This window comes from Bradyrhizobium sp. 153 (assembly GCF_023073835.1).
Classification (GTDB): domain Bacteria; phylum Pseudomonadota; class Alphaproteobacteria; order Rhizobiales; family Xanthobacteraceae; genus Bradyrhizobium.
Genome location: NZ_JADPKH010000085.1, coordinates 1 through 90442, shown reverse-complemented (window position 1 = coordinate 90442; position 90442 = coordinate 1). Strand labels below are relative to the sequence as shown.

Here is a 90442-nt window from a genome sequence, read left to right as displayed (position 1 = left end):
CCTCCGCGTGATGGGCCGTCAGGATATGCAAGACGGCCTGATCGGCTCGCTCGAGCTCGATATCTCGAAGGCGATCGCGACCGGCTGGCAGCCGCAGGTATCTCTTCCGATCAGGAGCTCTGACATCGCAAGAAGTCAGGCAGCACAAACACGAAGGCCGTGATAGATTGTACCCTCCATTGCGGGCAACGAAAGAAGCGCCAGGATAATAGCAGTGCAACCGAGTCGATCACCTGCTGCACTTAAAGTCATTTCCTTGCCTGGTGGAAAATGCCGCTTTGCCCGACCAGAATTGTTCCTGGCGGGCGGCGTGACAAGACAGCTTGATCGCGCTGTGGGCGCAGCGGGAGTGCCGCCTGCCTCCCCCGAAACTCCAGCAGGCGCGTGCCGAGGAAGAGCCCGATCGGGAGGCCGACGACATCGCGCAAGAGACCTTCTATAGGAAAGTTGGGATATCGCAAAGCCGAGCTGTCGTCTCGCTGCTACGAGCTGCTCGATCCGATCTCGAGCAATGCCACGCTCGGATCTCAAGAGCGAATCCGAAACGTCTGTTCGATCCCGAGGTCATCCGGCAAGGAAATCGGGAGAGCAATTACGATTCGACCAATTCTGATCCTCATTTCCTGCTCGTCGTATCCGATGTCAAAATTCGCGGTGCGAACCATTATGCTCCCTACCCACTGGCTTTCCGCGGCGAGCGCGATGCTTTCACGATTCATGCTGGAAGAACCTGGCCGGTCGGCTACCTGGTTCGAACCTGTCGGCCCGGATTGCGAATTCCGCGATCGTCTCGCTCAGACGCAGCCGGTAAAGCGCGGACGCAGCCGCTAGACGGAATGAGCAGACAATGTCAACACGCCATATTGAGACCCATCTACGCACTTCAAACAGTCATCCGACGTAGCGCGAGAATTTGAAAGGATAATCGAAAGAAGCGTCCAACCGAACCGCAGTCCCGCTGCCGAAAGCGAAATCGGCGCAAACGACCCAACCGACCGTTTGGCAAAGCCTGCGAGTCAATATTGTTCCTGTCAATGAGGCAAACCTGCTCCTCGCAACGCGAAAAAAGCACTCCCAGAAGTAACGCCCAAGCGCGTGCGCCACTCCGTGCACAGATGGATGGCGTCGACGCAGTCGAGCGGACCGGCGCAGTCTTAGAAGCCAAGTTAATGCTGTCTTGGGCCTTCTCACAGGAAGCCGCGGCCGAGAAGCACATTGTTCAGCTGCAGCACAAATACGTGGGTCATCGCCGCCCGCAACGCGGTGCTCTCGATCACACCGGCCGCGGCAAATGGGACGAAATTAGAATCCACGCCGACCCCCTCTATCAACATCCTTACCGCCGAGAAGAAATTCTGGCGGTGCTTCAAGAGCGGCGAGCGGCCCGCTCTATTCAACATCGAAACACTCCGCCCTCGGCTGGAGGCCATCAAAGTCGTTGATATGTCCACTCCCCCACCAATGGGCGGAACTTGCAGCCACCTACCTCCTAACCCGAGAGGCACATGGCCAGCATGAAACTGCCAAGGCTGATCTGGAAAAGCTGGTGCCGGAGGACGCCAAAGAGGCGATCGGCCATAGCATCAAAGCGAAGCACTCAAAGTGCGGCGCAGTCAGCTTCGAACCCAGGCGACTGAGGAGTTCCATGCTTCGAGCCAGTGAGCGCATCGGACCATCGCTGCCGCCCTCGCCCGAGCCGAATTGACGAACCCCGAGAAGACCTGACCGCCATGATCCGATCGCCGTTCCCGCGAGAGACGATCGAACCTTCCGCTACGCGCCCTGACCTCCGGCCTGGATATCGCAAGACGTTAAGCCAGCAAGAAATCGATTGGCAGATCACAGGTTATATCCATCTCAACACCCTGCTCGCCGATGCCTCGGGGCAGATCTCATGGACCCGCCGGTCTGCGCCTCCAAGGAGGTCGAGCGCCGCGTCGGATGGGGTCGGCGCTGACCTATGCCCGCCCGGTATGTCCTATTTGCCCTCATCGGGATCGCCGCGGAGGACGATTTGGATGTCCTAGCGTCGTAACGCAGTCGCCAGCGGCCCGCGAGCCGCGGACCCCGCCAGCGCCGAAAAGGAAAGCGCCTAGAGGGTCATGAACCACCCCCGGTGTGCGCTGCGAACGCTCCGCCGAGCTCCTGGACCTGCTCTTGGGCTGCCGGCCTATTGCGCGCTAAGCTCGAAGGAACCTTTCCCAGTCGCCCCAGCGGTACATGCGGAAAAGGGGCAGCCGAAGAAGAACAATTCGGCATCCAGACATCTATCAACTCGTGTATGATGCAGACGAAGAGACAATGTTGCTATGCGGCACGGCCGAATCGCCGGCACCAGTAGACGCTTCCAATAACGGCCCTAAAAGAGCGCTCGAAGCTTCAGAGAGGATGGATTTCCAAACAAAACCAGTGATGAGATCGTCACCCCAACCACCAAATTCGACTTTCGGCCGCGCTGTGAGATTTTGGGTCAAGACTCTGTTTATCATCTCCGGTATCTTCTTCGGATTGCTGGCGCTCAGCGTCATCACATTCGAGGATAGCGGCTCTGCCTATCTAGGTCCCCGACAGTAAGGGCGCATGAAAGAAAACCGGTCGCGCTGGTGACGGGAGCGAGCGGCTTTCTCGGTCGTCATATCGGGCCCGCGCTGATGCGCGAGGGATGGTCGGTCGGCCGCGTCGTCCGCAGGTCTAAATGTGTCGGCGACGAGGTCGTGATCGAATCGATCGGTCCCGAAACGGACTGGCAGGCCGTGCTGGAAGGCGTCGACGCCGTCATCCATCTCGCCGCGCGCGTGCATCACAAGCACGAGGAGCATGCTCTCGTTCACGGCCGCAGCAGCGAGGGCCGTGCGCCGTTCAGCGAAGACGACGTCCTGACGCCGCGCGGCCTCTACGGCATGTCCACGGCCGCGGCCGAGGCAGGCATGAGGACGCTGGGCGGCGACAGCGACATGAAGATCTCGGTGATAAGGCCGCCGATGGTCTATGGCGCGGAGACCAAGGGCAATTTCGCCGTGCTGACGCGGGCGGTGAACCTCGGGCTGCCAATGCCCTTGCCGCGATCCGTAACCATCGCGCTTCCTTGCCGTCCAGAACCTGTCGTCGTTTATCCTTCGGCTCAGTCACCCCGATGCCGGCATCAATTTCGAGATCTTCCTCCTAGCCGACCGGGAGCAGCCCTCGACACCCGAATTCATCGCGGGTCTGGCCGAAGCCTCGGGCAAGAGGCTGCGGATGTTCGGCGTGCCGCCGAGCCTGCTCAGCGCACTGTTCAGCGTGACGGGCCGGCAGGATACGCATGACAGCCTGATCCGTTCGCTCGAGCTGAACATCTCGAAGGCGATCGCGACCGGCCGGCAGCCGCAGGTCTCTCTCGAGGAGGGGCTGCGGCTGGCGGTGGAATCTCAGGACGACTGAGTGCGAGAAAGCGCCGCAGCACGAAAGCGACGGCGGCCGCGCCTGCGAACAAGGACACAATCGTAATCGTCATCGAGCCGGCGCGAACGGTGACGATGGCCAACGCCGCCAGCAAGAGGTTGAGCAGGAAGACCTCCCCCGACGATGCGCGAGACGGTAAAACCGTTGTCAGTTGCACGTTGATAGAAGTGCGTACGGTGTGCCGACCAGAACGGCTCGCGCCTGATGATGCGGCGAAACGCGTGACGGTGGAATCCGCAAGGTAATAGGCCGGCAGCAGCAGCGCCGCGGCGGGTTGTCCGTGCCAGGCGAGCTCTAGCAGGCACCAGCCGAGCAACAGACCCATCGGCAGGCTGCCGACATTGCCGAGGAAGACTTTTGCGGCTGGACGGTTGAACGGCGCAAAGCCGAGGATGGCCCCGCACAGCGCAGTGGCGAGCAGTCCGGCGGACGTCGAGAGGTCGCCAAACCATCCGGGCAGCCCGAGCGCTGAGGTGACTGGCACTACCTCCACCACCGTCATCAGGTCGAGGCGGTCCATGAAGTTGACGAGGTTCACGAACCAGAGAACCAGACGCCGCCAATGAGAAGGATGATGCGTTCAACAGCAAGCGGCAGAGCAGGGACGATCCGCAGCGTCTCCGGTGCCGTGAAGACGACGGCCCCACGGCTGCCGCCTGCAACACGAGCCGGACCGGGCCTGATGTCATCGACAAGCCCGACCACAGCGATCAGGACGGCGGAGCCGATTAGAGACAGGGGAACCGCGCCGTAAGTCCAGGCTGCAGCCACCAGCAGGGTGGCAGGGTGGCGGCAATGATCGACCTGCACCTTGCGGCGTCGGAATGCGATGTGACGAGCGTGCGTTCGGCCGCGCCAGCGCGTAACGTTGCAGCAGCGGCATGCGCTACCAGGTAGGCAGGCGGAGATCAGTGCGGCCAGCACAGCCGGCGTAAGCGCGAACAGCACCAGGCGAGCGTCGTCACTCTGGCACCCCGATCGGAGTGGCCCCCTTGCCATGCCTTTTCCGCGCTGAGGATCCAGACCAGGCCGCCGAACGCGCCGACGATGAAGAACAAGGCGCCATACAGCAGCGAGACGTTGACGCCCTCGTTGGCGGCAAGTCCCGCGAAGCCGAACGCCAGCCCCATCGTGGCTTCACGCACGCCCAAGCCGGCGATCGAGATCGGAATCATCGTGATCAGCATCACGGGCGGCACGAGCAGAAAGACGTCGCTGAAGCGAACCCTTGCCGCAATCGATTGCACCACACACCAGGCGAGGACGACGGCGAGCACGTGAACGAGGATCGACAGGATCGCGATGATCGGTCCGCGGCTACGGCTGAAGATCACGCGGTTGGCGATCACCGCGCAGGCGTGAAGATGATGCGTGGCCCACCAGGTCTTCAGCCAGCGCCATTTCAGCGCGCCGAAGATCAGGAAGCCGACGCCGCCCCGCTTGAAACGCCCGAGAAGTCGAACCAAACATAACTGGAGCCGTAGAACGAACTCGCAGCGTGAGAGATGATGGTCAAAAAGCTCGATTAGAGAGCTATGTCCGAACGGGTACTTGAAGTATTCGATGGGCTCTACGTGCATCTGGTTTACGTCTTCAGGCGTGAAGATCCGATCTACTTCAACCATCGCAATGCCGGGCCAGCTTCAGGCAGAAGTCGATTGCCCGGCGCGGCAGCTCGCCGACGGATGTTTTCACTGCGTGAAGCGCTCCTCCTTGGCTGTATCGATCAACTCATCGTCACTACGACGGGCCCCCGAAGTGACTGTGTTTGATGAATCTAATTCTAATCGCACACACCTCGAATACGCCTGCCGCCTTCGACTTCAGTGCTGATGCGCAGGCTCGGTCCTGTTCGCTCTCCGGTTGGGTACCCTCCGGCTGATGAACGAGACAAGTGCCTAAGGAGCGGTCGATATCCTGGGTCCACCTGCGCACGGGTCATTGCCTGCTCAGACGGCCGCCACGTTGCGGAGGTAGGAAGCGTACTCGCCCTTCCCCATCTCGGACGCAAGTCGCTCAAGTTGCCCCCGATCGATATAGCCCTGGTTGAAGGCTACCTCCTCGGGGCATGCTATGCGGAAGCCTTGCCTCTTCTCGACCGTTGCAACAAATTCCGCTGCATCGAGCAGGCTCTCGGGCGTACCTGCATCGAGCCAGGCGAACCCCCGCCCCAGCCGCTCAACATGAAGGTCTCCTTGCTCTAGGTAGAGCTTGTTCAAATCGGTGATTTCCAGCTCGCCGCGCGCCGAAGGCCTGATGGTCGAAGTCAAGTTTGCCACCTGCTCGTCGTAAAAATAGAGTCCCGTGACTGCGAAGTTCGATTTTGGCTTCTGCGGCTTCTCCTCGATCGAGCGGGCCTTGCCCCCTTCGTCGAATTCGACCACGCCATAGCGGTTTGGATCGGACACTTGATAAGCGAAGATGGTCGCGCCGCTCGTGCGGCCCGCGGCGCTGGCCAACAATTGATGGAGCCCCTGGCCGAAGAAGATATTGTCGCCCAGAATCAGGGACGAACGTTGGCTTGCGACGAAATCAGCGCCGATGATGAAGGCCTGGGCCAGACCGCCAGGCGTCGGTTGCTGCGCATAGGACAGCGACAGGCCCCATCGGTTGCCGTCTCCGAGCAGGGCCTGGAACTGAGGCAGGTCGTGCGGTGTCGAAATGATCAGGATCTCACGGATACCCGCGAGCATGAGGGTGGTGAGCGGATAGTAGATCATGGGCTTGTCATAGACCGGCAACAACTGCTTCGAGGTCACCAGGGTCATTGGATACAGCCGCGTGCCGCTGCCACCGGCGAGAATGATTCCTCTCATGATGGGCCTCCCTGTTCCTGCAAGATGCGATCAAGGCAGTCGTTGAGCGATGTCTGCAGCGATGGCAGTCGGATTTCGAAGACCGATTGCAGCCGTTCGGTTGACAGCCGTGAATTCGCCGGACGAACGGCGCGGGCCGCATATTCAGACGAGGAGACCGGAATGATCTCGGCCGATCCGGCCGTTTCGGCCGTATACCTTTTCGCGATCAGGCACCCAAAGTCGTACCAGGTGACGGCCTCGGGACCGACGATATGCGTTATTCCGGCATACTCGGATTGCCAGCCTGTCCGGATCACCCGGCGGCTCAGCGCGATTGTGGCGTCGGCGAGGTCCGGCGCGTAGGTCGGATAACCCGTCTGGTCATTGACGATCTTGAGGCGCTGCCCCTCGACGAGCTTGCGCCAGATCGTCAGCACGAAATTGCTTCCAAACGGCGCATATACCCAGGACGTCCGCAGGACGATGTGCCGAACGTTCACCGACATCACGGCTCGCTCTCCCTCCAGCTTCGAACGTCCGTACACGTTCTGCGGATTGGGAGCGTCCTGCTCCTCGTAAGGACCGGACTTTTTTCCATCGAACACGTAATCGGTCGAGAAGTGGATGATAGGAACGTTCCCGCTCGCAGCAGCCGCGGCGACTTCCCTTGCGCCGTCCCGGTTGATCGCAAAAGCGACGTCCGGCTCGTCTTCGGCCCTGTCAACCGCAGTATAGGCGGCTGCGTTGACGATAATGTCAGGGCGAAACTTTGCAATGACCGCCGCTACTGCTCCGGGCTGCAGCAGATCCACCTCGGGACGGCCGACGGACTGGAGAACGAGGTCAGTCTCCCTGGCAGCGGCTTCGCGTAACGATCTGGCGATCTGGCCTGTGCGACCGACGACGAGAAGCCTCATGAGCGGTCTTTTCCGATCAGACCCAGCCGCGTGCCACCGTAGACCCGGTCCCGCAACGGGCGCCACCAATCGGCGCGTTCCATGTACCAGCGCACCGTCTTCTCTATGCCCGTCTCGAATGTCTCGTTGGCGCGCCAGCCGAGCTCGCCTTCCAGCTTCGTCGCATCGATCGCATAGCGCAGATCGTGCCCAGGGCGATCCTTGACAAACGAAATCAGGTCATGGTGCGAGGTGTCGGCCGGACGCAGCCTATCTAGCAAGGAGCAGATCTGTCGCACCACGTCCAGATTGGTCCTTTCGTTGCGTCCGCCCACATTGTAGGTCTCGCCCGAACGGCCCTTGGCGAGAATTGTCCCGAGCGCGCGCGCGTGATCCGCGACGTAGAGCCAATCGCGAACGTTCAAGCCGTTTCCGTAAACCGGCAGCGCCTTTCCCTCCAGCGCATTGAGGATCATTAGGGGAATGAGCTTCTCGGGAAACTGGTAAGGACCGTAATTATTAGAGCAGTTCGAAACAATCACCGGCAGACCGTAGGTGCGGTGCCATGCCTTCGCCAGATGGTCGGAGCCGGCCTTGCTGGCGGAATAGGGAGAGCTGGGGTCGTAGGATGTCGTCTCTGTGAAGGTGCCCTCCGCGCCCAAGGATCCATAGACCTCGTCGGTCGACACGTGAACGAAGCGGAACGACTGGGCGATGCTCGGACTGCGCTCGACATAGCGACGCGACACGTCCAGCAGGGTAAAGGTTCCGAGGACGTTCGTTCGAACGAAGACCTCTGAATGCCCGATCGAACGATCGACATGGGTTTCGGCGGCGAGGTGAACGACTGCGCCCGGCTCATATTTCCGGAAAACCGATTCTACGGCATCTCGGTCGCAGATATCGCCCTTTTCGAAGGCATATCGCGGGCTGTCTGCAACCGGAGCGAGCGAGGCCAGATTGCCTGCATAGCTCAGGGTATCCAGCACGACCACGTCGAGCCCGAGACCGGAGATGAAATGACGGCATACTTCCGATCCGATGAACCCAGCCCCGCCAGTCACAAGAACCCGCATGATCACCTACAACTTCAGTTGGAGCGCCGTGCCAGTTCGCCCAGACGCGGAAGATTACGATCTTTGTCCGACAGGGTTGCTTCGGTCGAAGAGATGCCCCAATCAATCTGGAGCGCGGGGTCGTCCCAAGCGATCCCCCGTTCATGACCTGGCGAATAATAATCGGTCGTCTTATAGATGACCTCGCAATTGTCGTCTAGCGTGATATAGCCGTGCGCGAACCCCGGCGGCACCCAGAGTTGCTGCCAATTGGCCTCCGACAGCTCGATGGCGACATGCTTCGCATAGGTCGGGGAGGTCTCGCGAAGGTCCACGGCGACGTCGCGGATCGCCCCTCTCGAGCATCTCACGAGCTTCCCCTGCGCCCGAGGTTCCGTTTGATAGTGCAGACCGCGTACGATTCCCCTGCTTTTCGTAACCACGTGATTGTCCTGCACGAAAGCCGCACCGACGCCATGGGCTGCCAAGAGGTCCGCCCGAAACGTTTCCGAGAACGAGCCACGTTCGTCGACATGCCGCAGCGGCGTTAACAGCAGCACGTCCGGAATACTCAAACGTTCGATCTTCATGGATATGGTCCCGCGAGGCTGAGGGAGTTCCGTGGCTGCCGGGACAGCCGTCAAATCCGGCCAAAGATCGCCGCAACAGTGAGTGCGAGATTCTCGATGGCCGTCTGCCGATAGACCCCCGACCGCCAGAGTAGCCACAATCGCATGGGCAGCCAAGCGGTTCGAGCCCTGGCGAACAGGTCCAGGATCGCAACGTTCTCCGGACGCAGCTGGTCACGAAGCTGATTGAGCAGTTTCAGATTGATCTCGTTCCATTGGGCCATCTGCCCGGACGCCAGGCTGAGCGCTCTTGTCAGGCGCGCCTGGATACCGACGTTTTTTCCGAACACGTTCTGCCCGTGCTGCCGGTAAGCCAGGCTGGGTCGCGGATCGAAGTGTACGCGCCCCCCAACCCCGGTAATGACCTGATACGTCCACCAATCGTGCGCAACCATTGACGCCTCCGGCGGCGTCTTCTGCAGCGCCAATCGGGCTGCCCGGTTGAAGATCATGGTGTTGCCACCGCCCAAGTTCTGAACCAACGCGTTGGCGAACCCCGGCGCGCGAGCGAACTCTCGGGAAAACCCCATCGGTTCTCCCTGCCGGGTGACGAGCTGGGTGCGCGTGCAGAAAAGCGCTGGCTCGTCCTGCGGAATTTGCTCGAACCAGGCGACGGCGTCCGCAAGCTTGTGATCGAACCAGACGTCGTCCTGGTCGCTGTAGCCGAACAATTCGCCCGAAGCCTCCGGGCTCCTGACCAGCGAGGCAAAGTTCTGCCAGAAGCCCAGTTGCGGACCGCGAAGCAAAACCACCCGCTGGGATACGGATTTTTCGAATTCGTGGACCAATGCCAGCGTCCCATCGGTCGAGCCGTCGTCCGATAAGACGAGCTCCCAGTTTGGATAAGTCTGGGCACGATAGGATTCGAGCTGCTGGCTGATGAACTCGGCCCCATTTCGAGATGCGAGCATGATCGTGACTTTGGGACGCTTGGACAATTGAACTTCCGCTCCCGTGCAGGCCGCCTCGGACTCACTTAGGGATTGGCCGAGCGCCCGAAATGAGACGTGCTACGTACCAAATGGTGGCGACGCTTTCCACGCCCTTGTTCGCGTCCGGCGCCGCAACGGGCAGACGCGACGCCGCAACTCGGGCTGCCCCCTAGTCGGAAAGAAGCTGTGATTGCTTCCTCGCGACGTAGTCGCGTAGCACGGCGCACACCAGTCCAGCCGCTAGCCCCATGACGATGCCAAAGACGATGATGAGACCAAGGCTCGCTCTCCCGATCCTGGACGACGAAATCTTTCCCATCATTTCAGTCGGAAACGTCTGATATTTGTCGCGTCGCAGCAGCAGGAATCTCTGGTGATCGATCTCCCTTATTTCCTTAGCATTCCTTTCCACGGCCGATGCAACCGATTCCAAAGTCGATCTGTCATCTGCGCCCGAATTGCTCCCGGACGAATACGCCTTCTGCAGGTTCGATTGCACTTCGCGCAGGCCCGCAAGCTCATTTGCATATTGCTGTGCCAGGAGCTCGGCTTCCGAGCGCGCCGCCCGCGTCAGCTCTCCATGCACGGATTTCAGTCGATCAAAGATCGCAGTTACGATACGCGTTGCCTCGTCCGCGACAGGGGCCCGCGCCGTGATGCGGATCATGCCCGTCGACGGGACGGGATCAATTCTTACCCCCGGGACCAACGCGCTCTCCGAACCGAGGCCGGCTTCCTCGAAGGCCTCCTGCAGGAACGACTTCACGCGCATCCACTCCTGCACCTCCTGAAGCGACTCGACGAGCCGCGTGGACCCCGCGAACGCATCATAGACCTGACCGATGCGGATCGTGGCCTGGGCCTCCCACTGCGGCCTGATCTGGCTCAGAGTCACAATTGCGATCACGGCCACAATCACGAAGGTCGCGACGGCCCACCTCCATTGACGCAGGAACAACTGCAGGTGGTCGTTTGGTTCGACGCCCTCCGAGCGAGCGACAGCTTTCGCGGGCACCGATGCGTCTTCGTGAACCGTCATCAATCAGCTTCCTTCAATCCTTCACGCACACCACCAGGGAGAAAATGCCCGGCAACCGGGATCATCAAACAGAGCACCACGAACCCGAAATTCGTCCAGGTGAAGGCCTGCGGAGCGAACGGCGACATGACGGACACGTAGGCAATACGAAGAAAAATCAGGAAGCGCCAGACGGAGATACTTCCTCGCAGCAGCACGACGCTCCACAGCAGCATGCAATAAAGCAGGAACACGCTGAGGAGCGCGCCGCTCCATCCGGCAGCCATCAGGAATGGGAAGAACTCCGTGCCGACATTGATCGTCGGCGCATCCAAGGGGATGTCGGTCCCGAGCGTCTCTACCGAGCCACTGAAAGGAATGAGCTGGCTGAGCAGAAAGTTCGCATTGTGATAGTTCTTTGCCAGGATGGAAGAGAAGTTGTAGACGCCGGCGCTCACATACAGCAGCAGCCACTTCACGCCTTCCGGAGAGCTCTCGAACAAGCCGCTCAGGGGCAGGCTGAGCTGGCTCAATGATCCCGATCGAACCGATCCCAACAATGAAAAAGCAGCTAGCCCTCCGAACAGGAGAGGCACGATGATTTTCCAGGAAAGCAGCGCCGACTTCTTCTGCAGCAGAACGAACGTCAGCACCAGCGAGAAGATGGCCGCGAACAGACGGTTGCGATCGATCACGAGCATGGGGAAGATTAGGCCGATCGCCACAAGCGCGATACGCACGGCCCTGCCCCTGAAACAGAGCAATGCGAGCGGCGGCAAAATCCAGCTCAAATTCGAGATGTGCCGGACGTGATTGCGGCCGTTCTCGAAGGTCGCATACGAGGAGGGATCGACGATAAGAGGGATCGGGAAAGCGGTCAAGTCGACGACGCAGAACCCGGCCACCAGCCAGCAAAGGGCGGCAGCGATCACCCCCTGAGGCGTTCCCGCAAAATCCATAGGCCGAAACGACTGCAGCGGCGGCAGACGAATGTCCAGGATGAAGTCCAGCACGACCATGCCGACGGCAGCCGTCGCGAAGAACAGCACGCCTCCAAGCATGGCGAGCGAAAATTCAAAGCTGACGACCATCACGGACACCGCCAGCAGGATCGGCAACGCCAGATAGAACGATGGATATCGTAGCGCCTCGCTCACCGTTCGGTTCCCTGCCGCGCCGTGCTAAACTGCCGTGGAGTGAAGAGCGATCTCGTAGACGTCGTGCACCGCCGTACTGCCACCGAACTCTTCCTTCTGAGTGACCAAGCCCTCGTTCAGCACACGACCGTTGTCTTCATTTGAAATACCAAAATCAAAGAAACGACTGGAGCTGCGATAGCGTTCTATGAGAACATTAAATAAACCGTCCAGCGCGCCGACATCACGTCCCTCGGGACTTGCCGCAATATATTGCGCGTGCGCCACCCTCGCGGTTTCAAACATGACTACGCCCGCCAATATCGCGTCGCCGGACTGGGCAGTGAAGAGCCGAATCGCGTTTGGGAAGCGCTCCGCAAGATAGGCGATCTCTTCAGCGGTATGGGTCGGCGCTACAGCATGCTTGACCGAAAGCGCCTCCGAAAGGACGGTCCAGTATGCCTGCCAATCCCTGCTCTCTGCGAACGTAATTTTCGCTTTAGCGGCTTTCTTGACGCCCCTCTGACGCCGCTTTGATTGAGGCCCCGGCGCGCCGTAGTCAATCGTGGTTGTCACATCGCGACGCACCAGTTTCGCGTCGTGCCGAAACAGCGCGTACAAATCCTCCTGCGCAGGCGAGCGGTGATAGATAAGCGGCAGAGGCTTGTAGACAAGCCGCTTGATTCCGCGATCACGGAGATCGGCCAACAGCAGCTGCCACATCGAAAGAACGCGAACTGACGTAGCGCGCTGATCGAGCACAAGACCGCCGAACGTCAAGCCTTGGTGCGAATAGAGCGTGTCGCCCGAAAAATTTGCTGGCAACAATGCGATCGGCGTCTGTTCGTAGAGAAAGAGACAGGACGCATCATGGAATCGATCCGAATGATACTCCATAAAGTTCCGGTCGAAAAAGAAGTGACCGTTCTTTGCCTGAGCGTTAAGCGCGTTCCATGACTCCCGATATTGTGGGTCATAGTTGACTAACTGGATCATTCGCCCTTGACCCTACAGAAACGGGTCGCAGAGACCTTGCGCGGTTCGGCAGGATTGCCCTGGTATATCAAATTGGGCTCCGTCGAAGACGCAATACTTGCAGCCATGGCGATGTAGTTATCGCGAGCTATGTCGACATTGTTTCCGATTGCAGCGTTAACGCCGAAATAGGAATAGGCGCCGAGCTTGCAGAAGCCGGATACGACGACGTGCGAGGTGACGAATACGTGGTCCTCGATGGTCGAGCGATGACCGATGTGATTGCCGCTCCACAAGATAACGTTGTTACCAACGGTAACGAAGGCTTGGAGCGTGTTGTCTTCAAGCACGAAACAATTGTCGCCGATCTTTACGTTGTGCCAGACGAAGGCGCGCGAACTGACATAGCTCGCAAGCGTATAACCTCTCGTTTTCATCAAATCATAATGCCGCGCACGCACTCGGTTCAGCTGAGCATCGCCGATGGCGACAAACGCCCTCACGTGGTCGGGCGGAAATCGCTCGTTGACGGCTTCAATGTCGACCAGTGGCAGCCCTTCAAACGTATCACCGCGGATGTAATCTTTACCGATCGCGAAGCCAACCGGTTGGTATGGGGAGTCATGCAGGAAATATTCGTACGCCATGGAGGCTATTTCACCGTTTCCGATGATGAGCAACGGCTTACGTTCGGTTTTTGCGTTCATGGCTTTCTCACAAGAAGGTCGTCGCGGCGATTGGCCATTGGGAGATCGGCAGGCTGAGGAACCAAATACGCGTCGCAGCCTGCGCCTTGCGCGCGCGCAATAAGGCCGGACAGCACGGAGTCGTCGATCAGCCCAAGCGGAACGCCGGCCGGCAGCGGCGGGAGATCATTTCTCCCGGTGAATTCGCGATGGAAACGGATTCCGGCGACGCTTGTGAAAAACCGCTTTCGTTTGGATGCATTCGGGATGTCCCCTAGCATTATCTCACCGCGATCAGCGAGAAGTGAGATCATGACATCAATCACGTGAAACGGATTCGTTTCCGAGAAGAGGTACTGCAGGACGCTGTAGCTTAGAATTGCATCCACCGGACCATCTGCTTCGCGTCGAATATCCTCGACATTTCGAGGGAAGAAGCCAGTAACTTTACGAACGTGGGGACGGTCAGGTAGCTGGTTCAGCATCTCGGCGGAATCGACGAGGATTAGGCGATGCCCATTTCGCTCGCAGAGATCAATAAGCATCCGGGGCAGGTTCGCACAACCAGGTCCGATATCGACTATAACTTTATTGCGGCTCTCGAGATTTGGCAGTTTCTGGCAAATATCCTGGAAAATCGCCTGCTCAAAATTCTCACGATACTGCACAGGAAATCCAATCCGCTCGTGAACTGATAAATGCGGATTAGAGGCAAGTTTCCGGAAGCCCTCATAATCGAGCGCGACGGCCGCCAAATCGATGTTGCGCGAACTTGCAAGATCATCGTCCTTCAAGACGCATCCCCGTCCATAAACTCTAGCCAATAAGAAGCCGCTTGCGCGGCCCACAACCCAGTGGATTTCACTACTAGCGTTCTGACCATCCAGCAAGCGTCGCGCCAATCGGGGCCCGTTCGTTCCGCGACTGGAAAGGCTCCAAAGCCGCCGCCTTGCTCAATACCCCTGCGGGCGGACGCGCGGATGACGCTTACCAAAAGATAGTAGATGGCGGAAGCCGAGCCTGCAACTTTTCGGCCTGTCCGATGCCACGTTTCAATATAATGGGGGTAGAGCGGAACAATCGAAAAATCTAGCCTCGGCGGTTTGGCGGCTTGTAGAGGAGGACGCGGATCGCTAGAAGCGAACAGCACGGGCTTCCGTTGGAAGCAATTGCAACAACTCCCATCCTGTCTCTCACCGAGATACCCGCATGAAGTGGCAAAAGCTCGGCGTTATCTTCAACGTCGATCAACGGTCGGAATGGATGCATTCGCATGCATATGTTCCTACGGCCTACCAGTCCGACAGCAGCCGCATACGAGTGTTCCTCGCTTTTCGCGACAAGAATCAAGTGGGAAGGATGGGCTGGATCGATGTTAAGGCCAGCGACCCGACCTGTGTTCTTGCGGTTTCCGAAAATCCTTGTCTAGACGTCGGGCGCAGTGGTGCCTTCGACGACAACGGTGTGACCCCGCTTTCAGTGATATCGGATGGCGCGCAGCTCCGCATGTACTATGCCGGCTGGCAATTGACCCCCCGTGCGCGGTACATGCTCTTTACTGGACTCGCGCTTAGCGCTGATGGCGGCAATAGCTTTGTTCGCTATCAGGAAACTCCTGTGCTCGACCGTGGGCCCCAAGAGTTTCTGGTAAGATCAGGCGCTTACGTGATGCACGACTCTGAAAGTGGTCTGTGGAAGGTGTGGTACGCGGCCAGTTCCAACCTGATTGATCACGCCGGGAAAGAAACACCGATGTATCCGATGGCGTATGCCGAGTCGGTCGATGGGATACATTGGCCCCAGACCGGGAGGATCGTATTAAAGCTTGAAGGATCAGAATTTGGTTTTGGACGGCCATTTATTCGCAAGACCAGAGGCGTTTACGAACTGTGGTATTCGGTCAGATCGCATACCCAGACCTATCGAATTGGCTACGCGACGTCGGAAGACGGGCTTCAGTGGGTTAGACGCGATGCCGAAGGTGAGCTAGCTCCTTCGAAAGCAGGTTGGGATTCGGACATGACCGGCTTCCCGTCCATCATTGAGAACGAGCATGGAACTTTCATGTTCTACAACGGCAATGGCTTCGGTCTCACTGGGGTTGGAGTCGCGCGCCAAGTGAGCTGAACGATCCAGAGCAACTTGAAGAATGGATGAACCAGCGACTGCCGTGCTCGTTTGCGCATGGTGATAAGCAGAACGGCGGATGCGTTCTGAAAAGCTAGTTTGCCCCTAAACGACTCAAGGCATTGGAACTTGCGGCCCTGAGCCCCCCAAAGACTAGAACGTTCCAGGCAGCATCGATGTAGCGACCTTCTAGGTAAGCAATCTTTGCCGCAATTAATCGTCCTTGGGCCCTGAGCAATATCCGATATTGCTCGTTGAACTTGATAACATTGCGATTCACCGCATCAGCCATATTGCGAAGATTGGCGATGCGCTTTGCCCGGTCGCTCGTCTTGCTGGTATTCGTCCCGTGAAGCCGGTAGGCTCCCACTTTTACGTCTATGAAACCTATTGCCCCAAGAGCGGCTAGGCGAAGAAAGAAGTCCCAATCGTCGATCAGGAAGTCTTCATTCCACCCTTCAGCGACGTCGAGCCCTTGCGCTCGAAGTAGCGGAACGGGACCTCCAATAGCCCATCGGGAAATGATCTCACGCCGAATACCCTCATCAGTCCCGTAGCGACTCTTGTCTACGTTGAACAGACCGACCATCGCGCTGTCGTGCACGACTCGCTCATCCTCATCGACAACAATAGAGTCACCGACAACTGCCAGCTTCTTTGGGTTGGTCTCGAGATAACTGACCAGCGGGGACGTGCCCTCGGGCAGGTAGTAGTCATCGCTAGCTCCAAGCCGAAGATACGTGCCGGTGGCAAGAGCCCTCAGCTCATTCAATGTCGCAGCAACGCCTTTATTTTCTCGATCGACATAGCGGATATCCAACGATGATTTGTGTCTCGCGATCCAGTCGGCGATGAGCTGCGCCGTTCGATCCGTCGAGCCATCGTTAATGACCACCAACTGCTTCGAGGGATACTTGTCGAACAGTACACTATCGAGGCATTTCTCGATGAATCGCTCATGGTTGTAGGCCGGAATCAGGAACGACACCAACGGAAGCCCCGCCGGCGGCTTCGACCCCGCTTGCTCCAGACTGGCACTCATCACACTTGCACACCTTTCCCGTGCGTAGCAGGAATTGAAACAGACGTGAACAGGCGCGGAAACGAACCGACGGCAGGCCCGTGCCGTCCCAGTAACGCCTGAATTGAACCTAGAACTCGCAACATGCGACTATGACTTTTACGACCTGCTCGGGCCGCAGCGTCGGCCCGAGAGGCAAGCTGAGAACCTCGCGGTGAAGCCTCTCCGAGACGGGAAGCGACAGATCATGGAGGTCTGGATAGGCCTTCTGCAGGTGCGGAGCGACTGGGTAGTGAATGAGCGTCTGGATGTCTCGAGACGCGAGATGACGCTGCAACGCCTCGCGCTGCTCGCATTGCACGACGAAGACGTGCCAGACGTGGGTGGCTGGAGCTCCCGCGATGAAGGGAAGCCGGATTTTTGGATTCTTGATGCCATCCAGATAGGCGGTGGCAATTCGCCGGCGTGACGCGATCTCGTCATCGATATATTTCAGCTTGACGCGCAGCATGGCTGCCTGAATCTCGTCCAGCCGTGAGTTTATGCCCTCGCATTCGTGGTAGTATTTGACTTTCGAACCATAGTTGCGAAGCGCGCGGAGCCGCTCGGCCAAGCCGTCATCATTCGTCAGGACCGCGCCGGCGTCACCCAGAGCGCCCAGGTTCTTGGTCGGGAAGAAGCTGAAAGCCGCCGCGTCACCGAACGCGCCGGCCTTTACACCACCGCGCATCGCACCATGGGCCTGTGCGGCATCTTCAATGAGCAGGATATCGCGCGCCTGCGCGATCGCAGCCAGCTCCGGCATGGCGGCCAATTGTCCGTAGAGATGCACGGCCATGATGGCGCGGGTCTTCGGACCTATCGCTCGCGAAACGCGCTCCGGATCGATGTTGAAGGTGCGCGGATCCGGCTCGACGAGAACAGGCTTCAGGCGGTTCTGCGTGATCGCCAGGATGGTCGCGATGAAGGTATTGGCGGGCACGATGATCTCGTCGCCCTCGGACATCCTGCCAAGCGCGATGTAGGCGCGCAATGTCAGGATCAGCGCATCGAGGCCGTTCCCGACGCCGATGCAGAAGCGAGACCCACAATAGTCCGAGAATTCGCGCTCGAACGAGTTGAGCTCCTCGCCGAGGATATACCACCCTGACTCGATCACTCGCGACGCAGCGGCCTTGAGCTCGTCCATGTATGGCGCGTTAGCCTCTTGCAGGCTGAGAAACGGAACGCTCATTTCAGACGCTTCTCAGGTACTTCATCATTTTCTCTCCTGTTTGGCGAGCGTGCAGAACTCCTGATAGTCACGAACATAATCGCCTGGATCATAGAGCTGGTCTGCAAGCACCATCAGAACGCAATCGGAGCTGAATTCGGACATCTCGCGCCAGACCATGCTTTCCAGCAGCAGGCCGCGATAGGGAGTGTCGAGCGTAACCTCGGTCACTTCAAACCCATCGTCCAAATGGACCTTTACGCTTCCCGAGACCGCAATCATGATCTGCTTCAACTGCCGGTGCGCATGATAGCCGCGGCGGACCTGGGGCCTGGTCTCGAAAAGGTAGTACACACGGCGAATCGTGAAGGGGATGTTGCGCCCCTGTTCGAGAGCGACCAACATTCCACGCTCATCTCCGTGCCGGTCGAACTCGATGAACGTGACCTTCATACCCCCGACTTCTCCTGAAATAACATACAGATTCGACCTTTACAGAGTTTCCCCCCTTGGTCAACGTAGCGGCCGAATGCTGGAACACGTTGTCATGCGGCTTGCCGGGTCACGGCCACCTTGAAGCTACGCCTGCGTCGAAACCGAACGAGGACGTCAGCCCGAATGGCTCGACCGGACCCCATGATCAATTTTGCTGAACCTTGACGCACAGAACTCAGAATTCTCGACGAATTCGGCCGAAGCGACGCAAATTTTAAGCTGAGATTGCGGTATCTCGTCTGTCGGAATTCGTCCAGCCAACCTCGCCGCCATACTTGCCGCCGCAAGAGATACTTCCTATTAGCTTTCGTCGATCCGGCCACCACGCCCAGAAAGAGCCGACCTGCATCCTGTTTGGTGCAGCTTACTGCTCCTCTCGCAACGAGAGGGCAGTCGCAAGCTCTCCGCAGCCTTCAGGTCAGCGGCACGCGCCGGGGTCGAGCGCGGCTCGCGTAGTTTGCTGAGGAAACTTCGCAGGACGGTTGCGCGGCATATCGAGGGCTCAAGAACCGCTTGGGCCTCATGCCGCGCTAGTTCCCATCACTCCGGAATGACGGACGCGAGGCTGGCGCGTATCTTCCTGCTTGCAAGCGGGCTCGCAATCGCACCAACGACGACCAGCCAGAGCGCGCATTGTGCAAAGAAGCCCGCAAGCCCCCCTCCTCCAGCCTGGGATTCAATGACCAAGCCAACGCCCCATCCCACGGACACGATAGTGAACATGGTCGCGACAAGGAACGCAACGTGCCGCAGCGGGTGTTGCAAGGTCTGCCTGATGATCACGATCGCGAGCAAACCGAACTGAATAGCCAAATCGCTGGCGACGATCGCCAAAGCGGCTCCGAGCGGTCCTAACCTCGGAATCAACACCAATGACAGGGCCAGGAAAACGACGAGCTGCAGCGGCTTGGTACGGGCCAGCAATGCGCCACGATCGCTGTGATAGGCGTACACAAGCGCGAACAGCGAGGGTGCAATCGCGGCGGAGCCGAGCAACAGCGTGATGGCGAGGGGTCCGTCATAGGGAATTGTGCCGTGCGTCCACAGTTTGAAGAAATCCTGCCAGAACGGCAGCAGCCCTCCGACCATGACACTGGCCATCGCCGTCACAAGGCCCGAGCCGCGCGCATAGAGCCGGCGCAATCGCTCCTTGTCCCCGATCGCATAATCGTGGCCCAGCTCTGCGGCGAGCGGCATGCTCATTTGCTGGCAGATTCCTCGCAGCAAGCTTGCAATCACCCGCGTCAGGCCCCATTGCGCCACCGCGATACGATCGACAACGAGAGAGCTCACGAGCAGGACGGGAAGATTGACGAGCGCCAGCTCGGTGAAGCTGCCGGTGGAGAAAGGTAGTGCGAGGCCGATTTGGCCGACGCCCCAACGGAACGACCGCCTCCTCCGCTGTATGCTGTCACGCCGCAGAAAGGGAAACAGGCGTGGTGCATCGAGTGCCATGAGGAAGGCCGCGAAAATGATCTGCGTGGAGACAAACGCGACCGCCACCGCGAGCAAGTTGCCGAACACAATGGCGGCAGCTACCTGGGCGAACTGGCCGAACAAGAGCGCTACATTCTGCAACCAGACTGCCCGGCTGTAACGACCGCGCACGCGATAAAGCCCCGAAGCCAGGTTGGCAGGCAAGGTCAGGAGCATGCCAAGCGTCATCACAAGCAGCGCGGAATCGAAGTCAGCCGACGCGCTAAATCCAAGCATCTCCGAAGGTCGCCAGAGCTGCATCGCTCCGACCAGCAAGACACCCAACACCAAGACGACCGCGAGGTAGACCCGCAACATGCCGGCATAGAAGCTCGCGCTCCGTCCATCGCAATCAGCACAGTTCTTGAAGGCGAGAAAGCGATTCACTGCGCGTAGGTGCAGCCCGGCATCGGCCACGATCATGAGGCTTCCGGCCGCATAGATCGTGAGCCAGGCCGCGAGGATATCGGCCGTCCAGACATGCAGGAATGCCGGAATGAGGAGAAGCTGCTGAGTGAGACCAAGCAAGACCTGCACCAGATTCGCCGACCAGCCATGGACGAGCCGCTGCAGGCGAGTTGGCCCTTCCGACCCCCCCTTGTCCGCCGTGGTTTTCCACCGAGACAGCGCGTCGTTCAAGGCCTGACCCCGCACGCCTGCGCGGAAGCAGCTGGTTCGCAGACGCAATATTGGTGCTGTCGCGAGATCATGAACGGTTCATCGGATGCTCAACGTGATTCCGACGCACCGCAGACTGGCAGACAATCGGCTCACTCGGCTATCGGCATCCGGGTTTGTATCCGATGCGATAATGTTCTTCAACTTGGAAGACGCCGGCCGAATACTTGCCTCGTGTAGGCGCTCTCAGCCGACGAGATGCCAGCCGCCGGCGGCATTGACGGCTCCGATTTGCCCGCTCGCCGCGATCTGGGTGCCGTTCATTTCCCAGGCGGTCAGGACATGCGTCGTGCTATCCTGGAAAAGGATGTCCGACTTGTGGTCGCCGTTGATGTCCTCGAGGCGGACATAGCTGCTGCCTGAAGCCACAACTCCCACCTGCGGATTGGCCATAACCTGGGTGCCGTTCAACTCCCAAACAGCTACGCCGTGGGTGTTGTCATTGAGCAGCATCAGGTCGGATTTGCCGTCCGCGTTGAAGTCGCCAATATCGGCAAAGCGCCAGCCGGCGGAGGCGCTGATAGTACCGATCTGAGGGTTCGCCGTCACCTGGCTGCCGTTCATGAGCCAAACGGCGACGCTATGCGTAACGTCGTTGAGCAATAGAAGGTCCGACTTGCCGTCCCCACTGAAGTCACCGACGCCAGCAAGACGCCAGCCCGCAAATGCGCTGATGGAGCCAATCGTAGTCTGGCTGGTGACTTGGGTGCCGTCCATCAGCCACACCTGGAGAGCGTGCGTCGTATCATTGAGCATCAAGAGATCGGTCTTGCCGTCTCCGTTGAAGTCACCGGTCGATGCAAAATGAAATCCGGCCGCGATGGTGCCAACCTGCGGGTTGGCAAGGACACCGGTCCCGTTGAGCTCCCAGACCGCAACCCCGTTGTTCGCGCTGTTGAGAAGCAGCAGATCGGATTTCCCATCGCCGTTGAAATCGCCGACATCCGCATAGCCCCACCCCGCAAAGGCGCTTATCGTGCCGACCATCCCGGTCGCACTGATCTCCGTGCCGTTCATGAGCCAGACCTGAGCATCATGCGTGCTGTCGTTGAGCATGAGCAGGTCGGTCTTGCCGTCACCGTTGAAATCGCCGTGCTTGGCGAAATGAAAGCCGGCCGCCATGGTGCCGACCTGCGGGTTGGCCAACACCTGGGTGCCGTTGAGCTCCCACACCGCTACGCCCGAGATGCCTTCATTCAAAAGGAGCAGGTCAGTATTGCCGTCGCCATTGAAATCCGGCGACTCGGTTGCGAGTTGACCAACGACAGCGGTGGACACGTTTTCGCCTGTCAGTGCGGAACTGGCCACGAATCCATCGGCAAACTGGAAGTTCTCCACGCCCTGCACTGTGTCTCTGCCTTCCGGCGAACCGGAACGCTGATCGGTGAGCGTAAAGGTCTGCGTCGCCGAATCATACGATATGGCGTAGTCGAATTCGTGCCCCGAATACACGGCCGTGTCCGTGCCGGCGCCACCGAGGATAGTGTCGTTGCCGCCGCTGCCGGTGATGGTGTCGTTGCCAGAGCCGCCGTTCAGCGTGTTGGCGATCGCGTTGCCGACGATGCTGTCGTTGCCGGATCCGCCGATCGCGTTGTCGATGTAGGAGCGTGCGTCGCCGCTGTAGAGATAGGCGTTGTAGACGTTGCCCGAGGCGTAGTGGCCGTCGCCGAGATAGGCCAGCTGCGTGGTGGAGAACACCGACGATGCACCGGGGTTGAGGTTAATGCTCAGGTTCGTCGTGTAGTTCGACAGATCATAGGTATCGACGCCGCCGCCGTCCCAGATGGTTTCGTAGATCCGGTTGGCCGAGCCGCCAACGCCGCCGCCCGGCGCGGGCTGCCCGACGCCGTTGATGAATTCCTGTCCCGTGGTCGGATTCCAGGTATAGACGGTGCTGCCGCTCTGGGTGGTGAAGTTCGCCCCGTACATCGTCTGCAGCGCGAGGATATCGTTGGCCATGTAGGTCTGCGGATATCCGTACGCTTCGTTGGTGTAGCCGGATGTGGTCGAAGCGCCGACATAACTGCGATAGCTCATGACGGTGTATTCGCTGTCGTCGTGCGCAGTCGGCACCGCGACGTTGGCCGGGCCACCGGTTTCCTGGCTGTGCTTAAGGCCGACGGCATGGCCGAGCTCGTGCAGCGCGGTAGCGAAGTAATAATTACCGAGCTTGGCCAGCGAGTAATTGTATTGAGTCCCGAACCAGATGTCGCCGCCGGAGGCATAGTTGCCGGGATAGTAGGCGTAGGAGGTCGGGTTGGCCGACGGCGACTGCGCGATCATGATGTCGGCGCCGTTCGTGCCTGCGTACTGGATGTTGGCGTTAGTATAGCCGTTGATCAATCCGATGGCGTAATTGATCGCCACCTGCATCTGGGTCGGCGCCGAGGCGAAGCCCGACGTGGTCGGCTCACTGCTGCCGCCGGAGTACGGGCTGGCGTAGTCGCTGGGCGAATCCGGAAAACTGTAGGTGATCGTGCCCGACCATTTGTAGCCCGACAGCAGACCATCGATATCGGCGTTGTTGGTCTTGGTGACCGAAACTGCGGTTGCCAAAGCGAATCTCCGAAGCAGCAAGCCCCATCCAATTCGAGGCGTTAACAGATTATCCTAGCTAGAGAGTTAAGCGTTTGGTTTAAATGCGGCGAGACCGCCCGGACCTCTGCCATAATGCGCTGTTAGCCATTAAATCCCGTACTCATACCGGACACGCGCAAGAACCTCGGTTCCCTGGCGCCCGTAATTTGCAGGGGTTTCATGAAACGACGTTCCCTCGCGGCCGGCCTGTTTGGCGCCCTTGCGGCGTACGCTGGATTCGATCACACGCCCTTCGGAGGACTGCCCGTCATGGTGGAGAAAGCTAACGCGGATGACAGCGGCAAGGCGGGCCGCTCGCCCACCATGCCAATGGCTCGCGATCCTGCTGTTGCGGTGGCCGAGGAATACGAAGCCGCCCGCCGGAAGGGAACGCGTGAAGCTTTTGAGCTCTTCATTGCACGCCACGGCGATGACCCGTTGGCCGAGAAGGCGCGCGCCGAACTGAAGCGCCTGTCGCGCTGATCCCTTCACGCAGCGCAGCAAACCGCGCCAGCCATGGCATTTCGACAGGCGGCATCCGCGCCGGCCCAGACTTGTCGCAAGGTCTTTCGGCACTATGGTAGACGCCGCAATCTGTCCCGGAGCCCTTTCACGATGCCCTTTCCGCATGCCTCGGAAGCCCTGTCGCGCTTCACCGTGCTCGATCTGACCCGGGTCCGCTCCGGGCCGACCTGCGTGCGGCAGCTCGCGGATTGGGGCGCCAATGTCATCAAGATCGACGCGCTGACTGAGGATGCCGGTGGCGAGCAGCCGGGCGGACCCAGGCGGGGTTCCGACTTCCAGAATTTGCACCGTAACAAACGGGCGATGACGCTGAACCTGAAAGACGAGCGCGGGCTCGCCGTGTTCAAGCGCCTTGCCGCCAGAGCCGACGTCCTGGTCGAGAATTTCCGCCCCGACGTGAAGAAGAAGCTCGGCATCGACTATGAGAGCCTCGCCGCGATCAACCCGCGCATCGTCTATGGCAGCATTTCCGGGTTCGGCCAGGACGGCCCCTATCACAAGCGGCCGGGCTTCGATCAGATCGCGCAGGGCATGGGCGGGCTGATGTCGATCACCGGCGCGCCGGGCGGAGGACCGATGCGGGTCGGCATTCCTGTGGCCGACCTCACGGCGGGCCTGTTCTGTGCCATGGGCATTCTCACCGCGCTGCTCGAGCGCGAGGTCTCCGGCAAGGGCCAGTGGGTGCAGACCTCGCTGCTCCAGGCCCAGATCTTCATGCTCGACTTCCAGGCCGCGCGCTGGCTGATGGAGAAGGAGGTGGCCAAGCAGGCCGGCAACAATCATCCGACCAGCATCCCGACCGGCGTGTTCAGGACCTCGGACGGCTACATCAACATCGCGACCACGGGCGGGCGGATCTGGGAGCGCTGCGCCCAGGCGATCGGCGCGCCGGAGCTCGTCAGCAATCCCGACTACGCGACGGCCCCTGCGCGCTCCAGGAACCGCGACGCGCTCAACGCCGAGATCGAGAAGCGCACCGTGACGAAGTCGACCGAGACCTGGGTCCGCGAGCTCAATGAAGCCGGCGTGCCCTGCGGGCCGATCTATGCCATCGACCAAATGTTCGAGGACGCGCAGGTCAAACATCTCGGCATCGCGCAGAACGTGCCGAACGACGAGGACCGCCACATCTGTCTGGTCGGCCAGCCCGTGATGCTGTCGCGCACGCCGAGCAAGATGGTGGCGCGGCCGCCGGAATTCGGCGAGCAGACAGACGAGGTGCTGAAGGAGTTCGGCTTCGGCGCCGACGAGATTGCCAAGCTCAGGGACGCCAAGGTGGTGTGAGCTAGGTCAGAAACGACAAAGCCCGGCGCGAGCCGGGCTTTGCATCTTGTTGACGCTCTGTCGATTTAAGTACTTCGCTACCCAAGAGATTATGCTTCGCGCGATGTCGCCGTGGTCCGATGCGTCCAACCAACGCGGGCGAGCAGGCCGTCAATTACGGGCCAGAACAGCAGCACGATTGCCAGCGTCGTGATCGAGCCGACAAGCCCGTTCGACCAGAACACCTTCAGGGTCCCTCCGGAGCCGATCATGGACAGGCGGAATGCATCCTCGGCGCGGTTGCCGAGCACGAGCGCCAGCGTGAACGGCGCCAGGGGAATGCCGATCTTCTTGAAGACGTAGCCGACGATGCCGAAGCCGAGCATCAGCCAGATGTCGAACATCGCGTTCTGGATCGCATAGGCGCCGATCGCGCAGGACACCACGATCATCGGCGCCACCGCGGCAAACGGCACGCGCAGGATCGAGGCGAAGATCGGCACCGTCGTCAGCACCAGCATGAGGCCGACGACGTTGCCGAGATACATCGAGGCGATCAGGCCCCAGACGAAGTCCTTGTGCTCGACGAACAGCAGCGGCCCCGGATTAAGCCCCCACACCATCAGGCCGCCGAGCAGGATCGCGGCGGTGCCGGAACCGGGAATGCCGAGCGCCAGCATCGGCAGCAGCGCCGAGGTGCCGGACGCATGCGCCGCCGTTTCAGGCGCGAACACGCCCTCGATGCGACCCTTGCCGAAACCCTCGGGATTCTTGGCGAAGCGCTTGGCGAGGTTGTAGCCCATGAAGGACGCCGCAATCGCGCCGCCGGGGGTAATGCCGAGCCAGCAGCCGATGAAGGACGAGCGCAGCAGCGTCACCCAATATTTGGGCAAGTCCTTCCAGACGCTGAGCACGACGCGGAGCGAGATGCTCGCCGCATGCCCGCGCAGCGCCAGCCGTTCCTCCATCGTCAGCAGGATCTCGCTGATGCCGAACAGGCCGATGACCGCGACCAGGAAGTTGATGCCGCGCAAAAGCTCGGCCGAGCCGAAGGTCATGCGCAGATTGCCCGAGACCGTATCCATGCCGACGCCGGCGAGCAGGAGACCCAGCGACATCGAGATGACGGTCTTGTGCTTGGCTTCGCGCCCGAGGCCGACGAAGGAGCAGAAGGTCAATAGATACACCGCAAAGAACTCGGGCGGGCCGAACTTCAGCGCAAAGGACGAGATCATCGGCGCGAGGAAGGTGATCAAGAGCACCGCGACCAGTGAGCCGATGAAGGAGGACGTGAACGCCGCGGTCAGCGCCTCCGCCGCCCTGCCCTGCTGCGCCATCGGATAGCCGTCGAAGGTGGTCGCGACCGACCAGGCCTCGCCGGGGATGTTGAACAGGATCGAGGTGATCGCGCCGCCGAACAGCGCGCCCCAATAGATGCAGGACAGCATCACGATCGCCGAGGTCGGATCCATCGTGAAGGTGAGCGGCAACAGGATCGCAACGCCGTTGGGGCCGCCGAGCCCCGGCAGCACGCCGACGAAGATGCCGAGCACCAGCCCGACCAGCATCAGCATGAGTGTCTTCCACGTCAGCAGGACCGCGAAGCCGTGAATCAGGAGACCAAACGCTTCCATCGCGATCCGCCCTAGCGCCCGAGGGCCGCTTCGAGCGGCCCTTTCGGCATGATGACGTCGAAGGCGATGTCGAAGGTGACGAACATGATCGCCGTGAACACGAAGGCTGTGAGCAGCGACTTCCACAGCGCGATCTTGCCGACGAAGCGCATGAAGCCGGAGATCAGGAGGAAGCTCGCGACATAGAGGCCGAGGAATTGGGTCAATAGGCAGAACAGCAGCGTCGGCACGAACACCGCCATCACGCGGCGGGCTTGCGCCCGCGTAACGAAGGTCTCGCGCGCGCGGCGCGCGAGGAGCGCCACAATCAGGCCGTAGAGGCTGCCGCCGCCGAGGATGACGCAGAGATAGAACGGGAAATAGCCGGGCTCGGGCCCGGTCGCATCCCAGGACGCACCGGTACGCCAATTGTCGTGGCCGAGCGTGACGGCAAGGGCCAGCAGCAGGAGGCAGACGACGATCTCGATCGTGCCCGAGGAAACGACGGAGGGGGAGTCGTCCTCAGGCGCGGTCGGATCGTCGACGACGATTTCAAGATCGGTTTGGGACATTACCTGTCAGGGACGGAGTGCGTTCAATTCCCCCTCTCCCCGGCTTGCGGGCAGAGGGGCGGGGTGAGGGAGTCTGCACGGAGAAAGTGAGAGTTGGACTCGCGGAGAGTACCCCTCACCCGGATCGCATCTTCCATGCATTCCGACCTCTCCCCGCAAGCGGGGCGAGGTGACAAGCAGCTACTTCGCGACGAATCCGGCTTCCGTCATCAGCGCCTTGTTGATGGCATCGTCCTCCTCGAGGAACTGCACCATGTCCTTGCCGGTGAGGAAGATCGGCTTCAGGGCCTGCTTCTCCATATAATCCTTGTACTCGGCGGTCTGTGTCACCTTGTGGAAGAGATCGACATAGAACGCCTGCTGCTCCGGCGTGACCTTGCCGGGTAGGAACATCGCGCGCAGCATCAGGTACTGGACGTCGACGCCCTCCTCCTTGCAGGTCGGGATGTCGGCCCAGGACTGCGTCTCGGTCACCTTGGTGGTGTAGGCGATGCGCTCCTTGTCGAACACGCAGAGCGGACGCACCTGGCCCGCGCGCCAGACTTCGAGATTTTCGGAGGGGTTGTTGACGTTGGCTTCGGTGTGGTTGCCGACCAACTGGGTCGCCGCCTCGCCGCCGGACTTGTAAGGCAGATAGGAGAATTTCGCGCCGGTCTTCTGCTCGAGGAAGACGGTCAGCACGTGATCCTCACGCTTGGAGCCGGTGCCGCCCATCTTGAACGGCGAGCTAGCCGCTTTCGCGGCTGCCACGAACTCCTTCACCGTCTTGGGACCTACGCTGTTATCCCACAGCACGAATTGGTCGAGCGCGATCACCGAGACCGGGGTCAGCTCGCGCCAGTTGAAGGGGATCTTCGCCGACAGCGGCAGCATGTAGATCAGCGAGTAGGCGATCAGCACCTTGTTCGGATCGCCCTCGCTGGACTTCATGTACATCAGCGCTTCCGCGCCCGATGCGCCGCCCTTGAGCGAGACGACTATCGGCTGCTTCATCAGATTGTTCTTCTGGATTGCGGCCTGCATCATCCGCGCCATCTGGTCGGAGGCGCCACCCGCGCCCGCCGCCACCACGATCTCGACGGGCTTTGCCGGTTCCCAGCCGGCAAAGGCCGGCGTGCTCAACAACAGCGCCGTCGCCGCGCCGATGGTCTTCACTGGAATTCGCACGAGTTTCATCCCCTGATGTTTTTTGAGTTTGTAGTGCGGAAAATTCTATTCCCGCATTGTGCGGACTAATGCTGACGAGTTCAAGCAGGCGGGCAATTCAGCGCATATGACTTTCGACTGACGAAGCCGAAAGCTTATGATACCTTACCTGCCCTTCCAATCCGGCCTGCGTGTTGAGGAAGGCGTCCATGCCCTCGCGGAAATCCTCGCTCATATAGGCCTTCAGGATCAGTTCACTTTTGAGGGATCATAACCGGAATGCAAGCTTACTAGCATTTCGGCCCGTAGCCGATACCACTCTGCCGGCCTCACCGGAGGAGCCCGCCCCCGATATCCCTGCTGGAACCGATCATGCCGTTTGAAAGCTACAACAACAGTCGCATCCTCGTGACCGGAGGCGCCGGCTTCATCGGATCGCATCTCTGCGAGCGACTGCTCGAAGCGGGGGCCGAGGTGGTGTCTGCGGACAATTATTTCACCGGCAGCCGGCGCAACATCGCCCATCTGATCGCCAATCCGCTGTTCGAGCCGGTCAGGCACGACGTCACCTTCCCGCTCTACATCGAGGTCGACGCGATTTTCAACCTGGCCTGTCCGGCCTCGCCGATCCACTACCAGCGCGACCCCGTACAGACCACCAAGACCTCGGTGCACGGCGCCATCAACATGCTCGGCCTCGCCAAGCGGCTGAAGGCGCGCATCTTCCAGGCCTCCACCAGCGAGGTCTATGGCGATCCGCTGATCCATCCCCAGACCGAGGACTATTGGGGCAACGTCAACCCGATCGGCATCCGGTCGTGCTACGATGAGGGCAAGCGTTGCGCCGAGACGCTGTTCTTTGACTATTGGCGCCAGCACGGCCTCCCGATCAAGGTCGCACGCATCTTCAATACCTACGGTCCGCGCATGCAGCCCAACGACGGACGCGTGGTGTCGTCCTTCATCGTCCAGGCCCTCAAGGGCGAGCCGATCACGGTATTCGGCGACGGCGGGCAGACCCGCTCCTTCTGCTATGTCGACGACCTGGTCGAGGCCATTACGCGGCTGATGGTGACACCGGAAGACGTCACCGGCCCGATCAACCTCGGTAACAACTCTGAGTTCACGATCCGCGAACTGGCTGAGAAGGTCATCAAGCTCACGGGTTCGCGTTCCAAGCTGTTGTTCAAGCCGCTGCCGCAAGACGACCCGCGGCAGCGCCAGCCCGACCTCGCCAAGGCGAAGGCGACGCTGAACTGGGAGCCGAAGGTCGCGCTCGAGGATGGTCTGAAGGAGACGATCGGCTACTTCAAGCGCGCGCTTGAACTGACCTGATTCAGCGCGCAGCTTTCATCGTCCTCAACGGGCTTTCGCAATCAGCGCCCTGCGATCGCAGCCGCGCCGAACTTCTTCACCGTCTTACCACCTGCGCTGTTGTCTCACAGCACGAACTGATCGAGCGCGATCACCGAGACCGGGGGTCAGCTCTTCGGCGCACATGACTTTCGACTGACCAAGCCGAAAGCTCGTGAGACTTTACCTGCCCTTCCAGTTCGGCGTGCGCTTGTTGAGGAAGGCGTCCATGCCCTCGCGGAAATCCTCGCTCATATAGGCCTTCAGGATCAGGTCCTCGCCCTCTTCGCGCGACAGCGTGCGGCGAATACGGCGCACCGCTTCCTTGGTCGCTTCCAGCGTCAGCGGCGCGTGGCTGGCGACGAGCTTTGCGGTCTCGTCGGCGCGGCGCCGCAACGTCTCGACGTCGGGCACGACCTCGTTGAGCAGGCCGAGCGCGAGGGCTTCCGCCGCCTCGACGAGGCGCGCCTTGAAGATCAAATCCTTGGTGCGGGCGGGACCAACCAGCGCGACGACGCGGCTGATGTTCGACATCGACAGGCAATTGCCGAGCGTGCGCGCGATCGGAAAGCCGATCCGCGTCGTCTCGGTGCCGATGCGGAGATCGCAGCAGGCCGCAATGCCGGCGCCGCCGCCGGTGCAAGCTCCCGCGATCGCAGCGATCACGGGCACGCGGCACTGCTCGAGAATGCCGAGCACGCGGTCAATACGGGCCTCGTAGTCGAGCGCGTCCTGCGCGGACTTGAAGGCGCGGAACTGCGAGATGTCGGTGCCGGAGGCAAACGCCTTGTCGCCCGCGCCGGTCAGGATCAAGGCCTTGATCGAACGATCGGCGTTGATCTCCTGGCAGATCTCCGCCATGCGGTCATACATGGCGAAGGTCATGGCATTGCGCGCCTGCGGGCGGTTGAAGGTGATCCGCGCGATGCCGTCCTGGACGGAGTAGAGCAGGTCTTCGTTGGCAGTTGGTGCGTTCATCGCGCTCACTTCTTCTTCAAGTTGGATGGATCAGGCCACCTGGGCCTTTGCCATCGGCACCATTTCGCGTCCCTTCAGGACGTCCATGGCCGCCAGGACGCCGCCGCTCCGGTGCGGGATCTTTGCAAGATCGAGGCCCATCTCGACGCCGGCGAGCGTGCCCATCAGCATCAGATCGTTGAAATGGCCGATATGGCCGATGCGGAACACCTTCCCCTTGATCTTGTTCAGGCCGGTGCCGAGCGACATGTCGAAGTTCTCCAGCACCACCTTGCGGAAGGCGTCGGCGTCGTGTCCTTCCGGCACGCGAACGCCGGTCAGCGCCGGCGAATGCGCGGCAGGGTCGGCGCACTGCGTCTCAAGGCCCCAAACCTTGACCGCGGCCCGTGTCGCCGCGCTGTGTCGCTTGTGGCGGCTCCAGACGTTCTCCAGCCCCTCCTCTTCCAGCATCTTGACCGCCTCGCGCAGGCCGTAGAGCAGGTTGGTTGCGGGCGTATAGGGGAAGGTGCCGAGCTTGTTGAAGCTGATGACCTCCTGCCAGTCCCAGTAGGAGCGCATGCCGGGGTTGGCTTTCGCCACCGCGAGCGCTTTCTCCGAGACGGCGTTGAAGCCGAGCCCCGGCGGCAGCATCAGACCCTTCTGCGAGCCGGCGACGGAGACGTCGATGCCCCAGGCATCGTGCTCGTATTCCATCGAGCCGAGGCCGGAGATAGTGTCGACCATCAGCAGCGCCGGATGCTTTGTGCGGTCCAGAATCTTGCGCACGTCGAGCGGCGGCGTCACGCAGCCGGTCGAGGTCTCGTTGTGCACGACACAGACCGCCTTGATCGCGTGCTGCTTGTCGGCGGCAAGACGCTTCTCGATCTCGGCGAGATCGGCGCCATGACGCCAGTCGCTCGGAATGAAGTCGACGTCGAGCTTGAACTTGTCGGCGATGCCGCGCCACAGCACGGCGAACTGGCCGGTCTCGCACATCAAAACCTTGTCGCCGGGCGCGAACACGTTGACCATCGCCGCTTCCCAGGCGCCGGTGCCGGACGAGGGGAAGATGATCACGGGTTGCTGGGTGCGAAACACCCGCTGCATCGAGGCGAGGACCGCAAAACCGAGCTCGGCGAACTCCGGACCGCGATGGTCCAGGGTCGGCATGTCCATCGCGCGCAGCACCCGGTCGGGCACATTGGTCGGTCCTGGAATCTGTAAGAAATGCCTTCCAGTATGCACGGTCATCGGCGTCCTTCCGGGTCTAGCCTTGGTTTGGTGGGCGCCGAATAGCACCATTTGACCGGCTTGTCCCCTCCTCCAAGAGGGTCCGTCCGTGCATAACGGGCCGACCTGCCCTCGGATACCATCCCCTTTCACCGCGACCACCTTACGTGCCGACGACCTTCAGATGCGGCGATGCATTGCCCTGCGGGCGCTGCTCCAAGAGCTTCATCGCGACATCGACGCCGCCGGAGCGATGCGGCACGCCCGCAACCGACAAGCCCATCTCGACGCCGGTGAGCGCGCCGAGCAGCGTCAGGGCGTTGCATTCGCCGAGATGGCCGATGCGGAAAACCTTTCCGGCGACCTTCGACAGGCCGGAGCCCAGCGACATGTTGTAATTGTCGAGCACCACTTTCCGGAACTGGTCGGCATCATGGCCCGGCGGCATCAGCACCGCGGTCAGCACCGGCGAGAATTCTGAGGGCTCCTGGCAGAGGATCTCAAGGCCCCAATGATTGACGGCAGCACGGGTCGCGGCGGCCAACCGCTGATGCCTCGCAAAGACGTTGTCGAGGCCCTCTTCCAGCAGCATCGCGATCGCCTCGCGCAGGCCGTAGAGCAGATTGGTCGCGGGCGTGTAGGGGAAGAAGCCTTTTGCATTGGGCTTGAGCATCTCCTCCCAGTCGAAATAGGAGCGCGGCATCCTGTTGGTCTTCGATGCGGCACGGGCCTTGTCCGAGATCGCGTTGAAGCCGAGACCGGGCGGCAGCATAAACCCCTTCTGCGAGCAGCTGACGCTGACATCGACCTTCCACTCGTCGTGGCGGTAGTCGACCGAGCCGAGCGAAGAGATGGTGTCGACCATCAAGAGCGCCGGATGCGAGGCGCGATCGATCGCGGCGCGGATCTCGGCGATGCGGCTGGTCGCACCGGTCGATGTCTCGTTGTGCACGACCATGACGGCCTTGATCGCATGCGCGGTGTCATCCGTGAGCCTGGCCTCGATCACGGCCGGATCGGCGCCGCGGCGCCAGTCCCCCGGAACGAAATCAACCTCGATGCCGAAGCGTCCGGCCATCTGCCGCCACAGTGTGGCAAAATGGCCGGTCTCGACCATCAGCACCTTGTCGCCCGGCGACAGCGTGTTGACGATCGCGGCCTCCCAGGCGCCGGTCCCCGACGAGGGGAAGATCACGACGGGAGCTTTGGTCTGGAAAATCTTCTGGCTGCCTTCCAGCACGGCCCGGCCGAGCTCGGCGAATTCAGCGCTGCGGTGGTCGATGACCGGCATATCCATGGCGCGCAGCACGCGCTCGGGGACCGGGCTCGGGCCTGGAATCTGGAGGAAATGGCGTCCCTGATGCATGGAAACCTCCCGGTCGGTATGACTATCACCGGCCCCATCGGCCTATTTTGCATTCATTTTTTGTCCTTTCAATCGAATTTTGGTATTCTATTGTGTCCGTCGACGCGACCAAACAGGCAAATTACTGTGCTACAAATGAAATCCACGATTCCCGACACCGGGGTTCCGATTGCCCCGCCCAGCCTAAATGGCGGCGATCGCCAGGAGGCCTCGCTTCATGGCGAGATCCTGTTGCGGCTGCGCGATTACGTGGTCGAGGGCAACATTCCGGAAGGCGGGCGCGTTCCCGAGCGGCAGCTTTGCGAGATGCTCGGAATCTCCCGCACGCCCCTGCGCGAAGCCTTGAAAGTGCTCGCCGCCGAGGGGCTGATCGAACTTTTGCCCAACCGCGGCGCGCGGGTGCGCCAGCTCAGCCAGCGCGACCTCGAGGAGCTGTTCGACGTGATGGCAGGACTGGAGAGCCTCGCCGGGCGCCTCGCCTGCGAAGCCATTACCGACGCGGAGATCACCGCGATCGAGCAGCTGCATTACGAGATGTACGGAAGCTATCTGCATCGTGACATGCACGGCTATTTCCGGGCCAACCAGCGCATCCATGAGAGCATCGTCGCGGCCGCGCGCAACGAGACGCTGAAGGCGGCTTACGCCAACTTCGCCGGCCGGATCCGGCGCGTCCGCTACTCCGCCAATTTCGCCCGCAAGCGGCAGCGCTGGGCGGAGGCCATGCGCGAGCACGAGGCCATTCTCGATGCGCTGCGCCGCCGGGCCGCGAGCGAGCTCAGCGACATCCTGTTCCAGCACCTGCGCAACAAGCGGGCGGCCGCGATCGAGCACCTGACCGAGCCCCGAGAGGACGCGCCGGTCTCGTCCTGAAGACGGCCGGGTTGCTCATTTTGAATTCACAATATAATCGAACACGAAACATAGTGAATAACTCAGCAAGGCTGGGCCACCTCGCTGGATCGGTCCGGGATCAGGGATGACAAACGCTTCCTCGCTCGAACGGCGCCTGCGCGCGGAAATGACCGGCGACGTCCTCTTCGACGGTTTCAGCCGCGGCCGCTACGCGACCGATGCTTCGTTCTACCAGATCATGCCCGCCGGCGTGGTCGTGCCCAAGACCATGGACGAGGCCTTGCTGTCGCTGGCCATTGCCCGGGAAGAGGGACACAAGGTCACCCCGCGCGGCGGCGGCACCTCGCAATGCGGCCAAACCGTCAATGATGGGCTCGTGGTCGACCTCTCCAAGCATCTGAACCGGATCCTGTCGCTCGACGTCGAGGGTCGCACCTGCGTGGTCGAACCCGGCATCGTGCTGGACGATCTCAACCGCCAGCTTAGAAAGCATGGCCTGTGGTTTCCGGTGGACGTCTCCACAGCCTCGCGCGCCACCATCGGCGGCATGGCCGGCAACAATTCGTGCGGCGGCCGAAGCTTGCGCTACGGCACCATGCGCGACAACACGCTGTCGATGGAGGCCGCCCTTGCCGACGGCACGCTGAGCCGTTTCGGCGAGGTCTCGCGCGATCTCTCCGATGTCGAGGCCGGCGACAGCACACGGGCCCTGTTCCGCGACATGCTTGATCTCGGCGCCCGCGAGGCCGAGGAGATCGCCGCACGCTTTCCCAAGGTGCAGCGCCGCGTCGGCGGCTACAATCTCGATGCGCTGGTGCCGCGCAATGCACCCAACAACATGGCGCATCTGTTGGTTGGCTCCGAGGGCACGCTGGCCTTCACCACCAAGGTCGAGCTGAAGCTGTGGCCGGTGATCCGCAACAAGGCGCTTGGCGTCTGCCATTTCGGCAGTTTCTACGAGGCGATGAATGCGGCCCAGCATCTCGTCAAGCTCAAGCCGATCGCGGTCGAACTGGTCGACCGCACCATGATCGCGCTCGGCCGCGACATCGCGATGTTCGCACCCGTCATCTCCGCAGCCATCAAGGGCGATCCGGATGCCGTGCTGGTGGTCGAGTTCGCCGAGGAAGACCAGTTGGATAACCTCATCCGCCTCAAGCAGCTCGGTGAGCTCATGGCCGATCTCGGCTTCGGCTGGAACAACGACAAGCGCAAATGGGGCGGAGTGGTCGAGATCACGGAGCCGGCACTCCAGAGCGGCATCGCCGATTTCCGCGCCGCCGGCCTCAACGTCATGATGTCGATGAAGCAGGAGGGCAAGCCGGTCTCCTTCGTCGAGGACTGCGCCGTGCCGCTGCCACACCTCGCCGACTACACCGCACGGCTGAACGAGGTGTTTGCCAAGCATGGCACCAGCGGCACCATGTATGCGCATGCATCCGAAGGCTGCCTGCATGTGCGGCCCGTGCTGAATCTCAAGTTGGAGAAGGACGTCAAGGCGATGCGCGCCATCGCCGAAGAGGCGTTTGCGCTGGTGCGCGAATACAAGGGCTCGCATTCCGGCGAGCATGGCGACGGCCTGGTGCGCTCCGAATTCCACGAGACCATGTTCGGTGAACGCCTCGTCGCCGACTTCAAGGACGTGAAGCAGCGCTTCGATCCCGACGGCGTTCTCAATCCCGGCAAGATCGTCGATGCGCCCAGGATGGACGACCGCTCGCTGTTCCGCTACCCGCCCGATTACCGGGTGGGCGAGCTGAAGACCAGGCTCGACTGGTCCGCCTATCCCGGGGCCGGCGGCGGTTTCCAGGGCGCGGTCGAGATGTGCAACAACAACGGCGCCTGCCGCAAGCTCGAGGGCGGCGTGATGTGTCCGTCCTACCGCGCGACACGCAACGAGAAGGACGTCACGCGCGGCCGCGCCAATACGTTGCGGCTGGCGATCTCCGGCCAGCTCGGCCCCAATGCGCTCTCCTCCGACGAGATGATGGAAACGCTAAAACTCTGCGTCTCCTGCAAGGCCTGCCGCCACGAATGTCCGACCGGCGTTGACATGGCCAAGATGAAGATCGAAGTGCTGGCCGCGCGCGCAGAGTCCCATGGCCTCACGTTGCGCGACCGCTTGGTCGGCTACCTCCCGCGGTATGCCGACCTTGCATCGCGTTTCTTGCCGCTGGCGAATTTGCGCAACAGCAGCCCGCTCTTGCGAAAGCTGTTCGAGCGCTTTGCCGGCATCAGCGCGCGCCGTGCCCTGCCCGCCTTCCGCAAGGATGTGTTCGTGCCGCCGGCTGACAGCGTGGGATCGGAGAGCGGCCGCGAAGTGGTTCTGTTCGCCGATACGTTCAACCGCATCTATGAGCGCGAAAATCTCGACGCAGCGCTGCGCGTACTCGCGGCCGGCGGCTATCGCGTGCATCTGCCGAAGCCGTCGAGCGGCAGTCGCGCGCCGTGCTGCGGCCGCACGTTCCTGTCAGCCGGCCTCGTCGACGAGGCCAAGGCCGAGCTCGATCGTCTCGTGGCCACCTTCGCGCCCTTCGCCGCGCGCGGCGTGCCGATCATAGGTCTAGAGCCGAGCTGCCTCTTGACGCTCCGCGATGAGCTCGCCTCGCTACGCAAGGACAACGACGCCAAGGCGGTCGGTGCCCACGCGCTGACCTTCGAGGAATTTCTGGTGCGCGAGGCCGAGGCCGGGCGGCTGCAACTGCCGCTCGGTAACCTGGCCGACAAAGCCATTGTGCACGGCCATTGCCACCAAAAATCCTTCGGCGCCTTCAAGCCGGTCGAGCAGGTGCTGCGCCTCGTCCCCGGCCTTGAGGTCGAGACCATCGAATCGAGCTGCTGCGGCATGGCCGGCGCGTTCGGCTACGGTGCCGACACTTACGATGCCTCGATCGAGATGGCCGAGCTGTCACTGCTGCCGGCCGTGCGGCGCGCGGACCAGACTACGCTGGTCGTCGCCGACGGCACCTCCTGCCGCCACCAGATCCACGACGGCACCCAGCGCGAGGCCCTTCACGTCGCGCGGGTGCTGGCCATGAGCTTCGATCGCGCCGGACCCAATTCCAGTTCTCCAGCTACAAAGGAAACCAGCCATGGCTGACCTCACCCTCGACACCGCCCGCAAAATTCTCGACGCCGCCTTCGCGAAGGCCGGCGAGCTCAAGCTGAAGCCGCTGGTCGTCACCATCCTGGACGCGCGCGGCGTGCTCAAGCTCGCCGCCGCGCAGGACGGCACCAGCCTGATGCGCGGCGAGATCGCGCACGGCAAGGCCTATGGCGCGCTGGCGATGGGCATGGGCTCACGCGCGCTGTTCCAGCGCGCGCAGGAGCAGGCCTTTTTCATCGACGCGGTGAACACGATCGCCAAGGGCGCATTGGTGCCGGTCCCCGGCGGCGTGCTGATTATGGACGGCACGACGCTTCTCGGCGCCGTCGGTGTCTCCGGCGACACCTCCGACAATGACGAGGCCTGCGCGGTCGCGGGCATCCAGGCGGCGGGGTTAAAGGCGAATGCAGGCTAGGACTCATCGGCCGAATGACAAAAGAAGACAGCTAATCCGGATGCTGGTCGCTGATCCCTACCGATGCGATCCTAGAGACCGGCTGTGACGTTCTCGACGAGACGGTGGGGCTTGAGCATGGCTGTTCGCCGTCGCGCCTACAAGGCAGCTTCGACTGATCATGCTCAATGCCTGCCGCGACGACCTTTCGCCAAGACCATGAAACGGGCTATCGCCTCGCGCGATCGGACTGGAACGCGTTCTCGCAGCTGGCTCTATCAACTTCCAACAAGTCCGCTGGCACGAAGTTCGACGCTAAAGTTTAAGCTCGCGACCGTCGATGCGTTGGACGCGAAGGCCTGATCAGGCCGCGCTTGCCCGCTTGCCTCGTGGTCATGGTTTCAGGGCAGACGCAGATGCCAAGGTGAAGATCGCATGTCGCTGGACATTGAATAAAATGGGCGGAGCGAGCGGATTTAAACCTCCGCCCCCTGCGTCCCGAACGCAGTGGATATCTTCTAAGTTATTGATCTTTCTTGGTATGGGGCTGGATCGGTCGCATTCTGTTCACGGTCATTTCACACAATTCGTCGCGAATTCGTTGCGGCGTCCTAGACGAGAACGGGGCTTGCGGGAGATCTGAGATAGTTGGATGCGGGCTAGCTCCTGGCAGCCGGCAACGCGGCCCCTTTCCAAATCCTAGCTTCCAAATGAACAGCCGAGTGGAGCGCTAAGTCCAGGGAACTCCGCACCAACGTCTGGCTTGAGCGAACGCCAGAATGGCGGAATCAAAATCCGTTCGATTATCTAATGAGTTCAAGTCGCATTTGGAAGAAACGGGCCAATTCGCCTCTAGTAATATCAATTGCTTAGCAGGCATTTCCAAATAAGGACGCGCCTCTCCTAGCGAGGAGCTTAGCCGACTACATGCTGCTGGCGTGAAAGCGTCCACCGTCAGCACATCGACCTTTAGGTCGTGTGGACAGTTACCTTAACCAGAGCAGAGTTGCCGCGATAGCCGATTGGAGCCAAACATTCAGGCGAGGAGGAAGAACGAACCCGGCAGGCGGCATGAACTCGAGATGGCTGCCGGAAGAGTGTGGCAGTGTATTCGGGAGCCCGTTTTGGATGGTGTGCTGAAGCTGACGACGTTCCAAACGCATGCCTGCGGTTCGCCGTAGTGGCCGAGCGATGGGTCGACTTCTTGGAGACCAAGATGTCGAGTACCTCCCAACACCCCGAATGGGTGCAGTCAGTGAGCCGCCGCCCAATTCCTCCAACCCTGATCGCCTGGCTGTTCGTGTGATGGTGCAACTGCCGTGATCACGGCTGTACTGCCGATTCAATGCGCTAGTCTCCAATCACCATCTCGATCAACTTGGCAATTTTTTCGCGCGTGAGATCTCCCGAATTGGAGATATACGGTTCCACGTCGGGCGCGTAAACGTAGGGAACGCCCTTGGCAGTCCGGCTATCTCCGATTCGAGTCACGACGATGTTTCCGTAGGCGGTCGTGATGCTGGTCGGCGCGCCGTTGCCGATGGTGAAGGACACCCCGACTGGCCTGTGGTCATTCATCTCGATCTGAGACGCAAAGGAGAACTGAGCATCGCCCAGGTGACGCTTCAACTCCGAAAGAAACGGAATAACTTCCCGCTCCAGGGCGAGTTTGCAATACTCAACATCGGCTTCCCTCTTGTCGGCGTTGTCGGCAGCAATGCCGCTTTGTCGTTGCTTTTCGGCCAGTGCGGCAGCGATCTTGCCTCGAAATTTGTGAGCTAGTTCCTCGGCATTCATTTGCTATTCCAATCTCGGCTAAGCGTTGCCAACCCATTGAGCGCGGTGACTGTGGCTTAGAAGCGTCTCCGCTGCACCGCTTCTTGGAGCACCGATCGAGTGCGTAGATCGAAACGGGTGAATTTACCGGGAGCGAGGCGGATGGGCTTGAGGTCGGGATCCGCAATGCTCTAGACTAGAAGAAAACTTCTAGCGCGTTTTGAACAAGGCGTCGTTTTCGGTGCGCCACTTTTGGTCGGATAACCACTTGTAGTCCTGATCTGGCATGAGGGGCACGGTTTTCATGACCTCTTTGGTGACCGGGAGATAGAAGCTCGCACGGTCTTGCGAAACCATGATAGACCGGATTGGAACGACGATACTGTCCTTTCCGGCCGTGAAAAATCCTCCCGAGGCCACCACCGCGTAATTACGTCCGTCTTTCGTCCCGAACACGATGTTCCTGACTTCGCCGACGATTTTGTCGTCCGAACTGCGGACTTCCGCGCCGATCATCTCATCAGTCCTCAGGCCGGGGGCAAGTTCATCGATCCTTAAGAGTGGTTTCGCGTCTTTTTTGCTGCGATTGCCGAGGACAGCCCCGCGCTTCATCTTCGGCTCGCTGGCGGCGATTTGCTTGTCTGCCTCTTCTTCGTCGTTGTCGCCCAGCGATCCCATCGGAGGGCCTGCGATCAGTTCGCGGATATTGGCGAGGAGTCGCTCACAATCCTCATGACGCCCATAAGACCGAAGCGTCATCGCGGCATCTCGGAGACTGCGAAGATCCCGCACGTACTGGCTGTTGGCAGGACCGCGAAAACGCGGGTTTTGTTGGACCGCTTCTTCTAATTTCGCGTCGGCAATTTCGCATTCTGCCTGAGCTGCCGAGATACCAATTAGTCCGATGGCAGCGGCTATAGCGATGGTCTTAGAGGTGATCATAAGTATCTTCCAAAAAAGAGGCCTAGGAGTCCGCAAAATTTTCGTCCACCTGAAGCTCTACAAACGGCAGGCCGCTTGGAGGTCTGCATCGACGAGATGTCCGCCAAGATGGAGGCCGTGCGCTCAGGCCCGATGGCCACGCGAGTGCGACGGCGGATAGGCCGCCTGCGCGTCTGACTGAAGTTGCTCGATCGCACGGTGCCAGTATTCGTCTGCTCTCCCTTCCTGTCGCCCCTCCAGCTCCCAGAGATGATGTGCTCGCTCCCGTATGCGGTGTTCCAAGTTGTCGGCCTGGTGCCGTTCGTTGATTTTTGGTTCGTCGGACATGCAGCTTAACCTTTGGTTTTGCTGGGCTCGATGACGGCGCAACGAGCCCTACTGGGGCGGCGAGATGCGCCGCGTATTAAGAATGAACAGACCGGTGAAGAAGACGAGATCTCACACGGGGGGGCTAACTGAACTGAGCGGCACATCCAACGCATAGGTAAATCCGGATGGCTCGTAAGCGAGCTGCACTCGGCCATTCAGCTGCTGGCCGAGAGACTCCATCATGCGGGTCCCGAAGCTTCGGCGTGTCGGAGGCTGGACTATCGGCCCACCTCGTTCGGTCCATACAAGTTTTAACCGTCCGTTCTGCACGTCTACGGTCCACGCCACTTCGACATGCCCCTCCGGCACCGACAGCGCACCAAACTTGATGGTATTCGTGCACAATTCGTTGAAGGTCATTGCCAGCGCGATGACGGCGCCGGCAGCTATTTTGATGTCCGGCCCATTGAAGTGGAATCGTCTGGCACCATGGCCGTCATATGGCTCGGTGGCGCTGCTGAAAGTATGGGTTAGACTGGCACTTGACCAGCTTACCTGCATCAGCAGATCGTGGGCACGCCCCAGCGCGGTCAACCGGCTCTCCATTGCCTTTTGTCCCTGCTCGACGCTGGTCGCCGTCCGAAAGCTCTGGGACGCAATTGCGCTTACGGTTGCCAGTGAATTCTTGATGCGATGATGGAGTTCGCCAATAATCAGCTTCTGCAACTTATCGGCCGCCTCGCGCTCCTTTGCCTCGACCCCGGCTTGCTCCAGCAATGCCTTGGCGTCCACCGCGGCTTGGTCGAGCAACAGACGAAGGCTCTCGTTTTCGGCGGACATCGCCGACGCGGCATCTGGCACCGCGCTTGTCGTTGGAACAATCTTCAATGCGCCAAACCCCACCATTCCCTGAAGTTCCGCGATCAACTGTTCCACGTGGAGAGGCTTGCCAAAAAACCTGCTGTCTTCCGGCGTATCCGTACCCGATGGTTTCACCTCACCCGAGACGAGAATGATCTTGATGGTCGGCCATCGCTCATGCACTGCATGCGCCAGCTTCAAGCCGTCTATGCTTCCGGGCATCTGAATGTCAGTGAGCAGCAAAGATATGTCGGAGCGAGTTTCCAGGATGGAAATAGCCTCATCGGCATTGACAGCCTCAACGGGGTGAAAACCGGCATCCTCGACGATGTCCACCGCGCGCATACGCAAAATCATCTCGTCTTCGACAACCAGAACGTTGGGGACTTGGGTCGGGTCTATGGTCATCGGTTTCTCCAAAATGGAAAGCAGATCCGGCCGCGGTGTCGCCGCACCCGCATCCGCGCCGCGTGAGCTTTGATTGGTCGGGAGTAGCTCGACAAGTTTCAGCGGCCGCTGGATACGAGGCGGACCTGCAGCACTGGCGGACCGGCCTTGGCTGCGCAAGCAAGGCGAGGTAAAGTTTGGCCAGACCTGAGTTGAGCACATTGTTGCCCGGAGCCTGTCCCCTTTGGCCAACGCGGCAGTTTCACGCGCTTCCACCCTAAGGGCGGACCCCGGCAACGCCAGGACGATGGTGGCCAGTATTGCAGAGAGGACTACAGCCCTCACAAATTTTAGCATTAATGCTCCTGTCGCTCCCTCACTCAAGGGAACATGCAGACAACAACCATCATTAGAATTTGTTCCTCTAATGCAACTTATAAGTTATTAAACGTCATCTGTTATGCAGCACGTTTTCGTTTCACAGCAGCAAGAGTAGCTGAGAGCTTGTTCAACGCGTACGCCAGCGAAATTACGGCTGCGCAAGTCGCCTCTCAGGTTGCAAAGGCTCATTGAGACGCTCTGACCGTCGCATCGAGGCACGCGGAGACGCGTTTCAGGATGCCGCTGCGTAAGCGCAAACTGCAAGGGCCGTCTTCCGGCGACGCGGTCCTCAATCTTCTCCGGGAGCGACACCGGACTAGCCTTCAAGGACGTGCCCCAAAGCTTTGAGCGGACGCACGCGATCGCTAACGATCTTGAGGATGGCCAGCATCGGAACGGCCAGGATCGCTCCGGGCACCCCCCACATCCAGAACCAGAACACCAGCGAGAGGATGACTAGCACCGGGTTCAGGGTGAAGCGCCGGGCAAGCAGCATGGGAGTCAGGGTTTCGCCTTCGGCGAGGTGGATGCCGAAGTAGAGGGCCGGAGGCAGCAGCGCCCACCACAAGCTATCGAAGCTCAACATGCCGGCCAGGAGGAAGATGACGGTCCCGAACAGCGGTCCTAGAATTGGAACGTAGTTGAGCAGGAAGGCCGCGGCTCCCCACAGCAAGGGGTCTCCAAGTCCGCAGAAATACATCGCAACGGCCGTTGCAATTCCCACTGCAGCATTCATGGCGGTGATTGTAAGAAGATAGGCAGATATGTCCGCTTCGATCTGCTGAGAGATGTCCACCGCCTGCCTCTTGTCGCCGAAGTTCGGCAAGACCTCGACGATGCGTCGCAGAAAAATGTCTCCGGCAACCAGAAGAAAATAGAGCACCAGAACGGTCGTAAACAGGCCATCGATAACAGCCCGCGTTCCAGCGAATAGCGCGCCGGTAAGGCCGAGATCGTTACGGACCGCAACGGTGGCGCCCTTCTTCTCGGGAGCGTCAGCGACGTGCTCGGCCTGCTGGATGACTTTCTGCAGCGCTTCGATCGGGCGCTTCAGAACGACCAGGTGAGTTTCGAGGCGAGGCAAGCCCTCTGGCAATTTCTCCGCCCAAGTCGCGGCAGGTAGCGACAAGGCTGCCACAAAACCCACGAGGGCTCCCATGACCATCAAGATCGCCAAGAGCGCTCCGATGGCACGGGGAAGACCGATACGCTCGAGCAGACGGACGGCGGGTTGCAGAATGAGCTGCAACACGAAGGCGAGCACCACGGGCAGTATGATTGAGCTTGCCACATGGACGGCTGTCAGCACGGCTAGTGTTAACAGACTACCGAGAAAGAACGTCTGCGGACTGGACGGCAGCGGCATGCCGGTATCGTCGGCCGCCTGCGGTGGCGAGGCAGCAGGTTGCGGCACGCCGACATTCGGCCCTGGCGACGAGGGGAGTTCCTGCGGCAACTTTGACAGTGAGACCACGACGCTTTCTCCATCGCGATATTGGGCTTGTCACCCCGACCAACTGAGGCAGCTTCAAACGGCCGGGAAGGCGATGCCGCTTCAGGCCTCTAGTCACATAAGCTAATCGGCCCGGCTTCACGGTTCGGTCACAGCGGGCCTGTTCGCCAATTGGAGACAAGAAAGCACACGTTCCCTGTGGGAGCTTTCCTAGGCTCTGGCAAACCTGCGTGGCGCGTTTCCGCCGATGTCTGTCTCTGCAGCAGCCTCGTCGATGGCCGCCATCAACTGCACCGTGGCAGACTGCTGGATCATGTGCCCTGCACCGGCGATACGGTGCAACTTGCTATGAGTGACTTCACCGTGCAGCCTAACCGATTGCTTGTTGATATCGATGAGACGATCCTCATCGCCGGCAATGATGATGGTGGGCATCTTGAGGTGGTCGTAGGTCTTCGCCGACTTGAATGCGGCGGGTATCATCAACGTCGCCTCCGCCGCGCTGGCGCGCATCTGCGAGGGTCGCAACACCAACTCCTTGGGGAAGCCGGCGAACTTGTCTGGGACTGGCGACGGGCCGAACATCTTGCGCAACATGGAAGGCCATAGGAGGCGGCCCGAGATCGGCGAGATGGTGTGACTGACGGCATCGCCGATCCAAGGTGTCGCAGACATCGAAGATGCCGCCGCGTCAACACGGACCGTTGGAAAATAGTAACCCGACGCCAGCACCAAGGCTTCGACAAATGATGGATGTCTTGTCGCCAGCGCAAGAGCAACCGCCGCACCCCATGAGTGTCCAAGCACGATCGCACGCTGGACGCTCAGCCGATCAAGCGCTTTTCTGAACAGATCTGCCTGTGCTTCCGGGGTCCAGATCACGTTTCTTGGTCGCGAGCTGTGTCCAAATCCAGGGCGGTCAAATACGATCACCCGAAACCTGTTGGCCGCGAGCTCGATCAGGCCGCTTGATTCGAAATCCTGGATCATGCTGCCGTTGCCGTGCAGGAGCACAAGCGGACGCCCATTGCCGCGTTCCACGTAGTGCAACCGGACGCCATCGATCTCCAAGAACTGCCCACGGGGCGGGTTATGGCGCTCCGCTTTCTTTGCGACTCGTCGGTTTACGATCGCTAGGGCACCGAGAAGGGAGGCAGCCCCGGCAAGTGCTATGAGTGCGGGATGTCTCCGCAAGACAGTCGTGTAGTCGGACTGGAGGGAAACGGCGCGTGTTCGCGGGAGTGCCATGTGCAGTACCTCATGTGGTCTGCACGATGACTCAGGCGAATTGAGAAATGTTGCAGCTCATCGTCAACGGTCGCCGCGGAGCCTTCGTTCCTAACGCGACTTGGAGAGCATCATTGTCACTCCCCGGCCCAAGATTTACTCTTACTGATCAGTCGAGTGCTGGCGTCCAGACATGATGACGAGGAACATGTCGACGTTCGTCTCGAGCTCGCTCGTTTTGGGACATGCAGGGAGAACAGCCGGCTCAGACAGCCTTTGCATTTCGACCGATCTGCCGGCCAAACTGCCGCGCAACGCGAGCCGTTGCTCGGGCAACGATTTGGAAGGATACCCTTTGAGGTCCCTCCTGAATCTCTCGCTCGGTTGGCTCGGGAAACTTGCGCATCGTATTCCTTCACGGGTTGCTGAAAGATTTCGTTGGCGAGGGTTACGACGACCTCCGCACCTAATGACGCGAGCCCGCTGCTCGATCCGCGATGCCGAGGTCTGGAGCAAGGTTGTCAGTCAGACGCGCTTTAAGCGGCGAGGCCAAGTCGTTTGGCCGAACTCGATGGGTATCACATGGCTATTGCTCGTTCGTTCCGCAAGTGACCGTGGCAAGAGCCTGCATTCCGCTTGCAAACATAAGGGGTCAACTGGCAGTAGCCCCTACACGGGTCAAGCCGACGCGCGGTCCGCTGTTCTGTTGACAGCCTACGGCTCTAAGGGAACAAAGGGTGGAACGGCAGCTTGAACCTGGCGGCAGAACCAAGAGACTGGGAGCCGCGAAGAAAAGCCGTTCGGTGTAACGCCCGGCGGCTTTTGTTTGATGGGCATCTCTCGAGACCTGTGCGGTGTCATCCCGCAAGCCGGGACGTCTACAGCGCGATTGCAAATGCCTCCCCTATCTGGGGCAGTCTGTGCGGACATGAACGTCAAGCAAGGGCCCGAGCTCAGAGTACCTGACTGCGTTCTGCACGACCCACGCGAGCTCGCCGCACCTTCATCTGTGCGCAACCCGGGAGAGCTGATGTGGTCGTCCACTGTCGCAGCAATCCTGCCCTCTTCGCGTCGCCCCCGTGAATTGCATCACGTCTGCTTTACCCCTCCATAGTTGAACTCCGATGCGACAGGACGGAGGAACACTTCACCCCCAGTCGGTTTGGTTCCGAGTACTTGCGGGACGCGCTGCTTCAACACTCACGCGCATCGGAATTGGCATGGCTTCCGTCAAAACGGGGCTGAACAGATACTTCACATTGATTGAGCGTCGAGTGCCCACGAAAGTGGGAACCTTCATTCGCTGGCTGCGAGAGCCTCCCAATATCTGGATCCGTTTCATTTTCGCCGGGGTACTTATTCTCGGGGGCGTCCTCAGCTTCCTGCCCCTCTTCGGCCTCTGGATGCTCCCCCTTGGACTGCTTCTCATTGCGCAGGACATTCCGATCCTGCAGAAGCCTCTCCTCGCCGCGCTGCGATGGATTGAGATGAGGTGGAAGCGGCTAAGGCGACGTTTCAGAACGGAGGCTTCATAACAGCGACGAGACCAGTCGCGCGAAGCAAGCCAGAATGACGCGACAGTGCCGCTCGCGGCATCGGCGCAAATCCTCGTATTTGGAACGTTGGGTTGAGCCGGGCTTGGTCCGGCAGGAGGTCACCATGACCAGAGCATCAGACCACGGCATCATGCGCACCCGCGGAGAAGACCAGCCGGTAGACGGGGAGCGCGCCCAATTGACTCAAAAGCTTGAGCTTGGCCACACGCCACCTGTGATCAAGGAAGAGGCGAACGACCGGGACTAAACCGCAATTTCCTGTCGGCATCGGGGGCGTCCGATCCGGGCGCGCTGCTTTCTGATGCTGCCCGCAGCGATGGCTCGTTTCGAAAGCATCAGAGTGCGGGCATTCTCCCTTAGAAAGTTGCGTGTTGATGCTTTCCAGTAGGTCTCGTCCACCTGCTGACGATTCCGCCTGCGGTTTAGAAAACTTACGCAGTCTGAAGCGAGTTTCTATGAAAATGGGAAGTGTTCGTGCGGGAGGAACGCCCACTGAGATGGCCGAGCCGCGTAGCGTCCGGATCACTGGTCTCCTCTTCCTGAACACCAGCATCAAAGCCGCTCCCGGTGGAACGAATCCACGTGACTGGGGTCGGAATTGCGGGGGATTGCGGCTTGTCACCTGTGGTCTCTTTGCCACGGCGCGACCATGGCCCGTGCGATTCCATGCCTCGGCGCTGCGGACATAGGGGCTCGGCCGAGGCCTGGTTGAAGCGGGTCGGCCCGGCAGAACGTAATCGGGATCGCAGTCTCGATCTCAGATCTCGGATACGGCCCCAGTTCGGTTTGTCGACAGCCGACCTCTGCCAGCCGCAGCCTCTTCCCTAGGAACTAGTAGCAAGCGACAGGATTGGTGCCGTGCTCCGGCTCCAAGTCCCCCCTTGCGCTGCCGGAGGCGTCCCAGCGGCCCCAGCCGCCAAAAGCTGGGGCCGTTTTTTTGTGTCGACCAACCGCCGTCGAGTTGGCCTCCGCCTAGCAACTGCGGGCGGCGGAGATATGGGAAGCTTTCCGCGCCTGGAAAATGCCATGCGAGAATGTTGCGTACATGGTCGATCTATCCGGCGCTGCTCGCGCAGTTTACGGGCTCGATTGTCAGACAGGCCAAGAGGCGCGAGGCCGAGCGACAAATTTCTGAATGCGCACCTTGTTGTGGGGGCGTGGAAGAGGGCCCCGCGGGCTCGCTCGACTGTGGCGAGAGCTCGGACTAAGCGGCGAAATGCATGCGAGCTACCGCCTTCTGTGGCTCTCAAGAAGTAGCAACCTTCCTTTTCGAGCTCCTGCTGATTGCTGTCACCCGTCTTGATGATAGGAACAATGTCGAACGTCGCCGTTTAAGGTCTACCCGCAGTGACCTCTATCTGATCTCGAGCCGCTGGCTGGATTATCTCGGCAAGGTCTACGATTAAGGCGGCACAAATGGTACGCGTGACATCTGTCTCCTGGACGGCTGAAAAACTTGAGCGCCTACAAGAGCTCGTCAGCGGGGGTGCTTCCGTCGCTCGAGCAGCAGTTGTGCTGAGACGATCCATGTTTTCCGTCCAGCAAAAGGCGCGCGAAATCGGCTCGCCGTTTCCCACGCAGAGAACTTTGCGCGGGCGAGCGTTTGCGAAAGGCACCGGTGCATGACGATCCGTTCCCGACGCGAAGTCGTCACCTTCAACCATCCGTTCCGAATAAGAGGCATCGACCGACAGTTGCCAGCCGGCGTCTACGAGGTCGTCACGGACGAGGAGATGATCGAGAGCCTTTCATTCGCGGCATTCCGTCGCGTTGCTACCGTGATCAAGGTGCCGGCGGAAGGCTCGGCTGGATTGACGATGGAGGCCATCTCGATCAGCCCTGCCGACTTGTCGGACGCGCAGCGTATCGACGCAAGCCCATCCAACAGCTAACAAGCCGCTTGACCTCTTAGCCATCCTGATCTGGACGCCTCATATTTCGAGAGGCATCTGAGAAGGCGGTCGCCTTTAGGTGGCCGGCCTCGGCGAGCACGGCGACAACGCTTGGGCCGCATGTTGCAAAATTGATAGATCGATTCAAGGAAGCGAGATGATGGGCAATTTCACGGTGAGGGTCGCTCGTATTGAGATGATCGAAAGCAACGAACGAGGTGAAGACATTCGTTTGACGTTTCACATCGAAGGGCATCAGACCAGTTTCAACTTGCCGATCTTCCTGAACTCTCGCGAGTTCGACGACACTGAAGTCGTCAAGATCGCTCGCAGCAAGTTACATGATGTTTTTGATCAGCTTTGCAGTCAGTGCCAGGATTGGCAACTATCGGAAGACGAGCGTAGCCAGCTGGCAGGCATTAACGTGCGGCCATCGACGCGGGTCTAGATGTCGCAAGATCCTTCGCTCGATGAAGGTGGCTCTTGCCGAGCTTTGGCCGGAGCTGGGCCGAATAAAGAGGCGGCTGACCGAGGCGTCCTCAATGCCTAGTGCTCACATTTCGATATAGTATAGAAACGCAGAACAAGGGTTCATTCGTCGAGCGCACTTCGACTGCTAAATCGGGCCGCTCACGACGGGTTTCATTTGGCGATCCCGGTCAATGTATGCATCGCCTCTAGTTCGGCGGCCTTCTGATTGGGCAGGCGTAAACCTTGATCGTCTGCAAAGAAGTCTCGGCCACTCTGGATGTCGAAGAAATAGCGTTCCATGACGACTCCCTAGTTGCATGCAGTGAGCTGGCCCCGCAAATCTGATCAGTGCGATAAGTGGAGTTTCTGCCTGACGGCGGGCAAGATTGACCCGCGAGTCAGGAGAGACGATGAGCAGACGAGCAGGTTGAACCACACTCCGGCTTTCAAGGCGAAGGTGGCGCTTGCCGCCGTCAAGGGTGACCGCACGCTGGCGCAACTAGCGGAGCAGTTCGACGTTCACCCCAATCAGATCACATCGTGGAAGGCCCAGCTCGAAGGCAGCGCTGCCGATGTTTTCGGTCCGGGCGGCGGGAGTCGGATCGCCGAACCCACCGTCGACGTCAAGTCGCTGCACGCCAAGATCGGCGAGTTGACGCTGGAGAACGATTTTTTAGAAGGAGCGCTCACCAAGGCGGGATTGCTGAGCGCAAAGCGATGATCGACCGTGAACACGATCTGCCGATCAGCAAGCAGGCGGAAGCTCTGAACATCAGCGGCGGCAGCGTCTACTATCTGCCGCGTCCAGTGCCGCCCAAAGACCTCGCGCTGATGCAACGGCTCGACCGGCTGCATCTGGAGTTTCCCTTCGCCGGTTCGCGAATGCTGCGAGGCCTGCTGGCTGCCGAGGGGTGCAAGATTGGCCGCCGGCATGTCAAAACGCTAATGCGGCGGATGGGGATAGAGGCGCTCTACCGTCGTCCGCGCACCACCCAACCCGAGCCCGGTCACAAGATCTATCCGTATCTGCTGCGCGGTATGGAGATCACGCGTCCGAACCAGGTCTGGGCGATGGACATCACCTACATCCCGATGGCGCGAGGCTTCGTCTATCTGGCCGTGGTGCTGGACTGGGCGACCCGCCGGGTTCTGTCGTGGCGGCTGTCGATCACCATGGAGGCGGCATTCTGCGTCGCGACACGGGAGGATGATGGCCCGTCACGGCAAACCGGAGAGCTTCAACACCGACCAAGGCTCGCAGTTCACCAGCGCGGCGTTCACCGGCGTGCTCACCGACAACGGCATCGCCATCAGTATGGACGGCCGGGGCGCCTGGCGGGACAACGTGTTCGTCGAGCGGCTGTGGCGCAGCGTCAAATACGAGGAGGTTTATCTGCGGGCCTACGAGAACGTCAGCGAAGCGCGTGCCTCGATCGGCCGATACCTCGACTTCTACAATGGCCGCCGTCCACATTCGAGCCTTGACGGCAGCACAACGGATCACGCCTACTTCACCTCGCTGCCGCTCCGCACGGCAGCCTAACCCCGGCAGAGGCTCCACTTATCGATGCGGAGATTCTGTTCAGACAACCGGGACCGGCTCACAGGAAGAGTAAACTCGCCCTCTAAGCGCTTCGACGCCACGGGAGAACGCCTCAGTCAGTGGTAGAGGACAATAAACGGGTGGTCAGATCGTTGCTGGAATCACTCCGCGCGGCTGCAGCCCGACGACCTAGTAGCTTTCTTGCCGATTCCCGCCCAAGCGGCTTCTCTTAATTAGCTGAAACAGTGACTTCCACGGTCATTTTGGAGTAAGTCGATCCCAAGTAGCTTCCGGACACCGGCATCACTTGTCGAATGTCCCGCGCAACAGCAACAGGAATCAAATTGTGGCCTCCTACACTACGGTTGGTCGGGTCGAATGTAATCCAGCCTGCGCCCGGAACGTAGACCTCGGCCCAGGCGTGGGTCGAACCGGAACCCGCTGAGCCCACCCGGCTCATGTCTGGGTCGTATAGGTACCCGGAAACAATTCTACTCCCGAACCCAAGGATACGAGCGGCTTCCACGGACAGCGTCGCCATATCTCTGCACGTTCCGATGCCAAGCTGGAGTGTCTCATCCGGAGAATGAGTGCCCTCGGCATCCCGGGCTTCGTAGCGTATCCACTGTGTGACCCCTTGGTTCAGGTCTTTGAGCAGGGACAAAGTGTCCGTTGTGCTGCCGAGCACAAATGATCGAGCCCACTTTCGTAACGCATCGCCGCCATTCAGGTACTGAGGCGTGGCGAGTGCTCCCAGGTCCGTCCACTCTTCGTCGCTGTACCGGAATGGATAGGAAATGGCCGAGGCAGCAATCGGAAACACGGGCCAAGCGCTGGAGGTCAGCTCAACCTCTGCAACACTTTCAAAAACGAGGTTGTCCGTCATGGCGGTGAATCTAGCCACCGCCACAGCGTTTCCGAAGACGTCTTGGGCCCAGGTTATCTCACAAGAGGGCGTTATTTGAAGATCATGAGAAAGAAGCCGCAGGTCGCGACCTTCGCGAGGGCGCAGCAATAATCGATGCGGGTTGAGGCCGACCGTGCTTTCAAAGCGATATTCCGTCCGGTGTTTTATTCTAAGGACTGTCAACCGCGACTCCTGACCGCCTCAATTTTTACGGTGGCAGGTCGAAGCAACGGCCCAGCCGCCGCGCGTCGACAGGTTTGTGCAGGCAAGGCGCGTCCTTGAGATCCGGCGGGATGATCGCGGAGTCGTAGCCCGTTACCAGGAGAACCGCGACGCCGGCAGCTCGCAGCGCTCTCGCGGGCTCGAAGGTTGGACCCTGGCCGAGGTTGATGTCAACCACTGCGCAATGAGGATGATTGTCTTGTAGCGCCTGCAAAGCCTCCTCGAGGTCCCGACAGGGGCCAAGCACGTGCGCGCCGGCGTCTTCCAATGTTCGCTGCGATTCTTCGGCGATGTAGAAATTGTCTTCGAGCACGAGAACGGAAACGCCGGTGAGCGGATGGGGCGCAATCATGTAGCGACCCCTGAAGGTTGAATGTTGCGATAGGCGACCGGACTGTCGGATTGAAAGATGCTCTCTCCCTGGGCGAGCGGGAATGCGATTGTGCAGCAAATCCCATCTCGTTGGACATCCACGCTCCCCTGTCCCCGCAACTCGTAAGGTACGCGTTTGGTGATCAACTCGGTCCCGAACCCGACCCGACGGGGTCCTGTAGCCGGAATGACGGATACGCCATGCTCTTGCCAGGTCAGGCGGAGCCAATCCTTTTCTCCGTTGCGCTCCCGCGACCAAAACACATTCAAGTGGCCGTCGGGCTGGCCCAGGGCTCCGTACTTCAGCGCGTTCGTGGTCAATTCATGGATCGCCAGGGTGAGAACTTCCGCCGCCTTCGGCGGCAGCGTCACCGCGTCTCCTGAGATCGTGAGACGCTCCTCTGCAACCGCGTGAGTGAGGAGCTCTTGGCGGATCAGCCCGTCAAGATCAACCCCAACACCTGCCCCGCGGGTCAGCAGTGCCTGTGTCCGTGCCATAGCTGTGATCCGGCCCTCCAAGTCACGCCTGAATTCTTCAACAGAGGCGCCATCGCCCTTGGAAACGATCGATCGCACCATGGCCAGTACGTTGCGAACCCTATGCTGCAATTCGGCGAGGAGAATGCCTTGGCGTTCTTCGTTGCGCCGCCGCTCGGTGGTGTCCTGACCGATCTTCATGAATCCGCGCACCGTGCCCTGCGAGTCACGCAGGGCCACGGTTTGGCCGTCGATGAACACCCGGCTTCCTTCCTTCCGCCGGTGCCACCTGACGTTTGGCGCGGCGACATGCTTCCGAGCCCCCTCAGTCTCCATCACTGGGACCCCGGCCTCCTGGTCTTCGTCAGTGAACAGCACAGCGCCGGACTGTCCGATGATCCCATCGGCCTTCCAGCCGAAGATCGCCTCGGCGCCGGGGAACCAATCGGTGATAATATCCTGCGGGTCGCTAAGAAAGATGGCGTAGTCGCGGGCGTTCTCGACGATAAGCCGAAAGCGTTCCGTGTTGGTCTCAGTCTCGCGGATTTTCCGCAGCCGGTCGATGACCGGGCCAAGGATCATGGCGTAGGTGCGCAGAAACTGGATGTCGCCGTCCCCGAACTCACGGGTCTCGCGCGCATCGACCTGCAGCAGTCCGAAAGCATTGCCCCCCGGCAGGAAGATGGGCACGTTTACAAGTGCAACGACACCATGAGCCTTCATGAAGTCCGGAAAGTCGAACCGGGTCTCCTTGACGATATCTCGCGTGACGACCGGCTCGCCCTTGTCGAGGGCATAGCTTTCCGATGAGCGTTGATTCAGGGGGATGCGGGCCTTGCCAACAACGTCCGGTGCCCAACCGACGCCCGCGAGGACGACGGCGCTGCCCCGCTCGCGCTCAATCTCCAAAACCTTTGCAAGATCCGTATTCAGGGCATCGGCAATCAGCCGGCATCCCTCCGTCAGAATGGCTGCAAGATCCTCGCAACGAAGGACGAACTCACCGAACTTTGCGAGCGCGCGCTGGCGATCACTAGCCTGATTTCGACTGGTCAACGCCGGCCCTCATTCGGAAATTGTTGGTCCCGGGAAGAGTATATTCCGAACGGTGGCCAGAGTAGTCGGTTCCTCTCGGCGCCTCGTGGAACTATTCGACTTGGGCCGTCAGCCGGGGCGACCGAGAACCGGCCCGTCGCCCGACGCGCGTCGAACGGCGGACCGTCCCGGGTGGATAGCGCGTCTAGATCGCGCCACAGACCAACTGCGCAACCTCTTCCTTCAGCGTGTAGTTCCTATCATGCATCAGCAGCGTTAGTTCGCAGCAACGCGATGTCGAACAGTCGGTGTCGGCAAGGTCGAGGACAAAATTGTCATGGTCGAAGGCTTGAGGGACAGGCGAGCGTTGCCGTCGCTCAAAGAGCCGTTAGGCTCCTCCGGAGGACGTCTGCTCTACCGCCCGCTCCAGACATGCCGCTGCGCTGCCGACCACGAGATGGGCCACGACTAGAAGTCGCGGAGCGGCGCACCTTTGTCACAGCGAGGAATTCTGATGGAGATAGGTCGGATCGAACTGGCCCAACCGTTCCAGCCGCTCCTTTTCAAGCAGATAGAAGGATTTCCGCTCCGTCGTGACGAGACCCTCGTGCCTAAGCTGCTGGAGGGTTCGGTTGAGGTGGACGACAGATAAGCCGAGGCAATCGGCCAATTCGACTTGCGTGATCGGAAGCTCGAATGAGCCGTTTGCGGTCCGGCCGATCATTTCAAGTCGTGCATGAATCTCTGCAAGCAGGTGCGCCATACGAGGCAGCGCTTGCCTGCACCCGACGTTAATGATCCATTCTCCGAAAATCGCTGAATCGATCAGCGTCTCGCGCCAGAGCGCGGCCGATACGTTTGGCCGCCGGCGGATCAACTCGCGCAGCGCATCGTGCTGGATGAAGCCTAGGGTGCAATCCGAGAGGGGGCAGTTAGGTCATGATCCATGACGTGCAGGTGCAGAGCCTGAAGGTCGGGGATTTCTCCCGGAATATGAATCGAGAGAATTTGGCGTATTCCATCCGGCGTGAGCTTGGACCTAAACGCAAACCCATCCACGATCAGGCAGGATTCCGAAGGCCGACCACCCTCGGGCACGAAGCAATGATGGGCCGCTACCCGCTGGCCGCGGATAGGAAGTTGTTGAATAGCCAGAATATCGTCTTGATCCAGCCGATTGTTCTTTTTGAGTTTCAGGACGAGCGCAGCCGTCAAGGTACTGGGCATCACACGCCACTCCTTGCTTGAGGAAGCTTGAGCCGGCATGGAACTGACCGCTCCGACCGACAAGGCGGGAGCACAACACTCTCGGCCGCTGGCGCCCAAACTTCAGCCAGCGGTGAGGTGATAAGCATAGGTTAAGAGGACGGGCGGCTCCTGCGACCAGTCGGATCGACAACGAGTCCTGGCTCCGCCTAGCTAGCGAATGGCAAAAGCTCGCGGACGAAGCCGCGAAACGCTAGAGCCAACCAAGCCCCTTGCGTGAGTGGGGACGATAGGAACGACAATCAATCCCCCGGCTTTCCCTTGATGCCCCGCTATTACTTCGATACCCGCGATAACGAGAGGTTCATTCCGGATGAGACCGGGGTGGAGATCGCCACGTTGGACGAAGTGAAGCTGGCCGCTTCCCGAGCAATGGCAGACTTCGCCAAGGACGTGCTGCCTGGTTCGGTCGTCCGGACTCTGGCAATCGAAGTTCGCGGTAAATTCGGCCCCGTTCTGCTGGTCTCGTTGCGCTTTGAAATCGAACACGCAACGGCCCGCAATTAACAGGGGCTGGTTTGGAGCCAGCATCCGACACTCGTGTGCCTCCTTGCGAAATCTGGCAACATCGGATTCGGTCATCGTGGCTAAATAATGCACAAACTCGAACTAGGCATCAAAAGATAGCCCGCTGGGCCGGAAACAGCCTGTCGGGCTCTTTTAGGTCCGAGCCTGTGCTTCAGCCATTCCGCTCCTGCTTCTCGTTGCCGGCAGGTCTCCTGTTCGCACCTCAGTTCATCTGCGCGGTTGTCGCGACAAATAGGCGATAGTCGACGGTTGCGATCGGCGCCTGAGACAGCTTCGGATCTTGGTTGTGTGCAAACGGATAGGTCGGCACGCGGCCGTGGTCGCCCATCATTGCGGGCGGCCGATGTTGTCGCGTCGGATCGTCCAATGGCGGCCAAAGTGGGTATCACGATGCGGTATTGCGCTTTTGGACGCACTTTCCGGCCTTCAGGAGGCGCGGATGGCTGCAATCAGGCTCGGTTTGCCGACGATGATCTCGATCATCTCGGCATCGGTCCAGGGCCGCGGCCGATCGTCCTTCTGCTCGCCGATCTGGATGATGGACAGCCAGCGGTCGCGGCCGTTGGTGTTGAGAATGCCGGCGCGCGGCGGCACGCCCGGCGCTTTTGAGTAGACCTGATAGCCGGCGGCCTCGCGCGCCAATGGAAAGCGCGAAAGATCGGCGCGCCAGTATTCGTTCTGCAGCACCGACAGGCAGGCCGGTCCCACCATGTCGATGCCGGCGGCCCGGCGCGTCTGGCCGCCGGCGCCGTCGCAGGCCAGCAGATACCTGGCGTGCCAACGTTCGCTGCGGCCGGTTTCAACCGAGCGGATCTCGCAGATGACACCGTCCTCGACTCCCTCGAAGTCGACGAATTCGGTCGAGAATTGCACCTGCACCAAGTTGGAATGCTCGATGACCCGGTAGATCTCCTCTTCCACCGCATCCTGCGCCACCAGGCATTTCCATGCCGGGGTCTGCCCGAGGTTGGGCTCCGGGCGTGACCGGCTGATCTCGCGGCCGGCGATGCTTTCGACCTGCACGAACATGTCGGAATCATCCTGCAGCCCGCGGTCGCGGATCGCCTGCTCGATCCCCCATTGCCGGAAGATCTCCATGGTGCGGACCCAGCAGCCGCGCGATTTCGGATGATCAGTTGTGGTTGGGCTCTTCTCGACGAAGACGGCGTCGATCCCGAAGCGGTCAAGCAGCAGCCCCATGGCCGTTCTCGGGGATTCACCAGGAAGTGGCGGCAGGCACGCTGTCGGCGGCTCTCAGGGGTGCTCCGCGGCAATGTCCATTCTCGTTTGATTGCATTGCGCAGCCACACCCTGGCCGGATCGATCAGTTAGAGATTATCAGCCATGAAGCTTGATTAGAAATGCCGTAAACCGATGCATCCCTTGGCTTCCGCCGGCGAGATCAGGGCAAGAGCGAACAGGCAGGCAATGGCCGAGATCGCTTTCATGATCCTTCTCCGAACCAATGGCGTCGATGGTCAAGTCGCCTGAATAATGGCCGTTCCGTTTGGCCCCTGTCGACAGATCGGTGCGTCGCCGCAGTCGATGGAAAGGTGCATGGGCGCAGCCCCGCCTTTGGGGGCTTCTTGGGGGCTTGGGGGCGGAGCCACGCAGGCCGCCTTCGCGCGCAGACCCGAAGAATCAATCCGGAACAAGCGCCCTCGTTCCTTACGTCGGAGGACCGGAAGTTTTTGGATCATGAAATTCGAGACTCTCGCTGCGGCCATCGTATGATCCCTTCCAGGGGTTTTAGGGATGACTGCCTCGATCAACGAGCGACCGATGTGCCCGGTATGCAAACACCGGATGGCGTTAGCACGCATCTCTCCCGGCCAGCGCGGTTTCGAGGAGCGCACCTTCGAGTGATCGACCTGCGAGCGCACGCAGGTGGTGCGCTTCGCGGTGGATCCGATGCAGACGGACGCGGTCGGCTGGCTCGCCGGCGAACTGAAGCCGCCGCGGTGAAATTCGAGGAAGGCTTGCTCGAGTGGAGGGTAGCGTGATGGACGAGGACTTCTGCAGAGAACAGGTGCAGCGCATCCGCGCGCTGGCCGAGCGGGCCAACCCCTTCACCCGGCGCCGCCTGCTAGCGTTGGTCGGCCGATACGACGTCAAGGCGGGCGGTCCGTCGCGCCCGTCGAGGGTCGCGGAGCGGCCGCTGCCGGTGCGCAGCACGCCACCGGCAGCGATCATCGCAGGGTCTGGCGAGGCATGACGAAGGTCAAGCGGGAGGTCTGCGGTCGAACATGTGCTGCCGAGCGCCCAACGACACGTACACCATGGCTCGCCGTCTGACCATGGTCCCTCGACCATAAAGCGGCGGGCCGCCATAGAAGAGGACCGATAGGAAAACGTGATCGATCCAGCCTTTCAGGATCGGCGGCATAGAGAACCAGAATATCGGAAAGATTAGCACGAGTGCACCTGCAGCAAGAATCTTCCTCAGTCCGCCCGAAATGTCGGCTAGCGGCGATATACTAGGTTGCTCGCAAGTCTGCTTCACCCTGAGACCGCCATCTCGCATCCATCAACACACTCTTTTCCGAGCCGCGCGACATTCGGCTACGGTCAGTAAGCGAATGGCGCAGCTTCGACCCATTCATCTGACGCAACTTGATCGATCATTGCCGTTGCAATTGCCAGGTAGGATGAGATCGTCTGGGGCGGCGGTGGGTCCAGTGCGAGAGTGTAGTCGGTCGCGGCCTCACCCTGCATCAGGGGAACCCTGAGCACGGTCCAATCGAGGCCTGAACTCTCGAGAATCCTCATGTGCTTCTCGCCGTCGATCACCAGTTCAGGAATGACCTGCATCAGCTGTTCGCGGCGCGCACGTAGATGTGGATGCGGGGCGCTGCGCTCTTGATCCCGCCACGCAGCCGAACCAGTAGCTGAAACGATCCGTCGAATACCCGACGCGGCCATCGCAGGAACAAGGTGTTGCATTGCGGTCGACGTGACATTCTTGAGGGGGGCAGCCGCACTGCCCAACGCAGAGATGACAGCATCGACACCGCGAAGGGCATTGCTGACTGCTTCACCGTCGTAGACGTCGCCGCGGAACAACTCAAGGCCGATATGAGAATCGAGAACGTTGTCCCTGTGAATGAAGGCGCGTACGCGATGGCGGTGCCCGAGCAATCCGTCAACGATTCGTCGGCCAAGCCTGCCACTTGCGCCGAGCACGAGAACAGATCGGCTCACTTGCGACCTCCGTTCGTGGGATTTTCGGCCAAGAAACGTTCGATCGGGAGGATTGCCCGAGCACCGAGTTCCTCAGGGACATTGTGGCCAACGTCGCCATATCGTTGCGTACTGTGGCGCGGGAAAGCGCGTTCCCAGCGAGCCAGCACATCACCCGACAGACCTGCGTCCTTCATCCCCCACAGTAGCAGCATGGGCAGATTGGCAAGCACGTCGTGACGCTTCCACACCGCTTCCAGCCAATCGCTCTCGCCGATAATCGCTCGCGGGAACACCCACGTTCCCTTGCGGGAGCGAGGCGTCGGAAACGGCGATACGAAATGGCGCCGAGCCATGTCCGACAGATTTGCCTTGTCGCCGAACGAGGCCGGCATAAGCACCCTAGGGAAGAGGTTGAAATACCGACATAGAAACCGCCCGAGCGGCCCACCAGCCAGATTGCTGAACATCCGGATGGCCTTTTGATCTTGAACCGACCAGCACCAACTGTTGTGAACGATGAGGCGCGTGACCAGTTCTGGATGATCCAACGCCCACGCCATGCCGATCGGGCCTCCCCAATCGTGCATCACCAACGTAACGTTGCTGAGGTTGAGCGAAGCCAGCAGCAACTCAAGATTTCGCACATGGAATTGTGGAAGAAGCGACTCTTTATAAGGCTTGTCCGAAAGACCAAAGCCCAAGTGGTCGAGAGCGATACAACGATGTGTCCTTCTAAAATGTGCAATTACCCGGCGATACTCGAATGACCAACTGGGGTTACCATGAATAAATATGAGCGTTTCGCCGCTACCCTCCTCAATGTAGTGCAGCCGCCCACTTGGGGTTTGGAAATATCGCGACTGGAAGGGATACTCCGAGCTGTCGAGCCAGGCCGGAGGATGAGGATTTTTTGAACCGGTTTGTGCCATGATCAAAGCATGGCGGGAATCGGCCGAGACCATCAACGCACCGTGAGGTAACTACATGCACGATGAACGAGGATCTCTGGTCGAACAGATCATGCCGAGCTTCTCTGAGGCTGCCGCGACTTGCCCGCTGGAATCGGCAATCGAGGTGATTGCGGGGCGATGGAAGTTATTGGTTTTGCGATCACTATTCCTTGGCGGTCCACAGAGATTCAATCAATTGCTTCACTCCGTGGCGAGGATCAGCGCCAAGGAGTTGACCAGAAATCTGCGCGAATTGGAGAATTCCGGATTGGTTGAGCATGGGCCAACACCTGCCCACGGGACCGACGCTTATCACTTGTCGGTGCTGGGGCAGAGCTTGCTGCCCGTTTTCAGGGAGATCGGTTCATTTGGCGAAAGGCTGAAAAAGCGGAAGATGTCGCGAGGTTCATGGCTAAACCGCCACCCCTGACGAGCAAGCGCACGATCCAGTGTGTTCTCCGAGGGTCGACATACCAATCCACAGCCTGCCTGAGCAACTCGCTCACCACGGGACCAGTAGCCAAAGACGGGGGCATTTCACCGAAACTCGGTATTTTTGACAATTTGATAGTCCGCGGCGGCATAAAATCGTTCGAGGACCTGAAGGGCAAGCGCATCGCAACGGCGATTGGCATTCCAGGGCATGTGTTGGATACTGCGCTTCGCGCCAACAAGGTCAATCCCGAGGAGGTCGAGCACGTCAACCAGACCATGCGGGCAACCGTAACCACCTTCATTTCCGGCGCGAACCGTCGCGCTTCGGGTCCCCTTTAACGTCACGGTTCGCGACAAGTGCCCTGCGCGGTCAAGCTCGCGGATGCCTCTGCCTATTATCCGAAAGCCGCGATCATCGGCGGTTGGGCGGGCTGATGGCCGACATCAATGAGAGGCCAGAAGATGTTCACCTCCAAGGCTGGAAGCGGATGTATTCCGATGGCACGGTGACCAACTGGCGACAGCAATCGACAGATTTTTTCGTGGCCAACGCAGGAATCAAGGACTTCACGCCTGCGAGCAAATACTTTGATCCGAGCCTCTCGCTTGAAGACAGTGACGTAGACACCAGTACACTGAGGGTCTCGGTGCCGGACACCACCTGTGCGGCGCCCTCCATCTTTCTGGATTCCGGTCCGTAATTTTGCTCTCGTACCCGGAACGTGTTGAGCACCGCAGTTGAATACCGCTTCTGCACGATCAACTGCGCTGCCGCACTCTATTGCCCATAACGGCGCGGATTTACGACCTCAGGCAGGCTCAACCGGTCTCAGTACTTGATCAAAGGATCTTCAATGCGAGAGAAATTTGTTAAACTACGCCAAGCCATCCCATAGCGGCCTGCAGCACTACTTCCACGCAATCATATGGAAGATGTTTCGGCGTGATTTCCAAGTACAAGTTCTCAGAACTGACGGTCAAATCCCGATAAAGGTTTTATCGTCGGCCGCTTCCGGGGTCCGGCGCTGCGTGGACCTCACGCCAGCTTGGCGGCGCCACCCCGTTGGTCAGGGGCGTTGCTTCATAGATGCCCCTGGCGATGGCACGCGCGAGGCACTCGGCCGCCATCATCCCGATTTCGGTGAGGTCAGCGAGGCTGGGCGTACGCGCGGCCCGACCGGTCGTCGCCGCGAACACGATGTCGCCGTCCATCGGGGCGTGAGCCGGCCGCAGCGAAAGCGCAAACCCGTCCTGGGCCATGATTGCGACGCGCTTCATCTGCGCCTTGGTGAGGGCGGCGTCCGTGACGACCACGCCGATGGTCGAGTTGGCCGGTGCGCTGCCCTTGATTCTCATTTGCAGATCTTCTCGCGTGGGTTCGCCGCCCTGCCCGAGGCCGCCGAACTCCGCCTCGCGCTCGTATGGCGCCGCCCAGAAGTGCGGACCCTCGCCGCGTGTGGCGCGTCCAACGGCGTTCACGCCGACCAGCGCACCAATTGCGAAGCCATTGGAGGTGACGGCGCTTGCGGATCCAAGTCCACCTTTGAGGTCATAGGTGGTCAGGCCATAGCCGACTCCGGCCGTGCCAAGGGTGAACGTCGCGCTCGCAGTGCTCGCCGCCTGGTAGCCGAGATCCCAATAGGGTGGTCGGCGTCCCCAATCCTTGTTGCCTCCATTGGCAAGATCGAAAAGGATCGCGCCGGGGACGATCGGCACACGCGCGGGGCCGACCGGAAGCCCTCGCCCGAGCTCGAGCAGGCGCGCTTGGACGCCGCCCGGTGCATCCAGACCGAACGCCGAGCCGCCGGACAGCACAATGGCATCGACTGATGACACCGTCATCTCCGGCTCGAGGAGGGCACCGTCGCGAAGGCCCGGCGCGCCGCCGTGGATCGCAATCGACGCGACCGCCGCCTGCTCGAAGAGAACGACGCTCACTCCGGAGGCAACACGCTTGTCCTCCGCGTTTCCGACGAGGACGCCATCGATGTCAGTAATGAGATTTTTCATATCAGCTCCTGCTTAGCATCCTGTGCAGTGAGGCGTTCAACGTCATCCAGCGGCATGGCCCGCAGCCGTCCGCCCCAAAAATCCCTGAGCACGTTAGCCAGTTCACGCGGATTGTCTTCCTGGACGTTATGGCCCGCGCCTGGGATGTTGAGCCATCGCCCGTCGGGGAATAGCGCGGTGAAATCGCGGGCAGCCTCTTCGGTGACGATCAGGCTGTCGCCGCCCCTGGCCAGCAGAAACGGCGCGGCCATCTCGTGGACCCGCGCCTCGAAGCCCGCGAGATGGCGCAGGATCGCGGCAAAGTCCGTTGGGCGACGGCGATCGCCTTTCCAGACCAGGCGCCCGTCATCGCCGCGCTTCAGCAGGACGTTCATCCGATAATTCAGGCGCTGTGGATCGCTCTTCGGACTGGCCGCAAGCCCCATCTTGACTGCTTCGTCAATCGTCGAGGCGCCGCGAAAGTCGGTTATGAAGCTGCGCATCCGCGCGGTTGCGGCGAAGATCGGCCGTGAGATGACATCGACCATCGTGAGGCTTGCGGTGCGCTCCGGGTGGCGCAACGCGAACTCGCAAGCCACGATCCCGCCCAACGACATGCCGACGAGGTGCGCGCGTTCGATCTCCAGTCCGTCGAGCACAGCCACCACGTCGCTCGCATGGCTCTCGATCGAGTAGTCGTTAGCCCAGTCGCTGGCGCCGTGGCCGCGTAAGTCAAGCGCGACGAGCCGGAAATCGGCTCGCAACGCAAGCGCGACGTAATCCCAGGTGCGGGCGCTGAGGGCGCCGCCATGCAGCAGCACCGCAGACGGTCCTCGGCCGCCCCAGTCGAGGGCGTGGACGTCCTGTCCGCTCGGCGTGCGGAGGCGGCACGACCGCGGCGGCGCAAGGTCGGTAAGGCAACGCCGAGCCGGGTGGCGATAGCCGCCAGCACCTCGGGATACCAATCCTCCATAGACAATTTCCTTACTTAGGATACCCTAAGTAATCCCTATACTGGAAGGATGTCAATGGCGACGAGACAGCGTCGATCCCCGCAGGCCGCCAAGTTCGCGATCCTGGATGCCGCAGAAAGGCGACTGCACGACGAGGGCCCCGAAGGCGTACGCATTCAGCGCATTGCGGCGGATCTCGGCATTACCGACGCCGCGGTCCACTACCATTTCGGCACCCGCGAAGCGTTGATGGACGCCCTGCTGCGCCGGATCGGACGCCGGCTAGTGGACGATATCGACGCCACCATCGAGGGCTGGGCGCCCGGCCAGGTCGATGTCGCAGCCCTCGGCCGACTGTTTCAGCGCGCCTATGCCGACGAACGGGCCGCCAGGCTTGCGCTCTGGCTCAGCCTGGCGGGCTGGCGGCCGAAGGGATCAGGGATGCTCAAGTCGCTGGTCGAGCGTGTGCATCGCGCGCGGATCGAAGCCGCGCGGAAGGCCGGGCGCAAGGCGCCGCGGCTCGCGGCGACCCAATACGCTATCGCTCTTTTGAGCGCGGCCCATATGCATGCGGCGATGGCAGGTGACGCATTGCTGGCGAGCGTGGCCGAAGACCCCGCCGGCCTCGACCAGCGCGGCTTCCTCAAATTCGCAGTCGAATTGATCGCGCGCCATCTTGCTGAGGACTGACCAAAACGAGAGGCTCGTGAAAATCCGTTCTCGTAGTCGGCGACGCAGAAGCGTCTCGCAGCTCAGCAATATTGGGGCACAGGTGAGTTTCCCATGTCGCTGAGATGTCCACTTGATTGAAGGATTGAAGCAATCGCGGCTGAGCATCGGTATCTAAGATATCGCGCATCTAAGACATGTCATTCGAACGGCGTTTTTCTGGCATAGGGATTGACCATCGGCGAAACTGGCTTGGTGGGTGTGCAAGTAGCTGTCACCAGGCTTCCGGATCGCAGCGTTGGTGCTGAGAAGTAAAGGTGTCCTTACCTGCTCTATGGCCACGGTCGGCCAAGCGGTTTGATCTCACGAAATCGCAATTGCCTTCGCCTCGAAGGTTGAAGCTCGCAATGAATGCGATGAAGCCTATGAGGTGTAGGAAGTTACTCGCTTAATGGCGCTCCCCGCAATTCCCTCAATATGTCAACTGGTCTCGGAGCGGGCTACGAGATTATTGATATAGAACTCGAGCGTCGTGGCACCTCGCCATACATCAGCAGGCATGTCGAACCCATTGTCGAGGCTCAATTCCGTCATCCGGGTGTAGGATAGAGCGGCCGCCTCTGAGAACCCGAGCTGCAGAAACCCATGATACCACTCCGCGCGAGGCTTCACCTCAACACCTATCGGCCGTCCAAGAGCTTCGGAAAAGGCCCTCGCGACATCTGCGGTTGAATAGCGCTTCGGACCTTCCACATAGCGCACACCCGCATCATCCGTGTCGGACAATAATCTGTCTGCGGCGAATCGGCCAAGATCCTGCGGGGCGACCATTGGAATGGGAAGATCAGCGGGAAACATAGTAGGCAGCTTGCCAGTTCTGCGAACGGTGTCGAGCAGGCTATCCCAGTTGCTCATATAATACGCTCCTCGATTTATCGCAGCTGGGATCGTTTGCTGCCGGAGGCCCTCCTCGAGTTCCCACAGCGTGTTCAAATCGCCGATCCGGTCGCCTGACTGCGCGCCGCCAGTTGACACCGCCACCACTTTTTCCAGCCCTGATCCCGCCAGCGCTTTCAGAATGTTGGCCACGGTGCGTTTCTCCACGGCGTCGGTATCCGTAGTCGGATCAGCAGGAGGATTGAGAAGCAAGGCGCGGCGACCGCGGCAAAGCGCGGCATGCAGCGATGAAACGTCATTGATGTCCGCCTCAACAATCTCGGCCCCCTTCGCACACCAGCCGCTTGCGCGGCCGGAGCAACGGGTGACAATTGTAACCGCCTCCCCCAAACTGAGCAGTATGTCCGCTGTTGCAGAGCCAACGTGTCCGGTGCCTCCCATGATGACATACATCTGCATTCCTCCATTCATGTCACGATGGATCGCACATCGCAGCGACAGTTTCCGCGAGTCGGCAGATAAGAGGCTGCGGTGCGACAACCGTGGCAGACAGTCCTAGATCTCGGCGTCGGCGAGCCGGCACTCCTTGCGGCCCCAACTGTCAAATTTCAGCGACTATTCACGCACCGCGGCATCACAAAGCATGGCGATGCCGTCCGGGCCTTCGTCGGCCGTCTCGAGCAGATTGACGGCGTACTGAGCCGGTGCGCGGGGGCGCGACGCCGCTCATCGCGAGTCAATTCGACTAGGTTCCGCAGAACTGCTCAACTTCCGCCGTTGCAGACTGTTCGGCTCTCATCTCGGCGAGTAGCAAGTACATCGCAATCCCTCTCGGCGCTCGACAGTTTCGCTGAAATGCTGGCAGAGTCTCGCAACGAAATATTGTAAAAATGCGGCTTGGCGCGGGCCAGGGTAAGATGCTGCACAGGTGAGCCCAATGCGAGTTCAGCAAAGGCATGAATAAAATGCGCCTGATCATAGAAGCCGTGTGAAAGTGCGGCATCCAGAATGCGGGCAGACGGGTCGAGCAACAACTCGCGCATGACATGTTGAATTCGACTCAATTTTCGAAACTCTACAGGGGTCTGGGCCGTCAATGTCTTAAAGCGGCGCTCCAGTTCGCGTCTGGTCACCCCGAATCGGGATGCAAGTTTGTCTATCGAAGCCGCAGCATGATGTCGGTAAATAACCGAGATCGCATTCTCGACGAGCTCATCCGAGCGGTTGCGCCGAAGTTGTTCAAATAGGAAGCACTGAAGAGCCTCCAGTGCGCCTGCTTTCGAAGGAGCATTTGACACATCGAGTGAAAGTTGACGCCCTGCGCTTTTCCAAAGCTCCGTGACTGATAGGGTTCGGTCGATTAGATCCCCGCCGGGGATGTCGACGAATCTATGCATCCGTCCAGCTCGCAACCGCACAGCGATAAAACCAATATCGCGTTGAGCGCTTAGCTGAATGGGCCTTCGTCGCACGCAAACCAGATGCGCGCCGTCGAATACATGATCCTTGCCTTCTCGGACTTGGCTGAATGGCATGCGATAGTGGAAGAATATCTCTGCACCGGTCCCGGGCAGCAACGTGGGTAGCTCAACAATCTCTTGGCCGATACTTTCCCATCCCCACAAGCGTTCGACGTAGGGGCGCAACGGCGCAATCGGGACGATATTGAACCTATTCAAGGCTTGTCGCTCCTGAACCTTTCAATGCTACTCGCCGAGGCCAGAATACTGGTGTTCGTCTCTCGACGAAGCCAAAGTTGACTTGGTCGCCGGCCTTCCTTTGGCGCACAGTCCTAGCAAAGGTGCTCCATCGAAATTGTTATTGCAACTCTTCTAAACGCGTTACCGCGATACAGCAGCCTTGATTGAGGTCATGTGAAGACGCAGGTGGGTTGTCGGTATCTTTGGCCTCCGGCAAATCGAATTCTAGCCGAAACTCGATCAAGTGGCCTTGGTGAACAACCAGCTGAGGCCCACGGTCGCTTGTCGCAATTTTACAATACAGCTTGGCACATCTCCGAGAAACTGCGGCGTTAAGTACCGCCGCACGCTTCGATTAGACACGACCGTCAACTCATCGGTTTAGAAAGCAGCCATTCATGATTGCCGTGATTTTTGAGTCTTGGCCGGCTCCTGGAAAGAAACAGAACTATCTAGATATGGGTGCTGCCCTCTCCGCTCATTTGGAATCGCTGGATGGATTTGTTTCAATCGAGAGGTTCCAGAGCGTCGCAAATCCGGAAAAGCTTCTGGCCCTTTCAATTTGGCGGGACGAGGCGGCCGTCGACAGTTGGCGGAAGACTCAAATTCACCGCGCTGTGCAGGCGAATAGTAGACGCGACGTATTCAAGGACTACCGGCTCCGCGTGGCCACCGTCATACGCGATTACGGAATGTTCGATCGCGAGCAAGTGCCTATAGACAGCCGTGATGCACACGGCTGAATATGCGCTCCGATTGTCCTGTCTGCAGGCCATGCAGTTGGGGTTCTGCGTGCAAGCTGCGACTAGGCTGAGGGGCTTGAACAAGCGTCAGGCGTTGAGACCGGAAAATTGAAACGGGTGACTGGAGAAGCGCATGAGTAAACCGGAGTTTGTCTATGTAACCTACGTGGAGACCTCGCCGGAGAACCTGTGGGAGGCGCTGACGTCGAGCGAGTTCTCCAAACGCTATTGGTTCGGCATGGAATTGCGAAGCGACTGGAAGGTGGGTTCGCGGCTGGCGCTCGTCATGAACGGCATCTCCACCGAGACCGGAGAGATTCTCGAGGCAGATCGGCCAGGGCGGCTCTCCTACACATTCAGGCATGTCACCAACGAGGCATATCGGAACGAGGGGCCGTCAACGGTTGTGTTCAAACTCGAACAGCATGGCAGGTTCGTCAAGCTGACGCTGACCCATGAAGGGTTCGCTGAGGGCAGCAAACTGCTCGAAGGCATCTCAAAGGGATGGCCTGCCATCATGTCAAGCCTCAAGAGCCTGCTGGAAAATGGCACCGCGCTGGAGATTCCTCTCTGCGCGCTCGGTTGAAGCACATCGTTAGTCGCATGCAAGAGATCTTCCAAATGCCCGCTCGAACATTGCAGACTTGCACTGCCGCATCCGCGCTTTTGGCTCGTCAGCCTTGCAAAGTCCAAAGCTAAGGGCGCAAGTTAGCCCAGCATTCCAGTTGAACTCGCTGGTTAATGTTGAAAGAACTAGCCCGCGCCGACACCGCACTTATCACTCAGCCCTTGGCCTTGTGTCGGCCGCCCCCTTCTGCGGGAAAACTCGCAACGCCCCCTTTTCCTAGCGAGCGAGGTATCGACCCGGCGTCACTCCAAACTGTTTTGCGAATGCGTCGGTAAAGCCAGCTAGACTTTGATAGCCGCAATTGAGAGCGGCCTCGGTGACGCTTGCGCCCCGACGACAACCCGGCAACGGCATGAAGGAGACGAGCCTTTTGCCGCCATGCCTCGATCGTTAGTCCGGTCTCGCGGGGGAACAGGCGCTGCAGAGTCCGCAGGCTGGCCCCCGGGAGCGATCATCAATGACGAACTTTCTCGGAGTACTCAAAGCGCGAACTGGTCGAGTTGATCCACCTGAACGCCCGTGCTCCGCTCCTGCATCCCAGCGGAGGCCGCTCTTTCGCAGTTTCCCGCGAACAACGAAGCGGCGAGAGCAAGGGCATTGGGACCTATGGTATATTTTTGATCTTGCGGAAGGTAGGTGAGTTGGCCGATCCGCGTGAGACTCAGCGTCAAACGAGAGACCGTCGATCGAGGAAGACCGCAGCGGTCGGCGATTTCCCTGTTGCCGAGGCACCTACTTGGACCGTCGAAGCAGCGCACGACGTCGAATGCGCGTGACACGACTTGTATCACCTCTTTGCTTTGCGTGACGGCCGAAAGCCCCTCTTGTGACGTCAATTTCTCAGATCGACGTCCCATCGCTTACGCCTCAGAGATCCAACTGATATTGTCTCGCGGGTACGCCACTCCGCCCGGCTGCGCGCCGCCCGCAGCGATTGTAGTCCCCATGCGTCAGGGCAGGTCCATGAGTTCGCCGACCGCATCCCAGCCCGTTCCGTTGAAGCGCATTAACCGAATTTGCTTTATGGGCGCGTAATCCTGACCGGTCGTGTTGAGCGTGATGCCGGGCAGCAGCAGTGATAAGGGAACCTTTTTTAGATTTGTCGCTTGCCGCATCAGGTTCTCCCGCGTCAGGTCGTCGCCGCACTGACGCAGAACCGCCACGATAGCTTCACCGACAGAATATCCGAAGGCCGCATTGGGATCGTATGGATCGATATCGGGAGCATAGGTCTTGAGGGTTGCCAGATACTCCTTGACCGCTGGATCGTTCTGCCACGTCGGATCTTGCAGATCCTTGAAATACGTGCCGGACATAACGCCGACCGTTCTATCTAGTCCGACCGGCTTGAACGTAACTGCGATCGAGGCCGCTGGCACGTCGATGAATTGGAGCGGCTGCCAGCCAAGTTCGTGAACCTTGCGCAGTCCTTGCGCCGCAAACTTGGAAATGCTGACATGGAAGAGGACGTCGGCACTGCTGGCTTTGAGGCTGACGATTTGCGAATCGACCGTCGGATCGTTCACCTCGTACGCCCTCTCCGCGACCACGAACTTGTCGACCTCGGGACCCAGGCCCTTGCGAATTCCACTCCTTCCCTCTCTGCCGTACTCGTCGTTCTGATACACGATGGCGACCTTGGCGTTGGGCCGCGCTTCGCGAATGTAGCGCCCGTATGCCTCGCCGACCCTTTCCGCAGAGAGGGTGAACGGCATGGTCCAGGGAAACTCCTTGGGCTGAAGGAACCGCGAGGAGCCCGACATGATGAAGATTTGAGGCACCTTCTTGAGGTTGAGATACTTTTGGATCGCCGCGTTCGGTGCGCTGCCGAGGGATCCCGCAATCGCGAGAACCTCGTCCGACTCGACCAGTCTCCGCGTTTGCTCGACGGTTTTCGGAGGGCTTAAGCCGTCATCCAGCGAAATCAGCGTTATCCTCCGTCCATTGATGCCGCCGGACTCGTTCACCTTCCGCAGCAGCGCTTGCGTGCCGCCCGCGGTCGGAATACCGACTGCCGAGGCGTTCCCGCTATATGCCATGGTCTGCCCCAACTTGATTTCGGTATCGCTCACGCCCGGACCGTATTGCGGCCCCGCATTGGCAAGAGTCGCAGTGAGGCAGGCAGCCGTCACGGTTAATGAAAACACAGCTTTCACGGACTTACTCCTGGGTTTACTTGTGCGCGTGATTGGGCTGGCGACAAACGATCATGTCAGCCGGCTTGACCTTGAAAATGCGCGCTATGCCTTCCGGAAATCGAAATCGTACTTGGTGCCCCAAGTTGTTAGCGTTCCGCGCTGCCAGACTTGGGGCTTGAGCGGCAAGGTTTCATGCCACGGCCGCGGCTCGAACCAGCCCAGTTCGGGAATGAGTATGTCCATATCGGCGTAAAGCTCGACCAGCACCTGATCGGGATCGAAGTGATAGGACGCGAGATTGTGGCCCGCCGTGTGGCGCGCTGGTCCCCAGACGATTGGAATGTTGTGAGAGCTCAAGAAATCGGCGGCATCATGATGATGGCTGCGGCTCTTCAGCTCGAATGCGATGTGGTGGAGCTTTCGGAGCGGCGCATCGACCACATTCAGGACATGATGGTCGCGGTTGCACGTCAAAAAGGTCGCGCCAGGATCGATGCGATCTGTCATCGCAAAGCCCAGGGCCTGTTCGAAGAACTTTACCGACTTGGCCGCTTCGGGTGACATGATGGCAATGTGACCCAGCTTGTTGGGCACGATGCCGTGGGTGGCGAAGCCGGGCGCCGGCAGGCTCATCTCCGCATAGAGTTGCACTACATGGCCGCCGGGCTCCACCACCTCGACGAGCTTGGTCACTCCCGGCCGCGCATCGGTTTTGACCGATGTCCCCAGTCCCTGTTCACTTAGGCGCATCGCCCAATCCTCGATGGATACGTCCCTGGTTACCTGCAATCCAACACATCGCAGGCCGGTCTCCGCGGAGACGCGCAGTGCGATGTTGTGATGGTCCAGCCCGAGGCTGAGATAGGCCGAACCGTCAGCGGCACGCTCGGTCACCTTGGCACCGATGACTTCGGTGTAGTAGAGCAGCTCGGGTTCGATGTGTTGGGTCCCCAGTTCGACGAAACCCAGCTGGAATGCTCTCGGCATGGTGTCCTCCGTATCTGCGGCACGCCGGTTCAATCCGGCGCTGCCAATATCATGAAAGCGGTGCGGCGGGTTGCAGCCGTTCGGCGTCGAAGCCGAAAATCGCCTCCCGCCGTGGCGACAGCCCGACCCAGGCCGCCATCTCGGCATCCCTCTTCTGCTGCTCGACGCCGTCGACGAGATGGAACGTCGTCGCGTTGCCGCGCGCCGCCAACTGGATCGCCGCGGTCCTGGGCTTGCGCCATGTTTCGTAGTTGGCCAGCGCCTCCGCTACGCCAGCCGGCGCGATCCCGGTCAAACACGCGGCAAGCGTTGCCCCGTCTTCGATCGCCTGCGCAGCGCCCTGCGCCATGTAGGGCAACATGGGATGGCAGGCGTCGCCCAGCAGTGTGACCCGACCTACGCTCCAGGCCGACAGCGGGGGCCGGTCGAACAGCGCCCACTTGAAGGTTTCGTCGACGGCTCCCAGGATCTGATGGATCTGAGGATGCCAGCCGGCATAGCATCGCTTGGCGTCTGCGACGTTGCCGCGGTCGTTCCAGGATTCCCGATCCCAGCTGTCCTGCTCACTGACCGCCACGAAGTTCAGGAAGCGGCCGCCGGATACGAAGTAATGCACGAAGTGTCCGCCCGGCCCCATCCAGTTGGTCGCGCAATGCTCGAGATTGAGGTGGGTCAGCCGCTCCGCGCGCGCGAGCCCGCGATAGGCGACGTTGCCGGAAAACCGCGGACGCTCGTCGCCGAACAGCACTTTTCGCACCACCGAATGGATGCCGTCGGCGCCGACCACGACGTCACTGTCGATCGCCGTGCCGTCATCGAAAACCGTGGTGGCGCCAGCATTGGTCTGCCTGACATCGACGCAGCGCCACCCGGAATGAAGACGCTCCGCCGGCAAGGCCGCGGTGAGGATCGACAATAGGTCGGCGCGGTGGAAGTGGTAGTACGGCGCACCGTAGGCCTCCTCGACCGCGCGTCCCAGTTCCTCGCGTCCCAAGATCCGGCCGTCGTCCCAGCGCTTGATTTCGACATGCGACGGCTTGACCGCGACGCCGCCCAGCGCGTCTGCCAGGCCATAGCGATGCAACAGCCGCGTGGCGTTGGGGCTAAGCTGAATACCGGCGCCGACCTCTGACTTGCTGGCGACCTGCTCATAGACGTGGACGTCGCAACCGGCGCGCAGCAACGCCAGCGCAGCCGCGCTGCCGCCGATGCCACCGCCCACTACCGTAACTTTCAAACCGCTCATGCGACGGCCCCGCAGCCGAGTGCGCGCGCCAGGATGCTGTTCGCATTCGCGGTGGACGCGTCCGACCCGCGCCAGGCGATATGCTGGTCAGGCCTTACCAGCAATACATCGCGACCATAGACCGGTTCGAGGGACGGCTCGTTGAGGTCGAGAATCTGCAGCGGTATCTTCGCTTTCCGTGCGGCGCGTGCGAAACCGCCGCTGTCGGAGCCGCCTAGATTTATCAATGTGAACCACGGCCCTAGCCTGTCAAACAGCGCACTGCCGTCGCTCAGGAAGGTGCTTGGCAGCCGTGCACCAGGCATGGTCGTCGGGGTGTAGCGTACCGGATCCGTCGGCGGCTCGACATTTGGTTCGACGGCGACGATGGGCGACCCGTGATAGACGTAGCCGAGCTCGATGCCCCAACTTTCGTTCTCGGCATTCCCAAGCTCCGCTATCCGTGACGCGATCTCGCTGCGGCGCTCCGCGCTGACCGCTTGTGTGCCCTCAAGATCACTTCTGTAGGTCTGCATAATGTCGATCCGGACCCTGGTGTGCCGAGCCGACGCTTCGCGATTGCGCAAGCCCACCGGACGGCGCTCGCGCTCGTACGAGGCCAGCAGGCCGGGGCCGCCAAAACCGTGGATCGTTGCCGCCAGCTTCCATCCGAGATCGACAGCGTCGCCAATTCCCGTGTTCATGCCGTAGCCCCCAGTCGGAATATACTGGTGGACGGCATCGCCGGCGAGAAACACGCGGCCGCGGCCATAGGACTGCGCGAGCAGCAGATGCGGCGTCCAGGCGTTGGTTATCAGAATCGCATGGTCGAACTCCCTGCCGACGAATTTTCGCAACACCGTCCTCGGATCGATGTCGCTGGGCGCAACCGCGGGATCCTGGCGGGCCTGGACGGTCCAGATGTCTCTGTCATTCTGGGCGATCATGGTACCGAAGGGGGACTGGTAGTGCCAGGCGATGCCCCACCGCTGCAGGATTTCGCGCGCGTTCGAGTAGAAATGGACCATCTGGAAGATCCCAACTCGCGGCGTACCATCAAGCCCGACGTCGAGTAGCTTGCGAACACGGCTTCCACCGCCGTCGCAGCCGATCAAATAGTCGCAACGGACGATCTCCGCCCGATCGTCTTCGGAGTTGCACAGCGTGACCGTGACTCCGGCATCGTCCTGCTTGAAATCCTCGAAAGTCCAGCCGAAGCGCACGACGGCGTTCGACTCGGCGTCAACCGCGCGTTTCAGAACCGGCTCGATCTCCACCTGCGAGACACGCATCGCCGGTTCCCGGGACTGAGTACCGTCGTTGGTCTCGCGAATCTGACGGCGCGCCTGTTCGGGACTTGGATAGCGGAAGCGGTGCAGCTCGTGCCCGGCAAGCGAAGTGATCCAGGACACGTCGAACGGATGATGCTCGGGCACCGCGACCTGGCGCAGGCTCTCGGCCAGTCCAAACTTGCGGAACAGCTCCATGCTGCGGCCATTGGTGATGTCCATCTTGGGATATCGGGTCGTTGTGGCATTGCGTTCGACGACCATGACCTGGATGCCGAAGTAGGTCAGAACTTTTGCCAGCGTCAGCCCCACTGGCCCGCCGCCCGCGATTAGAACCTGGGTCGTCTTCATCGGAACTCCATCCGAACGCACTCGAACTTAAGGGCGCAACGTCCGCCCGCGACCTGGGATTCAAGCCGCGCGAGCTTGATCCTCTTCAGCAACGATCGGATTCGACAGCGTGCCGAGTTTTTCGATCATCACCTCGACGACGTCGCCCGGCTTCATCCAGACCGGCGGTTTTCTTGCGGCGCCGACGCCGGCGGGCGTTCCCATCACCAGCACATCGCCGGCTTCCAGCGTCATGCAGGCGGACAGCAGTTCGACTGTCTCCGCCACACCGAAAATCATGTCGCGCGTGTTGGCGCTCTGCATCACTGCGCCGTTGAGACGGGTCTCGATCTTCAGCCCCGACGCACCCGGCTGGATTTCGTCGCTGGTGATGAAGTCTGGGCCGAACGCTCCACTGGCATCGAAATTCTTGCCGACCGTCCATTGCGGCGTCCGCAGTTGATAGTCGCGGATGGAGGCGTCATTGAAGATCGAATAACCGGCAATGTAGTCGAGCGCGTCGTCGCGCTTCACGTGACGCGCGGTGCGACCTACGACCGCGACCAATTCTCCCTCGAAATCCAGCGCCGGCGACTGCAACGGCCGCACAATCGCTTGACCGTGGGCGACGAGCGAGGTGTTCGCGCGAAGAAAGATCACCGGGAAATCGGGGCGGGCCTGCTTCGATTCGGCGGCATGGTCCGCATAATTCAGGCCGAGGCACAGGATTTTTCCCGCTTGCGTAATCGGTGGAAGCAACCGAATTGCGCCTTCGGGGATCGGCTTGATTTGCGATGCATGGCCAAGAGCGTTCGCGATCCGCCTCATTGTCGGCGCGCCCAGCGCGAGCAGTGCCGGAAGGTTGTTCGGCAGCTCCGGCACAAGATCGGCCAGCGGCAGGATGCCTTCGGACGACCGAACGCCCAGCGCGGGTTGGGAACCATGTTCGTAGCTGACAAGTCGCATGACGCCTCACCAAGAAAATCGATGTTTTTGTTATACGCGACAAAATATCGATTTTCAAGCGCGATCAGCAACTGACGAAAGATCCCTATTTCCCAGGTACTCAAAGGGCCTCATGGCGGCGCGCGACCTGAGCGACAAGGGCCGTGGTGTGGGATATATGGGCGTTGGCCAGGCGGATCGCCTCTGCCACGTCGCGCCGCATCACTGCCTCCGCGATCGCCTTGTGCTCCTTCTGTACGTCACGGCTCACCTTCGAGCGTGCGGACAGGGCGCGATATCGCGCAGCCTGTTCGAACAGCATCGCGTCAAAATCGATCAGCCAGCGCGAGCCGCAGGCGGCGATGAGACTGGCGTGAAACGCGCGATGCCGTGTCTCCCACTCCGGATTGATCCGCTTCGGATCGTCTGCATCGCGCGGCGGCGTGCGCGACAGCCGATGCAACGCAACCACGATTGCTTCATCGGTTTCGCTACTGGCCCTGGCGATCGATTCACGCAGCGTGATCTCGTTAAGGAGACAGCGCGAGCGAGTCAGTTCCTCCAGTTGATCCGCTGAGACCGACGGAACACGGAAGCCGCGCTGGTCCGACTGCACAACCCACCCTTCCGCTGAGAGGCGATTGAGCGCCTCGCGCACGGGGCTCGCACCTGCGCCGTATTTGTCCCGAAGCGCGTCGATCGCCAGCTTTTCTCCCGGCATGAACACCGCAGAGATCAGGTCGCGACGCAGCCTTTCCTCGATGGTCGAGGCCAGCGTTGTCGCCCCCCGCGGCGTGGCTTCGATATGGACGACTGCTTTCTTCAGCGGCATCTGATCCTCAACATAACAGCGGGCCGATTTTTGAGTGGCGCCACGATCGAGAAAAGCTCGCGGGCCCACAACAGCTCAAACATCCAGAAAATCGACAAAAAAGTCAATGAAACCGAATCATCGGTTTTTCTTAAAAACGTAGTTCGATCGATATCTTCTCGCAACCTCCTTGAATATCGATATTGTTTTCTCTATGAGCGCCGGGGGCCGACTGCGTCGGCCAAGCTCGCTCGCAGGACGTGCAATGCTCGATCGCCGAATGAACACATACGGAGAGGCATTGAGTGGTCTCTTCCACGGGGCCACGATCTTGCTGGGTGGCTTCGGAGGCGCAGGCGTGGCGCTCGGCCTGATCCGCGCCGTCCTAGATTCGGGCGCCCGCGATCTTGTCGTCGTTTCCAACAACGCGGGTTCTTCCGAGGACGATCTCGCGCTTCTTCTTCGGAACGGACGCGTGGCAAAGGTTATCTGCTCGTTTCCGAGATCGAAGACGAATACGGTGTTCGCGGAGCTGCATCGGCAGGGAAAGGTCGCGCTCGAACTCGTACCTCAAGGGACCCTCATCGAACGGATTCGATGCGCGGGCGCCGGGCTGGGCGGGTTCTACACGCCGACCTCGGCCGGAACGCAGATCGGCGCTAACAAGGAATCCAGAATGTTGAACCGACGGGAGCACGTCCTCGAGCTTCCACTCGGCGGCGATTTCGCCCTTTTGCGCGCGTTGCGCGCTGATCGCCACGGAAACCTCGTCTACAACAAGAGTGCCCGCAACTTTCAGCCCATGATGGCGACCGCGGCGAAGATCACCGTCGCGGAGGTCGATGAACTCGTCGACGTCGGACAACTGGACCCGGAGGCGATAGTGACGCCAGGCATTTTCGTCAATCGTATCGTAACGCGGGGATCGCCATGGTGAGGCGGCTGTCGCGCGAGGAAATCGCGAGCCGGATCGCCAGGGAACTGCGCGATGGATCCTTCGTCAATCTCGGCATAGGGCTTCCCACGCTCGTGGCGGACCGCATTCCCGAGGGAATCGAAGTCGTCCTGCACAGCGAAAACGGCATTCTGAACATCGGACCTCGGCCGCCCGCGGGTGAGGAGGATTGGGACCTCGTCAACGCAGGCAAGGATCCGATTTCGCTGCTTCGTGGAGGATCGTTCTTCGATTCCAGCCTGAGCTTCATAATGATGCGCGGGGGACATCTCGATTGTTCGATCCTCGGGGCGTACCAAGTGTCCGACAAGGGCGATTTGGCGAACTGGTCAATGGGTGCAGGAGACGACTTGCCCGGCGTCGGCGGAGCCATGGATCTTGCCGTTGGCGCCCGCGAAATCTGGGTGATGATGGAGCACGTCACCAAGCAAGGTGCGCCTCGGATCGTCTCAGAATGCACTCTGCCGTTGACCGCGTTGGGCGTTGTGACCCGTATCTTCACCGATCTCGCCGTCCTCGACGTGACCTCGCGCGGTCTCCGCCTGCGGGAGATCGTCGAAGGACTAGATGCCCAAAGCCTGCAGGAACTCACGGCCGCGCCGATAGCCCTTGAAGGGAAGCAAAGGCCACTTCATCCCTAGAAATTCCGCCGAGCTTCCACCGCAACCGGCTTTGAATCAGGGGTCCGCTCAGACCCAGGAGGCAGCCCGACTCGCGAGTTGGACCTTTGGTAGGTAGTTCGGCAAATACCGCCGCTCGCCGGCGCCGAGGCTGGCTTGCGTGTTCTCGCCGAACGCGTCCATTCGTGCTGAATAATTGTTGATTTTCTTACGTCGTAAAACGGGCCTGATCGACCCCGGGGCATCTGGGCACGACAAGTAGCGCGGACGTTAGAGATGGCATGCTTCCATCGGCATCTGCCTGCCGACCTGAGCACTTCCGGGATCATAAATCGAACCGGGAAGCCGGACGAAAACAGAGCGATGACGTTCGCTGAGCGGGAAACTCGGCTTTCAGAGCCGGAGAGTAGCGCCACGACAGCTGGCTCCGCTGCCAAACCGGCTTGTCTGCTCCCCCAAACTCGGTCGTCACTCGGGGCGACCGTCTCAGTGATGCGTCGTGGGCGGTGCAGCGGGGAAATTTTAAGATCAAATGCATCACCCGCATCTAGGGGTGTTCGTCCTAATTTGCTTTTCTTTGTTAGCAGCGGCCAGGCGCGTCGCGGCTTGCACGATTGTCCGAACGCCTAGCTTTTCTTTCGCGTTCTCTAAGTAAGATGCGACCGTATTGCGGGAAATGCCGAGGATCCGTCCAATTTCCCATGCGCTTTTGCCTTCAGACGCCCATTCCAAGCATTCGAATTCACGAGGGGATAGTTCTATTCCATCAAGCGGGTGTCCGTTGAAGAGTTTACGCCGGACATGTGCGTGGAAGTACATGGCCATGAGTTGAAGTACGCGCGCGTCTGAATTCAAGCGATGTATCAGTGTCATGTCACGGTGATCGGCCGCAAAGGTCAATGCGGCAATCGGGCCGTGTCCGTCATGAATTGGAATCGTGAAGCCGAACCGAATCCCAAACTGAGACGCCTCATCGAAGACCCGCTGTTGAGCTTTTGAATGCCGTCGTTCTGGAAAGCCAATTCCCCATTGGAAAGGTTCGGGGCTTCGAAGCGCCTCCGAAATGACTGGATCAATTCGTTCGTAGTTATTTCTCAGGTAATGCGAAGTCCACTCTTGAGGGTACGTTGAGAATAAACGCGGCTTGGCGCCACTCTTGGGCAATGCCAAGTATGCAAAACAAGAAAGGTCCAACGCTTTCGCCGTAGTCGCGATAACTTTCGAAAAATCTGTCGGATCGTTGGCGTTCGACAAGAGGTCGATAAACAGTTGGAAGATGCGGTGCATTGTCATCATCTAAGGCGTTAAAAGAATTACGCTCGCATTCAGCTATTTTGGCGTCGATTGCTGTAAATCCTGCTTCATGACGAGACGTTGTGGCTGCGCCCCTTATTGCCCGCGCGCTCACGTCGGCCCACGTCGCGTGAGCGCCGAGTTTACCGCTTCCCGCGTCGCGATGGAGAGACTAGGGTCAGCCTTCTCGCCAATACTAACGAGTGCCAGCAGCGTGCCAACGCAGGCGGCGTGGATCATCCCAGTTGCTCACTCCTTGTTAGTTTGAAGGCGGGCCATTCCGCGTGGCATGCGGCACGACAACGTGCGCGTCATGCGACGGAGTTGTAACACGACCAAATTGCGGCTTGCTGTAGTACTCTCTCGTAAGAGTTTCGTAGCAGCCGCATGCTAGTCGGCCTAGCTCTTGACGATTCGCAATCTCCAGAACTCCGCGCGTCTTGCGGACTAGCCCTTGTTGATTGAACTCGATGAGGGCTTCTGTGACCCCCGCCCGCCGCAAGCCGAGAATGACCGAAAGTTGGTCATGCGTAACTGGCAGCACATTGCCATCCACAGCATCGCACGCCAAACAGAGCCAAGCCGCGAGACGCTCCTGGCGTCCGTGGTGTACGCAGCAGAGCGCCATTTGGGCAGTTTGGAAAATTAGGCTCTGCACGTACTTCAAGCTGTGCTCGCGGAGTTGCGGTCGCTCTCCCACCAGACGACGCAAATCGTCGACATGAATCCGCAACGCACTTCCCGAAAACAACACGACAGACTGGTGTATGGGCACATGCGTCCCGAGCAGAGCCGACACCCCTACCGCCCCCCAACGTCCGACTGTTGCCGTCTCCAGTATGTTTCCCGCAGCGACCGTTCGCATAGATATCAGGCCCGACTCCACGAAATGAACGTGTTCGCTCGGCCTCCTAGGCTCCTGAAGAACCATCCGCTGTTCAAGCACCACCCGCTGCAGGAAGGGTCGCATCTCGATGAGATCTTGAATGGGCAAACGACCCAGTATCGAATTTCCAACCAAAAGCTGCTTGCCAGCAAGCATTGTCATGCCCCCTCGGTAATCGTCTCCTATCTTTTCTTCTTTTTTGCAGCGTAGCGGGGCCGGGGCAGCCTAGGACGACATGCCTGAACGGCGATCGGCGACTAAGGGCTTACCAGCGACAGTTGATCTTCCTTTCGCAAACTCTTGGCGTCCGCAAACTACCTGAATTTCAATTCCGGCGCCTGCCCCCTACCTTGGGACGTAACTAGTTTGGCGGACCTGGCGCAATTGCCGCAGCACAATAGCGGAGTCGCACCTCATCCGGCGCGACCTTCCTCCATACCTTCGGCGTTAATCGCCGCGTGGATGGCGCGTCGTGCCAACGCAAGAATCCCGATGCTACAGGCGAGCGCGAACGTAACGGTCGCCGCCACCGAATACGCCAATCCGGCGGGAGGCGTGAACACTTTGTCACTCAGGATGCCGACCACCAGCGGGCCGAGCCCAATCCCAAAGAGGTTCGCGCAAAGGAGATAGATCGCCATCATGCGGCCACGCATCTGCGGAGCGGCCAGCAACTGCAGCGTCGGACCCGTAAGGCCAGCAAATGCCGAGTTCGCGGCAAAGCCGACAGCCAGCATCAGCCAAGCCAGCGTGCGATCGGGTATCGTGAAAGCGGCAAGAAGGAATGGCAGTTGCACAATACACGACCAAAACACAATCCTGACCGGCGCGTCACTCCTACCGCGCGCGCTGAGAAAGTCCGACAGGGCTCCCCCAGCGATCATTCCAAGCAAGCCGGGCAACATAACGATCAGACCTAGAGCCAACCCCACCTCTTTTGGTTGGAGACCATGAACCCGCATAAACAAGGCAGGTCCCCACAAGATCGGGGCGTAGCTAGCGACGGCAACGAGCGAGTAGCCTAAGAGTACAGATGCGAAGGCTGTGCGCCGCTTGTTGATATGCCCAAGGAGATCCTGCATCGATGGAGCAGAGGCAGAGGGATTGCGACGCGGAGCCTCGCGTACTGTTAGTACGATAAAGAGCGCCATGGGGAGTCCCAATGAGCCAACCACCAGCATGGCCAAGCGCCAACCACTGATGGCGCCAATATATGGGAGTTCAAGTGCGCTCTGGCTGGCGAACTGCACAACAATACCTCCGAACAACAATGCAAGCCCAGATCCGACAACGATGCCAGAACTATAGATGCTGGAGGCCAATCCGAATCGCTCTCGCGGAAAACGATCCCCGATGGTGGAAATCGCGGCCGGAGACAATGCGGCCTCGCCGACACCGACTGCTGCGCGCGTAGCGAGCAGTCCTGCGAATGCGCTCACGCCAGCGGTCGCGCTCGTCGCCGCACTCCAGCCAACCAAACCGTACAGAATTAGATTGCGCCGATTCATCCGGTCGGCAAGCGCCCCCAATGGCACCCCCAACACGGAATAGAACAGGACAAAACCGAAGCCAATCAAGGCGCCGATCTCCGTGTCCGTCAGACCGAATTCCGCTTTGATCGGACCGATCAGCAAGCTGATCAGGACACGGTCCAAGAAGGATAACATATATGTCAGCATGAGAACGAAGACGATGAAATAGGCGTAATGAAGCCGGTCAGTCTTCAGCGCCGGCGCCGGACGATCGACCCTAGCTTTATGCACTACTCGATCGCCCTCCGGTGGGTGTGCGTTGATCATAGGTCATCCTCTCCAAAAGGCTGCAAGCCCGTGCCCCGATCTGCGGCCGGCGCACGTGGCGCCGCCAACGCGTTTAACGTGGATCTAAAGGCTCTGTAGTTCGCGGTCCCGCGCGCGCGGTTGGGCCAGCTTCCGCGGCTCTCGGCCAGCGCAGTTCCATTTGACACGCGGCCGGCAACTTCAGGCAAGCGGCCGGCCCGGAGCGCTGAATTCAGCCGGTCCGTCCACAGCCGGCGGTCGAAATTCATCGACGGCATCACCGCTTCACCTCCAATCGCTTTGGTTCGGTTGCCTCAAGCTCAAAGGTCATACCCAAGGCACGCACCCACCCCTGCCCCCGTTGCAAGCCCAGAGCCGCGGCAGCTTCGATGCACTTCTGAACGTGGTCGCCGTGCACTTTGACACCTGTCATGCATTGAAAAGAGCCAGGTTGGCCTTCCGCAAATCGGATGGTGGCCGCGTCGAGAGCTAAGACGGGATCAGCGCCGGGAAGATCCTGTAGCTGCCGATCCAAGACCTTTGACCAGCGCGCTGCCAGATTGAACGGCGCTGCACTTTCCAGCTTCACTCCGCTCAACCCGTTCACGCGCCCATTGCGCACATGCGCTCGCCAATTCGATCCGGCCGGATGCCAACGGCCATCGTTTGGTATTCCGTCCGCATCGATCGAAAGGAGGACGCCTCCAACCGACTTCGGATGGATCTGCCGGAAACAGTAGGTGCCGTCGCGGCCCTCGCGCACGACTGTTGCCTGCGCAATGAGAAGATGATGCTCCCAGAAGCCGAAGTCGTCAGTGTCGAGAATCAGCATGTAGCCAGCATCGCCACCGACCCGTTCGAGATGTCGCCCCACGGGGGTTCCGTCGCGAAAGGGTGTCAACAGTTCGATGAACGCTGAGCCGAACGGCAAAACTGCATTTCGAAGGCCGTGCCGCGAGACATGAGGGTCGTCCCGTATGCTACATTCGACATCGAACAAGGCCGACAGCGTCGTGACGGCGGCGTTGATATCGCTGACGGCGATGCAGACCTGTCGAAGACCCAGGAACATGCTAAAGGCCGTTGTTCCTACGTGTCCAACGTCTCATCACGCGACGAAGGTGAGTGGTGCCGTCGCCGAGCAGCTTTTCCAGCATCAGTACCCGACGAAGGTAGTGGCCGACCGGATATTCGCTTGTCATGCCTATGCCACCATGCTGATGCACGCACTCTCCACAGACGTATCGGGCGACCTCCATGATCTTCACCTTTGCTGCCGACACTCCGAACGAAGCCTGAGAGGGATCGGAAAGGGCTGAAAGACCGTAAAGCAGCATTGACCGTGCCCGGTCTGCCTGGACGAATAGGTTGCCCAAGCGGTGTTGCGTGATTTGAAATTCGGCCAGCGTCTTGCCGAATTGGCTGCGCACCTTCACGTAGTCGATCGTTGTGGCGAGCGCCCCGGATATGCAGCCCACGGCTTCAGCACAGATGGCCACGGTGGCGTGATCGAGCATTCGCTGGAGGACGGCGATGGCAGCGTCTCCAAAAGCGATCAACTCTGCGGGTGTCCGGTCAAGTGTGAGATCGGCAGACCGGTGATCGTCAAAAGTGCTGTAACTGCGCACCGACAACGCCGGAGAACCCGCCTCGACCCAAAACAAACAGAGCTGGTCTAGGACCGATGCGGACACAATGAATGCATCTGCTGCGCCCCCGAGCACAAGCCGCTTCGAGCCCGACACCGTCCAGCCCTCGTCTGAGCCCACGGCCCAAGCCGCCGGCACAAAGAAATTGAAGTGACTGGCCGGCTCTGAAAGAGCGATACTAACCCGCAACGCTCCGGACGCGATCTCCTTCATCTTGCTGGCAGCGAACGGAATTTGGTCTGAAACGTCCGCAAGCACGCGAGTCGCCGCGACCGCAGTGGCGATGTACGGCTCCGTCACTAAACCGCGTCCCAACTCCTCGACGATCAGCGCGGTCTCAACTTCGCCGGCGCCAACGCCGCCCGCTGCCTCGGGGATATTCAGCCCGAGCCACCCGAGCGAGGCCAAGTCTTGCCAGATCGACTCCGCTCCTTTTGTTCCTAGCAACTTGGCACGGCGCTCGAAGCTGTGACTCTCCTTGATGTAGCGGCGCGCGCTATCTCGAAGCATGACCTGCATTTCGTCAAGCTGAAGATCCATGTCAGTCGATTCCGCCCGAGATACTGCTCCAGATGATTTGGCGCTGAATATCGTTACTGCCGCCAAATATCGTCGATGCGCGCCAGTAGAGATACTGAGTGGTCAAGCCCGGAGCGTCAGGTAAGGCGTCAGCCGTACTCTCCGCATAGTCCGGCTCCCAAGGAGGTGAATAAAGCGGCATGGATTCCTGACCCACCACCTCCATCAGCATCTGTGAGCAGGCGAGCAGCAATTCCGAGCCCACGATCTTTAGCGAAGATGCGGCCGCCATTTGGATTCCACCGGCCTGGCTCTTGTCGGAAAGCACGCGCAATACCGACCAGCGCAGCGCCTCAACGTCCATCCAAAGCATTGCGTAGCGAGCGAGAAACTCTTCCGTCAGGATGACCTGCCCGGTTCGTGCCTCCTCTTCGTCGGCGATTTTGAGGATGCGGCCACAATAGCGGATTAGGTCGGGAAGGTGCGCGTTATAGGTGCGCTCGTTTTCTAAAAGGAACTTAGCATAGGTCCAACCACGGTTCGGCTCGCCGATCAACTCATCAATCGGGACCCGAACGTCATCGAGGAAAATTTCATTGACGGTATGCTGCCCATCAATGGTGCGTATTGGGCGCACAGTGACACCAGGCAGGCGCATGTCGACCATGATCATGGAGAGCCCCGCCTGAGGCTTGGCGGCGGGGTCGGTGCGACATAGACAGAGAAGTACGTCTGACTCGTGTGCCCCTGTAGTCCAAACCTTCTGGCCATTGATGACCCAATACTCACCCTGTCGCTCTGCGCGGGTGCGGAGCGCGGCCAAGTCGGATCCGGCCAGAGGCTCAGAGAAGCCTTGGGCACAGTATATGTCGCCGTTCCGCAGCCCTGGCAGATAGCGCGCTTTCATCTCGGAGCTGCCAAACCGAGCGATCACCGGTCCTACCATGATCTGGCTCGCACCGGGTTCAGGAGCATCCGCAAGGCCGCACTCGAGCTCCCAGATATGATGCTGCATCGGAGACCATGCGCAGCCGCCGTGTTCGACCGGCCAACGAGGTACACCCCAGCCCTTGGCGCTTGTTAATCGCTGCCAAATGGTCTGATCGGCGCGCCGGTCATGGAAGCCCCGCCCCTTCCGTTTGGCGACCTCTGGAGGTAGCGCTTCGGCGATGAAGTGGCGGACGTCCTGCTGGAACCCGTGGTCTTCTGGAGTGAGCTTAAAATCCATGCCAGTTCTCAGTTGAAGACGCGACCACCGTTGACCAGGAGCGTCTGTCCGGTGATGAAGCGCGCCTTCTCGCTGGCGAAGAAGCCGACGGCGTTCGCAATGTCCTCCGGATCGTTCATCCGCCCCATGGGAATCTGCTTCAGGGCGGATTCCACGAACTCCTTCGGGATGCGCTCCGTAGCCCGCGTCTTGGTGCCTCCAGGCAGAACCGCATTGACCGTGACCTGGAAGGGCCCAACTTCACGAGCCAGCGAGCGCGTGAACCCGATCACCCCGGCTTTAGCGGCCGCATAATCGGCGATTGTTGCGTCGCCAGTGATTGCGGCCTCAGATGAGATGTTAACGATCCTGCCGGATCGGCGTTCGCGCATGCCTCCGACAACCTGGCGAGTGCAGTTAAGCGTCGTCATCAGCGACACGTCGATAACAAACTTCCAGACGTCTGGCGTCGACTGCCAGAACTCGCTGATCCGCTCGCGCCCCGTCTGCCCGACATTGTTGATAAGAATATCGACGCGCTGCTGATCCGCGTGAATACGCGCGAACGTCTTCTCCACCAGAGCGTAATCGGTCAGGTCAAGCTGGTATGGCGTCACCTTTCGGCCAACCGCGGCAATTTCGGCTGCAATCTGACGGAGCGGCCCTTCCTCGAGATCGAGAACCACCAAATCCGCGCCGTTCTGCGCCATGTGCAATGCGCATGCTCTTCCGATTCCGTTTGCAGCGCCGGTAACTACTGCAACGCGTCCTTCGAACTCCATCAGTCGTCCCTCGTCATGCGCGGAGGCCAGGCCCCCAAGGATTATTTTGCTGTACGGCCACGAACCGTCGCGCGGATTGCAACCTTGTTGATCTTGCCATTAGGCAACCTCGGGAGCGCGGAGACGAACTCGATGGTTTTAGGAAGTTTGTAGCGCGCTAGAGCTGCGGATGCCCGAGCCATCAAGGCGGCTTCAGTCGCCGTGGCTCCTGGCTTGAGCGCGACGACCGCATGCACCGCCTCGCCCCAATGTGGATGAGAAACCCCAATCACCGCGATGTCCTGAACGGCCGGATGATTGAGAAACGCATCCTCCACCTCGCGACTGTAGATGTTCTCTCCCCCGGAGATGATCATGTCCTTCTTTCGGTCGACGAGATAGAGAAAGCCCTCGGCGTCCATCGTCCCGAGGTCGCCAGTGTGATACCAACCACTTCGAAGAGCTTCAGCTGTTGCAACGGAGTCATTCCAATAACCAGAAAATACAGCCGGACTGCGGATGCAGATCTCGCCCACAAGGTCCGAGTCACAGACGTTTCCCTCGTCATCCTTGATGCAAATGTCGACGCCCGGATAGCTCTGCCCGACCGACTGCAGCCGCTTTCGCGAGCGCTCGCTATCGTCGGCTGGATGCTGGTGGGGGTGGAGCGCGGTGTTGGCAGCACCTTCCGTGCTGCCGTAGCAGTTAAGGAAGATCGGCCCCAGCATTGAGATGCCGCGCTGCAATGTCGGCAGGGGCATCGGAGCAGCAGCGTAGCAGAAGATGCGCAGACTCGAGAGATCGAAACGCTCAATACCGGGAACGGCCAGAACGTCGGCGACCATGGTAGGCGCCATATGTATGACGTCCACGCGCTCGCGTTCGATAGATCGAAGTGTCTCGACCGGGTCGAAAGCTCGATGCAGGACGACGGTACCTCCGGCCCAATGCTGTGCCCTTGACTCTCCCTGTCCCCCCACATGAAACAGCGGCATCGCGATGAGGGTTGTGCCGCCAGGCCGCATCTGCAGCCCCGCAGCGGATTTTTCCGCATTGAAGAGCTCGGCGGCATGCGTACGGTAGACGCCTTTGGGTCGGCCGGTTGTCCCACTCGTATGGAAGATGTCGATGATATCGTCTGAGTGAGACCGGCACGGAGCTCCGTCACTGTCGCCCCCGGCTAAGAACTCCTTGTATCCAGCTACTCCGTCGCTAGCTCCCCCAAAGGAGACGAAGACTTCGATAAACGGGAGCGCCGCTCGCAGTTCTGTTACAACTCCGAGGTATTGCTGCTCGAAAAAGAGCACTTTCGGTCGGACATTATCGAGGATGTAGCGGATCTCAGGTCCGGCCAAACGGAAGTTGACTGGTGCCGCGATGAAGCCCGCGAGGTGGCAAGCCGCCAGCATCTCGAACCATTCGCCGCTGTTCATCGACAGGATGGCAATGCGATCCTGCCGGCGCACTCCGGAGCGGTATAGCGCCGATGAAAGACGTTCGGCGCGCCCGTAAAGCTCGCCGTAAGTTACCCGAGCATCACCGTAAACGTAGGCGACCTGCTGCGGAATACGGTGAGCCTGAGCTTTCCAGAGGTCTCCCACGGAAGCAAACGAACTCACGCGACAACCCTCGAAGCAGCGCTGGCGAGCGCTTCTCGAAAACACCTTCCGCTAAGCATTTCGTCCCTCGTTTATACACTATAGGTGTATGCATTCACCACTGACAAATATCGCCTCGCACCTAGGTTGTCAATCGCAAGAATAAAGCGGCTCTCGCCGCGGGGAGAGATCGATGATTCCGCATAAATTCAAAGACATAGCCCTGGAACAGCGAGGGAAGGTCCTTTTCGCTACGCTCAACCGGCCGGACGTCCGAAATGCCGTTAGCGCAAGTCTCGATGACGAGCTGTTTCAGCTTTTCTCGGGCTTGGACGCAGATGAAAACACCAACGTGCTCGTCCTTACGGGCGCTGGTGATTGCTTTTGTGCCGGTGGGGATTTTGCGGAGATGCTGCCTAACCGAGGGAACATGGCTTATGGCCACCAGGTCGCGGCGGCGGGAAAGCGGCTGTTGACGGCGATGCTCGACTGCCAGAAGCCCGTCATCGCGCGAGTTAATGGCGACGCGCTTGGGCTCGGGTGCACGCTCGCGCTGTTCTGCGATATCATTATCGCCGACTCAAAAGCGCGGCTTTCCGATCAGCACGTGAAGATAGGTCTGGCGGCGGGTGACGGCGGTGCAGCGATTTGGCCGCAACTTGTGGGGTATGCACGAGCGAAGCAGTACCTGCTAACCGGAGACTCCATTTCGGCGGATGAAGCGGAACGCATGGGCCTAATCAACTTCTCGGTACCCACCGATCAGCTCGATGAGTTGGTAAAAAAATGGTCTGAGAAGTTTGCCAATGGCGCAAGCTGGGCTACGCGAATGTCTAAGCTCATCGTGAATTCCTCCCTGAAGCATGCCTTTGTGCAGTCCGTGGACGTCGGCTTCGGGCATGAGACGTTAACGGCACTGACTTCTGATCACGCCGAGGCTATCGAAGCCTTCTTGGAAAAGCGACGCCCGCAATTCAGCGGCCGTTGATGTCCTTTGGCGCGCAACGGCGGAGAGCTTTGCAAGAGCAGAGCTCCATCTTGCCCCCGCATATCAAAGTCCCTAAGGGTGGCAGATGGAACTGCGGAGCATCGATGAGCGAGAAGGACGCAAAGCCCGCCGGCGCAGGCTCGAGGCAGAAGGGTGTTCAGTCCGTTGAGGTCACCGCGAGGGTGCTTGAAGTCTTCCGACAAGCCTCGGGGCCTTTGGCACTGTCCGTGATCGCTCGCCTGAGCGGCTTTTCCCCGAGCCAGACGCATGCGCATCTTGTCAGCCTAGCCCGCGCCGGCTTTGTCGAGCAGCGCAAGGCGAGTGGACTTTACGACCTCGGACCGTTTTCGCGTAGCCTCGGTTTGGCGGCGCTAGCCCGGCTCGATCGTTTCGAAATCATGCGAGACGTAGCGGAGACCTTAAATCGCGAAACGGGATTAACCGTTGCGGTAAACGTCTGGTCCGACAATGGCCCGTTCGTCGCGCTCTGGCTTAAGAGTTCGCCTCCCTTATCGACGAACATTAACGTCGGATCTTTCACGCCGATGACCTTCTCGGCTGCCGGGATCATCTTCTACGGCCGCATGCCGAAGGAAATCGTAGAGGCGCAATTCGAACGCGAACAAGCCTCCAGCAGTCGCCCGCTGGACCGCCGAACGATTGAGGAGGCGTCCGCGAAATCGCGGAAGAAGGGATATGCCGTGATGGCCGACACTCTTTTTCCCGGCATCCGGATCGCCGCAGCGCCGCTGCTACGACACGACGGAGAACTCGTTGCGGTCGTTTCGCTCATAGGATCGGCAATGCCCTTCCAGCGAGGGATCACCGATAAGGATATAGAAATCCTTCTCAAGACGGTGGCCGAGGCGACAATCATCGACGGCTAGCCTGTGTCTCCCTCGTAGGTGCTCGAGTTGGCTTCGATAAGCGACGTTTCAGAATGGAATTGGGCGAGGTCAAATTGAACGTCAGATGTGACCATAGAATGTGAGGATCAAAATATGAAGGATATGAATCATCGGCTTTGCGGGCGACGAATACTCATCACCGGAGCCGGCTCGGGCATCGGAAAAGCGACCGCTGAACTGTTCGCCCGAGAGGGCGCGGCGCTGGCGTTGCTCGACGTCAATGATGAAGCCGCAAAGTCGCTCGCTGCAACCCTGACGGCTCACGCCTTCGCTGTCGACGTCACGAGCGAAGACGGCGTCCGCACGGCGGTGCGGGCCGCGGCCGCCGCGCTGGGTGGCCTCGATGGCATCGCCAACGTAGCCGGTATAGCGATTTCCTCACCTTTTGCGAAGACGACCCTACGCGACTGGAATCGTGTCATCGACGTAAACATCACCGGTCCATTCCTGGTCTGCCGGGAGGCGCTGCCATTCCTCGAGCAAAACGAGATGGCGACCATCGTCAACGTGGCCTCAAGTCAGGCGCTAGTACCCGCCACCCTAAACATCAGTTCCTACGTCGCGTCCAAGGCCGCACTTATCGCGTTCTCTAAGGCGCTGGCCTATGAATACGGGCCGAAGATCAGGGTAAACGCGGTTTGCCCAGGCGCAGTGGATACGCCGATCCTTCCGGTCGCTTTGCGTGAAGCCGCCCGCGATCCGACCCGATCTCCCTACGCTCTGAAGCGCGTGGCCGATGCCATCGAAATCGCCAGCGCCATGCTGTTCCTTACCAGCAACGAATCCTCCTACATTACAGGCAGCGCGCTCGCGGTCGACGGCGGGCGGACCTACCACTAAGTTGGTAATCTGGTTTACGACGTCCCCCGCTCGTCATAGACGTTCTGAGCCCAGTCTGCGTCATCGGTTGGAGGTGACTATCCTCGGCCCTTGGCCGAGCTTCCGCCTCGCGGGCGCTCTTCCTGCTCCCGCCGACCCGGCGCTCATATGTGGGTTGATATTGCAGGGTGGTATTTCGCTGCGCCCAGCGCAATTCGTTGATCGTTGGCTAGTCCCATGTCATTGGCATGGATCCTGGACACTCTGGTCAGGCAACGCCAAGAACAGTAAGGATTGAGTCTGTGGCCAGACCACAAGCGGAAGGCATGGTGCACATCTCGGAGTTGCTGCAGCTGAAACCGATATCTGATGACATCTTCGTAGGTGTGTGTCACGCAGCAAGAGTCGGGCAGGCCAACGGCGGACAAATCACCGCTCATTCGGTGCTGGCAGCGGGTTATACCGTCGACGTGGAGGACCTGCACTCGCTGCATTGCTATTTCCTGCGGCCGGGTCGGCCCGAGCATCCTATCGAGTATCGCGTTAAGCGCGTCAGGGATGGGCGCAACTTTGCATCACGACAGGTCGACGCGTGGCAGTCCGATAAATCGATCTGCACGATGATCTGCTCGTTTCAGCGCCCCACGTCGGGAAGGGATTTTCAGACCGAAAACCCCGCTCTTGAGGAGAACTCCCTTACGCCGCCGGATGAATGCCAGCCTTCCGTAAGCCTCCTCAAGCGATTTTCGCTTGCCGAAAAGATCCTCGACATTCGGGAGATCGTCAAAGACCGTGCAAGGGCATCCCAATCGCTTTGGGTTCGCGTTCGAGAGGAATTGAGCCATTCCTCACTAACGCACGCAGCTGCGTTGGCTTACCTTTCGGACCTGGATCTCGGTGCATTGCCATTTTTATCGGCCCCCGATTCCCCCGAAGACGCGGCCTCCCTGGATCACAGCTTGCGAGTTCATCGCCGTGTACGCGCGGACGAATGGCTACAAGTCCTTCAATGCAGTCCGGTGGTTAGCTCCTCTAGAGCGTTTACCACTGCGGAGTTTTCCGATCGGAACGGCCGGCGAGTGGCCTCCGCCTCCCAGGAGTTGCTGATACTCCCGCCCCGCACCGCTTAAGCGTAGGAAACGAAACCACGAATATCGGCACGTCGGCTTGGCTGGAGTTCAATGTGAGCGACGCGTTTGCTGGTAAGATTTTGGTGTCGACCTCCATAGGATTTTCGCCGCTTCGTGTAAACGTTGTCAAACGCCATCCGGAACTGCCCCCTTTGCGTCATGAAGAACTGCCCCCACCATCGCGATTATGATCTCGGTTGAAGGTTGTTTCCGCCGGTGGCGGGCCGGAGGGAGGCGGAGCCGACCGGAGGGCCGTCACCGGCGGTGGGCGTCTTGATGAGGCCGCTCTTGCGCTTGGCGCGGAGCCGATAGCTGTCGCCT

The 90442-nt window shown here is 60.1% G+C and carries 81 protein-coding genes and 5 pseudogenes; 29 read left to right on the top strand and 57 right to left on the bottom strand.

Features of this window, described 5'->3' with window-relative positions; all coding sequences use genetic code 11:
* Window positions 1–1187 precede the first annotated feature (1187 nt).
* Entirely contained in the window at window positions 1188–1400 is a 213-nt protein-coding gene (locus IVA91_RS37200) for a hypothetical protein (protein ID WP_346015516.1), read from the bottom strand.
* Between the two features lie 1203 nt (window positions 1401–2603).
* Here IVA91_RS37200 and IVA91_RS23150 point away from each other — a divergent pair.
* Entirely contained in the window at window positions 2604–3305 is a 702-nt protein-coding gene (locus IVA91_RS23150) for an NAD-dependent epimerase/dehydratase family protein (RefSeq protein ID WP_247450488.1), read from the top strand.
* A gap of 101 nt (window positions 3306–3406) precedes the next feature.
* On the opposite strand, the pseudogene IVA91_RS23145 reads toward IVA91_RS23150, so the two are convergent.
* From IVA91_RS23145 to IVA91_RS23090, 12 genes and pseudogenes are all read right to left on the bottom strand, one after another.
* Window positions 3407–4365, bottom strand: a pseudogene (locus IVA91_RS23145) (glycosyl transferase); the annotation flags it as partial.
* A gap of 37 nt (window positions 4366–4402) precedes the next feature.
* Window positions 4403–4877, bottom strand: a pseudogene (locus IVA91_RS23140) (lysylphosphatidylglycerol synthase domain-containing protein); the annotation flags it as partial.
* Between the two features lie 513 nt (window positions 4878–5390).
* Entirely contained in the window at window positions 5391–6257 is an 867-nt protein-coding gene (gene rfbA / locus IVA91_RS23135; protein ID WP_247450491.1) for a glucose-1-phosphate thymidylyltransferase RfbA, read from the bottom strand.
* Window positions 6254–7156, bottom strand: coding sequence for a dTDP-4-dehydrorhamnose reductase (gene rfbD, locus IVA91_RS23130; RefSeq protein ID WP_247450493.1), 903 nt, complete (start codon window positions 7154–7156; stop codon window positions 6254–6256). Before rfbD ends, rfbA begins: the two co-directional genes overlap by 4 nt.
* Window positions 7153–8211 (bottom strand): dTDP-glucose 4,6-dehydratase, encoded by a 1059-nt coding sequence (gene rfbB / locus IVA91_RS23125; RefSeq protein WP_247450559.1) that lies wholly within the window; start codon window positions 8209–8211, stop codon window positions 7153–7155. The genes rfbD and rfbB overlap by 4 nt, the downstream gene beginning before the upstream one ends.
* A gap of 14 nt (window positions 8212–8225) precedes the next feature.
* Window positions 8226–8780 (bottom strand): dTDP-4-dehydrorhamnose 3,5-epimerase, encoded by a 555-nt coding sequence (gene rfbC / locus IVA91_RS23120; RefSeq protein WP_247450495.1) that lies wholly within the window; start codon window positions 8778–8780, stop codon window positions 8226–8228.
* Window positions 8781–8830: 50 nt separating this feature from the next.
* Window positions 8831–9757, bottom strand: a complete 927-nt coding sequence (locus IVA91_RS23115; protein ID WP_247450497.1) for a glycosyltransferase family 2 protein — start codon at window positions 9755–9757, stop codon at window positions 8831–8833.
* 163 nt (window positions 9758–9920) lie between these two features.
* Window positions 9921–10790, bottom strand: coding sequence for a hypothetical protein (locus tag IVA91_RS23110; RefSeq protein WP_247459186.1), 870 nt, complete (start codon window positions 10788–10790; stop codon window positions 9921–9923).
* Window positions 10790–11926 (bottom strand): hypothetical protein, encoded by a 1137-nt coding sequence (locus IVA91_RS23105; protein WP_247450502.1) that lies wholly within the window; start codon window positions 11924–11926, stop codon window positions 10790–10792. The genes IVA91_RS23110 and IVA91_RS23105 overlap by 1 nt, the downstream gene beginning before the upstream one ends.
* A 24-nt stretch (window positions 11927–11950) precedes the next feature.
* Window positions 11951–12901 carry a GNAT family N-acetyltransferase gene (locus tag IVA91_RS23100; protein WP_247450505.1) on the bottom strand — a complete coding sequence of 317 codons (951 nt, stop codon included), beginning with the start codon at window positions 12899–12901 and terminating at the stop codon, window positions 11951–11953.
* A complete protein-coding gene (locus IVA91_RS23095) occupies window positions 12898–13587 on the bottom strand; it encodes an acetyltransferase (protein ID WP_247459184.1) in 690 nt (229 codons plus the stop codon). Before IVA91_RS23095 ends, IVA91_RS23100 begins: the two co-directional genes overlap by 4 nt.
* Window positions 13584–14360 (bottom strand): class I SAM-dependent methyltransferase, encoded by a 777-nt coding sequence (locus IVA91_RS23090; RefSeq protein WP_247450508.1) that lies wholly within the window; start codon window positions 14358–14360, stop codon window positions 13584–13586. Before IVA91_RS23090 ends, IVA91_RS23095 begins: the two co-directional genes overlap by 4 nt.
* Window positions 14361–14775: 415 nt before the next feature.
* Between IVA91_RS23090 and IVA91_RS23085 the strand changes: the two genes are divergently transcribed.
* Entirely contained in the window at window positions 14776–15693 is a 918-nt protein-coding gene (locus IVA91_RS23085) for a glucosyl hydrolase (protein ID WP_247450510.1), read from the top strand.
* A gap of 94 nt (window positions 15694–15787) precedes the next feature.
* Here IVA91_RS23085 and IVA91_RS23080 read toward each other — a convergent pair whose 3' ends face one another.
* The 5 genes from IVA91_RS23080 to IVA91_RS23060 form a co-directional block, all read right to left on the bottom strand.
* Complete coding sequence (locus IVA91_RS23080; RefSeq protein ID WP_247450512.1) at window positions 15788–16735, bottom strand: glycosyltransferase family 2 protein; 948 nt, start codon at window positions 16733–16735, stop codon at window positions 15788–15790.
* Window positions 16736–16844: 109 nt separating this feature from the next.
* The gene (locus IVA91_RS23075; protein WP_247459182.1) at window positions 16845–17948 is read right to left on the bottom strand and encodes a DegT/DnrJ/EryC1/StrS family aminotransferase; all 1104 of its coding nucleotides are present in this window, start codon (window positions 17946–17948) and stop codon (window positions 16845–16847) included.
* 24 nt (window positions 17949–17972) lie between these two features.
* Window positions 17973–18380 carry an FdtA/QdtA family cupin domain-containing protein gene (locus IVA91_RS23070; RefSeq protein ID WP_247450519.1) on the bottom strand — a complete coding sequence of 136 codons (408 nt, stop codon included), beginning with the start codon at window positions 18378–18380 and terminating at the stop codon, window positions 17973–17975.
* A 582-nt stretch (window positions 18381–18962) separates the two neighbouring features.
* Complete coding sequence (locus tag IVA91_RS23065; RefSeq protein WP_247450522.1) at window positions 18963–20537, bottom strand: hypothetical protein; 1575 nt, start codon at window positions 20535–20537, stop codon at window positions 18963–18965.
* Window positions 20538–20762: 225 nt separating this feature from the next.
* Entirely contained in the window at window positions 20763–23132 is a 2370-nt protein-coding gene (locus IVA91_RS23060; RefSeq protein ID WP_247459181.1) for an FG-GAP-like repeat-containing protein, read from the bottom strand.
* Window positions 23133–23333: 201 nt separating this feature from the next.
* On the opposite strand from IVA91_RS23060, the gene IVA91_RS23055 reads away from it, so the two are divergent.
* Together IVA91_RS23055 and IVA91_RS23050 are read left to right on the top strand one after the other, a co-directional pair.
* Window positions 23334–23636, top strand: coding sequence for a hypothetical protein (locus IVA91_RS23055; protein ID WP_247450528.1), 303 nt, complete (start codon window positions 23334–23336; stop codon window positions 23634–23636).
* A gap of 132 nt (window positions 23637–23768) precedes the next feature.
* Window positions 23769–24962, top strand: a complete 1194-nt coding sequence (locus IVA91_RS23050) for a CoA transferase (protein WP_247450530.1) — start codon at window positions 23769–23771, stop codon at window positions 24960–24962.
* 89 nt (window positions 24963–25051) lie between these two features.
* Here the strand turns inward: IVA91_RS23050 and IVA91_RS23045 are convergent, their stop codons facing one another.
* The 3 genes from IVA91_RS23045 to IVA91_RS23035 all read right to left on the bottom strand — a co-directional run bounded on the left by IVA91_RS23045 (window position 25052) and on the right by IVA91_RS23035 (window position 28302).
* Window positions 25052–26575 (bottom strand): tripartite tricarboxylate transporter permease, encoded by a 1524-nt coding sequence (locus IVA91_RS23045; protein WP_247450532.1) that lies wholly within the window; start codon window positions 26573–26575, stop codon window positions 25052–25054.
* Between the two features lie 11 nt (window positions 26576–26586).
* The gene (locus tag IVA91_RS23040; RefSeq protein WP_247450534.1) at window positions 26587–27126 is read right to left on the bottom strand and encodes a tripartite tricarboxylate transporter TctB family protein; all 540 of its coding nucleotides are present in this window, start codon (window positions 27124–27126) and stop codon (window positions 26587–26589) included.
* A 180-nt stretch (window positions 27127–27306) separates the two neighbouring features.
* Window positions 27307–28302 (bottom strand): tripartite tricarboxylate transporter substrate-binding protein, encoded by a 996-nt coding sequence (locus tag IVA91_RS23035; protein WP_247459180.1) that lies wholly within the window; start codon window positions 28300–28302, stop codon window positions 27307–27309.
* A gap of 342 nt (window positions 28303–28644) precedes the next feature.
* Here IVA91_RS23035 and IVA91_RS23030 point away from each other — a divergent pair, with 342 nt between their 5' ends.
* The gene (locus IVA91_RS23030) at window positions 28645–29607 is read left to right on the top strand and encodes a UDP-glucuronic acid decarboxylase family protein (RefSeq protein WP_247450537.1); all 963 of its coding nucleotides are present in this window, start codon (window positions 28645–28647) and stop codon (window positions 29605–29607) included.
* 201 nt (window positions 29608–29808) lie between these two features.
* On the opposite strand, the gene IVA91_RS23025 is transcribed toward IVA91_RS23030, so the two are convergent.
* The 3 genes from IVA91_RS23025 to IVA91_RS23015 all read right to left on the bottom strand — a co-directional run bounded on the left by IVA91_RS23025 (window position 29809) and on the right by IVA91_RS23015 (window position 33178).
* The gene (locus tag IVA91_RS23025; protein WP_247450539.1) at window positions 29809–30603 is read right to left on the bottom strand and encodes an enoyl-CoA hydratase/isomerase family protein; all 795 of its coding nucleotides are present in this window, start codon (window positions 30601–30603) and stop codon (window positions 29809–29811) included.
* A 30-nt stretch (window positions 30604–30633) separates the two neighbouring features.
* Window positions 30634–31833 (bottom strand): aminotransferase class V-fold PLP-dependent enzyme, encoded by a 1200-nt coding sequence (locus IVA91_RS23020; RefSeq protein ID WP_247459179.1) that lies wholly within the window; start codon window positions 31831–31833, stop codon window positions 30634–30636.
* A 142-nt stretch (window positions 31834–31975) separates the two neighbouring features.
* A complete protein-coding gene (locus tag IVA91_RS23015) occupies window positions 31976–33178 on the bottom strand; it encodes an alanine--glyoxylate aminotransferase family protein (RefSeq protein ID WP_247459178.1) in 1203 nt (400 codons plus the stop codon).
* Window positions 33179–33313: 135 nt separating this feature from the next.
* On the opposite strand from IVA91_RS23015, the gene IVA91_RS23010 reads away from it, so the two are divergent.
* From IVA91_RS23010 to IVA91_RS22995, 4 genes and pseudogenes are all read left to right on the top strand, one after another.
* Complete coding sequence (locus IVA91_RS23010) at window positions 33314–34051, top strand: GntR family transcriptional regulator (protein ID WP_247459177.1); 738 nt, start codon at window positions 33314–33316, stop codon at window positions 34049–34051.
* A 106-nt stretch (window positions 34052–34157) separates the two neighbouring features.
* Window positions 34158–37133, top strand: a complete 2976-nt coding sequence (locus IVA91_RS23005) for an FAD-binding and (Fe-S)-binding domain-containing protein (protein WP_247459176.1) — start codon at window positions 34158–34160, stop codon at window positions 37131–37133.
* Window positions 37126–37554, top strand: coding sequence for a heme-binding protein (locus tag IVA91_RS23000; RefSeq protein ID WP_247450548.1), 429 nt, complete (start codon window positions 37126–37128; stop codon window positions 37552–37554). The genes IVA91_RS23005 and IVA91_RS23000 overlap by 8 nt, the downstream gene beginning before the upstream one ends.
* A 50-nt stretch (window positions 37555–37604) precedes the next feature.
* A pseudogene (locus IVA91_RS22995) lies at window positions 37605–37776 on the top strand (caspase family protein); the annotation flags it as partial.
* Window positions 37777–38883: 1107 nt separating this feature from the next.
* Here IVA91_RS22995 and IVA91_RS22990 read toward each other — a convergent pair.
* From IVA91_RS22990 to IVA91_RS22965, 6 genes are all read right to left on the bottom strand, one after another.
* Entirely contained in the window at window positions 38884–39330 is a 447-nt protein-coding gene (locus tag IVA91_RS22990; protein WP_247459175.1) for a hypothetical protein, read from the bottom strand.
* 189 nt (window positions 39331–39519) lie between these two features.
* On the bottom strand, window positions 39520–40251 hold the full coding sequence (locus IVA91_RS22985) for a PRC-barrel domain-containing protein (protein WP_247459174.1): 732 nt from the start codon (window positions 40249–40251) through the stop codon (window positions 39520–39522).
* A 123-nt stretch (window positions 40252–40374) separates the two neighbouring features.
* Complete coding sequence (locus tag IVA91_RS22980; RefSeq protein WP_247278867.1) at window positions 40375–40578, bottom strand: DUF2934 domain-containing protein; 204 nt, start codon at window positions 40576–40578, stop codon at window positions 40375–40377.
* Window positions 40579–40689: 111 nt separating this feature from the next.
* Window positions 40690–41829 carry an HWE histidine kinase domain-containing protein gene (locus tag IVA91_RS22975; RefSeq protein ID WP_247459173.1) on the bottom strand — a complete coding sequence of 380 codons (1140 nt, stop codon included), beginning with the start codon at window positions 41827–41829 and terminating at the stop codon, window positions 40690–40692.
* A gap of 676 nt (window positions 41830–42505) precedes the next feature.
* Entirely contained in the window at window positions 42506–43663 is a 1158-nt protein-coding gene (locus tag IVA91_RS22970; RefSeq protein WP_247459172.1) for an AI-2E family transporter, read from the bottom strand.
* A 189-nt stretch (window positions 43664–43852) separates the two neighbouring features.
* Window positions 43853–44890: an alpha/beta hydrolase gene (locus tag IVA91_RS22965; protein ID WP_247459171.1), complete on the bottom strand. Its 1038-nt coding sequence runs from the start codon at window positions 44888–44890 to the stop codon at window positions 43853–43855.
* A 1638-nt stretch (window positions 44891–46528) separates the two neighbouring features.
* Between IVA91_RS22965 and IVA91_RS22960 the strand changes: the two genes are divergently transcribed.
* The 4 genes from IVA91_RS22960 (at window position 46529) to IVA91_RS22945 (ending at window position 48765) form a co-directional block, all read left to right on the top strand.
* Window positions 46529–46672, top strand: coding sequence for a hypothetical protein (locus IVA91_RS22960; RefSeq protein ID WP_247459170.1), 144 nt, complete (start codon window positions 46529–46531; stop codon window positions 46670–46672).
* A 973-nt stretch (window positions 46673–47645) separates the two neighbouring features.
* Complete coding sequence (locus IVA91_RS22955; RefSeq protein WP_247459169.1) at window positions 47646–47831, top strand: hypothetical protein; 186 nt, start codon at window positions 47646–47648, stop codon at window positions 47829–47831.
* A 216-nt stretch (window positions 47832–48047) separates the two neighbouring features.
* Complete coding sequence (locus tag IVA91_RS22950) at window positions 48048–48317, top strand: hypothetical protein (protein WP_247278872.1); 270 nt, start codon at window positions 48048–48050, stop codon at window positions 48315–48317.
* 79 nt (window positions 48318–48396) lie between these two features.
* A complete protein-coding gene (locus IVA91_RS22945) occupies window positions 48397–48765 on the top strand; it encodes a hypothetical protein (protein ID WP_247459168.1) in 369 nt (122 codons plus the stop codon).
* Window positions 48766–48959: 194 nt separating this feature from the next.
* Here the strand turns inward: IVA91_RS22945 and IVA91_RS36860 are convergent, their stop codons facing one another.
* Entirely contained in the window at window positions 48960–49088 is a 129-nt protein-coding gene (locus IVA91_RS36860; RefSeq protein WP_256464968.1) for a hypothetical protein, read from the bottom strand.
* 85 nt (window positions 49089–49173) lie between these two features.
* On the opposite strand from IVA91_RS36860, the pseudogene IVA91_RS22940 reads away from it, so the two are divergent.
* Window positions 49174–50331 (top strand): annotated as a pseudogene (locus IVA91_RS22940) (IS3 family transposase).
* A 229-nt stretch (window positions 50332–50560) separates the two neighbouring features.
* Here IVA91_RS22940 and IVA91_RS22935 read toward each other — a convergent pair.
* The 4 genes from IVA91_RS22935 to IVA91_RS22920 all read right to left on the bottom strand — a co-directional run bounded on the left by IVA91_RS22935 (window position 50561) and on the right by IVA91_RS22920 (window position 54221).
* Entirely contained in the window at window positions 50561–51421 is an 861-nt protein-coding gene (locus tag IVA91_RS22935) for a transglutaminase family protein (protein WP_247459167.1), read from the bottom strand.
* 25 nt (window positions 51422–51446) lie between these two features.
* Window positions 51447–51812 carry a response regulator gene (locus IVA91_RS22930; RefSeq protein ID WP_247459166.1) on the bottom strand — a complete coding sequence of 122 codons (366 nt, stop codon included), beginning with the start codon at window positions 51810–51812 and terminating at the stop codon, window positions 51447–51449.
* A complete protein-coding gene (locus IVA91_RS22925) occupies window positions 51809–53365 on the bottom strand; it encodes an HWE histidine kinase domain-containing protein (protein ID WP_247459165.1) in 1557 nt (518 codons plus the stop codon). Before IVA91_RS22925 ends, IVA91_RS22930 begins: the two co-directional genes overlap by 4 nt.
* 475 nt (window positions 53366–53840) lie before the next feature.
* Entirely contained in the window at window positions 53841–54221 is a 381-nt protein-coding gene (locus tag IVA91_RS22920; RefSeq protein WP_247459164.1) for a helix-turn-helix domain-containing protein, read from the bottom strand.
* Window positions 54222–54283: 62 nt separating this feature from the next.
* Between IVA91_RS22920 and IVA91_RS22915 the strand changes: the two genes are divergently transcribed.
* On the top strand, window positions 54284–54592 hold the full coding sequence (locus tag IVA91_RS22915) for a hypothetical protein (RefSeq protein ID WP_247459163.1): 309 nt from the start codon (window positions 54284–54286) through the stop codon (window positions 54590–54592).
* Between the two features lie 282 nt (window positions 54593–54874).
* Entirely contained in the window at window positions 54875–55117 is a 243-nt protein-coding gene (locus tag IVA91_RS22910) for a hypothetical protein (RefSeq protein WP_247459162.1), read from the top strand.
* Window positions 55118–55564: 447 nt separating this feature from the next.
* Here IVA91_RS22910 and IVA91_RS22905 read toward each other — a convergent pair whose 3' ends face one another.
* The gene (locus IVA91_RS22905; protein WP_247459161.1) at window positions 55565–56338 is read right to left on the bottom strand and encodes an FAD-dependent monooxygenase; all 774 of its coding nucleotides are present in this window, start codon (window positions 56336–56338) and stop codon (window positions 55565–55567) included.
* Between the two features lie 802 nt (window positions 56339–57140).
* Here IVA91_RS22905 and IVA91_RS22900 point away from each other — a divergent pair.
* Window positions 57141–57353 carry a hypothetical protein gene (locus tag IVA91_RS22900; protein WP_247459187.1) on the top strand — a complete coding sequence of 71 codons (213 nt, stop codon included), beginning with the start codon at window positions 57141–57143 and terminating at the stop codon, window positions 57351–57353.
* A gap of 353 nt (window positions 57354–57706) precedes the next feature.
* Here the strand turns inward: IVA91_RS22900 and IVA91_RS22895 are convergent, their stop codons facing one another.
* Both IVA91_RS22895 and IVA91_RS22890 read right to left on the bottom strand, forming a co-directional pair.
* Window positions 57707–58339 (bottom strand): NAD(P)H-binding protein, encoded by a 633-nt coding sequence (locus tag IVA91_RS22895; RefSeq protein WP_247459160.1) that lies wholly within the window; start codon window positions 58337–58339, stop codon window positions 57707–57709.
* Window positions 58336–59283, bottom strand: coding sequence for an alpha/beta fold hydrolase (locus IVA91_RS22890; RefSeq protein WP_247459159.1), 948 nt, complete (start codon window positions 59281–59283; stop codon window positions 58336–58338). The genes IVA91_RS22895 and IVA91_RS22890 overlap by 4 nt, the downstream gene beginning before the upstream one ends.
* 22 nt (window positions 59284–59305) lie before the next feature.
* Here IVA91_RS22890 and IVA91_RS22885 point away from each other — a divergent pair, with 22 nt between their 5' ends.
* The 3 genes from IVA91_RS22885 (at window position 59306) to IVA91_RS22875 (ending at window position 60407) form a co-directional block, all read left to right on the top strand.
* Window positions 59306–59701, top strand: a complete 396-nt coding sequence (locus IVA91_RS22885) for a helix-turn-helix domain-containing protein (RefSeq protein WP_247459158.1) — start codon at window positions 59306–59308, stop codon at window positions 59699–59701.
* Window positions 59680–60045, top strand: coding sequence for an ABC transporter substrate-binding protein (locus IVA91_RS22880; RefSeq protein WP_247459157.1), 366 nt, complete (start codon window positions 59680–59682; stop codon window positions 60043–60045). Before IVA91_RS22885 ends, IVA91_RS22880 begins: the two co-directional genes overlap by 22 nt.
* A 95-nt stretch (window positions 60046–60140) precedes the next feature.
* Window positions 60141–60407 (top strand): hypothetical protein, encoded by a 267-nt coding sequence (locus IVA91_RS22875; RefSeq protein ID WP_247459156.1) that lies wholly within the window; start codon window positions 60141–60143, stop codon window positions 60405–60407.
* Window positions 60408–60702: 295 nt separating this feature from the next.
* On the opposite strand, the gene IVA91_RS22870 is transcribed toward IVA91_RS22875, so the two are convergent.
* Together IVA91_RS22870 and IVA91_RS22865 are read right to left on the bottom strand one after the other, a co-directional pair.
* The gene (locus IVA91_RS22870; RefSeq protein WP_247459155.1) at window positions 60703–61716 is read right to left on the bottom strand and encodes a P1 family peptidase; all 1014 of its coding nucleotides are present in this window, start codon (window positions 61714–61716) and stop codon (window positions 60703–60705) included.
* Window positions 61713–62516, bottom strand: a complete 804-nt coding sequence (locus tag IVA91_RS22865; RefSeq protein WP_247459154.1) for an alpha/beta hydrolase — start codon at window positions 62514–62516, stop codon at window positions 61713–61715. The genes IVA91_RS22870 and IVA91_RS22865 overlap by 4 nt, the downstream gene beginning before the upstream one ends.
* A 207-nt stretch (window positions 62517–62723) precedes the next feature.
* On the opposite strand from IVA91_RS22865, the gene IVA91_RS22860 reads away from it, so the two are divergent.
* Window positions 62724–63338 carry a TetR/AcrR family transcriptional regulator gene (locus tag IVA91_RS22860; protein ID WP_247459153.1) on the top strand — a complete coding sequence of 205 codons (615 nt, stop codon included), beginning with the start codon at window positions 62724–62726 and terminating at the stop codon, window positions 63336–63338.
* Window positions 63339–63797: 459 nt separating this feature from the next.
* Here the strand turns inward: IVA91_RS22860 and IVA91_RS22855 are convergent, their stop codons facing one another.
* Both IVA91_RS22855 and IVA91_RS22850 read right to left on the bottom strand, forming a co-directional pair.
* Complete coding sequence (locus IVA91_RS22855; protein ID WP_247459152.1) at window positions 63798–64673, bottom strand: NmrA family NAD(P)-binding protein; 876 nt, start codon at window positions 64671–64673, stop codon at window positions 63798–63800.
* A 305-nt stretch (window positions 64674–64978) separates the two neighbouring features.
* Window positions 64979–65893 (bottom strand): helix-turn-helix domain-containing protein, encoded by a 915-nt coding sequence (locus IVA91_RS22850; protein WP_247459151.1) that lies wholly within the window; start codon window positions 65891–65893, stop codon window positions 64979–64981.
* Between the two features lie 419 nt (window positions 65894–66312).
* Here IVA91_RS22850 and IVA91_RS22845 point away from each other — a divergent pair, with 419 nt between their 5' ends.
* Both IVA91_RS22845 and IVA91_RS22840 read left to right on the top strand, forming a co-directional pair.
* Window positions 66313–66657: an antibiotic biosynthesis monooxygenase gene (locus IVA91_RS22845; RefSeq protein ID WP_247459150.1), complete on the top strand. Its 345-nt coding sequence runs from the start codon at window positions 66313–66315 to the stop codon at window positions 66655–66657.
* A gap of 133 nt (window positions 66658–66790) precedes the next feature.
* Window positions 66791–67243: an SRPBCC family protein gene (locus IVA91_RS22840; RefSeq protein ID WP_247459149.1), complete on the top strand. Its 453-nt coding sequence runs from the start codon at window positions 66791–66793 to the stop codon at window positions 67241–67243.
* 614 nt (window positions 67244–67857) lie between these two features.
* On the opposite strand, the pseudogene IVA91_RS22835 reads toward IVA91_RS22840, so the two are convergent.
* The 7 genes and pseudogenes from IVA91_RS22835 to IVA91_RS22805 form a co-directional block, all read right to left on the bottom strand.
* A pseudogene (locus IVA91_RS22835) lies at window positions 67858–68142 on the bottom strand (helix-turn-helix domain-containing protein); the annotation flags it as partial.
* Window positions 68143–68235: 93 nt separating this feature from the next.
* Window positions 68236–69441: an ABC transporter substrate-binding protein gene (locus tag IVA91_RS22830; RefSeq protein WP_247459148.1), complete on the bottom strand. Its 1206-nt coding sequence runs from the start codon at window positions 69439–69441 to the stop codon at window positions 68236–68238.
* A gap of 84 nt (window positions 69442–69525) precedes the next feature.
* Window positions 69526–70410 (bottom strand): VOC family protein, encoded by an 885-nt coding sequence (locus tag IVA91_RS22825; protein WP_247459147.1) that lies wholly within the window; start codon window positions 70408–70410, stop codon window positions 69526–69528.
* 49 nt (window positions 70411–70459) lie between these two features.
* Window positions 70460–71656: an FAD-dependent monooxygenase gene (locus tag IVA91_RS22820; protein ID WP_256466411.1), complete on the bottom strand. Its 1197-nt coding sequence runs from the start codon at window positions 71654–71656 to the stop codon at window positions 70460–70462.
* Window positions 71653–73275, bottom strand: a complete 1623-nt coding sequence (locus tag IVA91_RS22815; RefSeq protein ID WP_247459145.1) for an FAD-dependent monooxygenase — start codon at window positions 73273–73275, stop codon at window positions 71653–71655. Before IVA91_RS22815 ends, IVA91_RS22820 begins: the two co-directional genes overlap by 4 nt.
* Before the next feature lie 60 nt (window positions 73276–73335).
* Window positions 73336–74220, bottom strand: a complete 885-nt coding sequence (locus IVA91_RS22810; protein WP_247459144.1) for a fumarylacetoacetate hydrolase family protein — start codon at window positions 74218–74220, stop codon at window positions 73336–73338.
* 100 nt (window positions 74221–74320) lie between these two features.
* Window positions 74321–75031, bottom strand: coding sequence for a GntR family transcriptional regulator (locus IVA91_RS22805; RefSeq protein WP_247459143.1), 711 nt, complete (start codon window positions 75029–75031; stop codon window positions 74321–74323).
* Window positions 75032–75275: 244 nt separating this feature from the next.
* On the opposite strand from IVA91_RS22805, the gene IVA91_RS22800 reads away from it, so the two are divergent.
* Window positions 75276–75947, top strand: coding sequence for a 3-oxoacid CoA-transferase subunit A (locus tag IVA91_RS22800; protein ID WP_247459142.1), 672 nt, complete (start codon window positions 75276–75278; stop codon window positions 75945–75947).
* The gene (locus IVA91_RS22795) at window positions 75935–76606 is read left to right on the top strand and encodes a 3-oxoacid CoA-transferase subunit B (protein ID WP_346015517.1); all 672 of its coding nucleotides are present in this window, start codon (window positions 75935–75937) and stop codon (window positions 76604–76606) included. Before IVA91_RS22800 ends, IVA91_RS22795 begins: the two co-directional genes overlap by 13 nt.
* Window positions 76607–77122: 516 nt before the next feature.
* Here the strand turns inward: IVA91_RS22795 and IVA91_RS22790 are convergent.
* From IVA91_RS22790 to IVA91_RS22755, 8 genes are all read right to left on the bottom strand, one after another.
* Window positions 77123–77872 (bottom strand): LuxR family transcriptional regulator, encoded by a 750-nt coding sequence (locus IVA91_RS22790; protein ID WP_247459140.1) that lies wholly within the window; start codon window positions 77870–77872, stop codon window positions 77123–77125.
* Window positions 77873–78137: 265 nt separating this feature from the next.
* On the bottom strand, window positions 78138–78926 hold the full coding sequence (locus tag IVA91_RS22785) for a Crp/Fnr family transcriptional regulator (RefSeq protein ID WP_247459139.1): 789 nt from the start codon (window positions 78924–78926) through the stop codon (window positions 78138–78140).
* A 251-nt stretch (window positions 78927–79177) separates the two neighbouring features.
* Window positions 79178–80563 carry an MFS transporter gene (locus IVA91_RS22780; protein ID WP_247459138.1) on the bottom strand — a complete coding sequence of 462 codons (1386 nt, stop codon included), beginning with the start codon at window positions 80561–80563 and terminating at the stop codon, window positions 79178–79180.
* Window positions 80564–80819: 256 nt separating this feature from the next.
* Window positions 80820–81614 carry a hypothetical protein gene (locus IVA91_RS22775; protein ID WP_247459137.1) on the bottom strand — a complete coding sequence of 265 codons (795 nt, stop codon included), beginning with the start codon at window positions 81612–81614 and terminating at the stop codon, window positions 80820–80822.
* Between the two features lies 1 nt (window position 81615).
* On the bottom strand, window positions 81616–82731 hold the full coding sequence (locus IVA91_RS22770) for an acyl-CoA dehydrogenase family protein (RefSeq protein WP_247459136.1): 1116 nt from the start codon (window positions 82729–82731) through the stop codon (window positions 81616–81618).
* Between the two features lies 1 nt (window position 82732).
* Window positions 82733–83938 carry an acyl-CoA dehydrogenase family protein gene (locus IVA91_RS22765; RefSeq protein ID WP_247459135.1) on the bottom strand — a complete coding sequence of 402 codons (1206 nt, stop codon included), beginning with the start codon at window positions 83936–83938 and terminating at the stop codon, window positions 82733–82735.
* A gap of 8 nt (window positions 83939–83946) precedes the next feature.
* The gene (locus IVA91_RS22760) at window positions 83947–84699 is read right to left on the bottom strand and encodes an SDR family oxidoreductase (RefSeq protein ID WP_247459134.1); all 753 of its coding nucleotides are present in this window, start codon (window positions 84697–84699) and stop codon (window positions 83947–83949) included.
* Between the two features lie 41 nt (window positions 84700–84740).
* Window positions 84741–86297 (bottom strand): AMP-binding protein, encoded by a 1557-nt coding sequence (locus IVA91_RS22755; RefSeq protein WP_247459133.1) that lies wholly within the window; start codon window positions 86295–86297, stop codon window positions 84741–84743.
* A gap of 172 nt (window positions 86298–86469) precedes the next feature.
* Between IVA91_RS22755 and IVA91_RS22750 the strand changes: the two genes are divergently transcribed.
* The 4 genes from IVA91_RS22750 (at window position 86470) to IVA91_RS22735 (ending at window position 90121) form a co-directional block, all read left to right on the top strand.
* Window positions 86470–87264, top strand: coding sequence for an enoyl-CoA hydratase/isomerase family protein (locus IVA91_RS22750; RefSeq protein ID WP_247459132.1), 795 nt, complete (start codon window positions 86470–86472; stop codon window positions 87262–87264).
* A 104-nt stretch (window positions 87265–87368) separates the two neighbouring features.
* Window positions 87369–88151, top strand: coding sequence for an IclR family transcriptional regulator (locus IVA91_RS22745; protein WP_247459131.1), 783 nt, complete (start codon window positions 87369–87371; stop codon window positions 88149–88151).
* A 114-nt stretch (window positions 88152–88265) separates the two neighbouring features.
* Entirely contained in the window at window positions 88266–89012 is a 747-nt protein-coding gene (locus IVA91_RS22740) for an SDR family oxidoreductase (RefSeq protein ID WP_247459130.1), read from the top strand.
* Between the two features lie 281 nt (window positions 89013–89293).
* Complete coding sequence (locus IVA91_RS22735) at window positions 89294–90121, top strand: acyl-CoA thioesterase domain-containing protein (protein ID WP_247459129.1); 828 nt, start codon at window positions 89294–89296, stop codon at window positions 90119–90121.
* The last annotated feature ends 321 nt before the right edge of the window (window positions 90122–90442 follow it).

Excerpts from the sequence above, each read along its gene's own strand:
- IVA91_RS23085 (WP_247450510.1), top strand. The coding sequence starts at position 14,776 with ATGAAGTGGCAAAAGCTCGGCGTTATCTTCAACGTCGATCAACGGTCG.
- IVA91_RS23110 (WP_247459186.1), bottom strand. The coding sequence starts at position 10,790 with ATGACGGTTCACGAAGACGCATCGGTGCCCGCGAAAGCTGTCGCTCGC.
- IVA91_RS23020 (WP_247459179.1), bottom strand. The coding sequence starts at position 31,833 with ATGACCGTGCATACTGGAAGGCATTTCTTACAGATTCCAGGACCGACC.
- IVA91_RS22760 (WP_247459134.1), bottom strand. The coding sequence starts at position 84,699 with ATGGAGTTCGAAGGACGCGTTGCAGTAGTTACCGGCGCTGCAAACGGA.
- IVA91_RS23075 (WP_247459182.1), bottom strand. The coding sequence starts at position 17,948 with ATGAGCGTTCCGTTTCTCAGCCTGCAAGAGGCTAACGCGCCATACATG.
- IVA91_RS22955 (WP_247459169.1), top strand. The coding sequence starts at position 47,646 with ATGCGAGCTACCGCCTTCTGTGGCTCTCAAGAAGTAGCAACCTTCCTT.
- IVA91_RS23030 (WP_247450537.1), top strand. The coding sequence starts at position 28,645 with ATGCCGTTTGAAAGCTACAACAACAGTCGCATCCTCGTGACCGGAGGC.
- IVA91_RS22745 (WP_247459131.1), top strand. The coding sequence starts at position 87,369 with ATGAGCGAGAAGGACGCAAAGCCCGCCGGCGCAGGCTCGAGGCAGAAG.
- IVA91_RS22870 (WP_247459155.1), bottom strand. The coding sequence starts at position 61,716 with ATGAAAAATCTCATTACTGACATCGATGGCGTCCTCGTCGGAAACGCG.
- IVA91_RS22885 (WP_247459158.1), top strand. The coding sequence starts at position 59,306 with ATGCACGATGAACGAGGATCTCTGGTCGAACAGATCATGCCGAGCTTC.
- IVA91_RS22880 (WP_247459157.1), top strand. The coding sequence starts at position 59,680 with ATGGCTAAACCGCCACCCCTGACGAGCAAGCGCACGATCCAGTGTGTT.
- IVA91_RS22930 (WP_247459166.1), bottom strand. The coding sequence starts at position 51,812 with ATGATTGCGCCCCATCCGCTCACCGGCGTTTCCGTTCTCGTGCTCGAA.
- IVA91_RS22960 (WP_247459170.1), top strand. The coding sequence starts at position 46,529 with ATGACCAGAGCATCAGACCACGGCATCATGCGCACCCGCGGAGAAGAC.
- IVA91_RS22740 (WP_247459130.1), top strand. The coding sequence starts at position 88,266 with ATGAAGGATATGAATCATCGGCTTTGCGGGCGACGAATACTCATCACC.
- IVA91_RS22900 (WP_247459187.1), top strand. The coding sequence starts at position 57,141 with ATGGACGAGGACTTCTGCAGAGAACAGGTGCAGCGCATCCGCGCGCTG.
- rfbC (WP_247450495.1), bottom strand. The coding sequence starts at position 8,780 with ATGAAGATCGAACGTTTGAGTATTCCGGACGTGCTGCTGTTAACGCCG.
- IVA91_RS23100 (WP_247450505.1), bottom strand. The coding sequence starts at position 12,901 with ATGATCCAGTTAGTCAACTATGACCCACAATATCGGGAGTCATGGAAC.
- IVA91_RS22910 (WP_247459162.1), top strand. The coding sequence starts at position 54,875 with ATGCCCCGCTATTACTTCGATACCCGCGATAACGAGAGGTTCATTCCG.
- IVA91_RS22775 (WP_247459137.1), bottom strand. The coding sequence starts at position 81,614 with ATGTTCCTGGGTCTTCGACAGGTCTGCATCGCCGTCAGCGATATCAAC.
- IVA91_RS23080 (WP_247450512.1), bottom strand. The coding sequence starts at position 16,735 with ATGAGTGCCAGTCTGGAGCAAGCGGGGTCGAAGCCGCCGGCGGGGCTT.
- IVA91_RS23010 (WP_247459177.1), top strand. The coding sequence starts at position 33,314 with ATGAAATCCACGATTCCCGACACCGGGGTTCCGATTGCCCCGCCCAGC.
- IVA91_RS22815 (WP_247459145.1), bottom strand. The coding sequence starts at position 73,275 with ATGAAGACGACCCAGGTTCTAATCGCGGGCGGCGGGCCAGTGGGGCTG.
- IVA91_RS23015 (WP_247459178.1), bottom strand. The coding sequence starts at position 33,178 with ATGCATCAGGGACGCCATTTCCTCCAGATTCCAGGCCCGAGCCCGGTC.
- IVA91_RS22980 (WP_247278867.1), bottom strand. The coding sequence starts at position 40,578 with ATGTCCGACGAACCAAAAATCAACGAACGGCACCAGGCCGACAACTTG.
- IVA91_RS22780 (WP_247459138.1), bottom strand. The coding sequence starts at position 80,563 with ATGATCAACGCACACCCACCGGAGGGCGATCGAGTAGTGCATAAAGCT.
- IVA91_RS22950 (WP_247278872.1), top strand. The coding sequence starts at position 48,048 with ATGACGATCCGTTCCCGACGCGAAGTCGTCACCTTCAACCATCCGTTC.
- IVA91_RS22770 (WP_247459136.1), bottom strand. The coding sequence starts at position 82,731 with ATGGATCTTCAGCTTGACGAAATGCAGGTCATGCTTCGAGATAGCGCG.
- IVA91_RS22820 (WP_256466411.1), bottom strand. The coding sequence starts at position 71,656 with ATGAGCGGTTTGAAAGTTACGGTAGTGGGCGGTGGCATCGGCGGCAGC.
- IVA91_RS22860 (WP_247459153.1), top strand. The coding sequence starts at position 62,724 with ATGGCGACGAGACAGCGTCGATCCCCGCAGGCCGCCAAGTTCGCGATC.
- IVA91_RS37200 (WP_346015516.1), bottom strand. The coding sequence starts at position 1,400 with ATGTTGAATAGAGCGGGCCGCTCGCCGCTCTTGAAGCACCGCCAGAAT.
- IVA91_RS23040 (WP_247450534.1), bottom strand. The coding sequence starts at position 27,126 with ATGTCCCAAACCGATCTTGAAATCGTCGTCGACGATCCGACCGCGCCT.
- rfbD (WP_247450493.1), bottom strand. The coding sequence starts at position 7,156 with ATGAGGCTTCTCGTCGTCGGTCGCACAGGCCAGATCGCCAGATCGTTA.
- IVA91_RS22890 (WP_247459159.1), bottom strand. The coding sequence starts at position 59,283 with ATGGTCTCGGCCGATTCCCGCCATGCTTTGATCATGGCACAAACCGGT.
- IVA91_RS23000 (WP_247450548.1), top strand. The coding sequence starts at position 37,126 with ATGGCTGACCTCACCCTCGACACCGCCCGCAAAATTCTCGACGCCGCC.
- IVA91_RS22825 (WP_247459147.1), bottom strand. The coding sequence starts at position 70,410 with ATGCCGAGAGCATTCCAGCTGGGTTTCGTCGAACTGGGGACCCAACAC.
- IVA91_RS23035 (WP_247459180.1), bottom strand. The coding sequence starts at position 28,302 with ATGAAACTCGTGCGAATTCCAGTGAAGACCATCGGCGCGGCGACGGCG.
- IVA91_RS22805 (WP_247459143.1), bottom strand. The coding sequence starts at position 75,031 with ATGCCGCTGAAGAAAGCAGTCGTCCATATCGAAGCCACGCCGCGGGGG.
- IVA91_RS22790 (WP_247459140.1), bottom strand. The coding sequence starts at position 77,872 with ATGCACCGCATCTTCCAACTGTTTATCGACCTCTTGTCGAACGCCAAC.
- IVA91_RS22985 (WP_247459174.1), bottom strand. The coding sequence starts at position 40,251 with ATGATCACCTCTAAGACCATCGCTATAGCCGCTGCCATCGGACTAATT.
- IVA91_RS23070 (WP_247450519.1), bottom strand. The coding sequence starts at position 18,380 with ATGAAGGTCACGTTCATCGAGTTCGACCGGCACGGAGATGAGCGTGGA.
- IVA91_RS22990 (WP_247459175.1), bottom strand. The coding sequence starts at position 39,330 with ATGAATGCCGAGGAACTAGCTCACAAATTTCGAGGCAAGATCGCTGCC.
- rfbA (WP_247450491.1), bottom strand. The coding sequence starts at position 6,257 with ATGAGAGGAATCATTCTCGCCGGTGGCAGCGGCACGCGGCTGTATCCA.
- IVA91_RS22810 (WP_247459144.1), bottom strand. The coding sequence starts at position 74,220 with ATGCGACTTGTCAGCTACGAACATGGTTCCCAACCCGCGCTGGGCGTT.
- IVA91_RS23095 (WP_247459184.1), bottom strand. The coding sequence starts at position 13,587 with ATGAACGCAAAAACCGAACGTAAGCCGTTGCTCATCATCGGAAACGGT.
- IVA91_RS22765 (WP_247459135.1), bottom strand. The coding sequence starts at position 83,938 with ATGGATTTTAAGCTCACTCCAGAAGACCACGGGTTCCAGCAGGACGTC.
- IVA91_RS36860 (WP_256464968.1), bottom strand. The coding sequence starts at position 49,088 with ATGGAACGCTATTTCTTCGACATCCAGAGTGGCCGAGACTTCTTTGCA.
- IVA91_RS22975 (WP_247459173.1), bottom strand. The coding sequence starts at position 41,829 with ATGACCATAGACCCGACCCAAGTCCCCAACGTTCTGGTTGTCGAAGAC.
- IVA91_RS22915 (WP_247459163.1), top strand. The coding sequence starts at position 54,284 with ATGATCCATGACGTGCAGGTGCAGAGCCTGAAGGTCGGGGATTTCTCC.
- IVA91_RS23050 (WP_247450530.1), top strand. The coding sequence starts at position 23,769 with ATGCCCTTTCCGCATGCCTCGGAAGCCCTGTCGCGCTTCACCGTGCTC.
- IVA91_RS22750 (WP_247459132.1), top strand. The coding sequence starts at position 86,470 with ATGATTCCGCATAAATTCAAAGACATAGCCCTGGAACAGCGAGGGAAG.
- IVA91_RS23055 (WP_247450528.1), top strand. The coding sequence starts at position 23,334 with ATGAAACGACGTTCCCTCGCGGCCGGCCTGTTTGGCGCCCTTGCGGCG.
- IVA91_RS22965 (WP_247459171.1), bottom strand. The coding sequence starts at position 44,890 with ATGGCACTCCCGCGAACACGCGCCGTTTCCCTCCAGTCCGACTACACG.
- IVA91_RS23025 (WP_247450539.1), bottom strand. The coding sequence starts at position 30,603 with ATGAACGCACCAACTGCCAACGAAGACCTGCTCTACTCCGTCCAGGAC.
- IVA91_RS23005 (WP_247459176.1), top strand. The coding sequence starts at position 34,158 with ATGACAAACGCTTCCTCGCTCGAACGGCGCCTGCGCGCGGAAATGACC.
- IVA91_RS22800 (WP_247459142.1), top strand. The coding sequence starts at position 75,276 with ATGCTCGATCGCCGAATGAACACATACGGAGAGGCATTGAGTGGTCTC.
- IVA91_RS22845 (WP_247459150.1), top strand. The coding sequence starts at position 66,313 with ATGATTGCCGTGATTTTTGAGTCTTGGCCGGCTCCTGGAAAGAAACAG.
- rfbB (WP_247450559.1), bottom strand. The coding sequence starts at position 8,211 with ATGCGGGTTCTTGTGACTGGCGGGGCTGGGTTCATCGGATCGGAAGTA.
- IVA91_RS22840 (WP_247459149.1), top strand. The coding sequence starts at position 66,791 with ATGAGTAAACCGGAGTTTGTCTATGTAACCTACGTGGAGACCTCGCCG.
- IVA91_RS22855 (WP_247459152.1), bottom strand. The coding sequence starts at position 64,673 with ATGCAGATGTATGTCATCATGGGAGGCACCGGACACGTTGGCTCTGCA.
- IVA91_RS22785 (WP_247459139.1), bottom strand. The coding sequence starts at position 78,926 with ATGACAATGCTTGCTGGCAAGCAGCTTTTGGTTGGAAATTCGATACTG.
- IVA91_RS22905 (WP_247459161.1), bottom strand. The coding sequence starts at position 56,338 with ATGGGGCTGCTGCTTGACCGCTTCGGGATCGACGCCGTCTTCGTCGAG.
- IVA91_RS23045 (WP_247450532.1), bottom strand. The coding sequence starts at position 26,575 with ATGGAAGCGTTTGGTCTCCTGATTCACGGCTTCGCGGTCCTGCTGACG.
- IVA91_RS22875 (WP_247459156.1), top strand. The coding sequence starts at position 60,141 with ATGGCCGACATCAATGAGAGGCCAGAAGATGTTCACCTCCAAGGCTGG.